This window comes from Nocardia sp. NPDC101769 (assembly GCF_044766925.1).
Classification (GTDB): domain Bacteria; phylum Actinomycetota; class Actinomycetes; order Mycobacteriales; family Mycobacteriaceae; genus Nocardia.
This window is the reverse complement of the sequence record NZ_JBIWMX010000010.1, coordinates 107360-218488: the sequence shown is the minus strand read 5'-3', so window position 1 is coordinate 218488 and position 111129 is coordinate 107360. Positions and strand designations below refer to the sequence as shown.

114 protein-coding genes, 1 tRNA gene and 1 pseudogene (1 of these 116 running past the window's edge) are annotated in these 111129 nt (G+C 68.5%); 74 read left to right on the top strand and 42 right to left on the bottom strand.

Translation table 11 applies throughout. From position 1 onward, the window contains the following. On the bottom strand, positions 1-1794 hold the 5' portion of the coding sequence (locus ACIRRA_RS18720) for an AMP-dependent synthetase/ligase (protein ID WP_402769248.1). The gene continues 45 nt to the left of window position 1, outside the view; only the first 1794 of its 1839 coding nucleotides appear in the window; its start codon is at positions 1792-1794; its stop codon lies off the left edge, out of view. A gap of 666 nt (positions 1795-2460) precedes the next feature. On the opposite strand from ACIRRA_RS18720, the gene ACIRRA_RS18715 reads away from it, so the two are divergent. From ACIRRA_RS18715 to gcvT, 5 genes are all read left to right on the top strand, one after another. Continuing rightward, positions 2461-3084: an antibiotic biosynthesis monooxygenase family protein gene (locus ACIRRA_RS18715; RefSeq protein ID WP_402769245.1), complete on the top strand. Its 624-nt coding sequence runs from the start codon at positions 2461-2463 to the stop codon at positions 3082-3084. A gap of 348 nt (positions 3085-3432) precedes the next feature. Beyond that, the gene (locus ACIRRA_RS18710; protein ID WP_402769242.1) at positions 3433-4086 is read left to right on the top strand and encodes a hypothetical protein; all 654 of its coding nucleotides are present in this window, start codon (positions 3433-3435) and stop codon (positions 4084-4086) included. A gap of 2 nt (positions 4087-4088) precedes the next feature. Beyond that, complete coding sequence (locus ACIRRA_RS18705; protein ID WP_402769239.1) at positions 4089-5114, top strand: exonuclease domain-containing protein; 1026 nt, start codon at positions 4089-4091, stop codon at positions 5112-5114. A gap of 77 nt (positions 5115-5191) precedes the next feature. Continuing rightward, positions 5192-6208: an alpha/beta hydrolase gene (locus ACIRRA_RS18700; RefSeq protein WP_402769236.1), complete on the top strand. Its 1017-nt coding sequence runs from the start codon at positions 5192-5194 to the stop codon at positions 6206-6208. Between the two features lie 78 nt (positions 6209-6286). Continuing rightward, positions 6287-7387: a glycine cleavage system aminomethyltransferase GcvT gene (gcvT, locus tag ACIRRA_RS18695; RefSeq protein WP_402769233.1), complete on the top strand. Its 1101-nt coding sequence runs from the start codon at positions 6287-6289 to the stop codon at positions 7385-7387. 105 nt (positions 7388-7492) lie between these two features. Here gcvT and ACIRRA_RS18690 read toward each other — a convergent pair whose 3' ends face one another. Then, positions 7493-8329 carry a hypothetical protein gene (locus tag ACIRRA_RS18690; RefSeq protein WP_402769230.1) on the bottom strand — a complete coding sequence of 279 codons (837 nt, stop codon included), beginning with the start codon at positions 8327-8329 and terminating at the stop codon, positions 7493-7495. A 105-nt stretch (positions 8330-8434) separates the two neighbouring features. Here ACIRRA_RS18690 and ACIRRA_RS18685 point away from each other — a divergent pair, with 105 nt between their 5' ends. After that, the gene (locus tag ACIRRA_RS18685) at positions 8435-9535 is read left to right on the top strand and encodes a branched-chain amino acid aminotransferase (protein ID WP_402769228.1); all 1101 of its coding nucleotides are present in this window, start codon (positions 8435-8437) and stop codon (positions 9533-9535) included. Between the two features lie 101 nt (positions 9536-9636). On the opposite strand, the gene ACIRRA_RS18680 is transcribed toward ACIRRA_RS18685, so the two are convergent. Further along, on the bottom strand, positions 9637-10350 hold the full coding sequence (locus ACIRRA_RS18680; protein ID WP_354847762.1) for an MBL fold metallo-hydrolase: 714 nt from the start codon (positions 10348-10350) through the stop codon (positions 9637-9639). 115 nt (positions 10351-10465) lie between these two features. Between ACIRRA_RS18680 and ACIRRA_RS18675 the strand changes: the two genes are divergently transcribed. Together ACIRRA_RS18675 and ACIRRA_RS18670 are read left to right on the top strand one after the other, a co-directional pair. Continuing rightward, positions 10466-10657: a hypothetical protein gene (locus tag ACIRRA_RS18675; protein WP_402769224.1), complete on the top strand. Its 192-nt coding sequence runs from the start codon at positions 10466-10468 to the stop codon at positions 10655-10657. Between the two features lie 44 nt (positions 10658-10701). Then, positions 10702-10956, top strand: coding sequence for a hypothetical protein (locus tag ACIRRA_RS18670; protein WP_402769222.1), 255 nt, complete (start codon positions 10702-10704; stop codon positions 10954-10956). Positions 10957-11088: 132 nt separating this feature from the next. On the opposite strand, the gene ACIRRA_RS18665 is transcribed toward ACIRRA_RS18670, so the two are convergent. Both ACIRRA_RS18665 and ACIRRA_RS18660 read right to left on the bottom strand, forming a co-directional pair. After that, a complete protein-coding gene (locus ACIRRA_RS18665; RefSeq protein ID WP_402769220.1) occupies positions 11089-12054 on the bottom strand; it encodes a carbohydrate kinase family protein in 966 nt (321 codons plus the stop codon). 201 nt (positions 12055-12255) lie between these two features. Continuing rightward, entirely contained in the window at positions 12256-12606 is a 351-nt protein-coding gene (locus ACIRRA_RS18660) for an iron-sulfur cluster assembly accessory protein (RefSeq protein WP_033089671.1), read from the bottom strand. Positions 12607-12809: 203 nt separating this feature from the next. On the opposite strand from ACIRRA_RS18660, the gene ACIRRA_RS18655 reads away from it, so the two are divergent. After that, entirely contained in the window at positions 12810-13481 is a 672-nt protein-coding gene (locus ACIRRA_RS18655) for a DUF3043 domain-containing protein (protein ID WP_402769216.1), read from the top strand. Positions 13482-13555: 74 nt separating this feature from the next. On the opposite strand, the gene ACIRRA_RS18650 is transcribed toward ACIRRA_RS18655, so the two are convergent. After that, the gene (locus ACIRRA_RS18650) at positions 13556-13786 is read right to left on the bottom strand and encodes a hypothetical protein (protein WP_402769213.1); all 231 of its coding nucleotides are present in this window, start codon (positions 13784-13786) and stop codon (positions 13556-13558) included. Then, complete coding sequence (locus ACIRRA_RS18645; protein ID WP_364616437.1) at positions 13783-13905, bottom strand: hypothetical protein; 123 nt, start codon at positions 13903-13905, stop codon at positions 13783-13785. The genes ACIRRA_RS18650 and ACIRRA_RS18645 overlap by 4 nt, the downstream gene beginning before the upstream one ends. Before the next feature lie 86 nt (positions 13906-13991). On the opposite strand from ACIRRA_RS18645, the gene ACIRRA_RS18640 reads away from it, so the two are divergent. From ACIRRA_RS18640 to ACIRRA_RS18620, 5 genes are all read left to right on the top strand, one after another. Then, complete coding sequence (locus ACIRRA_RS18640; protein WP_402769210.1) at positions 13992-14957, top strand: helix-turn-helix domain-containing protein; 966 nt, start codon at positions 13992-13994, stop codon at positions 14955-14957. A 428-nt stretch (positions 14958-15385) separates the two neighbouring features. Next, positions 15386-17362, top strand: coding sequence for a nicotinate-nucleotide--dimethylbenzimidazole phosphoribosyltransferase (gene cobT / locus ACIRRA_RS18635; protein WP_402769207.1), 1977 nt, complete (start codon positions 15386-15388; stop codon positions 17360-17362). A 186-nt stretch (positions 17363-17548) separates the two neighbouring features. Beyond that, on the top strand, positions 17549-18295 hold the full coding sequence (locus ACIRRA_RS18630) for an adenosylcobinamide-GDP ribazoletransferase (protein ID WP_402769205.1): 747 nt from the start codon (positions 17549-17551) through the stop codon (positions 18293-18295). Between the two features lie 302 nt (positions 18296-18597). Then, entirely contained in the window at positions 18598-19404 is an 807-nt protein-coding gene (locus ACIRRA_RS18625; protein WP_402769202.1) for a DUF4239 domain-containing protein, read from the top strand. A gap of 75 nt (positions 19405-19479) precedes the next feature. Beyond that, the gene (locus ACIRRA_RS18620; protein ID WP_402769199.1) at positions 19480-20412 is read left to right on the top strand and encodes a hypothetical protein; all 933 of its coding nucleotides are present in this window, start codon (positions 19480-19482) and stop codon (positions 20410-20412) included. 25 nt (positions 20413-20437) lie between these two features. On the opposite strand, the gene ACIRRA_RS18615 is transcribed toward ACIRRA_RS18620, so the two are convergent. After that, positions 20438-21301, bottom strand: a complete 864-nt coding sequence (locus ACIRRA_RS18615) for a MetQ/NlpA family ABC transporter substrate-binding protein (RefSeq protein ID WP_402769196.1) — start codon at positions 21299-21301, stop codon at positions 20438-20440. A gap of 147 nt (positions 21302-21448) precedes the next feature. Between ACIRRA_RS18615 and ACIRRA_RS18610 the strand changes: the two genes are divergently transcribed. Genes ACIRRA_RS18610 through ACIRRA_RS18600 form a run of 3 tightly spaced genes read left to right on the top strand, consistent with a single transcriptional unit; the run spans position 21449 to position 24113 of the window. Then, positions 21449-22324, top strand: a complete 876-nt coding sequence (locus ACIRRA_RS18610; protein ID WP_402769193.1) for a MetQ/NlpA family ABC transporter substrate-binding protein — start codon at positions 21449-21451, stop codon at positions 22322-22324. 38 nt (positions 22325-22362) lie between these two features. Beyond that, positions 22363-23424, top strand: coding sequence for a methionine ABC transporter ATP-binding protein (locus ACIRRA_RS18605; protein WP_402769314.1), 1062 nt, complete (start codon positions 22363-22365; stop codon positions 23422-23424). 26 nt (positions 23425-23450) lie between these two features. After that, a complete protein-coding gene (locus ACIRRA_RS18600) occupies positions 23451-24113 on the top strand; it encodes a methionine ABC transporter permease (protein ID WP_402769311.1) in 663 nt (220 codons plus the stop codon). A 28-nt stretch (positions 24114-24141) separates the two neighbouring features. Here ACIRRA_RS18600 and ACIRRA_RS18595 read toward each other — a convergent pair whose 3' ends face one another. After that, a complete protein-coding gene (locus tag ACIRRA_RS18595; protein ID WP_402769190.1) occupies positions 24142-25560 on the bottom strand; it encodes a DUF1254 domain-containing protein in 1419 nt (472 codons plus the stop codon). A 138-nt stretch (positions 25561-25698) separates the two neighbouring features. On the opposite strand from ACIRRA_RS18595, the gene ACIRRA_RS18590 reads away from it, so the two are divergent. Then, complete coding sequence (locus tag ACIRRA_RS18590; RefSeq protein WP_402769188.1) at positions 25699-25914, top strand: hypothetical protein; 216 nt, start codon at positions 25699-25701, stop codon at positions 25912-25914. Between the two features lie 196 nt (positions 25915-26110). Here ACIRRA_RS18590 and asnB read toward each other — a convergent pair whose 3' ends face one another. Further along, entirely contained in the window at positions 26111-28078 is a 1968-nt protein-coding gene (gene asnB, locus ACIRRA_RS18585; protein WP_402769185.1) for an asparagine synthase (glutamine-hydrolyzing), read from the bottom strand. Between the two features lie 466 nt (positions 28079-28544). Between asnB and ACIRRA_RS18580 the strand changes: the two genes are divergently transcribed. Further along, positions 28545-29663, top strand: coding sequence for a cytochrome c oxidase subunit II (locus tag ACIRRA_RS18580; protein WP_402769182.1), 1119 nt, complete (start codon positions 28545-28547; stop codon positions 29661-29663). A gap of 12 nt (positions 29664-29675) precedes the next feature. Further along, a complete protein-coding gene (locus tag ACIRRA_RS18575; protein ID WP_354847810.1) occupies positions 29676-30092 on the top strand; it encodes a cytochrome c oxidase subunit 4 in 417 nt (138 codons plus the stop codon). A 158-nt stretch (positions 30093-30250) separates the two neighbouring features. On the opposite strand, the gene ACIRRA_RS18570 is transcribed toward ACIRRA_RS18575, so the two are convergent. Further along, positions 30251-30826: a MarR family winged helix-turn-helix transcriptional regulator gene (locus tag ACIRRA_RS18570; RefSeq protein WP_402769179.1), complete on the bottom strand. Its 576-nt coding sequence runs from the start codon at positions 30824-30826 to the stop codon at positions 30251-30253. Between the two features lie 80 nt (positions 30827-30906). Here ACIRRA_RS18570 and ACIRRA_RS18565 point away from each other — a divergent pair, with 80 nt between their 5' ends. Together ACIRRA_RS18565 and ACIRRA_RS18560 are read left to right on the top strand one after the other, a co-directional pair. Continuing rightward, a complete protein-coding gene (locus tag ACIRRA_RS18565) occupies positions 30907-31344 on the top strand; it encodes a carboxymuconolactone decarboxylase family protein (RefSeq protein WP_402769176.1) in 438 nt (145 codons plus the stop codon). A 153-nt stretch (positions 31345-31497) separates the two neighbouring features. Beyond that, complete coding sequence (locus ACIRRA_RS18560) at positions 31498-32103, top strand: YdeI family protein (protein WP_402769173.1); 606 nt, start codon at positions 31498-31500, stop codon at positions 32101-32103. A gap of 115 nt (positions 32104-32218) precedes the next feature. Here the strand turns inward: ACIRRA_RS18560 and ACIRRA_RS18555 are convergent, their stop codons facing one another. The 3 genes from ACIRRA_RS18555 to ACIRRA_RS18545 all read right to left on the bottom strand — a co-directional run bounded on the left by ACIRRA_RS18555 (position 32219) and on the right by ACIRRA_RS18545 (position 34731). Further along, positions 32219-32455, bottom strand: coding sequence for a hypothetical protein (locus tag ACIRRA_RS18555; RefSeq protein WP_402769171.1), 237 nt, complete (start codon positions 32453-32455; stop codon positions 32219-32221). Between the two features lie 78 nt (positions 32456-32533). Then, a complete protein-coding gene (locus tag ACIRRA_RS18550; RefSeq protein ID WP_402769168.1) occupies positions 32534-33349 on the bottom strand; it encodes an SDR family NAD(P)-dependent oxidoreductase in 816 nt (271 codons plus the stop codon). A 122-nt stretch (positions 33350-33471) separates the two neighbouring features. Further along, positions 33472-34731, bottom strand: a complete 1260-nt coding sequence (locus ACIRRA_RS18545; protein ID WP_402769165.1) for an FAD-dependent oxidoreductase — start codon at positions 34729-34731, stop codon at positions 33472-33474. 167 nt (positions 34732-34898) lie between these two features. On the opposite strand from ACIRRA_RS18545, the gene ACIRRA_RS18540 reads away from it, so the two are divergent. From ACIRRA_RS18540 to ACIRRA_RS18530, 3 genes are all read left to right on the top strand, one after another. Next, positions 34899-36101 carry a hypothetical protein gene (locus ACIRRA_RS18540; protein ID WP_402769162.1) on the top strand — a complete coding sequence of 401 codons (1203 nt, stop codon included), beginning with the start codon at positions 34899-34901 and terminating at the stop codon, positions 36099-36101. A gap of 80 nt (positions 36102-36181) precedes the next feature. Next, positions 36182-36736, top strand: coding sequence for an NADAR family protein (locus ACIRRA_RS18535; RefSeq protein ID WP_402769159.1), 555 nt, complete (start codon positions 36182-36184; stop codon positions 36734-36736). Between the two features lie 29 nt (positions 36737-36765). Continuing rightward, positions 36766-37302 carry an NUDIX domain-containing protein gene (locus tag ACIRRA_RS18530; RefSeq protein ID WP_402769156.1) on the top strand — a complete coding sequence of 179 codons (537 nt, stop codon included), beginning with the start codon at positions 36766-36768 and terminating at the stop codon, positions 37300-37302. Positions 37303-37344: 42 nt separating this feature from the next. On the opposite strand, the gene ACIRRA_RS18525 is transcribed toward ACIRRA_RS18530, so the two are convergent. Together ACIRRA_RS18525 and ACIRRA_RS18520 are read right to left on the bottom strand one after the other, a co-directional pair. Continuing rightward, a complete protein-coding gene (locus tag ACIRRA_RS18525; protein WP_402769154.1) occupies positions 37345-38247 on the bottom strand; it encodes an IS5 family transposase in 903 nt (300 codons plus the stop codon). Positions 38248-38398: 151 nt separating this feature from the next. Beyond that, a complete protein-coding gene (locus ACIRRA_RS18520) occupies positions 38399-38818 on the bottom strand; it encodes an SRPBCC family protein (protein WP_402769151.1) in 420 nt (139 codons plus the stop codon). A 190-nt stretch (positions 38819-39008) separates the two neighbouring features. On the opposite strand from ACIRRA_RS18520, the gene ACIRRA_RS18515 reads away from it, so the two are divergent. Beyond that, complete coding sequence (locus ACIRRA_RS18515; RefSeq protein ID WP_402769148.1) at positions 39009-39377, top strand: hypothetical protein; 369 nt, start codon at positions 39009-39011, stop codon at positions 39375-39377. A 3-nt stretch (positions 39378-39380) separates the two neighbouring features. Here the strand turns inward: ACIRRA_RS18515 and ACIRRA_RS18510 are convergent, their stop codons facing one another. Continuing rightward, entirely contained in the window at positions 39381-40136 is a 756-nt protein-coding gene (locus ACIRRA_RS18510) for an SDR family oxidoreductase (protein WP_402769145.1), read from the bottom strand. Positions 40137-40220: 84 nt separating this feature from the next. Between ACIRRA_RS18510 and ACIRRA_RS18505 the strand changes: the two genes are divergently transcribed. Next, on the top strand, positions 40221-41048 hold the full coding sequence (locus ACIRRA_RS18505; RefSeq protein WP_402769143.1) for a helix-turn-helix transcriptional regulator: 828 nt from the start codon (positions 40221-40223) through the stop codon (positions 41046-41048). 112 nt (positions 41049-41160) lie between these two features. Next, complete coding sequence (locus tag ACIRRA_RS18500) at positions 41161-42333, top strand: FAD-dependent monooxygenase (protein WP_402769140.1); 1173 nt, start codon at positions 41161-41163, stop codon at positions 42331-42333. A 130-nt stretch (positions 42334-42463) separates the two neighbouring features. Here the strand turns inward: ACIRRA_RS18500 and ACIRRA_RS18495 are convergent, their stop codons facing one another. Next, entirely contained in the window at positions 42464-43351 is an 888-nt protein-coding gene (locus ACIRRA_RS18495) for an IclR family transcriptional regulator (protein ID WP_402769137.1), read from the bottom strand. Positions 43352-43657: 306 nt separating this feature from the next. Between ACIRRA_RS18495 and cysD the strand changes: the two genes are divergently transcribed. The 5 genes from cysD to ACIRRA_RS18470 are packed head-to-tail and all read left to right on the top strand — an operon-like array spanning position 43658 to position 49583. Further along, on the top strand, positions 43658-44563 hold the full coding sequence (gene cysD / locus ACIRRA_RS18490; RefSeq protein ID WP_354851579.1) for a sulfate adenylyltransferase subunit CysD: 906 nt from the start codon (positions 43658-43660) through the stop codon (positions 44561-44563). Further along, complete coding sequence (gene cysC / locus ACIRRA_RS18485; RefSeq protein ID WP_402769133.1) at positions 44563-46434, top strand: adenylyl-sulfate kinase; 1872 nt, start codon at positions 44563-44565, stop codon at positions 46432-46434. Before cysD ends, cysC begins: the two co-directional genes overlap by 1 nt. A 6-nt stretch (positions 46435-46440) precedes the next feature. Further along, positions 46441-47637, top strand: a complete 1197-nt coding sequence (locus ACIRRA_RS18480) for a hypothetical protein (RefSeq protein ID WP_402769131.1) — start codon at positions 46441-46443, stop codon at positions 47635-47637. Beyond that, entirely contained in the window at positions 47634-48431 is a 798-nt protein-coding gene (locus ACIRRA_RS18475) for an SDR family oxidoreductase (protein WP_402769128.1), read from the top strand. Before ACIRRA_RS18480 ends, ACIRRA_RS18475 begins: the two co-directional genes overlap by 4 nt. An 18-nt stretch (positions 48432-48449) precedes the next feature. After that, positions 48450-49583, top strand: coding sequence for a sulfotransferase family protein (locus tag ACIRRA_RS18470; RefSeq protein WP_402769125.1), 1134 nt, complete (start codon positions 48450-48452; stop codon positions 49581-49583). 143 nt (positions 49584-49726) lie between these two features. Here ACIRRA_RS18470 and ACIRRA_RS18465 read toward each other — a convergent pair whose 3' ends face one another. Next, on the bottom strand, positions 49727-50335 hold the full coding sequence (locus ACIRRA_RS18465; protein ID WP_402769122.1) for a TetR family transcriptional regulator: 609 nt from the start codon (positions 50333-50335) through the stop codon (positions 49727-49729). 106 nt (positions 50336-50441) lie between these two features. On the opposite strand from ACIRRA_RS18465, the gene ACIRRA_RS18460 reads away from it, so the two are divergent. From ACIRRA_RS18460 to ACIRRA_RS18445, 4 genes are all read left to right on the top strand, one after another. After that, entirely contained in the window at positions 50442-51272 is an 831-nt protein-coding gene (locus tag ACIRRA_RS18460; RefSeq protein WP_402769119.1) for an SDR family NAD(P)-dependent oxidoreductase, read from the top strand. A 2-nt stretch (positions 51273-51274) separates the two neighbouring features. Continuing rightward, on the top strand, positions 51275-52108 hold the full coding sequence (locus ACIRRA_RS18455; RefSeq protein WP_402769308.1) for a TIGR03619 family F420-dependent LLM class oxidoreductase: 834 nt from the start codon (positions 51275-51277) through the stop codon (positions 52106-52108). 13 nt (positions 52109-52121) lie between these two features. Then, positions 52122-52616, top strand: a complete 495-nt coding sequence (locus ACIRRA_RS18450; RefSeq protein ID WP_402769117.1) for a nuclear transport factor 2 family protein — start codon at positions 52122-52124, stop codon at positions 52614-52616. A 92-nt stretch (positions 52617-52708) separates the two neighbouring features. Further along, the gene (locus ACIRRA_RS18445) at positions 52709-54064 is read left to right on the top strand and encodes a TIGR03118 family protein (protein WP_402769114.1); all 1356 of its coding nucleotides are present in this window, start codon (positions 52709-52711) and stop codon (positions 54062-54064) included. Between the two features lie 76 nt (positions 54065-54140). Here the strand turns inward: ACIRRA_RS18445 and ACIRRA_RS18440 are convergent, their stop codons facing one another. Together ACIRRA_RS18440 and ACIRRA_RS18435 are read right to left on the bottom strand one after the other, a co-directional pair. Beyond that, the gene (locus ACIRRA_RS18440) at positions 54141-54560 is read right to left on the bottom strand and encodes a hypothetical protein (protein WP_402769111.1); all 420 of its coding nucleotides are present in this window, start codon (positions 54558-54560) and stop codon (positions 54141-54143) included. A gap of 33 nt (positions 54561-54593) precedes the next feature. Beyond that, positions 54594-55124: a DUF2231 domain-containing protein gene (locus ACIRRA_RS18435; RefSeq protein ID WP_402769108.1), complete on the bottom strand. Its 531-nt coding sequence runs from the start codon at positions 55122-55124 to the stop codon at positions 54594-54596. A gap of 129 nt (positions 55125-55253) precedes the next feature. Between ACIRRA_RS18435 and ACIRRA_RS18430 the strand changes: the two genes are divergently transcribed. Next, complete coding sequence (locus tag ACIRRA_RS18430) at positions 55254-56000, top strand: helix-turn-helix transcriptional regulator (protein WP_402769106.1); 747 nt, start codon at positions 55254-55256, stop codon at positions 55998-56000. 57 nt (positions 56001-56057) lie between these two features. Here ACIRRA_RS18430 and ACIRRA_RS18425 read toward each other — a convergent pair whose 3' ends face one another. Beyond that, complete coding sequence (locus tag ACIRRA_RS18425; RefSeq protein ID WP_357005339.1) at positions 56058-56201, bottom strand: hypothetical protein; 144 nt, start codon at positions 56199-56201, stop codon at positions 56058-56060. Positions 56202-56436: 235 nt separating this feature from the next. Between ACIRRA_RS18425 and ACIRRA_RS18420 the strand changes: the two genes are divergently transcribed. Beyond that, complete coding sequence (locus tag ACIRRA_RS18420; protein ID WP_402769103.1) at positions 56437-57039, top strand: dihydrofolate reductase family protein; 603 nt, start codon at positions 56437-56439, stop codon at positions 57037-57039. Here ACIRRA_RS18420 and ACIRRA_RS18415 read toward each other — a convergent pair. Then, on the bottom strand, positions 57036-57710 hold the full coding sequence (locus ACIRRA_RS18415) for a TetR/AcrR family transcriptional regulator (RefSeq protein WP_402769101.1): 675 nt from the start codon (positions 57708-57710) through the stop codon (positions 57036-57038). The two genes, ACIRRA_RS18420 and ACIRRA_RS18415, sit on opposite strands and share 4 nt — an antisense overlap. A gap of 142 nt (positions 57711-57852) precedes the next feature. Here ACIRRA_RS18415 and ACIRRA_RS18410 point away from each other — a divergent pair, with 142 nt between their 5' ends. The 5 genes from ACIRRA_RS18410 to ACIRRA_RS18390 all read left to right on the top strand — a co-directional run bounded on the left by ACIRRA_RS18410 (position 57853) and on the right by ACIRRA_RS18390 (position 63015). Continuing rightward, positions 57853-59004, top strand: a complete 1152-nt coding sequence (locus ACIRRA_RS18410) for an acyl-CoA dehydrogenase family protein (protein WP_402769099.1) — start codon at positions 57853-57855, stop codon at positions 59002-59004. Between the two features lie 32 nt (positions 59005-59036). Beyond that, positions 59037-59786: a 3-oxoacyl-ACP reductase FabG gene (fabG, locus tag ACIRRA_RS18405; protein WP_402769096.1), complete on the top strand. Its 750-nt coding sequence runs from the start codon at positions 59037-59039 to the stop codon at positions 59784-59786. Between the two features lie 74 nt (positions 59787-59860). Beyond that, complete coding sequence (locus ACIRRA_RS18400; protein WP_402769093.1) at positions 59861-61018, top strand: acyl-CoA dehydrogenase family protein; 1158 nt, start codon at positions 59861-59863, stop codon at positions 61016-61018. A gap of 44 nt (positions 61019-61062) precedes the next feature. Continuing rightward, complete coding sequence (locus tag ACIRRA_RS18395; protein ID WP_402769090.1) at positions 61063-62547, top strand: long-chain fatty acid--CoA ligase; 1485 nt, start codon at positions 61063-61065, stop codon at positions 62545-62547. A 15-nt stretch (positions 62548-62562) separates the two neighbouring features. After that, positions 62563-63015, top strand: a complete 453-nt coding sequence (locus ACIRRA_RS18390) for a MaoC family dehydratase (protein WP_402769087.1) — start codon at positions 62563-62565, stop codon at positions 63013-63015. A 74-nt stretch (positions 63016-63089) separates the two neighbouring features. Here the strand turns inward: ACIRRA_RS18390 and ACIRRA_RS18385 are convergent, their stop codons facing one another. Then, on the bottom strand, positions 63090-63854 hold the full coding sequence (locus ACIRRA_RS18385) for a YdcF family protein (RefSeq protein WP_402769084.1): 765 nt from the start codon (positions 63852-63854) through the stop codon (positions 63090-63092). A 299-nt stretch (positions 63855-64153) separates the two neighbouring features. On the opposite strand from ACIRRA_RS18385, the gene ACIRRA_RS18380 reads away from it, so the two are divergent. After that, positions 64154-64618 carry a carboxymuconolactone decarboxylase family protein gene (locus tag ACIRRA_RS18380; protein WP_357005361.1) on the top strand — a complete coding sequence of 155 codons (465 nt, stop codon included), beginning with the start codon at positions 64154-64156 and terminating at the stop codon, positions 64616-64618. A gap of 170 nt (positions 64619-64788) precedes the next feature. Here ACIRRA_RS18380 and ACIRRA_RS18375 read toward each other — a convergent pair whose 3' ends face one another. Then, on the bottom strand, positions 64789-64962 hold the full coding sequence (locus ACIRRA_RS18375; protein ID WP_402769081.1) for a hypothetical protein: 174 nt from the start codon (positions 64960-64962) through the stop codon (positions 64789-64791). A 275-nt stretch (positions 64963-65237) separates the two neighbouring features. Here ACIRRA_RS18375 and ACIRRA_RS18370 point away from each other — a divergent pair. From ACIRRA_RS18370 to ACIRRA_RS18360, 3 genes and pseudogenes are all read left to right on the top strand, one after another. Beyond that, a pseudogene (locus ACIRRA_RS18370) lies at positions 65238-65777 on the top strand (NB-ARC domain-containing protein); the annotation flags it as partial. A gap of 32 nt (positions 65778-65809) precedes the next feature. After that, positions 65810-67357 (top strand): tetratricopeptide repeat protein, encoded by a 1548-nt coding sequence (locus ACIRRA_RS18365; protein ID WP_402769078.1) that lies wholly within the window; start codon positions 65810-65812, stop codon positions 67355-67357. Between the two features lie 94 nt (positions 67358-67451). Next, positions 67452-67526 (top strand) — tRNA-Asp (locus ACIRRA_RS18360). A 101-nt stretch (positions 67527-67627) separates the two neighbouring features. On the opposite strand, the gene ACIRRA_RS18355 is transcribed toward ACIRRA_RS18360, so the two are convergent. Then, a complete protein-coding gene (locus ACIRRA_RS18355; protein WP_402769075.1) occupies positions 67628-68479 on the bottom strand; it encodes an NAD(P)H-binding protein in 852 nt (283 codons plus the stop codon). An 86-nt stretch (positions 68480-68565) separates the two neighbouring features. On the opposite strand from ACIRRA_RS18355, the gene ACIRRA_RS18350 reads away from it, so the two are divergent. After that, positions 68566-69036: a MarR family winged helix-turn-helix transcriptional regulator gene (locus tag ACIRRA_RS18350; RefSeq protein WP_402769072.1), complete on the top strand. Its 471-nt coding sequence runs from the start codon at positions 68566-68568 to the stop codon at positions 69034-69036. A gap of 66 nt (positions 69037-69102) precedes the next feature. Continuing rightward, on the top strand, positions 69103-69378 hold the full coding sequence (locus ACIRRA_RS18345; RefSeq protein WP_040856541.1) for an Lrp/AsnC family transcriptional regulator: 276 nt from the start codon (positions 69103-69105) through the stop codon (positions 69376-69378). 9 nt (positions 69379-69387) lie between these two features. Here ACIRRA_RS18345 and ACIRRA_RS18340 read toward each other — a convergent pair whose 3' ends face one another. Continuing rightward, a complete protein-coding gene (locus ACIRRA_RS18340) occupies positions 69388-69696 on the bottom strand; it encodes a hypothetical protein (protein WP_402769068.1) in 309 nt (102 codons plus the stop codon). An 88-nt stretch (positions 69697-69784) separates the two neighbouring features. Here ACIRRA_RS18340 and ACIRRA_RS18335 point away from each other — a divergent pair, with 88 nt between their 5' ends. Beyond that, positions 69785-70357 (top strand): hypothetical protein, encoded by a 573-nt coding sequence (locus ACIRRA_RS18335; RefSeq protein WP_402769066.1) that lies wholly within the window; start codon positions 69785-69787, stop codon positions 70355-70357. Positions 70358-70369: 12 nt separating this feature from the next. Here the strand turns inward: ACIRRA_RS18335 and trpD are convergent, their stop codons facing one another. Both trpD and ACIRRA_RS18325 read right to left on the bottom strand, forming a co-directional pair. Next, entirely contained in the window at positions 70370-71425 is a 1056-nt protein-coding gene (gene trpD, locus ACIRRA_RS18330; RefSeq protein ID WP_402769063.1) for an anthranilate phosphoribosyltransferase, read from the bottom strand. Between the two features lie 68 nt (positions 71426-71493). Continuing rightward, entirely contained in the window at positions 71494-71916 is a 423-nt protein-coding gene (locus tag ACIRRA_RS18325; RefSeq protein WP_402769060.1) for a hypothetical protein, read from the bottom strand. Positions 71917-72084: 168 nt separating this feature from the next. On the opposite strand from ACIRRA_RS18325, the gene ACIRRA_RS18320 reads away from it, so the two are divergent. The 5 genes from ACIRRA_RS18320 to ACIRRA_RS18300 all read left to right on the top strand — a co-directional run bounded on the left by ACIRRA_RS18320 (position 72085) and on the right by ACIRRA_RS18300 (position 77621). Then, positions 72085-72696, top strand: coding sequence for a heme-copper oxidase subunit III (locus ACIRRA_RS18320; RefSeq protein WP_083868641.1), 612 nt, complete (start codon positions 72085-72087; stop codon positions 72694-72696). An 82-nt stretch (positions 72697-72778) separates the two neighbouring features. Further along, entirely contained in the window at positions 72779-73639 is an 861-nt protein-coding gene (locus tag ACIRRA_RS18315; RefSeq protein ID WP_402769057.1) for a c-type cytochrome, read from the top strand. A gap of 150 nt (positions 73640-73789) precedes the next feature. Continuing rightward, entirely contained in the window at positions 73790-74938 is a 1149-nt protein-coding gene (locus ACIRRA_RS18310; RefSeq protein ID WP_357005382.1) for a ubiquinol-cytochrome c reductase iron-sulfur subunit, read from the top strand. Beyond that, positions 74935-76554, top strand: coding sequence for a cytochrome bc complex cytochrome b subunit (locus ACIRRA_RS18305; RefSeq protein ID WP_402769054.1), 1620 nt, complete (start codon positions 74935-74937; stop codon positions 76552-76554). Before ACIRRA_RS18310 ends, ACIRRA_RS18305 begins: the two co-directional genes overlap by 4 nt. 113 nt (positions 76555-76667) lie before the next feature. After that, positions 76668-77621, top strand: a complete 954-nt coding sequence (locus ACIRRA_RS18300) for an AraC family transcriptional regulator ligand-binding domain-containing protein (RefSeq protein WP_402769051.1) — start codon at positions 76668-76670, stop codon at positions 77619-77621. Between the two features lie 133 nt (positions 77622-77754). Here ACIRRA_RS18300 and ACIRRA_RS18295 read toward each other — a convergent pair whose 3' ends face one another. Then, positions 77755-78375: a class I SAM-dependent methyltransferase gene (locus ACIRRA_RS18295; RefSeq protein ID WP_402769049.1), complete on the bottom strand. Its 621-nt coding sequence runs from the start codon at positions 78373-78375 to the stop codon at positions 77755-77757. A gap of 28 nt (positions 78376-78403) precedes the next feature. Next, a complete protein-coding gene (locus ACIRRA_RS18290) occupies positions 78404-80164 on the bottom strand; it encodes a DEDD exonuclease domain-containing protein (protein WP_402769306.1) in 1761 nt (586 codons plus the stop codon). Between the two features lie 649 nt (positions 80165-80813). On the opposite strand from ACIRRA_RS18290, the gene ACIRRA_RS18285 reads away from it, so the two are divergent. The 10 genes from ACIRRA_RS18285 (at position 80814) to ACIRRA_RS18240 (ending at position 90286) form a co-directional block, all read left to right on the top strand. Beyond that, positions 80814-81440 carry a C40 family peptidase gene (locus ACIRRA_RS18285; RefSeq protein ID WP_402769046.1) on the top strand — a complete coding sequence of 209 codons (627 nt, stop codon included), beginning with the start codon at positions 80814-80816 and terminating at the stop codon, positions 81438-81440. Positions 81441-81697: 257 nt separating this feature from the next. Further along, positions 81698-82702 carry an NlpC/P60 family protein gene (locus tag ACIRRA_RS18280; protein WP_402769043.1) on the top strand — a complete coding sequence of 335 codons (1005 nt, stop codon included), beginning with the start codon at positions 81698-81700 and terminating at the stop codon, positions 82700-82702. Positions 82703-82889: 187 nt separating this feature from the next. Then, positions 82890-83900: a peptidase MA family metallohydrolase gene (locus ACIRRA_RS18275; RefSeq protein ID WP_402769040.1), complete on the top strand. Its 1011-nt coding sequence runs from the start codon at positions 82890-82892 to the stop codon at positions 83898-83900. Between the two features lie 72 nt (positions 83901-83972). Beyond that, the gene (locus tag ACIRRA_RS18270) at positions 83973-85127 is read left to right on the top strand and encodes a glycosyltransferase family 4 protein (protein ID WP_402769037.1); all 1155 of its coding nucleotides are present in this window, start codon (positions 83973-83975) and stop codon (positions 85125-85127) included. Between the two features lie 149 nt (positions 85128-85276). Next, positions 85277-85669, top strand: a complete 393-nt coding sequence (locus ACIRRA_RS18265) for a polyketide cyclase / dehydrase and lipid transport (protein ID WP_402769034.1) — start codon at positions 85277-85279, stop codon at positions 85667-85669. Between the two features lie 19 nt (positions 85670-85688). Next, the gene (locus ACIRRA_RS18260; RefSeq protein ID WP_402769031.1) at positions 85689-86126 is read left to right on the top strand and encodes an SRPBCC family protein; all 438 of its coding nucleotides are present in this window, start codon (positions 85689-85691) and stop codon (positions 86124-86126) included. Beyond that, on the top strand, positions 86123-87499 hold the full coding sequence (locus ACIRRA_RS18255) for an ArsA family ATPase (protein ID WP_402769303.1): 1377 nt from the start codon (positions 86123-86125) through the stop codon (positions 87497-87499). Before ACIRRA_RS18260 ends, ACIRRA_RS18255 begins: the two co-directional genes overlap by 4 nt. Then, the gene (locus ACIRRA_RS18250) at positions 87496-88395 is read left to right on the top strand and encodes a hypothetical protein (RefSeq protein ID WP_402769029.1); all 900 of its coding nucleotides are present in this window, start codon (positions 87496-87498) and stop codon (positions 88393-88395) included. The genes ACIRRA_RS18255 and ACIRRA_RS18250 overlap by 4 nt, the downstream gene beginning before the upstream one ends. Then, complete coding sequence (locus tag ACIRRA_RS18245) at positions 88392-89387, top strand: ROK family glucokinase (RefSeq protein ID WP_402769026.1); 996 nt, start codon at positions 88392-88394, stop codon at positions 89385-89387. The genes ACIRRA_RS18250 and ACIRRA_RS18245 overlap by 4 nt, the downstream gene beginning before the upstream one ends. A 173-nt stretch (positions 89388-89560) precedes the next feature. Continuing rightward, complete coding sequence (locus tag ACIRRA_RS18240; RefSeq protein WP_357005413.1) at positions 89561-90286, top strand: lysophospholipid acyltransferase family protein; 726 nt, start codon at positions 89561-89563, stop codon at positions 90284-90286. A 63-nt stretch (positions 90287-90349) separates the two neighbouring features. Here ACIRRA_RS18240 and ACIRRA_RS18235 read toward each other — a convergent pair whose 3' ends face one another. Beyond that, positions 90350-90847, bottom strand: coding sequence for a polyadenylate-specific 3'-exoribonuclease AS (locus tag ACIRRA_RS18235; protein ID WP_402769301.1), 498 nt, complete (start codon positions 90845-90847; stop codon positions 90350-90352). 138 nt (positions 90848-90985) lie between these two features. Between ACIRRA_RS18235 and ACIRRA_RS18230 the strand changes: the two genes are divergently transcribed. After that, a complete protein-coding gene (locus ACIRRA_RS18230; RefSeq protein ID WP_402769023.1) occupies positions 90986-92374 on the top strand; it encodes a class II 3-deoxy-7-phosphoheptulonate synthase in 1389 nt (462 codons plus the stop codon). A 203-nt stretch (positions 92375-92577) separates the two neighbouring features. On the opposite strand, the gene ACIRRA_RS18225 is transcribed toward ACIRRA_RS18230, so the two are convergent. Next, the gene (locus ACIRRA_RS18225) at positions 92578-94593 is read right to left on the bottom strand and encodes a PASTA domain-containing protein (protein ID WP_402769020.1); all 2016 of its coding nucleotides are present in this window, start codon (positions 94591-94593) and stop codon (positions 92578-92580) included. 108 nt (positions 94594-94701) lie between these two features. Here ACIRRA_RS18225 and ACIRRA_RS18220 point away from each other — a divergent pair, with 108 nt between their 5' ends. Continuing rightward, the gene (locus tag ACIRRA_RS18220) at positions 94702-95070 is read left to right on the top strand and encodes an Rv2175c family DNA-binding protein (protein WP_357005419.1); all 369 of its coding nucleotides are present in this window, start codon (positions 94702-94704) and stop codon (positions 95068-95070) included. Between the two features lie 138 nt (positions 95071-95208). Here ACIRRA_RS18220 and ACIRRA_RS18215 read toward each other — a convergent pair whose 3' ends face one another. From ACIRRA_RS18215 to ACIRRA_RS18200, 4 genes are all read right to left on the bottom strand, one after another. Beyond that, positions 95209-96201, bottom strand: a complete 993-nt coding sequence (locus ACIRRA_RS18215; RefSeq protein ID WP_402769017.1) for a phytoene/squalene synthase family protein — start codon at positions 96199-96201, stop codon at positions 95209-95211. Continuing rightward, positions 96198-97853 carry an alpha-(1->6)-mannopyranosyltransferase A gene (locus ACIRRA_RS18210; protein WP_402769014.1) on the bottom strand — a complete coding sequence of 552 codons (1656 nt, stop codon included), beginning with the start codon at positions 97851-97853 and terminating at the stop codon, positions 96198-96200. The genes ACIRRA_RS18215 and ACIRRA_RS18210 overlap by 4 nt, the downstream gene beginning before the upstream one ends. A gap of 63 nt (positions 97854-97916) precedes the next feature. Further along, complete coding sequence (gene crtI / locus ACIRRA_RS18205; RefSeq protein ID WP_402769011.1) at positions 97917-99530, bottom strand: phytoene desaturase family protein; 1614 nt, start codon at positions 99528-99530, stop codon at positions 97917-97919. A 25-nt stretch (positions 99531-99555) separates the two neighbouring features. Then, positions 99556-100665 carry a polyprenyl synthetase family protein gene (locus ACIRRA_RS18200; protein WP_402769299.1) on the bottom strand — a complete coding sequence of 370 codons (1110 nt, stop codon included), beginning with the start codon at positions 100663-100665 and terminating at the stop codon, positions 99556-99558. Between the two features lie 175 nt (positions 100666-100840). Between ACIRRA_RS18200 and ACIRRA_RS18195 the strand changes: the two genes are divergently transcribed. Together ACIRRA_RS18195 and ACIRRA_RS18190 are read left to right on the top strand one after the other, a co-directional pair. Further along, entirely contained in the window at positions 100841-101839 is a 999-nt protein-coding gene (locus ACIRRA_RS18195) for a methylenetetrahydrofolate reductase (RefSeq protein ID WP_402769008.1), read from the top strand. 92 nt (positions 101840-101931) lie between these two features. Beyond that, the gene (locus ACIRRA_RS18190; RefSeq protein WP_402769006.1) at positions 101932-102717 is read left to right on the top strand and encodes a hypothetical protein; all 786 of its coding nucleotides are present in this window, start codon (positions 101932-101934) and stop codon (positions 102715-102717) included. A 9-nt stretch (positions 102718-102726) separates the two neighbouring features. Here ACIRRA_RS18190 and ACIRRA_RS18185 read toward each other — a convergent pair whose 3' ends face one another. The 5 genes from ACIRRA_RS18185 to ACIRRA_RS18165 form a co-directional block, all read right to left on the bottom strand. Next, entirely contained in the window at positions 102727-103893 is a 1167-nt protein-coding gene (locus ACIRRA_RS18185; protein ID WP_402769003.1) for a glycosyltransferase, read from the bottom strand. Then, positions 103890-104573, bottom strand: coding sequence for an LppM family (lipo)protein (locus ACIRRA_RS18180; protein ID WP_402769000.1), 684 nt, complete (start codon positions 104571-104573; stop codon positions 103890-103892). The genes ACIRRA_RS18185 and ACIRRA_RS18180 overlap by 4 nt, the downstream gene beginning before the upstream one ends. 108 nt (positions 104574-104681) lie before the next feature. Continuing rightward, positions 104682-105611 (bottom strand): carotenoid biosynthesis protein, encoded by a 930-nt coding sequence (locus ACIRRA_RS18175; protein ID WP_402768997.1) that lies wholly within the window; start codon positions 105609-105611, stop codon positions 104682-104684. Beyond that, positions 105608-107224, bottom strand: a complete 1617-nt coding sequence (locus ACIRRA_RS18170; RefSeq protein WP_402768994.1) for a phytoene desaturase family protein — start codon at positions 107222-107224, stop codon at positions 105608-105610. The genes ACIRRA_RS18175 and ACIRRA_RS18170 overlap by 4 nt, the downstream gene beginning before the upstream one ends. Then, complete coding sequence (locus ACIRRA_RS18165) at positions 107221-107832, bottom strand: GNAT family N-acetyltransferase (protein WP_402768991.1); 612 nt, start codon at positions 107830-107832, stop codon at positions 107221-107223. Before ACIRRA_RS18165 ends, ACIRRA_RS18170 begins: the two co-directional genes overlap by 4 nt. Before the next feature lie 210 nt (positions 107833-108042). Between ACIRRA_RS18165 and ACIRRA_RS18160 the strand changes: the two genes are divergently transcribed. From ACIRRA_RS18160 to rsmH, 4 genes are all read left to right on the top strand, one after another. Next, positions 108043-108483: an SAV_6107 family HEPN domain-containing protein gene (locus ACIRRA_RS18160; RefSeq protein ID WP_357005450.1), complete on the top strand. Its 441-nt coding sequence runs from the start codon at positions 108043-108045 to the stop codon at positions 108481-108483. 125 nt (positions 108484-108608) lie between these two features. Next, positions 108609-109034 (top strand): DUF3040 domain-containing protein, encoded by a 426-nt coding sequence (locus tag ACIRRA_RS18155; RefSeq protein ID WP_402768988.1) that lies wholly within the window; start codon positions 108609-108611, stop codon positions 109032-109034. A 460-nt stretch (positions 109035-109494) separates the two neighbouring features. After that, positions 109495-109926, top strand: coding sequence for a division/cell wall cluster transcriptional repressor MraZ (gene mraZ / locus ACIRRA_RS18150; protein WP_033085808.1), 432 nt, complete (start codon positions 109495-109497; stop codon positions 109924-109926). A 184-nt stretch (positions 109927-110110) separates the two neighbouring features. Then, positions 110111-111091 (top strand): 16S rRNA (cytosine(1402)-N(4))-methyltransferase RsmH, encoded by a 981-nt coding sequence (gene rsmH, locus ACIRRA_RS18145; protein ID WP_402768983.1) that lies wholly within the window; start codon positions 110111-110113, stop codon positions 111089-111091. The last annotated feature ends 38 nt before the right edge of the window (positions 111092-111129 follow it).

The following is a 111129-nucleotide window of genomic DNA, read 5'->3' as shown; positions in this document are numbered from 1 at the left end:
TATCTTGCGGCGCAGCTTCATACTCGGTGTGAGATCACCGGCCTCGACGGACAATTCGTGGTCGATGATGTCGAACTTCTTGATCTGTTCCCAGCGATTGAGTTGGGTGTTGAGGTGGGCGACGTAGGCCTCGATCACGTCGTAGGTCTTCTTGTCCCGCGCGATTTCGGCGAGCGGTTTGTCTGCCAGACCGTGCTTGCCGGCCCAATCGGTGATGCTCTGGGTGTCGAGGCCGACCAATGCGACGCAATAAGGTCGTGTCTCTCCGTAGACGATGAATTCCGCTGCGTAAGGACATATTCCCTTGAACATGGCGGCAATCGCGGAGGGTGCGACGTACTTGCCCTGCGAGGTCTTGAACAAGTCCTTCTTGCGGTCGGTGATGTGCAGGAATCCTTCTGCGTCGATCTCGCCGATGTCGCCGGTGCGGAACCAGCCGTCCGCATCCAAAGCCTCGGAGGTGGCATCCGGGCGGTCGTGATATCCACTCATCACACCGGGACTTCTGAGCAGGATCTCGCCGTCCTCGGCGATCTCGACCTCGGTGTCGGGGAACGGTTTGCCTACAGTTCCGAAGCGGTACGCATCCGGTCGGTTGATGAACGAGGCGGCGGCGGTCTCGGTCAGGCCGTAGCCTTCGAGAACGACGATGCCGATCGCGTCGAACCACTGCGCGACATCGCGGTCCAAGGGGGCCGATGCCGAAACGAAGAACCTCAGCCGACCACCGAAGCGTTCACGGACTTTGGAAAGCACCAGCCTGTCGGCGACTTTGTGCTGCAAGGAAACCAGCAACGACGGATCCTCGCCTGACTGCCTGGCACGCGAGGCCTTCAGGCCAACCCCGAGCGCCCAGTCGAAGAGCTTTTTCTTGATCCCGCCTTCTTCTGCCACCATGCCCTCGATACGGGCATGCGCCTTTTCGAAGATGCGAGGGGCGGCCGCCATGATGGTGGGGCGCAGTATCGCGAGGTTGTCCACGATTCTGTCAACCCGGCCATCGACCGCCGTGGGAAAGCCGATCAGCGGTGACAGCGCCAACATCACCTTGCCGAAAGCGTGGGACAGCGGCAGCCACAGAAAGTTCAGGTCGTCGGGGCTGAGGACATTCAACGCGTCGATTGCTGCGGCGCTGTACGTCCATGCGGAATGCGGCAGCCGAACACCCTTCGGGGTGCCGGTCGTCCCGGAGGTGTACATGATGCTGCCCAGGTGCGCGGGCCGGATGCCGCGGATGCGATCGGCGATCGCGTCGGGGGATTCGGCGAGCAGTCCGTATCCGAGCTTTTCGAGGTTGTCGAGGGTGATCACCCAGTCTCCGTCGCCCTCGCCATCGAAGATCACCACCCTTTGCACGTCGGGCAACTCGGCGCGATGCTCGATCAGCTTGTCGACCTGTGCCTGATCCTCGGCAACCACGATACGGCTGCCCGAGTTGGCGATGATGAACGCGACGCCGGGCGCGTTGGTGGTGGGGTACACGGTGGTGGTGGCCGCGCCAGCGCACATCACGGCGAAGTCGGCGAGCACCCATTCGTAGCGCGTGGACGACACCAGCGCGACCCGTTCTTCGGCCTGGATTCCCAGGGCGATCAGCCCGGCGGCGAGTATGTCGACGCGGTCACCGAACTGCTTCCAGGACACACTGGTCCAGCCCTCGCCATCAGGGAATCGGAACGCCTCAGCCTCTGGAGTCTCGGCGATACGGTCGACCAGCATCTGGGCAACCGATGATGCCCGGTTCTCGATCTTGCTGAGATCGGGAAGTTCCTCGGATTGCCGGAGGAACGTCATCACTCGATTCTACGGAGTCCCCGGCCGATCGATGAGGCACTCGGACGTGAAAAGGCGTGTACGGGGGAGAGACCCGGCATGATTCCCGGAGCCCCTCCGGACAGGGAGAGCTGGCGCTACGTTCCCTGTCGGCCTCTTCGAATAGTTCGGCCGGCATCACGTACATATGGAGGTTGCGCCCCACACCGTGCCCATACCACTACGGACCGATCGCGCAGATTTTGGTATCAACTCCGGGACACTGACGAATTGGGTTGCGGCGCACCGGAAGAAGAATCCGGTCGCCGAGGAACCGTTGACGATGTCGGACCGCACGGCTGCGGAGCTGGAACGCGAGAACCGGGAACCGCGTCGCGCTGAGGAGCAGTTCGGAGGAGACGCCCATCGTTCAGTACATCGGCGGGCTGGTGTCCTCGACCGTCGCGCGTAAGTGAAAGATGACCGGCCTCTTTCGGTGCGGTCCACTGCGGGAGAGGTAAGGGCGACTGTTCGTCGGCCACGGCGACGATGGTCGACGAAGGTCGCGACGCCGGAGATCGGGCCGTCATGGGACTGCCCGATGCGGGTGGAGCCGGCCCGCTATTGCCCTGGTGATCGGGAGGGGGCACTGTGAGAGGCACCGGTGGCGCCACCGGGCGCTGCCTCTGTGCAGAAAGGAGGTGGATCGTGTTCGCACGGTCTACCACGCTTCAGGCGCAACTTTCCGCTCTCGAATCCGGGATCGCACATGTGCGGGACGAGGCTATGCCGGAGCTGCAGGGTATTCCCGGCTGTATCGGGCTTTCGTTGCTCGTCGATCGGCACACCGGCCGGTGCATCGTGACGACCTCATGGGAATCCGAGGACGCCATGCGGGCGAGCGCCGAACAGGTGATCCCGATTCGAAATCGCGCGGCAGAGAAATTCGGCGGCAGTCCGATGGTCGAGGAATGGGAGATCGTGGCCATGCATCGCGCGCATCTGACGCCGCAAGGCGCGTGTGCACGCGTCACCTGGGTGAAGACCGATCCCAGCAGGGTCGACAACGCCATCGAGGTCTACCGGGACCACACCTTGCCCGGTATGGAGCAGCAGCTCGAGGGATTCTGCAGCGCGAGCCTGATGGTGAACAGGTCGTCGGGTCGTGCCGTCTCGTCCAGTGTCTACGAGAATGCCGAGGCGATCGAACGCAACCGGATCGCGTCGGCCGCGTTGCGCGTGGACGCCGCCCGGCAGGCGCGCGTCGAGGCTGTCGACGTCCGCGAATTCGAATTGGCCTTGGCGCATTTGCGCGTCCCCGAACTGGTCTGACCTCGAGCGGGGTCGGCAGAACGGCAGGTCGAGACCGGAGGTTCGACACGTCGGGTCCATCCCCGAGCAGGTGGTCACCGCAGCACGGCCGCAGCGCGCGGCCGTGCTGCGGTCGGTCGGCGGCGAGTCGGACATGGATCCTTCGAGCGATCGTGGGGTCGCTGTCTTCGCAAGCTGATTCACCGTGGGAAGTAGGACGGGGGCGGGCGAGCTGACGGGTTGTACGGTGGAACACTGGTCGGTCGGAACTGTTTGGCTCCGTTGATGATTCGCGTGGGGTCCGCGACAGTTTGTCGGGGGGATGCTCTAACGTAACGCGGTATCTGTCCGTCACGACCGTGGAGCGTTATGGCTGCCTCGTTCGACCTTCATACCCTCGCGGTGCTCGGTGCGGCTGGGGAGCGGCTGGTCATCTGGCATGTGAATGTCGGTGCGGCGCTGGGAGAGTCGCGGCTATCGGGTGCGTGGGTGCTGGATCGATCGCGCAAGGCGGAGATCGAGAGCCTCACGGTCGGATACCCGATCGTCGTGGCGGGCAATGACGCCGCTGCCGCCGAGGCCGTCGGCAATGGGGCTCAGCAGGCTGGGGCGGCGGGCGAGGGTGACCAGTCGGCGGACGTGGCGGGCGTTGGGGCTGCCGTGCTGGGTGCGAACGGTCGGATTGTCGGGGCCGCCGGGATTGTCGATGTCGATGCGACTGTCGAAACCGTCCGGGCCGCAATCGAATCGGCTGACCAGCGGTTCGTTGAGCATCAGGATGCGAGTGGTGGAAAGCTCACCAGGCCGCAGTGGCCGGTGATCGTGGCGCCCGGTGAGGTCTCACTGCCGCAGTTTCAGGTGGATGTGGCCGATGATCACATCCGGCCGGTGCTCACGCTGGCACGGGGGCTCGCCGATCTGGCAGACGCGTGGGCGGCGTTCGAGTCGCTACGGCTCGCTCGGCCATTTCTGGAGGACCTCGGTGGCGCGGCCGCACGGCCGTTGCCGCTCGCGGTGCGGTGAGTATGGCGGGACTGTCGTTCGCCGCCATCGATGTCGAGACCGCTAATTCCGCGCGCGGCAGTATCTGCGCGGTTGGCGTCACCGTGGTGCGGGACGGGCGGCGCGAGGAGACCGCGACGTGGCTGTGCCGTCCGCCGGCGGGGCTGGACTTCTTCAACTGGCACAACATTCGCGTGCACGGGATCTCGGCGGCGATGGTCGGCGACAAGCCGGAGTTCGCGCAGCGCTGGCCGGAGGCCGAGAGCCTGGTCGGTGAGCTGCCCGTCATCGCTCACAATGTCGGATTCGACAGCAGCGCAATACGGGAAGCCTGCGGCCGCAGCGGAATTCGGGTACCCGCCTGGTCCTACAGCTGCAGCCTCGCCCTGGCCCGCCGCCACCTGAGTCTCGACAGCTACCGGCTGCCCCATGTCGCGGCGGCTCTGGGCATCGACTTCACCAACCACCACGACGCGGCCGCCGACGCCGCCGCGGCGGCCGACATCGTGATCGCCCTGGCTGCCCGGGCCGGAGCCGATTCACTGTCGGCGCTCGAGCGCATGGTGGTCGACCGGCCCCTGCGGACCGATCGGAAATCGCGAAAGTCTGGGGCTGACACACTGATAGAGACGCCGGGGCCTGCGGGGCTGAGCGTGTCGACCGCGGCCGGACGTCCTCCACGCCGATCCTGGTTCGGGCGTGAGGAATTGGTGCTGCCGACCGTGACGGGCACCGATCCGTCCCACCCGCTGTATGGCGAAATCATCGTATTCACAGGTGATCTCGTCGCGATGACTCGCCAGCAAGCGTGGGATGCCATCGCGGCATGTGGTGCGACTCCGGCTCGGAACGTCACTCGGCGCACGACCCGGCTGGTCATTGGTGACGGCTTTCGTGGTGTGGATCCCGACGCGTTCACCACGACGAAGGCGCGCCGGGTTGCCGAGTTGCGGATGCGGGGGCAGCGTATCGAGGTCATGGACGAGGCCGCGTTCGTGGCCTGTGTGGGTGTTGGGACCGGGTTGTCCGGAGGTCGGGGCGGGGTGTGAGAAGTGCGTTATTGCGTGGTTCTGACGGGCTCGGTAGAGAGGGTGAGGGGAATCGATCGAATGGGTTTGAGGCGGAGATGACGAGTGCAGGTGGCCGGCGTCGGTGGGCGGCGGCGGGAATCGCCCTGGTGGCGGCGGGCTTCGCTGTGATGCCGGGGCTCGTGTCCGCTGCGGAACCGCTGAATTCCGGCGCGGTATTTGCCGTCGATGGCTCGCATATCGACCATGCGGTGCAGCGGGACGATCGCAAATCCACCGTATTCGTGTATTCGGCTGCGATGAACCGTGTCATCGAACTCTCGGTCATTCGCGCCGCCGACAATTCCACGCCACGTCCGACGGTGTATCTGCTCAATGGCGCTGAAGACGGCGTCGATGGAAACGGCAACGAGGTCTCCTGGGAAACCCGCACCGATGTCGTCGGCTTCCTGGCCGACCAGAACGTCAATGTGGTGAACGTCCTCGACGGCCGCTACACCTACTACACGGACTGGCAGTCCGACGATCCCATGCTCGGCCGCAACAAGTGGACCACCTTCCTCACCCAGGAACTTCCGCCCGTCATGGACTCGGCCCTCGGCGCGTCCGGCCGCAATGCCCTTGCGGGAGTGTCGATGTCGGCCACCTCGACCCTCGCCCTCGCCGAATCCGCCCCCGGCCTCTACCAGAGCGTCGGCTCCTTCAGCGGATGCGCCCAGACCAGCACCGACCCCGGCCGCCGCTACCTGCAGGCCACGGTTCTCTCCGGCGGCGGCAACCCCTGGAACATCTGGGGCCTCGACGGCTCACCGGCCTGGACCGCGAATGACCCGTCCACCCCCGCCAACCTCGAAAAACTCCGTGGTACCGACCTCTATCTGGCCGCCGGAACCGGTGCGAACCCGGCCGCGGCGGGCGGCGGCCAGGTCGGCGCGTCCAGCACGGCACTGGAATCCACCGTCGAAACCTGCACCCGCGCGCTGCAATCCAGCATCGAAGACCTGGACATCCCGGCCACGTTCGATTACCTCCCCGGGGGCGGCCACAACTGGACCTCGTGGCAGGTCGACTTTCACAATGCGTGGCCCGGAATCGCTCGCAGCCTCGGCATGTGAATCGAGGCACCACGCCGGACGGCCACCCGTTCGGTTCCGCTGTCACTCGGGTGCGGGCGGGCCGATAAGCTGCTTCGGGTGACCGACGAGAAGCTGCTGCAGGGACCCATCCACGCCGTCCATGTCGAGCTGGGCGCTACCTTCGCTCCGTTCGGGGGGTGGGAGATGCCGGTTTCGTACGCGGGGACCGTGGGGGAGCACACGGCGGTGCGCACCGCTGTGGGGCTTTTCGACGTCAGCCATCTCGGCAAGGCGACGGTCAAGGGGGCAGGTGCCGCTGCCTTCGTGAACTCGGCACTCACCAACGACCTGAATCGGATTCGCCCGGGAAAGGCGCAGTACACGCTGTGCTGCACGCCGGAGGGCGGGGTCATCGACGACCTCATCGCCTACTACGTGAGCGATGACGAGATCTTCCTGGTGCCCAATGCGGCGAATACCGCGACCGTGGTGGCGGAGCTGCAGAAGGTCGCCCCGGAGGGTGTCACCGTCACCGATGAGCATCGCGGGTACGCGGTCTTCGCCGTGCAGGGTCCGCGGTCGGCGGAGGTCCTCGCCAAGCTCGGTCTGCCGACCGACATGGAGTACATGGCCTATGCCGACGCCGAATGGGACGGCCGCCCGATCCGGGTGTGCCGCACCGGTTACACCGGTGAGCACGGCTACGAGTTGCTGCCCCGCTGGGCGGACGCCGGGGACGTCTTCCGTGCGCTGGTGAGCGAGGTGCAGGCCGCCGGTGGCCAGCCCGCCGGACTCGGCGCGCGCGACACCCTGCGCACCGAGATGGGCTACCCGCTGCACGGACACGAACTGTCCCTGGACATTTCGCCGCTGCAGGCCCGCACCGGCTGGGCCGTCGGCTGGAAGAAGCCCGAGTTCTGGGGCAAGTCGGCACTGGATGCCGAGAAGGCGGCCGGTCCCCGTCGAATCCTGATGGGGCTCAAGGCGATCGACAGGGGCGTGCTCCGGCAGGGCCAGACCGTGATGCGCGGTGACGCCCAGGTCGGCGAAACCACCTCCGGCACTTTCTCGCCCACGCTCAAGGTCGGCATCGCCCTCGCCCTTCTCGACACCGCCGCGGGCCTCGAGCCCGGCGACGAGGTCGAGGTCGACGTCCGCGGCCGCCGCCTGCGCTGCGAGGTCATCCGCCCCCCGTTCGTCGAAACCCGCACTGCCTGAGCAGGTTTCCTGCCCATCGAGAGATCCGCACCGGTCGAGGATTACAACGGTCCGGGGCGCAGCATGATGACCTTCGAACTGCACTTGGGGCAGTAACTTTCAGCCTCAGCCGCACCAGGTGCCGACGACGTCGTTGTCCTGTTTGCAGGCTGCGGCGTCGAGTCCGGCGGGGCGGAGGGTGTTGAACATCGTTCGGATGGTGTCGTCGGTGGCGGTCCCGTCCGTGCCCTGGTCGGCGTAGAAGACCATGACCACGGACTGGCCGTTGTTGCCGGGGACCGCGACGGCGTGGACGATCGAGGTGGCCGGATGCGAGCAGTCGTTCGGGCCCGGGTTGGCGAGGGTCGCCGTCACGTGTGCGGCGGGTTTGCCCTGCACCGTGAGGGTTTCGACGTCGCTCAGGGTGTAGGTGGAGTTGGGGCGGTCGTCGTTGGCTCCGGCCACGGTGGCCCAGCTGCCGGCCACGTCCTTGGCCGCCGCGGACACGTCGCCCAGTTTCGAGCCCGTCACGCCGGCGATGGCTTTCGAATGGTGGCCGTCGCACGCCTTCGGGGAGAGTTCCGCCGCGCCGCTCATCACCACGCGCCCGCCGCCGCCCTCGAAGCCGACGATGGTGGTCGGTGTCGGGACCGTCCAGTCCTGCGGTACGTCGTACACGGCATTGCGCGAGATGGAGTAGGACGTCTGCCATCCCGGCGTGAGTGAGGCAATGGTGGATCTCGGTGCGCTCGTCGTCGTGGTGGGCAGCGGTTTGGTGCGGGTCACGGTGTCCTGTGGCCCGTATTGGTCTGCGGGCAGCGCGGTACCGGTCACGGTGTGTACGGGCATCATCGCTGCCACGACGAGGATGGCGACCAGGCCGAGTGCGCTCACGGCGATCAGTGCGATCACCAGAGGCCGGTGGGAACTGGGCGGCTTCGACAGCGGATGCTCCGGATACACGCCGTCCACCCTATCCAGGGGCATGGAGGACGGCCGGTTACCGAACGGCCCGGCCAGGGGTAGCCCGAACCCGTCGGTCGAGGGCGGCGAATTAGACTCCCGGTCATGACACTTGCCGCGCAGTTCACCCGTGTACCGCATCCCGCGCCACTACCGGCGGAGCGGCGGCAGGAGATTCTCGCGGAGCCGGGGTTCGGACGCTACTTCACCGATCACATGGTGTCGATGGATTATCTGGACGGGCAGTGGACCAACGGCCGCGTCGAGCCCTACGGCTCCCTGGCCATGGACCCGGCCACCATGGTGTTCCACTACGGCCAGGCCATCTTCGAGGGCCTGAAGGCCTACCGTCAGGCCGACGGCAGCATCGCCACCTTCCGGGTGGATGCCAATGCCGCGCGCTTCCGCCGCTCCGCCGCGCGCATGGCGATGGCGCAGCTGCCCGAGGAGCTGTTCATCGAATCGATCCGCCAGCTGCTCGAGGTGGATGCGGACTGGGTGCCCGCCGCCGGCGGCGAGGAGTCGCTGTACCTGCGGCCGTTCATGTTCTCCACCGAGGTCGGGCTGGGCGTGAAGCCGGCTGCCTCCTACAAGTACCTGCTGCTCGGTGGTCCCGCCGGTGCGTACTTCCCGCGCGGTCTGAAGCCGGTCAAGGTGTGGCTGTCCACCGAGTACGTGCGAGCGGCTCCCGGTGGCACCGGCGAGGCCAAGGTGGCGGGCAACTACGCCGCCTCGCTGCTGGCCCAGCAGCAGGCCGCCGAGAAAGGCTGCGACCAGGTGGTGTGGCTGGACGCCTGCGAGCGCCGCTACGTGGAGGAGATGGGCACCAACAACCTCTTCTTCGTCTTCGGCAGCGGGTCCGACGCCCGTCTGGTGACCCCGGAGCTCTCCGGCTCCCTGCTCCCCGGCATCACCCGCGACTCGCTCATCACCCTGGCCGCCGACTCCGGCTACAAGGTCGAGGAGCGGAAGATCTCCGTCGAGGAATGGAAGAGCGGCGTCGAATCCGGTGAGATCACCGAGGTTTTCGGTTGCGGCACCGCCGCCGTGGTCATTCCGGTCGGCTCGGTCCGCTCCGCCGAGGGTGAATTCACCATCGGCACCGGCGAACCCGGCGAGGTGACCATGGCGCTGCGCGAGAGCCTCACCGGCATCCAGCGCGGCACCTTCGCCGACAGTCACGGCTGGCTGCGCACCATGGCCTGACCGCGGAACGAAAGGCGCCCGCCCCGAGAGCATTTGGGGCGGGCGTTGACATGTCAGGGTGCAGCACCCACCGCTGAAACCGATGCCGCGGGGCGATCGGGTCAGCTGGGCATGAACATGTGCCACTGCTCCAGGGTCTGGGGGCGCATGACGTAGTTGTGTTCCTTGATGTGGGTCAGCGACGCGCTGGGCTCGTCCGAGTACCAGTGGCCGGGATAGACCGTCGGGTTCGACTTCAGGTCGGCCAGGTAGCGCAGGCTGCGGAACATGGCGTCGGAATCGCCGCCGGGGAAGTCGGTGCGGCCGCAGCCGTCGACGAAGAGGGTGTCGCCCGCGATCAGCCGGTCCTCGAACAGGAAGCACTGGCTGCCCGGCGTGTGGCCGGGGGTGTGCAGGAGTTCGATCTCGAAGTCGCCGACCGCGACCTTGTCGCCGTGTGCGTGGCCGGTCAGCTCGCTGGGCGCGATGCCGGTGACGTTGGCGACCCAGGGTAGTTCCTCGGCATTGACGTGGACCGCCACATCGGTCTTCTCCAGCAACTCCTTCACCCCGCGCAGGGTGAAGCCCATCATGGTGCCGCCGACATGGTCGGGGTGGTGGTGGGTGGCCAGGACCCCGGTCAGTCGCATGCCGTCGGCCTCGGCGATGTCAGCGAGCTGCCCGGCCTCGTAGGCCGGGTCGACGACCACGCATTCACCGCTGTCCCGATCCCCGATCAGGTAGGCGAAGTTGCGCATCTGCGTGGCGATCGGATCGCCCACGGCCCAGTCGCGGCCGGAGAGCAACTGGCGGAAGTACAAACGGTCGGAGGCCATGCGTCACAGCGTATTGCCAACGCATCGGACACTTGCATCCGGATCCTGCCCATTTGCCCGAAATAGGCGATTGACCTGCGGATTTCCTGTCGGTCCCTGCTGCTAACTTCCCCGCATGCCTTCGGTCCTGCACGAAGTACTCATCGACCTGTTCCGGCACCGCCCGCAACTGGTCGCCGACCTACTGCCCTTCGTGACCGACATCCCTCTACCCGAATTCGACCATGCCCGACTGGAATCCGGCGACTGCCCGGATATCGACCCCACGGAGTGCCGGGCCGATATCGTCGTGGTCCTGACCTGGTAATGGCCGTCTTGCCACGAGCGGCCCGGCACTTCTTGGAGAGCCTCATGACCGCCGGAACGTATGAGTACAAAAGTGAGTTCGCCCGGCGCTACTTCAGGCGGGGCAAAGCCGAGGGGGAGGTCGAAGGCGAGGCCAAGGGGGAGGCCAAGGCATTGCTGGCGGTTCTCCGGAGCCGAGGGATCACCGTGGATGAGTCGATCGTCGCTAGTGTCGGGGCATGCACCGATATCGAGCAACTCGATATCTGGCTCGACAGGGCCGCGACAGCGGGTTCGGCCGAGCAGGTGTTCGGGGCCTGACGGTCGGTCGCCCGCAACTCCGTGGTGTTCGCCTCGACCGTCAGGGTAGGCGGGGTGACGGACTCGGTCAGCGGAGAAGATCCGCACGCCGACGATATTATCGGCGTGCGGATCCGGAAAGTTCGCTGATCCTCAGCGCAGAATGGCTTCGATCTCGTCCGCGGCCTCGGCGCCGTACGCCCCGCGCAGGCGCTTCATCGCCACGTCGTGGTCGAGGTTCCAGTCCTGCGGCCCAACGGTTTCCAGCACCAGCACGGCGACCAGCGAGCCGAGCTGGGCCGAACGCTCCAGGGACAGGCCCGCGGACTGTCCGGTGAGGAAGCCCGCGCGGAAGCCGTCGCCGACGCCGGTCGGGTCGACCTTGGCGATGTCGGGGACCACGTCGACGTGCAGTTCGGTGCCGTCGCGGTCGACGATCTTGGCGCCCTTGGCGCCCAGGGTGGTGACGCGAATGCCCACGCGCTCACCGATTTCCGCCTCGCTCAGGCCGGTCTTCTGGAGCAGGATGCCCCATTCGTACTCATTGGTGAACAGGTAGTCCGCGCCGTCGATCAGGCGCACGATGGCCTCCCCGTCCACCAGCGCCAGCTGCTGGGAAGGGTCCGCGGCGAAGCGGATTCCGGCGGTGCGGCACTGATCGGTGTGGCGCAGCATGGCTTCCGGGTCGTCGGCGCCGACGAGCACCAGTTCGAGGTCGCGGCCCAGCTGGGTGATGTCGATCTCGCGGGCCTCGGTCATGGCGCCCGGGTAGAAGGAGGCGATCTGCGCCATGGACTCGTCGGTGGTGCAGACGAAGCGCGCGGTGTGGGCCTCGGTGGAGACGCGCACGGCCGAGCAGTCGACGCCGTTGTCCTCCAACCACTTCCGGTACTCGCCCCAGTCCTGGCCGACGGCGCCGACCAGCAGCGGGGTGCGGCCCAGCACGCCCATGGCGTAGCTGATGTTGCCGGCCACGCCGCCCTTGCGGATGACCAGATCGTCGACGAGGAAGCTGAGCGACACGTGCTGCAGCTGGTCGGCCAGCAGCACATCGGAGAACTTGCCCGGGAAACGCATGAGGTGATCGGTCGCGATGGAAGCGGACACGGCGATGGTCACGGGGGATCCTTCGGTGACGTGCGGCTGCGCACCGGATACGGAGATGACAGACGCGGGGGCCGGGGGTGGATTACGCGGCCGATATGGCCGCAGTTCGAAACTACTCTGTCCGAGACCGGGTGTTCCAGATCTCGTACGAGTCAGCGCACACAACAGCGCGGAACATCCGGTGCCGGACGTTCCGCGCTGGCGGGCGGTATGTCAGTTGAAGCTGTCGCCGCAGGCGCAGGAGCCGGTGGCATTCGGGTTGTCGATGGTGAAACCCTGCTTCTCGATGGTGTCGACGAAGTCGATCGAGGCGCCCTGGACGTAGGGGGCGCTCATGCGGTCGACCGCGAGCTTGACGCCGCCGAACTCCACGACCAGGTCGCCGTCGAGGCTGCGGTCGTCGAAGAAGAGCTGGTAGCGGAGGCCCGCGCAACCACCGGGCTGGACTGCGATGCGAAGGGCGAGATCGTCGCGGCCTTCCTGATCCAGCAGCGCCTTGGCCTTCGAGGCGGCGGCGTCGGTCAGAGTCACACCGTGAGTGGTGGTCTCGTTCTGCACAGTCATGAACTCTCCTAAGGGACCTGTTTTCAACCCGTGAAGGCACTCCCCGGGCCCGTCTCGATGGCTACCAACACCCGCTGGCAGGCGACTATTCCCCATCCTACGCGGCACGTATTCCCCGGACGGCCCAGGTTGTGCAGTCGCTGACAGATAGCTGGTGAGGTGTGCAACACAACAATCCGGCAGACCAGGATTTTCCGGCGGACATGTCATCGAATAGCCTGGTCGGCGTGAAGTTCCTGCGCCGTGGCGAGTCCACCCCCACCTCCGACAGCTCCAGCACCGATGCCGTCGCCGCGGTGGAGGACAAGACCGTCACCCTGGGTAAAGGACGGCCGACCCCGTCGCGGCGGGAAGCCGAGGGCCGTCGGCGCGGTCCGGTGGCGCCCGCGCCCAAGACCGCCAAGGAGGCTCGCGCCCGCCGCAAGGCGCTGCGCGGGACCAAGGAGGAGCGCAAGGCGTCCTCGGCCGAGCGCAAGGCCGATATGAACGATCGGCGGTCCCGCATGCTCGCCGGTGAGGAGCAGTTCCTGCTCCCGCGCGACAAGGGTCCGGTCAAGAAGTACGTCCGCGACATCGTGGACGCGCGCCGCAATCTGCTCGGCCTGTTCATGCCGCTGGCGCTGGTGCTGATCCTCAGCATGATCGTGACGCCGGCGCTCCAGGCGATCGTCACGCTGGCCACGCTGGTGATGATGCTGTTCATGATCATCGAGGGCGTCGTCCTCGGCCGGATCGTGAACAAGCGGGTCCGGGAGCGCTACCCGGACACCGCGGATTCCTCGTTGTCGCTGGGCTGGTACGCCTTCGTGCGCGCCTCGCAGGTCCGCCGCATGCGCGCCCCGAAGCCGCAGGTGGGCCCGGGCGACGCGGTCTAGCCGCAGCCGCAGCTGCTGCCGTCGGCGCTGACGGCGCTGGATGGATTCCCTGACGGGCGGTGTCTCACCGCCCGTCAGTTGTGTTCGCGGTAGGTCGACAGGGCGCGGATCTCGAGCGCCATACGGTCGCGGTCGCGGTCGACGACATGGCTGGAACCGGCCGTCTCCCAGGCGTTTTCGCGGTGGAAGGGGACGACCCGGCCGGCCGCGGCCAGCAGGGCGACGATGCGGCGGAACATGGCGACTGCCTCGGAGGAGCCGGTCGCGGTGTGGAACTGGCTGTGGCCGGAGGTGATGGCGGTCATGCGCGGATCTCGCTCTCATCGAGGGGTTCGGTGGTGTCTCCGGCCATGAAGCCGAAAGTCAGGGTGCCGAGTGCCGCCATGGCGGTTCCGGCTGCGACGATTGCGGACAGTGCTTGCATGGCAGTAAGTTTTCTCTAGGGAAGTTCCTGCCAACAGTGGCTGTTCTGACATTGTTCGCAAATATCCGGCCAGAGGGGATCGGGCCATGCTCTCGAAGGTCGCCGTCGTACTCAACGACCACCTCGCCATGTTCGAATTCGGTGTCGTCTGTGAGGTTTTCGGTCTCGACCGGACCGCCGACGGACTGCCCGCCTTCGACTACCGGGTCTGCGGCGCGGAGCCCGGGAAACCGCTGAAGTCCAGCTCACCGGGCATTCACGTGACCCCGGAGTACGGGCTGGAGGAGCTGCGCGACGCGGATCTCGTTGCCATTCCGGCCTTTCCGATCTCCGCGGACAACCCTTTCGACGAGCGCGTGGTGGATGCCGTGCGGGATGCCGCGCAGGCCGGGGCCACGGTGCTCACGGTGTGCTCGGGGGTCTTCCTCGCGGGCGCGGCCGGGCTGCTCGACGGGCGCAAGTGCACCACGCACTGGCGGTATGTCGATCTGCTGGCGGAACAGTTTCCGCAGGCCACCGTCGATCCCGATGTCCTGTACGTGGACGAGGGCAATCTCATCACCAGCGCGGGGACCGCGGCCGGCATCGACGCCTGCCTGCATCTGGTGCGGCGCGAACTGGGCAGCAGCGTCGCCAATGCCATCGCCCGTCGCATGGTCGTGCCGCCGCAACGCGATGGCGGGCAGCGGCAGTTCATCGAGCGGCCGGTGGTGGACTGCGATTCCGACAGCCTCAGCGAGACCCTGCACTGGATGGGTGAGCATCTGGAACTGCCGCACACGGTCGAAGCGCTGGCCATGCGCAGTGCCATGTCGACGCGCACCTTCGCGCGCCGCTTCGCCGCCGAGACCGGGACGACGCCGGTGAAATGGCTGACCGGGCAGCGGGTGCTGCTGGCCAAGCAGTTGCTGGAGGACACCGACCTGGATCTCGAATCCCTCGCTCACCGTTGTGGATTCGGGTCCGGGGCGCTGCTGCGGCATCACTTCCAGCGGGTGGTGGGGATCGCGCCCGTCGAGTACCGGCGGCGGTTCGGCGTCCGCGTGTCTTGAAAGGCGCTGCCTGAAACAGGCGTTGTCCTACGCGGTACCTCCGGCTACGCTGCGCAACCGTGCGTTGGGGAGTGATGATCGCGGCCGTGCCCTTGGCGGTGCTGGTGGCCGGTGGGACCGCCGGGTGCAGGGATCCGCGGAATGTGGCGGGGGACTGTGTGGTGGGGACTTCGCCCGATTCGCATGTGAAGCCGGCGCCCTGCTCGGGGCGGCACGACGGCAAGATCATCGCGAGTGTGAACCATCGATCGGATTGTCCGCGGGGAACGGACTGGTCGTATACCGCCAAGGACCTGAAGGTCCTATGCGTGCACAACGAGCACAGCTCCTGAGCCGTACCCGGACACCGGCCGTAGGACTCGGCCCGCAGGCGAGTGATGATCGTGCCTACTCGGCCGGAGCACAGCCGCAGTTGATACCGTGCTGACGTGTCGCACACTGCTCAGACAACCGATCGGCCGTTGCGGACCCTGGTGCTCGGTGGCGCCCGGTCCGGGAAGTCGGCCTACGCGGAACAATTGGTCGCGTCGGAGGCGGTGCGGTACGTAGCCACCGCGGTGGCCGATCCCGCCGACGCCGACTTCGCCGAACGTATTGCGGCGCACCGGGCTCGGCGGCCCGCGAACTGGACGATCGTGGAGGGCGACGCCGTCGCCGCACTGGCCGACGCCACCCCTGTCACCCTGGTCGACGACCTGGGCACCTGGCTGACCGCGCGGCTGGACGCGCGCGCGGCCTGGGAGTCGCCGCGCGGCATCGTCGCGCCGGATATCGATGCGCTCGTCAGCGCGGTGGCGGGATACCGGCAGCGGCTGATCATCGTCAGCCCCGAGGTGGGGCTCGGCGTCATCCCGGCGACCGCCTCCGGCCGTCTGTTCCGCGATGAGATCGGCGCGCTGAACCAACGGCTCGCGGAGGTTTGCGACGAGGTCTTCCTGGTGGTGGCCGGGCAGCCGTTGCGGATCAAGCCGGACGTCGCCGCCGCGCTCTCGGATGCGGCCGCAGCGAATTCTGCCGCCGCAGTGGCGACTTCGGCCCAGGCTTATGGAGCCGGCGCGGATGGTGCTGCGGTGCAGCCGGTTTCAGCGGCCGCCACCGCGGAAGCCGGGACCGCGTCGGCCGGCAGCGGTGCGTCCGCCGCGGCTCAGGGAGCCGGTTCCGCGAGCGGTGTTGACAGTGCGGATCTCGGGATGACCGCCGCAGGAGCGGCGACCGCGGCCGTTGGTGCCGCGGTCGGTGCGGGAGTGGCGGCCGAAGCAGATTCGGATGAGGTTGGCTCTGCGACCGGGGCGACCGCGACCGGCGGGGCCGCTGACGGCCCGGTTCCGACCAAGCCCGCGCGGATGTCGTTCGGGCCGGTGCAGGGTCCGGACGCCGGAGTGCGGAAGGCCGCCGAGGAGCGGCAGTTGCAGCTCACCAAGCCCGCCGGGGCGCTGGGGCGGCTGGAGAAGCTGGCCAACTGGGTCGCCGCGTGCCAAGGTGTGTGCCCGCCAAAGCAGTTCGAGCGGGCTCGGGTGGTGGTCTTCGCGGGCGATCACGGGGTGGCGCGGCACGGGGTGTCGGCGTACCCGAGCGAGGTGACCGGGCAGATGGTCGCCAACTTCCTGAACGGCGGGGCGGCGGTGAATGTGCTGGCGCGCCTGGCCGACGCCACCGTCCGCGTCGAGGACATCGCGGTGGATTCCGATACCGCGCCGGAGATCTCACGGCACAAGGTGCGGCGGTCCAGCGGCTCCATCGATCGTGAGGACGCGCTCACCGAGGCCGAGGTGCAGGCGGCGCTGACGGCGGGCGCGACCATTGCCGACGAGGAAATCGATTCCGGCGCCGACCTTCTCATCGCCGGTGACATGGGCATCGGCAACACCACGCCCGCCACCGTGCTGATCGCGGCCGTCACCGACACCGAGCCGGTGATCGCCGTGGGCCGCGGCACCGGCGTCGACGATGCCGGATGGATCCGCAAGACCGCCGCCGTTCGCGACGCCATGTGGCGAGCCCGCCCGGTGGTCAAGGACCCGGTTGCCCTGCTGCGCACCGCATCCGGCGCGGACTTCGCCGCGATGGCCGGCTTCCTCGCCCGCGCCGCGGCCCGCCGCACCCCGGTCATCCTGGACGGCGTCGTGGTCACCGCCGCCGCCGTGGTCGCCGACCAGCTGGCCCCGGGCGCCCGCGCCTGGTGGGTGGCGGGCCACCGCTCCAGCGAGCCCTCACACACCATCGCCCTCCAGCGCCTGGACCTCGAGCCCCTGGTCGACATGAGCATGCGCCTGGGCGAAGGCTCCGGCGCGGTCGCGGCCCTGCCGCTCCTACGCGCCGCCGTCGCCACTCTCGGCGAAATGGCGACCTTCGACTCCGCCGGAGTCAGCACCGCCGACACGGACGCCGAAGCCTCCGGTGCGTAGCTACCCACCGTTCACGGCACCGAGTCCCGCTTCGCGAGACGCGGTGCCGTGCAACCAGGTACGCAGCCATGCGGTCGTAGCATCCCTGCCGACTGCCGCGGGCCGCGACCAGCGCGCGTGCGGCGGCTCCGCGGGGCTGGTCGGAGCTGCCCAATGGGCAGCGTGGGAACGGTTCCGGGTGATCGCGTGAACGCGGTTCGGCTGGCGGTGTCCTGGTTGACCGTGTTGCCGGTACGGGGGCCGGACGAGGTGGATCGGGACGTGGCAGGGCGGGCGATTGCCTGGGCACCGTTGGTCGGGGTGCTGCTGGGGGGACTGGCCGCTGGATTGTTGTGGGGGCTGGGTGAATTGGGGGCCGCGTGGCCGCTGGCCGGGTTTGTGGCGGTGGCCGGGCTGGCGTTGATCACGCGAGGGATGCATGTCGACGGGCTGGCCGACACGATGGACGGGCTCGGGAGTTATGGGTCGCCGGAGCGGGCCCGGGAGATCATGAAGAGTGGTGGGGTGGGACCGTTCGGGGTGGCGGCGCTGGTGTTCGTCATTGGGATTCAGGCGGTTTCGCTGGGGGCGCTGGCCGGGGGCGGGCGGTGGCTCGCGGTGGTGATCGCGGTCGCTGTCGGGCGGGTCGCGGTTGTGCTGGCCGGCCGGAGAGGGATCGAGGCGGCTCCGGGCGCAGGATTCGGGGCGCTGGTGGCGGGGACACAGCATCCCGTCCTGGGTTGGCTCTGGGGTGGGATCGCGTGTCTCGCAGCGGTGTTCGCCACCGCGAACCCGTGGCAGGGGCCACTGGCCGTGGTGATGGCGCTGGCCGGGACGATGCTGCTGGTGCGGCACTGTGTGCGACGGTTCGGCGGCCTCAATGGTGACGTGCTCGGTGCTGCACTGGAAGTGAGCATCACGGTCGCTGCCGCGGTGCTGTCGTTCGCCCGCTAGGTGCGGCGGCGGGATTCCTCGCCGCCAGCTGCATGGGCTGAAGGTCGGTGCCATCGGCCGGGAATTCCGCAGCCTGCGCCAGGCTCGTGGGAGCGCGACGAAGGTGCCGGCGGGCAGCACTCGCCGGGCCCGGTCGATGAGTAGTACGACACGCCCGGGTTCGGGAAATGTCGAGGCGCGCAGTGGATTTGCCGCATTCGTCGCAACCGGATGACAGTTCGTTTGCCCTTCACGATCCGACCGCCCGGTGGCCGCGAATACTTCATGATCGCAACTGCCCTGGGTGGGAATGGAGGGGTGCAATGCTCGGAATCCTGATGCAGCTGGGTGTGCTGGTGTTGTTCGCGGTGGCGGCGGTGGGGGTCTTCCTCGTCGGTGATCGGGTACGGCCGAAGTCGTGGCGGCACAGCGATGATGCCGGGGCGGGGCACATGATGCTGGACATGGTCAATATGTTCTTCGCGGCCATCGTGGCGTTCGTGGTGGTTATCCTGTGGCAGCAGTACGACACCTCCCATGAGCACACGGTGAGCGAGAGCAAGGCGCTGGTCAGCGTGTACGAGACCGCCAATGGCATGCCGGCGCAGGATCGAAAGCAGATCCGGTCACTGGTGACGGACTACACCAAGCAGGTGGTCGGCGACGAGTGGAAGGTCATGGACGAGCAGCGGCGGCTGAGCCCGGCCGCGCAGGCGACGCTGGACGATCTGCGCCAGGCGGTGTCCGCCGCGCCCGCTGTTGACGCCGATGCCAAGTCGGCCCAGGACAAGGCCCTCACCGCAGTGGACTCCATCGCGGAGGCTCGCTACGACCGCGGCCTGGATGCCGGATACCGACTGCCTGGATTCCTTTATCTGGCACTGTGGTTCGCGACCGTCATGCTGCTGTTCGGCACGGTTTTCTCCGGCGTGGTGGTCACCAAGCGCAGCATCTTCATGACCGGACTTTTCGGCGTGGTGATCGGCGCGGTCATCGTGGCCATCTACCAGCTGGACCAGCCGTTCTCGGGCGGCAGCCACGTCTCCAAGGACGCCTACGAACTGGCCCTGGCCCGCTTCCAGCACATCGCCTCGGACCTGCCGGTGGCGAGCGGTGGCACTCCGCGCTGATCTGTTCGACCGAGGAACCCGCACTTGGCTTTCGGAGGCAGCGTGAACGGAACCCGAAGAACAGCACGAGGATTCGTGACAGCGACGGCCGTGCCACTGACCGCGGCGCTGCTCGCCATCCATCCGAAGGTCGCCGCCGCCGATCCGGGACTTACGGGGCTGCCGCCGATCGGTGAGATCATCAGCGGCAGTGCGGCTCCGGACAGCGGGGCCGCAGCGGTCGACGCGCCCACCGGGAGCGCGCTCGGACTCGGCACGGGCAACGGCTACACCGGTAGCCAGGGCGCAGCGGGCCAAGGCGGGGCCACCTCCGGCAGCTCGGCCGGAGTGGCGCAGAGTCCGGTCGTCGGAGTGCCGCTCGGTACCGGCGCGTCCGGCAGTGCCGACCTCCCGGGCGGAACCGAGCCGCGCGCAGCGGATCTCGCAATACCCGGACCGGCCGCGCCGAGCCCGGCCGCCGCCCCGAACACCCTCGGGGGCCTGGTCGGCCTGAACTCGGGCAGTGTGCTCACCGCCTGTGCGGGCAGCGCCGTGGTGGGCAGTGCCGCACTGGGTTTGGGTATTCTCACCGGCAGCGGCATGGGCTCGGGGTTGATCGGCCCCGGCTTCGTGCCAGGGTCCAGTGGGCTGGTCGGCCCGGGCTCGGCCGGAACGGGCAGCGTGGCGGTGGGCAGCGCGGCCACCGGAAGCGCGCTGCTGACCTGCATGCTCATGTTGCCGGTGCCCACGGCGCCGGGACCCGGTATCCCTCTGCAGATCCCGCCCGCCCCGGCCGTGGTGCCCGCGGCCGCACCGATACCGGTACCAGCGCCTGCTGCGATTCCCCCTGCCCCGGTACCGGTTCCGCCGCTGTCGCCCCCACCTCCACCTGTCGAATACGCCGCCCCCGTCCCATCCGAGCAGCGGCCGCCCCTGACCGCTCTCCAGGTCATGACCGTCATGATCATCACCATCATCGCCGGGGCTCGCGCCCGTCTCGCCCGCGCCCACCGCGGAGCGGTCGACTAGCGAGAACCGGTCGGCGAGCCGAAAGTCATTGCCGGAACTTGGCTTCCAGGTCGGTGGCGGTGACCTGGAGATCAGCCGGTGTGTTGGTCTTGAAAATGCCCTGGAATCCCGCCTCGGCCTTGATCGCCGCCTCCACCTCCGGGTCGTGGTAGATCTGCGTCAGTTGCAGGTACGTCGGGTTGTCCTTGTCGGCGGCCCGCGCGGCGAAGATATTGATGTACTGCTTCAGGTCCGGACGGTTCGGATCATCGGTGTAGATGATCTGATCATTGGTCAGCCCCGCCTGCCGCGCCCAGGTGTCGTCGACGTAGGCGGCATCCACGCTGTCCAGTGACGCGGCGGTCAGCGTCGGGTCGATGGTGGTGAGCCGGACTTTGGAGGCGGACTTGTCGACGTCCTCGAGCTTCGAATCCCAGGAGCCGCCGCTCTTCAGCACGATGAGCCCGGCAGCGGCCAGGTTCAGCAGTGGCCGCACCTGATTGGCGGGATTATTGCTCAGGGTGATCTCCCCGCCCCGGGGGATCTCCGACACCGACCTGTGCTTCTTCGAATACAGGCCCAGCGGATAGATCTCCGTGGCCCCGATCGGCACCAGCGTGTCGTTGTTGCGGGCGTTGTAGTTGGCCAGATACCGGATGTGCTGGAACTTGTTGAGGTCGATGCGTCCCTGGGACAGCGCCGGATTCGGCTGGTTGTAGTCGGTGAAATTGGTGAACTCGACCGTGATGCCCGCGGCGGCGGCCTTCTTCTCGAACACGTCCCAGTGCGGTTGTGAGAGATCGTTCACGCCGATGCGGACCACGTCGCCGTGGTGTTCCGTGCCACAGGCGGCCGTCAGGGCCAGCGCGAACAGGACCGGAATCACCAGGAAACGGCGGAATTTTCGCATTTCAGGCACCGTAGGCGAGGGGTCGTCGCGGCTGGAAGCGTTTGGCTCCCCGGGATCGCAACCATTGCCCGGCGATTGCCCCCACGGTTGCATGGCCGGGTTCGATTTCCACCGGTCACGAAGCAGTACAAGCATGCGGGAGTACGAGTGAAATTCCATCGGGTACTGGCGATCCCGGTCCTGGTAGCAGCCGTCGCGAGCCTCACCCTCACGGCCTGCGGCAGCAGCGGCGACTCCGGCGGCGCCACGGTGCGCATCGGCACCACCGAGTCCGATCCGCACTGGGACGTGTTCAAGGACAAGGCCAAGGAGCAGGGCATCAACCTGAATATCGTCCACTACTCGGACTACTCGCAGCCCAATACGGCGCTGGCGCAGAAGCAGATCGATGTGAATCTCTTCCAGCATCTCCAGTTCCTGGGGCAGTACAACGTGGCCAACAATCAGGATCTGACGCCGATCGGGGCCACACAGATCGTGCCTCTGGGCCTGTACTCCAAGAAGCACAGGTCGGTGGCCGAGATCCCGCAGGGCGGGGAGATCGCCATTCCGAACGATCCGACCAATCAGGCGCGGGCGCTGTTCGTCCTGCAGGCGGCCGGACTGCTGAAGATCAACGGGTCCGTGCGCCAGCCGACGCCCGCCGACGTGGACAAGGGCGCGTCCAAGGTGAAGGTGACCGCGGTCGACGCGGCGCAGACGGCGCTGTCGCTGGAGTCGGTGGACGGGTCCGTCGTCAACAACACGTACCTGCTCGAGTCCGGTATCGATCCGAAATCCGCGCTGTACAAGGATGATCCGGGCAATCCCGGCGCCGAGCCGTACATCAATGCCTTCGTCACCCGGGCCGCTGATAGGGGCAATGCCACCTACCTGAAGCTGGTGGACATCTTCCACAGCCCCGAGGTGCAGAAGGCGGTGCAGGAGGATTCCAAGGGCACCGCGCTCGAGGTGACCAAGAGCGGGCCCGAGCTGGAGCAGATCCTGGCGCGGGTACAGCAGACCATCCGCGACGCCAAGTGAGCGACGACGGTGCCGCAACCGGCGAGAATTCAGCCGCGATCGGCGGGAGCTCTGTCGCGGCCGTCGAATTCCGGTCGGTCACCAAGGTTTTCCGGACCGGCAAACAGCGCCACACCGCGCTCGACGGCATCGACCTGCGCATCGAGAAGGGCGAGATCTTCGGTGTGATCGGCTATTCCGGCGCGGGCAAGTCCACGCTGGTTCGGCTGATCAACGCCCTGGAGCAACCCACCGAGGGCACCGTGCTCGTCTCCGGAGACCCCATCACCGGCGTCCCGGAATCGCGGGTGCGGCGGCTGCGCCGCGATATCGGCATGGTGTTCCAGCAGTTCAACCTGTTCCGCTCGCGCACCGCCGCAGGCAATATCGAATACCCGTTGAAGGTGGCGGGCTGGCCACGTGCGCGGCGCCAGGCGCGCGTGGCAGAACTGCTGGATTTCGTGGGACTTTCGGACAAGGCGCGCAGCTACCCGGACCAGTTGTCCGGTGGCCAGAAACAGCGGGTCGGCATCGCCCGGGCACTGGCCACCTCGCCGTCACTACTGCTCGCCGACGAGGCGACCTCGGCGCTGGACCCGGAGACCACCGGCGAGGTGCTGCGGCTGCTGAAGAAGATCAACCGCGAGTTGGGCGTCACCATCGTGGTCATCACCCACGAAATGGACGTGATCCGCGCGGTGGCAGACCGGGTGGCGGTGCTGGCCGACGGCCGAATCGTGGAGTTGGCCAGCACGTTCGAGGTGTTCTCGGCACCCGCCGCCCCACCCACCCGATCGTTCGTGGAGACGGTCCTGCACAACCGGCCGACCGCCGACGAACTACAGCGGCTGGGGGAGCGGCGCGCCGGCCGACTGGTGACCGTTCGCGTCGACGACGAGAACGGGATCGGTCCGGCCCTGGCCGCCGCCGCAGCCGAGGGCGTGAGCTTCGAGATCGTCTTCGGCGGCGTGAGCACCTTGCAGGACAAAACCTTCGGCAGCCTGACCCTCGCCCTGGACGGCCCCGAGGACGCCGTGCGCCAGGTCGCCGATCGCCTCGAGTCGGGGGCGTTGGTTCGCGGGGTGGCGGTGGAGGCCGAGAGCGATCGGAGGAGTGCATGACCGGCGCTGCGAGCAATCTGGCTGCCGTGCACACGGATTGGGATCGGCTGCGGCCTGTGCTGAGTGAGGCCGTTGGCACCACGATCTACCTGGTGCTGGTCACGTTCGTTGTCGGGGGCGCTATCGGGCTGGCGTTGGGGACGGCGCTCTATACGACGCGGAAGGCTGGGTTGCTGGCGAATGCGCCGGTCAATCTGGTGCTGAACGTGCTGGTGAATGTGGTGCGGCCGATTCCGTTCATCATCTTGCTGGCTGCGCTGGGGCCCGTCACGCTGAAGGTGATCGGGACGACGATCGGGACGGACGCTGCGGCGTTCGTGATGATCGTGGCGGCTTCGTTCGGGATCGCGCGGATTGTCGAGCAGAATTTGGTGACCGTGGATCCGGGGGTGATCGAGGCGGCGCGGTCGATGGGAGCGGGGCCGCTGCGGATCATCCTCACTCTGCTGATTCCGGAAGCGTTGGGGCCCTTGGTGCTCGGGTACACCTTCGTTGTGATCGCCATTGTCGATATGTCGGCCATGGCGGGGACGGTCGGTGGTGGCGGGCTGGGCGACTTCGCGCTCGTGTACGGGTACCAGCGGTTCGACTGGCAGGTCACGCTGGTGGCGACGCTGATCATTATCGCGGGGGTGCAGGGGATTCAGTTCCTCGGCAACTGGCTGGCCCGCCGGGTGCTGCGCCGGTGATGACGCGGGCGGCCCGGCGGGAGCTCGGTCAGCTCAGCTTCTCCAGCTTCGGGACCTGCCACTTCCCGTTCAGCACCTCGTCTTCGGGCGCGTACAGCCGCAGGGTGAGGGAGAACGGGCCGGTCTCCGGAATGGGCAGCCAGTGGCCGGCGGGCACATCCGCGCCGGGATCGGCGCTCTGCACGGCGATCTCGACGGTGCCGTCGGCGGCGGGGGTGAGCGGCACCAGGTGCCCCACCGAGTAGATGCCCGCCGGATTCTGGATCAGGTAGCTCTGCCCGTCATAGGCGGTGAGCGACCAGAACGCGCCGACCGGCGGCAGCTGATCCTTGGCGAAGGTCACCCGGAATCGGTTGCCGCTCTCGGCATTCGCGTCGATGCTCGGGTACACCGCGTCCCGGGGCAGATTCGCGCCCAGACCGACCGCCGCGACCAGCGCGCGCAGCGGGTAGTTCGTGCCGTATGTGCCGATACCGAGGTCGAAGGTCCAGCCGTTCTGGTGCTGGGCCTTGGGGTCCCGGTAGGCGGCGAGCTGTTTGCGGGCATCGGCGATGGCCGCGGTGAGTACGTCCGCGGGCGCGGTGCTCGCGGTGGCGCCGGCGGTGATGCCGATGGTGGCGAAACGCTTCATGGCGTCGGCGTCTTCGGGCGCGGGCGGGTTGCGGGCCATCACCGCGCACATGCGGGTGAAGAAGGTGGGGCCGTCCATCTGCATCACCATCTGGGCCGGGACGCCGCCGCCCGCGAGCTGGGCGCCCGAGCCGCCCTGCACCGCGCTCGGATCGGCGCTCCACACGCTGAGCGGGGCCAGCTTCAACTGCCGTTGCAGCGCGCGCACGTGCTTGATGTCGTTGTCGCCCTTGTATTCGATGCGGCCGAGCAACCAGGTGGTGTCGGTGGGCATGGCCAGCTGGGTCATGCCGTCGGGCACCGTGCCCTTCCAGCCCGGCCCGGTGACCAGGTAGGTGTACGGCGGGTTGGGAACCCCGTCCTCGAGCCGCGGGTTCGTACTGGCCGGATCGTGCACCGTATTGGTCCAGGCGTCCAGGAGTTGCATGAGCCAGTACCGGCCGGATCCGATGGCGGGCACCTGCACCACCATCGGCTCGGCGCTCAGGTCCAGCCAGGCCTGTGAGTAGAGGGTGTCCAGGTTGAGCCGGACCACCTGCTTCTCCTCCGGCGTGGGCGGATCCTGGTGCACGAATTGATTGGCCGGGCCGCCGGTTTCACGGGTGACATCCATGAGGACCAGCGGAAATCCGAAGATGTAGGCATCGGTGGCGACGGCCTTGGGGTCGTTGGAGGCCGCGGTGGCGCTGGTCGCGGTCGAGCCGCTGCCCGACTTGCCGCAGGCGGTCAGGCCGAGGGTGGCCAGCGCGGCGGCACCGAGTCCGATGGCCGTGCGGCGGTTGACGCGCGGGGCGCCGCCAGTGGACGGGAGATCCATTGATACCGAGCCCTTTCCGAGAAGGTGTGGTGGCAAGGAGGTCTTCCGGTGATACGAACACCCTATTGCAGTAATACTGCAAATGTAGTGGCTAACCAGTGGTTACCGTACTGCTGCGGCAGCGAAGGAGCACGCAAAATGAGCTCGGCCGATCTGATTTTCACCGGTGGACCGATCGTCACCGTCGATGCGAACCACCCGAATCCCACCCATGTCGCCGTGACCGTCGGCCGGATCATCGCCGTCGGCTGGGACGTGCTGCTCGGCGTCACCCTGTGCGGCGATGTGGTTTTCTGGTGCGCATCTGGTCGCCACCAACCTGAGCATTTGGTCGCAGGTTGCGCGCGCATCTGACTGGATTCTGGACCGCGCTCTGAATCGGGTAGGCCATGACCGGCGCAGTGCTGTATCCGGTTTCCTTTCGGCTGCGGATTTGCGCAGTCGGCCGGAACTCATCGAAACGGTTGAACCGCTTGGTATGCCACGGGGGCGACAGGGGGAACGCGACAGGGCGCCCTCCGGCTGGAGGACGCCCTGTGATGGCGTCGGATCAGAGGTTGACCGGGTAGGTCGGTTCCTGGATCTCGGGCTTGATCCGGTTCTCGACGAAGATGCCGTGCCAGATCATGAAGACGATCAGGGTCCACAGGCGGCGGCTGTGGTCGACCGGGCCGGTGCGGTGGGCCTCCAGCATGGCCAGGATGGCCTGCTTGTTGAGGAGGTGGTCGGTGCCGGACTCGGTGATTTGGGCGCGGGCCCAGTCGTAGAGCTCCGGGCCGCGCAGCCAGTGGCGCAGGGGGACCGGGAAGCCGAGCTTGGCGCGGTTGAGGACATGCGGGGGCACGATGTCCGTGAGCGCCTGGCGCAGGGCGTATTTGGTGGTTTCCCTGGTGATCTTCTGGTCGACCGGGATCTTCTCGGCGACCTTGAAGACCTCGGGGTCCAGGAAGGGGACGCGCAGTTCCAGGGAGTTGGCCATGGTCATCTTGTCGGCCTTGACCAGAATGTCGCCGCGCAGCCAGGTGAACAGGTCCAGGTGCTGCATGCGCGCCACCGGATCCCAGTGGTGGCCCTGCATGGCGTAGATGGGGGCGGTCACGTCCTGGTGGGTCCACTCGGGGCGGAATTCCCGCAGCACCGAACGCAGTTGGGCGTCGTTGAAGCTGCGGGCGTTGCCGTAGTAGCGCTCCTCCAGGGTGAGCGAGCCGCGGTGCAGCAGGCTCTTGCCGCGGGTGCCCTCCGGAATCCGCTCCGACAGCATGCCCGCCAGCTTGCGCAGCGGCTTGGGCAGGAACTCGAAGGGCTTGAGCGACAGCGGTTCCCGGTAGATGGTGTAGCCGCCGAACAGCTCGTCGGAGCCCTCGCCCGACAGCACCACCTTGACGTGCTTGCGGGCCTCCTTGGCCACGAAGTACAGCGGCACCAGCGCCGGGTCGGCCACGGGTTCGTCCAGATACCAGACGATCTCGGGAATGGCGGCCGCGTACTCCTCGGGGGAGACCATGCGGATGTAGTGCTTGGCGCCGATGGCCTCGGCGGTCTCGGCCGCCACGTCGGCCTCGGAATAGCCCTGCCGCTCGAAGGCGGAGGTGAAGGTCAGCAGGTTCGGGTTGTGCCGGATGGCCAGCGCCGCAATGGCGGTGGAGTCGATGCCGCCGGACAGGAACGCGCCGACGGTCACATCCGCGCGCATGTGCTTGGCGACGGAGTCCTCGAGCGCCTCCGCGATCTCCCGGTACCGCTTGGCCTCGCTGCCCGCCGCGAACTTCTGCACCCGGAACTGCGGGTTGAAGTAGCGGGTCACCCGCGGGGTCTCGCCCGGCTCGACCCAGGCGTAGCAACCGGATTCGAGGCGGCGGACGTCCTTGTGCAGTGTCTCGGCCTCGGGCACGTACTGCAGCACCGTGTAGTGCTCGAGCGCGCGCGGGTCCAGGTCGTCGGAAAGCTCCAGTGCCGGAAGCAGACCCAGCAGGCTCTTCTTCTCGCTGGAGAAGGCGGTGCCGCCGGCGCCGGTGGCGATGAACAGTGGCTTGATGCCGAACGGGTCGCGCGCCAGGAACAGCTTGTCCAGCTGGGTATCCCAGATGGCGAAGGCGAACATGCCGCGCAGCCGGCTCGGGGCCTTGGCGCCCCAGTAGTGGAAGGCGGCCATGATGGCCTCGCCGTCACCCTCGGTGCGGAACATCGGCTCATCGCCGAACTCCGCCCCGTACGCCTCCTTCAGTTCGGCGCGCAGCTCGAGATAGTTGTAGATCTCGCCGTTGAAGGTCATGGCGTACCGCTCGGGGTTCTCCGGCGGACCCCAGCGCAGCGGCTGGTGCGAGTGCTCGATATCGATGATCGACAGGCGGTTGAAGCCGAAGATCATGCGCTCGTCGTTCCAGGTGCCGCGCTCGTCGGGGCCGCGATGGCGCTGGCAGTGCAGCGCCTCGTACACCTGTGCCGCGGTGGTTTCGACCGTCCGCCCATCCGGAGTAGTAGCCGTTGTAGCTGTCAGAAATCCGAGCAGACCACACACTGCGCCGAGAACCTCTTTCCGGGGTCTAGGGATTGGGGCGTACCCGCACGGGCACGTTGGACGCGAAACCTACTGCCCGAGTATGCCGTACCGGCGCGGATCATGCTCAGCCCGTATCCAACACCGAAAAGTTCGCAGCCCGCCTCGGTCTGGACTGCGCTCCGCCTCCCCGCGCTTGTAGCGGAAGCCGGAGCGAACGGCTCCATAGACCTGCGCCTTGGAGGAGCGGAGGAGGGAAGGCCGAGGTGACAGGGCTGCGAACAGCCGGAGCGAAGCGGAGGCAAGTTGGACAGAGCGTGTCGAATGGGACCCCGTCACAACGGGGGCGGTTCTTTGGTCTACGCTGCGTAGTACTTGGGAAACTCTCAGGGTCGGTTGCGCGTTCGCGCGTATCCTCCCCGAGGTCCAGAACTGTGCTGAAAATGTGTCGCCCGGCGGAAGGGAGTCCGGGCGACGCGGTGTCGGAATGACGACCAGGAAGGCGTTGAGCGTGGCGCACAAGGCGAGCGAGGCGATAGGGGCACGACCCGCCCGGGGTCGGCGGGGCCGCATCCTTCGGCGGGCCGGGCTGGCGGTGTCCTTGGGGATGACCGCGATGCTCGTCTCCGGCTGCTCGATCGACAACCCGTGGCTTCGGTTCGGCTGGCCCTCGGGCATCACGCCGCAGGCCACCCGCATGCGTGAGCTGTGGACCTGGTCCGTGCTCGCCGCCCTCGCGATGGGCGTGCTGGTATGGGGTCTGACCTTCTGGACCATCGCGTTCCACCGCAAGAAGCCGAACTCCCCGGAGTTCCCGCGGCAGACCGGTTACAACGTGCCGCTGGAGCTGAGCTACACGGCGATCCCGTTCGTGATCATCGCCGTGCTGTTCTACTTCACCGTGGTGGTCCAGAACTACGTCCACGAGAAGGTCGGCAACCCGGACGTCGTGGTCGACGTGACCGCCTTCCAGTGGAACTGGAAGTTCGGCTACCAGAAGGTCGACCTCAAGGACGGCAGCCCGGTCTACGACGGTGTCGACACCGAGCGCCAGGACATGAACCAGGACATCAAGGATCGCTACAAGGAAGCGACCAAGAATGGCCACCCGCAGCCGGGCCCGAACAGCGGCCTGCCCGCGAACGACATCTCGTACCTGCACTACGACAAGGTCGAGATCGTCGGCACCTCCAACGAGGTTCCGGTGCTGGTCCTGCCGTCCGGCAAGAACATCGAGTTCCAGCTGGCCGCCGCGGACGTCATCCACTCGTTCTGGGTGCCGGAGTTCCTGTTCAAGCGCGACGTGATGCCGAACCCGAAGCAGAACAACTCGGACAACGTCTTCCAGATCACCAAGATCGAGAAGGAAGGCGCGTTCGTCGGCCGGTGCGCCGAGATGTGCGGCACCTTCCACTCGATGATGAACTTCGAGATCCGCGTGGTGTCCCCGGCGGACTTCCAGAAGTACATGGACGCGCGGATCAAGGATCACAAGACCAACGCCGAGGCGCTGGCCAGCATCGGTCAGTCGCCGGTGGCGACCTCCACCAAGCCGTTCAACACCGACCGCAAGGCGCGCGGTAACGAACTCGCCGACGCCAAGTGAGGATGAACTGACATGAAGGTCGAAGCTCGCATCTTCGAACTGATCACGGTCTTCTTCGTGATCGTGGCCGTCGTGTACGGCTACTTCACCGGCCGCTCGCGCACCGGCGTCGAGTGGGCGGGTACCACCGCCATCGTGCTGTCGGCGGGCCTGGCCCTGATCGTGGCCACCTACTTCCGCTTCGTCGCCCGTCGTCTGGACCTGCGTCCCGAGGACTACGAAGAGGCGGAGATCGTCGACGGCGCGGGCGACCTGGGCTTCTTCTCGCCCGGCTCGTTCTGGCCCATCCTGCTGGCCGGCGCGGGCTCCATTGCCGCCCTCGGCTTCGCGTTCTTCCAGTTCTGGCTGATCGGCCTCGGCGTGATCTGCATCCTGGTCGCCGCCGGCGGCCTGGTGTTCGAGTACCACCTCGGCCCGGAAAAGCACTGACGCAAGTCTCGAAGCGCCCCACTCGGAATCCGGGTGGGGCGCTTCGCTGTTCGGGCATGGGTGGGAATGTGACCGGGGGAGAACGGGTTCCGGGCTCGGGTGAGTCCTGGCCGAAAGCGCAACGGATATCGCTGACCTGCGCTGACGCGGAGTCTCGGTTAACTCGTTTTGCCGGCCGTCACCACGTTGGCGACTGGGCAGTTGCCCTCGCTACGGCCGCACGCGGCGAAGTCGCAGAGGCGACACAGCCAAGGCTGTGGACGGTTGTTGGTGCGGGTGGAGCGTTCCTCGGCTCTGGCGAGGGTCACTGTGGTCAACATCGTGTCCAGCGCTGCCGCAAGATTGTCGATCTCGTTCGGGGACAACGCGGACAGTGTGCTCGCCAGTGACTCCTCGCGCGTTTGAAGTATCCGTTCGGCCGTGCGCCGGCCATGTTGGGTCAGGACAACGGAGACAGCCCGTCCGTCCTGTGCTCCGACGCGCTCGACGAGACCTTCGGCGGCGAGGCGGTCGACGAGGCGGACGGTGCCCGAGTGGGTCAGGCCGAGCGCGGAGCTCAGCTGCGTGACCGATCCGCCGTCGAGGAACTCGTGCATCGCGGCGAGGGCGGCCGGGGCCGACGGGCCGAGCGTCGCAATCGCTTCGACGGCGGTGTTCATCCGGTCGGCGATCACGAGGCTCAAGGCGCCCAGGACGTTGGCCGCGTGCTGGCGGCTTGACGGGGTTCGCGGCATGGTCCTAGTTTATATGTATGAGTCATACACAGACCAGGGCGGGGCGCGCCGAGTCGGCGGCGGGAGCCATGGAAGCGCGGATGAAGAGCGTGGCGAATCTCGACTTGATCACAGGGATCCAGCATCTTCAAAAGGCGATTCACGCCGGTGGCGTCGACCCGCTCGTGCTCGAGCTGGTCCATCTGCGGGCCAGCCAGATCAACGGCTGCAGCCCCTGTGTGTTCGCCGGCGTCCAGGAGGCGAAGAAGCATGGAGAGACCGAGGAGCGGCTGCACAGCGTGGTCACGTGGCGGGAGACCCCGTTCTTTACCGAGCAGGAGCGGGCAGCGCTCGCCCTGGCCGAGGCCGCCACCCGTATCCAGGACGGCTCGCCGGGCGTGACCGACGAGATCTGGGACGCTGCTGCCACCCACTTCGACGAGAAGCAGATCTTCGCGATCATCCTGAACATCGCACTCACCAACTTCTTCAACCGGATCAACCACACGATCCGGGAGCAGGCCGGCAAGGCCTGGTGAAGGCGGGCGGCATCCGTCCAGAGGCCGCGGTGGTCGACGTGGCGAAGGACATGATCGGTCAGCCACATCGCTGACCGATCCACCGCCACTTCCGGCAGCCCCGTTCTATGCGGCGAGATCCCGAACGACCCCAATCGATGATCATCAGGGCAGATGACGATGAGCGACGAACTACTGGAACTGACCGTTACCGATACCCGAGCCTGGCGGGAGTGGCTCAGCAGGCACCACGACAGCTCGGCAGGGGTCTGGCTGGTTCTCGCCAAGCAGAACACGACCCGGCCCACCAGCCTGACCTATGACCAGGCGCTCGACGAAGCCCTGTGCCACGGCTGGATCGATGGTCGGCTACGGCGGCGGGATGAGGTCACCTTCTGCCGACGCTTCACCCCTCGCGGAAGGCAAAGTCCATGGTCAGCGCGGAACGTATCCATCGTCACCCGTCTGATCAGCGAGGGCCGGATGCATCCGGCCGGAATGACCGAGGTCGAACGCGCCAAGGCCGACGGCCGCTGGGACACGGCCTACGCGGGACAAGCCGGCATCGAGGTACCGGCCGACCTGGCCGCCGCAATGGCCGCGAAACCCGAGGCACAAGCGATGTTCGACATCCTCACCTCCCAAAACCGCTACGCCGTTCTCTATCGGATCGCGAACGCCAAACGCGCCGAGACCCGAGCGCGCCGTATCACCCAGTTCGTTGACATGCTCGCCCGCGGCGAGACGATCCACCCACAAAAGCGCGCCCTCGGCAGTTGAATGCCGCCCGCAGCCAAGTCGCGGCGCTCGCCCTGAACTCGGCGGCCGTGCGCGAGCTCGACATCGCCTTGGCCCGCCACAACCTCATCCGACTCCCGCCGCCTCGACATGCAGGTCAGCGTGAACGCCGCCGCGCGGCGGGATCGGTCTCGGCCTGCCAACGGCCCAGGGCCTCGGCGGACACCTTCGCGTACTTGACCAGGCGTCGGGCGCGGCCGGTCGAGTCGTCGGTGTCGGCCTTGACCGCCAGCAGGGCCTCCGCGATCCAGAGCGCCGGTGCCCGCAACCCGGGCAGTGCCACGGCGACATCAGGGTTCGCCAGCCGGGCCCAGTCCGCGGCCGCGACCAACACCGGCGGATCCGGCAAGAAATAACAACAGCCACAACCTTTTTCGCGATGCCCTGGGTCTATGCCCAGGACCTCACTGCGTTAGCGCCGGATCTCGGCCGGATGCGCCACTACCCCCGACATGGAGGCGAGACCCAGGAGGGCTCGGGGGACGCGGGGCTGGATTTGCGGCGGTCGGGTCCGGATGGCGGTTTCGATCCAGCGGGCGGCCGCGGCGGGGTCCAGGGATGGCTTCTCGGGGAGGTCGGCGGGAGAGCCGCAGTCGAGTTCGAAGGCGGGGTACTGGACCGTGGTGACGTGGATGCCGCGCGGGGAGAGCTCGGCATCGGCGCATTGGCCGAAGGTGGTCCAGGCGGCCTGGGCGCTGGCGTAGGAGGCGAAATTGGGGACGGCGCCGGAGTCGGCGCTCCAGGGGCCGACATTCACCACGTGGCCGGAGCCGCCGGCCAGCATGGCGGGCAGCAGGCCGAGGGTCAGGCGCAGGGGTCCGAAGTAGTAGGCGGCCATCATGCGCTGGTAGTCGTGGAAGCGGTCCAGGGATTGCAGCACCGGGCGGCGGGCGGGGCGGCCGGTGTTGTTGACCAGGACGTCGACGGTGTCGAACTCGGTGAGCAGCCACTCGACCAGCTGATCCACATCGCCGAGGGCGGAGATGTCGCAGCGGAACCAGTGGGCGCGGCCCCCGGCCCGGATGATGCCGGCGCACTCCTCGACCAGCTGGGAGCCGTTGCGCGCCACCAGGATTACCTCGGCACCGTGAAAACCCAGTAGTCGCACGGTTTCCCGGCCGATCTCGGAGCAGGCGTCGGTGACGACGATACGTTTGCCCTCGATGGGGCGTTCCCCGGCAAGGGGTCCGGCGGTGCGGCGACGGCGGGCAGCACGGAATTCGATCATGGGACAGGCAACCTTCATCTGAGGATTGAGCATGAACCATGCACCGGCACCCCGCCGACAGTGCCGATACCGCCGTCCCACCCGGCTGCTAACCGATAGCTGGCAGTGCGGCGGAACACATTCTATTCGGTCGGGTCATAACGTCGGGCGCGTTCGGCGAGACAGATCTCGTCGATGGCGGACACGATGTCCCGCAACAGTTCCGAGGGCAGCGCCGCCGGCCGCAAGCGGCAGGTGAAGGTGATGAAGCCATGGTCCTCGTTGTCGAGTTCGCGCAGGTAGCGGGACTTTACGCCATAGGTCATGGCGGAGATGACGGTGAAGCAGCCGGTTCGTTCACGGTGCCCGGCGAACAGGTCGTGCAGGCCGTGGAAGACCCGGGCGTAGGAGGACAGGGGCGCGAAAACCGAGACGCGGTATGCCGGTCCGCGTTCGGAAGAGCTGATGACGGTGTCGGCCAGGTACTCGGCGTCGCGCAGGGTCAGCACCTTCGGAGCGAACATGAGCGCACCGGCGGCGGCATTGCGGACGGGCATACCGGCGCGGCCGCCCGCGGATGCGGCGATGGCGCCCAGCGACTTTCGGGCGCGCGCGCCGACCTCGCGGCGGGCGCGCAGCGAGAGGTTGGGGGTGGTGGGGTGCAGGCTCGACCACTGGCCGAAGCGCACGGTGCCCAGCTGCACGGTGCCGGTACCGACCGGTCGGGCAACTTTCAGGGGCGCGGTGTCCACCCAGCGGCCCACCTGCAGCATGGCGTCACCCGGTGACTGGATCTCGCGGTAGGAGTGCTCCACCCAGGTGTCGAAGTCCAGGAACCGGTGCGCGTCGGTGGTGAGCCAGGTGCGGTCCTTGTCCACACCGGTGACCTCGAGCGTCAGCGCGGTGATGATCCCGGTGCGCCCGCCGCCACCGAGGATCCGGCGGAACCGCTCCGCGTGATGGGTGCGCCCGCAGGTGCCGAATCGCCCGTCCTGATCGACGTATTCGAGCTCGGCCACATTGTCGCTGAACATGCCGAAGCGATGCGACGCCGCCGACAGCCCGCCCACCGCCGCGAATCCGCCCGCCGTGATGTCCCGGTGGTCGCCGACCACGGGCAGTCCGAGCCCGTGCGCGCCCAGCGTCCGGTCGATGTCGTAGAGCCGCGCCCCCGCCTGCACCCGCACCGTCCCGGCATCGGCGTCCACCACCTGGACCCGGTTCATCTTCCGCAGGCTCAGCACGCTGCCCTGATCGGGCAGCGCGAGCTCGTCCTCCGGCCGTTCCCCACCCCGGATGATCAGCGGTTTCGTCGAACGACGTGAATCCCGAACGGTCCGAACCACATCCGCGGTATCGCGGGGCAGAAATTCGTCGGGGTGGGTGGAGACGGGCGTGCTCATGGCGCTACAGCTAACCATAGTCACGCGCATTGTGCTCGTCCTTGGACGGGCGTCCTAGTGAGCACTGCCCGGACACGCCGTGAACAGCGCGTTTTCGGTTGTGGCACACAGGTTCCCTGTGGGTTTGCGGGGAGCTTTTGTCGGCCCCCGCGCGTAGAGTCCGGGCCATGAGTTTCCTGGGCGGGGTGTTCGGTTCGCCACGAAATCGGTTCGGCAGGAAGGTCTTGGAACAGGTGCTCGGCTACGAGGCGGTGGAGACCGCTCACTTCGACACCGAGGCGTTCGAGATCGGGTACCGCTTGAAGAACGGGTACGTGGCCAAGATGAACCTGGGCACGCTGTACCGCCGGTTCGACGGGAAGATCGCCGCCGGGCTGTTCCAGGCCGTCGACAGCCTCATTCTGCCGCCGGAGGCGCCGGAGGGCTGGGAGCGGGTGCCGCCCAAACTGCGGCCGGTGCTGCGGCGGGCCGGGTACGGGTCCGGGGCGATACGGGTCGGCGAGCTGGAGGGGCGGGACCTGGTGCTCTCGCGTCCGGCGCTGCCATTCCTGACCGAGATGGTGGTCATCGATCTGCCCAGCACCGTGCAATTCGTGACAAAACAGGAACTTTCGAACTGGGGTGTGGACGCCGAGCAGGTCTACGCCGTCGCGCACGCCAATCTCACCGAGCTGGCCATGAACACGCTGGAGGCGTTCGAACCGCCGCAGGGGATGCGGGTGCTGGACTTCGTCGACGATGATGGCGAGAGCTATGTCGGTTCGCTACCGCTGGTGGCCGGGTGGCTCGAGGGCGTGCGGGCCCGAACCGCCACGCGCCCACTGGTTTTCCTATCCGGGCATCTGGGCATGCTGGTGGTGCTGGGCGCGACGCCCGCAGCCCTGCCGCAACTGCTGGCGCTGGCGGAGGAGCGGCTCGAGGGGGCGTTGCGCCCGCTGTCGGCGGTCCCGTACACCGTCGACGACAACGGCGACGTGATCCCCTTCGAGGTAGCCGCGGACCATCCGGCCCATGGGCTCATCCGCCGCGCACAGGCGCAGCTCGCGGTGGGGGCGTACCACGCGCAGACCGAGCGGTTGCGCGCCGAGGCGGAGCGCGAGGGCGCGATCATGGAACTGCTGCACGTGCGGGCGCCCGACGGCAGCGAGTACACCATGACCTCCTGGACCGACGGGGTCACGAATCTGCTGCCCGCCGCCGATTTCATCTGCTTCGTCACGGGTGGTGGCGATGTCTTCCGCGTCGCCTGGGAGGACGTGTCCGGGCTGGTAGCACTGGAACTCGCCGCCGAGTACGACCCGCCGCGCTATCGCGTGCACGACCATCCGCCCGCCGAGATCATGACCCGCCTGCGCGCACTCGCCAGCTGATTGCGGCGCGTCGCCGGTGTGGCGCCGATGTGGCGCGATATCGCCACGACTGTGTCACCTCGGTCGGCTAGGGTCGCGGCGTGGACAGGGCGCAGCTGACAGCGGACATGGCCGACGGGGCGAGACCGGAGTTCCTCTTCTTCTGGGGGCACACCCGCACCCCCGGCCACGAGGTCGGCAAGTGGGTGCTCAGCCAGTGGTGGCCGGTCGAATTCAGCGTCGACGGCCAGAACTACGGTAGCGCAGAGCATTTCATGATGGCCGAGAAGGCCCGCCTGTTCGGCGATGAGGACATGCGCACCCGCATCCTGTCCAGCGACACTCCCGCCGACGCCAAGCGCATGGGCCGCGCCATCTCCGGCTTCGACCAGGACACCTGGGAAGCCCATCGCTTCGACATCGTGCTCCGCGCCAGCATCGCCAAATTCGGCCAGCACGACCAGCTCCGCGACTTCCTGCTCGCCACCACCGACAAGGTGCTCGTCGAAGCCGCTCCCCGCGACACCATCTGGGGCATCGGCCTCGGCGCCGACAACCCCTCCGCCTCCGACCCGGCGCGGTGGCGCGGCGAGAACCTCCTCGGCTTCGCCCTCATGGACGCCCGGGACGCTCTGGCTCCGGCCCGCCAGTCCTGACCCTCCCCGCGGTGGGGGAGGATCGGGGGATGGACACGCTGCGGAGTCGTGAGGTGTACGCGAATCGGTGGATCACGCTGCGGGAGGACGTGGTTCGGCAGGCCGACGGGGAGGAGTCGGTGTACGCCTACATTCGGAAAGCGGACTTCGCGATCGTGATTCCCTGGGACGGCGAGCGATTCCACCTGGTCGAGCAGTATCGGTATCCGCTGGGGCGCAGGTGCTGGGAGTTCCCGGGCGGGGCGGTGGCGGGGGAGAGCGATCCGATCGCGGTGGCTCGGCAGGAGTTGCGGGAGGAGACGGGGTTGCGGGCAGGCCGGCTGACGGCGCTGGGGAAGGTGGCGCCCGCCCCGGTCACCAGCACGCACTACGGGACCGTGGTGCTGGCCACCGAGCTGACGGCGGGGCCGCACGAGCGGGAGCCCTCCGAGATGGACATGGAGTCCGCCTGGTTCACCAGGGACGAGGTGGAGGCGATGATCCTGGCGGGCGCGATCGTGGATGCCCAGAGTGTGGCGGCGTACTCGTTGCTGTTGCTGCACGAGAGGCGCGGCGGGCTGGTCTAGGCCGTGTCTCAGAAGTGGTGACCGGTGGATATCGTCGGCTGGTCACTCGTTCGGTAGCCATTGATTGATCGCGGCGATGCGGACGGTGGCCAGGTAGCGGACGGCGAGTTTGTCGAATCGTGTTGCTACAGCACGGTTTTGCTTGAGCAGGTTGATCCCGCACTCCACGGCATGTCGTGCTTTGTAGTCCTCGACGTCGAACGCGGGTGGGCGACCACCGGCCGAACCCTTCTTCTTCCGGTTCGCCCCCTGGTCGACCTTGACCGGGATCGTCGCCTTGATCTGGCGTTTGCGCAGGTACCCCCGATTAGCGGCGGAGCTGTAGGCCTTGTCGGCGCGCACGATGTCCGGACGAGTCCGTGCACGGCCGCGACCCAGCCGGGGCACCGCGACACCATCGAGTACCGCGGTGAACTGCGGACTGTCACCCCGCTGACCAGCGGTGACCAAGATCGACAGAGCCTTGCGGCCCTGCTCGCACGCCAGATGGGTCTTGGTGGTCCACCCGCCACGGGAACGACCCAACGCATGGTCGGCGGGCTCGTCCTCGACACCACCGGGCGGCTCGACCTGCGTGTGACCGTCACGACGGGCACCGGCGGCATGCTGATGCGCGCGGGCGATGGTGGAATCCACACCGACCTCCCACACGATCGCACCGGCCGCATCGGCGAACACCTGCAGCATCTTCAATATCACCGCCCACACCCCGCCACGTTGCCAGCGGCGGAACAATCCGTAGACGGTCTTCCAATGCCCGTAGCATTCGGGCACGTCACGCCACGGCGTCCCACACCGGGTCCGCCACCGGATCCCGTCAATGAGCTGACGTTTCGTCCATTTCGGCGGGCGGCCCGCCTTCCTACCACGAGGCAGCAACGGCTCCAACCGCGCCCACTGGGCATCGGTCAGATCCGCTCGCCTGGTCACCGCTACGCTGGGCACGAGGTCTCCGGTATTCAGTTGCTTCTTGGTCGAAACAACCAACTACCGCAGGCCTCACCTTATTGCCAACGCGGCCAACACTTTCCAACTCAAGCGCTCAGACTCGCCACGAAACGGCGCTCCACACCCCAAACCACTATTGAGACACGGCCTAGTCCCGGTCGGCGTGCTCGATGAGGCCCGCGACGACCTCGGGGAAATCGGCGGTGATCTGGGGGCCGATCTCGGGGCCGAGGGTGGCGGCGGCGGGGCCGGTGATCTCGGTGCGGTAGACGACGCGGGTGGCGCCGGAGGGCAGGGCGTCGAGGCGGTGTTGGGTCAGCACCTCGAAGCCCTCGCCGAGGAAGACGTCGCTCCAGAGTTCGCCGTCGACGATCTCCACGAAGCGCAGCTCCACGATGTCACCGTCCGGCGAGGTCATGCGGAAGGTGGTGCCGGGCGCGAAAGGCCCGTCCAGCTCGAAGGTTTCGATGCCGGGATTCCATTCGGGCCAGCGGTTCGGGTCGGACCAGCTGCGCCACAGCGCCTCCCGGGGCACGGTGGTCTCGGCGCTGTGTTCGTACTCCCACATGATCTCGTCCTCGATCGAAGTTCAGTCGGATAGACGGTCTATCACAGACGAAACCTGAAGATCCGCTGAAGGTGAACCGCGATCCCCCTCGCGTCGTGCCGGAATGGCGTTTAATCGGCGTCGCGGTCCACGCATCGAAGGGCCGGGGGATTGATCATGGATCGTATTGGTGCACACAACGATACGAAGAGTGATCGATATGCGCGGAAAACTCCGACCGGCACTGATGATGGTCGTGCTGCTCACGGCGGCTCCCCTGGCAACCGGCCTGGCCACCGCTCAGGCCGCACCCCTGGTGAGCGCCCACGCTGTGCCCGCGGCGGGCGTCACCGCGGCCCGCCACCACGATGGCGACCAGGATCAGGACGGGAACGGCGATCAGGACGGATCCGGCGGCGGCCAAGGCGGATTCGGTGATCAGAACGGACCGCGCGACGAGGGTGACTGGTGGTTCGTCCACCACTGCATCCAGCAGCACGAATGGTGGCAGCAGCGGTGCCGGCGCGACGGCCCCGACATGTGGCACCGCGGTGACTCGCAGCCGAACGGCAACTGGTAGTCCTCACCATTCGATGCGGCCGTACTCCTCCTGTCCGTGACCCCAGATGTAACCCCAGAACGTCCCCGTCGGGCCGTCGGCGGGCAGCGTCGCGAGGTGGACGCTGGGCTCGGCGCCCTGCTCGACGGTGCGGAATCCGCTGTTGGCGTTGAGATCCGTCGCGGTGTAGCCGGGGTTGGCGGCGTTCACCTTGATGGGGGTGTCCTTCAGTTCGAGCGCGTAGAGGACCGTCACCATGTTCACGGTGGTCTTCGACGAGGTGTACGGGATGGCCGAAACCATTTGGGACATCGGGCTGTTCGGATCGGTGCGCCCGGCCAGCGAACCGACCTCGCTGGACACGTTGACGATCCGGGCCGCCTCGGCGCGCCGCAGCAGCGGCAGCAGGGCATTGGTGACGGCGACCAGTCCGAAGACATTCGTCTCGTACACCTGACGCAGGGTGGCGAGGGTGCCCGACGACGGCTTGCCGTCACCGTCGAGGCCGCCGCTGATGGCGGCATTGTTGACGAGGATGTCGAGGCGGCCGAAGTCGGCTTCGATCCGGGCGGCGGCCGCGGCGATGGACTGTTCGTCGGCGACGTCGATCAGGATGAAGTGGGCGTCCGCGCCTTCGGCCCGCAGTTTGGCGGCGGCGGCCTGCCCGAGTTCGGAGTCCCGCGCGCCGAGCAGGACGGTCATGCCGCGCGCGGCCAACTGCCGGGCGGTCTCGTAGCCGATGCCCTTGTTGGCTCCGGTGATGAATGCGGTGATGGTCATGGGAGAAGCATCACGCCGGGCGGGCTGCGGCGGGAGGCCCAAGTTGTGCCACCCAAAATCGGGACACCGGCCCACACTGGACCCATGGCTGACAGGAGCGAACTCGCGGCCTTCCTACGGGTCCGGCGCAATCGGCTGACGCCCGGTGAGGTCGGGCTGCCGAACGGAATCAACCGTCGCGCGCCGGGGTTGCGCCGCCAGGAGGTGGCGCAGCTGGCCGGGATCTCGGTGGACTACTACATCCGCATCGAGCAGGCCCGCGGCGCGAAACCGTCGCGGCAGGTGCTGGCGGCGCTGGCCCGCGCGCTGATGCTCACCGTGGACGAGCGCGAATATCTGTTCCGGATGGCGGGGGAGTCGCCGCCGGTGACGGCCGGGCCGAACAAGACTGTGCCGCAGGCGGTTCGGTCCATCCTCGACAATCTGGCGGCCCCGGCCTACGTGGTGGACGCGACCTATGAGGTGCTCGCCTGGAACCGGGCGGCCACGCCCTTCGTCGGCGATCTCGACACCGTGCCCGGCCACGAGCGCAATATCATCCGCTGGATGTTCCGGGAGGCCGCCGACCACCCGCAGTGGGCCGACGCCGACACCCGCGACTTCGCCCGCGCTCTCATCGCGGATCTGCGCGCGGCCTATGCCCGGTATCCGGGGCATCCGGCGCTGGCCGCGCTGGTCACCGAATTGCTGGGCACCTCGAAGCGGTTCGCGGACATGTGGGCCGCTCATGATGTGGAGGTGCGCCGGATCCACCGCAAGCGCATCCGCCATCCGGAGCTGGGGCCGCTGGACTTCCACTGCCAGGTGCTGCACATCTCCGACACCGATCAGCGGGTCATCGTCTACTGCGCGACGCCGCACACCCGGACCGCTGCCGTCTTCCAGTCGCTGGCCGCCGCCACCGACCGCTGAAGGTTTGCCAACATTTGTTGGCCAACAAGTGTTGACATAGCTTTGACCGGGTCGTACCGTCTAAATCAACAGACGTTGGCCAACAAATGTTGGCAGAGCCTCGGGAGTCGTCATGAACACCGTCCCCGCCACCGCCTCGGTCGTCATCGTGGGTGCCGGTCCGGCCGGCCTGACCGCGGGTATCGCGCTTGCCGACGCGGGTGTGAACGTGGTGCTGCTCGACAAGCTGGCCGAGGGCGCCAACACCTCCCGGGCGGTCGTCGTGCACGCTCGCACCCTGGAGGTGCTCGAGCAGTTCGGCGTCACCGCGACCCTGCTCGAACGCGGAATCGTGGTGCCGCGCTTCGTGATGCGCGACGGCGACCACGCGCTGGCCCGCATCTCGTTCGACGGGCTGCCCACCGCCTACCCCTACACCGTGATGATCGGTCAGGAATCCACCGAGGCAATCCTGTTGGCGCGCCTCGAGAAGGCGGGCGGGCAGGTGCACCGGCACACCGAGGTCACCGGTGTCGTCCAGGATGCCGACGGTGTCACCGTCTCCTTCACCGACGCCGACGGCGCCGCGAATTCCGTTCGCGCGGACTGGGTCATCGGTGCGGACGGCATGCACAGCCCGGTCCGCGAGGCCGCCGGGATCGGCTTCACCGGCGCCACCTACCCCGAGTCCTTCGTCCTCGCCGATGTCCGCATGACCTGGCCGGACCCGCGCGACGAGGTCTCCCTGCACCTGTCGCCCGAGGGCGTCACGGTGGTCGCGCCGCTGCCCGACCCGCAGCCCAACCGTTTCCGCATCGTCGCCACCGTGGCCGATGCCCCCGAACACCAGGATCTGGCCTACATGCAGGCGCTGGTCGACGCCCGCCGGCCGGGCGCGCACGCGAAGGTCGAGGAGATCATCTGGAGCTCGCGCTTTCGCGTGCACCACCGGGTCGCCGACCACTACCGCGCCGGGCGCATCCTGCTCGCCGGGGACGCCGCGCACGTGCACAGCCCGGCGGGTGGCCAGGGTATGAACACCGGTATCCAGGACGCCGCCATGCTCGGCCGCCTGCTCGCCGCCGTGGTCGCGGGCGCCCCCGAGTCCACCCTCGACGAGTACGAGCAGACCCGTCGCCCGGTGGCGCTGGGCGTGGTCAGCTTCACCGACCGCGTCACCCGCATGGCCACCCTGCGTCCGCTGCCCGCGCGGCTGGTCCGCAACCTCGTCATCAGCACCGCCGCCCGCATCCCGGCTTTCCGCCGCAAACTGGCCTACCAGCTCTCCGAGCTGGCCAATCGCTGACTGCCGCAGCATGATTCGGCGGCCCGTACCTCCGGGTGCGGGCCGCGTTTCGGGTGGGATTCGACGATTGCACGGCGTCGATCAGTGGTTGTCGCAGTGATCGGTGGCCGTCCCGGAAGCCGATAATGTCTCAGCCGCGCAGGGAGGTGGTGACGGTATCGGCCGCGGCGATGGTGGCGTTGGCCAGCTCGCGCAGGCGGGCGGCGGGGAGATTGGTGTCGGGGCAGGAGACGATCGACGCGACGACCGAGCCGTCGGAGGCGAAGATCGGGGCGGCCACCGAGACGACCGCATTGTGGTCGCCGAGTTCGTCGGGGAGATAGTCGATGGTGATGAGGTCGGCGATCATGGCGCTGAGACGATGCCGTAGCGGATCGGTGACCGGGGAATGGCGAAGTGCCCCCAGGGCTTCCAGCATGGGGGCGGACTCGTCGGCGAGGCGTTCGACGGAGTAGCCGCGGGCGGCGATGACGTCGAGGACGGCGGTGAGGCGGGGGCGGTGGCGCGGGTCGGCGGCCCGGAGCCAGGTCTCCCGCTCGGATTTCGGTGCCCAGGCGATGAATTCGCGGCAGACCGGCGGGGCGAACGGCATGCGGCGGGCGGGGCGGATCCACGGGACCGACGGGGTGCCGAGCACCTCGGTGATGACGATGGCGTCCTCTTCCCGCTCGGCCAGGAAGATGGGGACGCCGTGCGCGTCGGCCAGTGCGTGCATGGGCTCCACGGCCAGGCGGCGCAGCGGAAAAGCGGTGTCGGCTCGCCGCGCCACGGCGAGCAGTCCGAGGCCGAGGCTGTAGTTCCCCTCGGTGTCGCGCACGGTCCAGCCGTCGGCGGTGAGCTGGGTGAGCACGGCGTGTGCGGTGGCCCGGGACATGCCGGTGGCGCGCACGATGCGGGCCAGCGAGAGGCGCTCGCCGGAATGCCGAGACAGCAGCTCGATCGCCTGCACGACCCGGTGGGTCGGCGGTGAGGCGGGCGCGGAACCTGCTCCGGCCGCCGTTTCCGGTTCGGAAGCCACAGGGGCGGTGGTGGATTCAGGCAACTCGATCCCTGCTGGTGTCGGTCCCGGCGTTGCGGGAGGTTCGCGCCCGATCGTATCGGCCGGGGGTATCGGTCATCCGCACCGGAATGGCCCCGATCCGGTGTGCCCGAGGTACTCCGATGCGCGGCAATTCGGGCGCGGGTATTGACCGTCGCCCAGGTACCGACCTATCGTCGGTGTCACATTATCGAACAATAGCGTCGAATATTCGACACCGCAAGGTTGGGCACCGCAAGGTTGAAGGACCGGACGGATCGGATGACGCGGTGAATGGGACGAGAGATGCGCACGGGATATGAGCTGTCGCACCTGAACGCCTTGGAGGCGGAATCGGTGCACATCATCCGGGAGGTGGCGGCCACCTTCGAGCGGCCGGTGCTGCTGTTCTCCGGTGGTAAGGACTCGGCGGTCATGCTGGAGCTGGCGCGGCGGGCGTTCTGGCCCGCGCCACTGCCGTTCCCGTTGCTGCACATCGATACCGGGCGCAATTTCGACGAGGTCATCGATTTCCGGGATCGCACCGTGGCACGGCTGGGCGCCCAACTGCTGGTCGGCAGCGTGCAGGACGATATCGACGCGGGCCGGGTCACCGAACGGCCCGGTGAGACCCGAAACCGGCTGCAGACCACCACCCTGCTGCGCACCATTCGCGAGCACCGCTTCGACGCGGTATTCGGCGGGGCGCGCCGCGACGAGGAGAAGGCGCGCGCCAAGGAGCGGGTGTTCAGCTTCCGCGACGAGTACGGCGCGTGGGAACCGCGGGCCCAGCGCCCCGAGGTGTGGAACCTCTACAACGGTCGGCACCGCAAGGGTGAGCACATCCGGGTGTTCCCGCTGTCGAACTGGACCGAGCTCGACATCTGGGAGTACATCGACCAGGCCGAGGTGGAGCTGCCCTCGCTGTACTACGCGCACCGGCGCACCGTGGTGGCGCGCGACGGAATGCTGCTGGCGGACAACCGATTCCTGGAGTTCGGCCCGGAGGAGAAGCGCTTCGAGGCCACCGTGCGCTTCCGGACCCTCGGCGATGCCGACTGCACCGGTTGCGTGGAATCCACCGCGGCCGACCCCGCCGAGGTGATCGCCGAAACCGCCGCCACCCGGCTGACCGAGCGCGGTGCCACCCGCGCCGACGACCGCATCTCGGAGTCCGGCATGGAAGATCGCAAGCGAGAGGGTTACTTCTGATGCGTCGCAACCTGTTACGACTGGCCACCGCGGGCAGCGTGGACGACGGTAAATCGACCCTCATCGGGCGGTTGCTGTTCGACTCCAAGAGCCTGTTCAGCGATCAGCTGGATGCCATCGAGCGCGCGAGCCTTTCACGCGGCGGCGACGGGCCCGACCTGTCGCTGGTGACGGACGGCCTGCGCGCCGAGCGCGAGCAGGGCATCACCATCGATGTCGCCTACCGCTACTTCGCCACGCCGCGAAGGAAATTCATCATCGCCGATACCCCGGGGCACGTGCAGTACACCCGGAACATGGTGACCGGCGCGTCCACGGCCGACCTGGCGCTCATCCTCGTCGACGCGCGCAAGGGCGTCTCCGAGCAGACCCGCCGCCATGCCTTCCTGTCCTCGCTGCTGGGGGTCGGGCACCTGGTGCTGTGTGTGAACAAGATGGACCTGGTCGACTGGTCCGAGCAGCGGTTCGAGGAGATCCGGTCGGAATTCGCGGATTTCGCCACCAAGCTGGATGTCGGCGATCTGAGCTTCATCCCGATGTCGGCGCTGCACGGCGACAATGTGGTGGATCCATCCGCGCGCACGGCCGACTGGTACCCGGGCCCGCCGCTGCTGCGGCACCTGGAAGAGGTGCACGTGGCCTCCGACCGCAACCTCATCGACAACCGGCTGCCGGTGCAGTACGTCATCCGGCCGCACGGGGAGAGCCAGCGCAGCTACGCGGGTACCGTCGCGGGCGGCATCTTCAAGCCGGGCGACGAGGTCGTGGTGCTGCCGTCGGGGCGGACCAGCCGGGTCAACCAGATCTGGGGGCCGGGCGGCGGGAAGGTCGACGAAGCCTTCACGGGCATGGCGGTGTCGCTGACCCTGGACGACGAAATCGATATCGGCCGTGGCGATATGCTCGCCCGGCCCGGCAACCAGCCGCATACCGATCGTGAGCTCGACGCCATGGTGTGCTGGTTCTCCGACGACACCGAACTCCGGGCCGGGGACTCCTACTCCATCCGCACCGCCACCCAGACCTCCAAGGTCGAGGTGAGCGAGCTGGACTACCGGCTGGACGTGAACACCCTGCACCGGCAGACGGACGCGGATCGGCTGGGGCTCAACGATATCGGGCGCGTGACGATCAAGAGCCGGCAGTCGCTGCTGTTCGACCCGTACCGGGAGAATCGCGCCACCGGCAGCTTCATCCTCATCGACGAGACCACCAATCAGACGGTGGCCGCGGGCATGATCACCGGACGCTCCACGGGCGCGCCGCGGGTCGGGCAGAAGGCCTCGAATGTGGTGTGGCACAGCTCCGCCGTGGAGCGCGGGCAGCGGCTCAGCACCGGCGCGACCGTGTGGCTGACCGGGCTGTCGGGCTCCGGGAAGTCCACCATCGCAGTGGAATTGGAGCGGCAGCTCATCGAATCCGGGCAGCCCGCCTACCTGCTCGACGGCGACAACCTGCGGCACGGGCTGAACAAGAACCTGGGCTTCACCGACGAGGACCGGCGGGAGAACATTCGCCGCGTCGCCGAGGTGGCGGCGCTGTTCGCGGATGCCGGCGTGGTCGCCATCGTGTCGCTCATCAGCCCGTTCCGCGCCGAACGGCGCGAGGCGCGCAAGCTGCACGACTCGAGGAACCTGTCGTTCCGGGAGATCTTCGTCGACACCCCGCTCGAGGAGTGCGAGCTGCGCGACTCGAAGGGCCTGTACAAGCGGGCCCGCGCCGGGGAGCTGCGCGAATTCACCGGCATCAGTTCGCCGTACGAGCGGCCGGAGTTCGCCGACCTGACCATCACCCCCTCGGCCGGGACGCCGGCCGAGATCGCCCATCGAATTCGAGAGATCCTAGGCAGAAATGTTGAAAAGAATGGCTGATAGCTGATGACAGACATGGAAAAGGCCGAGCTGCCCCTGACCGAGCCGTTCCTCGCGGCCGTCGCCGAGGCCGAGAAGCTCATCGCCGCCGCGGATTTCATCCGTGACCCGCACGATCTGGCGGAGGGCTACGACTACCTGCAGGGCAGCATTGCCGCGGTGCTGCAGCTGTCGCGGGCGCACGGTACCTCGCACCCGTACTTCGTGTCCGCCACCGGGCCCTACACCAAGATGGGCCTGGACAACCCGGACACGCTGTACTACAGCGCCAATATCGAGCCGAATGCGGAATACCTGCTCACCGGCATGCGCGGCAGCACCGTCGACCTGAGTTTCCAGGTGCTCAAGGGTGATTACACCGCCTCCGACGTCCCCAACGGTGACGACGCGTTCGACGATCGGCGGCTGCAGATCGACGAGGACGGCAGCTATCAGCTGCGCTTCGGCCCGCCCAAGGAGAATCCGGAGCCGAACTACTTCGTGCTCGGCGAGGGCGCGTCCATGCTGGCCGTGCGCGAGGTCTACGGCGACTGGAATGCCGAGCGCAAGGGCAGCATCCGCATCGAGCGGGTGGACACCATCGGGACCGCGCCGGTCGAGGCCGGAGTGGAACAGCTGCGCAAGCGGTACCGGGCGGCCGGGCGCATGCTGCTGACCCGTGTGCACACCTGGTTCAACTTCCCGAAGTGGTTCTACCTGAACCTGCCGGTCAACACGCTCACCGAACCTCGGCTCACGCCGGGCGGATTGAGCACGCAGTACTCCTCCGTCGGGCATTTCGAGCTGGAGGACGATCAGGCACTCATCATCACCGTGCCGAAATCCGATGCGCCGTATCAGGGTTTCCAGCTGGGCAGCCGCTGGTACGTCTCGCTGGACTACGCCAACCACCAGACGTCGCTGAATCATCAACAGGCGCAGGTGGATCCGGACGGAATGATCCGCATGGTGGTCTCCGCGCGAAACCCGGGGATCGCCAACTGGATCGAGACCACCGGCCGGAAGCTCGGCATCCTCCAGTTCCGCTGGCAGCGCGTGGATCGCGCGATCACGCCCGAGGACGGGCCGGCCATCGAGCTCGTCCCGTTGGACAAAGTGGCCGAACGGCTGCCGCACTACGAACAGAATCAGATCGACGAGGCCGGATGGCGCGAGCGGATCGCCGCTCGCCAGCGCGCCTTCGCGGAAAGGATGCTGGGATGACCCGACTGAAGACGGGACTGCTGGCCGACAAGGTGGTCGTGGTCAGCGGCATCGGACCCGGTCTGGGTCGTTCCATCGCCTTGGAGGCCGCGGCGGCCGGGGCCAAGGTCGTGCTGGCGGCGCGCACCGAGTCGCGGCTGAAGGAGGTCGCCGAGGAGATCGCGGCCGAGGGCGGCGCGGAAACGCTCTGCGTGCCCACCGATATCACCGATGAGGCCACGGTCCAGAACCTGGCGAAGCAGACCCTCGAGACCTTCGGCCGGGTCGACGCGCTGGTGAACAACGCGTTCAAGGTGCCGTCCATGAAGCCGCTGGCGCGCACCGACTTCGAGCAGATCCGCGAGAGCGTGGACCTGACCGTGCTCGGCAATCTCCGCATGACGCAGGCGTTCACCGACGGGCTGGCCGAAACCAAGGGCTCGGTCGTCATGGTCAACTCCATGGTGCTGCGGCACTCCGAACCCCGCTACGGCAGCTACAAGGTCGCCAAGGCGGCCCTGCTGGCCTTGTCGCAGACCCTGGCGACCGAGCTGGGCGAGAAGGGGATTCGCGTCAACAGCGTGCTGCCCGGCTACATCTGGACCGACCAGCTGAAGTGGTACTTCAGCGAGATCGCCAAGAAGTACGGCATCACCGAGGAGCAGGTCTATCAGCAGACCGCGTCCAAGTCCGACCTGAAGCGGCTGCCGCTGCCCGACGAGATCGCCCAGACCATCGTCTTCCTCATGTCGCCGTGGGCCAATGCCATCACCGGGCAGACCATCGACGTCAACTGCGGCGAATACCACGTCTGAGCAAGGAGTTTCACCACTATGACCGGACGTACCAACGTCGGCACCGTCGAGGATCTGCATCATTCGGCGTCGAAAGTCTGCGGCCTCACCGACTTCGGGTCCGACGACTACCTGGAGGCGCTCGGCGTCCTGCTGGAGTCCTACCAGCGTGATGCCGGGCTCACCGAGCTCGGCTCCAAGATGAGCCGGTACTTCCTGCGCGGCGCGCTCGTCGCCCGCGCGTTGAGCGAAGCCTCCTGGCAGGCCAACCCGACCTACACCGAAACCCAGGTCACCAGGCCGATTTTCGTGACCGGGCTGCCCCGTACCGGCACCACCGCCCTGCACCGGCTGCTCGCCGCCGACCCGCAGCACCAGGCCCTGGAGATGTGGCTCGCCGACTTCCCCCAGCCGCGGCCGCCGCGCGAGACCTGGGCCGACAATCCGGTCTACCAGGCGGTCGACAAGGGGTTCGCCCAGCACCGGATCGAGAACCCGGAATTCATGGGCGTGCACTACATGACCGCCGCCGAGGTCGAGGAGTGCTGGCAGCTGCTGCGCCAGACGGTGAAGTCCATCTCCTACGAGTCGCTGGCCTATCTGCCGAGCTACTCGCAGTGGCTGCGCAAGCAGGATTGGACCGACGCCTATGCGCGGCACAAGGCGAACCTGCAGCTCATCGGCCTGGGTGACAACCGGCGCTGGGTGCTGAAGAACCCCAGCCACCTGTTCGCCCTCGACGCGCTCATGAAGGTGTACCCGGACGCGCTGATCATCCAGACCCACCGCGACCCGGTCACCATCGTCGGCTCCTCGTGCAGCCTGTCCGAGCAGGCCACCCAGGGCTGGTCCACCACCTTCGTCGGCGAGAAGATCGGCGAATCGCAGCTCGAACTGTGGTCGCGTGGCCTGCGCGAATTCAATACCGCGCGAGCCCGTTACAACCCGGACCAGTTCCTCGACATCGAATTCGACGAACTCCGCGCCGACCCCTTCGCCGCGGTCGAGAAGATCTACTCGAAGTTCGGCCTGGACTACACGAATTCGGCCCGCACCGCCATGACCGCCCTCGACGAGGAGAGCAAGTCCGGCGACCGCAAACCGGTCCACAAGTACTCGCTGGCCGACTACGGCCTCACCGAAGACCAGGTTCGAGCCGAATTCGAGCTCTGACCGACCGATATCCGATGGCCGGACGCGCACCCGCGCGCCCGGCCGTCGGTGGTTTTCGGGCGAGATCTGCTCCCGCACTGTCGATTACGCGCGGAAGTGGGGTTGGAGCGCCCGCATCGGGCGGCCCGGTGTCGGGATGTCGGCTAGTGCGCCGATCGCCAGGGGGCGAGGAGAAGTTCGCAGGCCCGGTGGATGTCGGAGAGGGCTTGGTCGGTGGTGAGGCGGCCCGCGGTGGTCCAGGTGAGGATGCCGAAGACGCATTGTTCGAGGAGGCGGGCGAGGCGGTGGTCCTCGGGGGTGGGGTGGGGGATTGCGGCGGCGGTGAGGACGCGGTCGGGCATGGCGTAGTCCTGGGCCAGGGGGCTGGCGGGGGCGGGGTCTTCGGCTCGGACCGCGTTCATGGACACCAGCATTGCGCGGGCGAGACGGGGATGGCGGAGCAGTTCGCCGATGGCGGTGCCCAGGAATTCGGTCGCGCCGGCGACCGGGTCGGCGGGAACGTGGGCGGGACTGGGCATTTCGCGGATCGCGCGATCCAGGACGCCCGCGAACAGGTGGTGCTTGGAGGGGTAGTAGCGGTACAGGGTGCCCAGGGCTACCCCGGCGGTCTGGGCGACCTCGCTCATCTGCACGCCGTCCAAGCCGTGCTCGGCACCCAGGCGAGCGGCGGCGCGGAGGATCGCGCGCTGGCGCTCGAGCTGGCGGGCGGTCGATACCCGGCCGGGGGTGCGGGACTCCGGAATTCGCGGCATGGCCTCATCTTCTGTCGGAAAACTAGAATTCACTCTAGTTTTTCTGGTCGGAAGTTTGTAGAACTGGAGGATGCCGAGTTCATTCTCACAGGTGAGGAAGTCCGCGATGAACGGTGAGGATCCGCAGCGCCCGGTCGATCCGGAGCGGTATGGGCCGTGGGCGGTCATCACCGGGGGATCGGAGGGGGTTGGGCGGTCGTTCGCGCTGGAGCTGGCGCGAGTCGGGATCGCACTACTGCTGGTGGCGCGGCGGGCCGAACCGCTCGCCGCGACGGCCGCCGAGTGCCGGGCGCTGGGCGTCCAGGTGCGCACGCTGGCACTGGATTTGACCGCGCCCGGCGCGGTGGGGGAGATCGCGGCGGCGGTGGACGATGTCGAGGTCGGACTGCTGATGCTCAATGCGGGCGCGAATACGCACAGTGCACCGTTCGTGGACGGGGATCTGGACGCCTTTCAGCGGGTCATCGATCTGAATCTCACCGTGCCGCTCGGGCTGATCCACCACTTCGGGCGCGCCATGAAAACGCGTGGGCGGGGCGGGATTCTGCTGGTCGGATCGCTCGCGGGGTACCTGGGCTCGCAGCATCACACCGTGTACGGCGGGGTCAAGGCGTTCGGGCGGATCTTCGCCGAGAGCCTGTGGCTGGAGCTCGGCGAATACGGGGTGGATGTGCTCGAACTGGTGCTCGGCGTGACCCGGACACCCGCCATGGAACGGGTCGGGCTCGACTTCACCGTGCCGGGAATGACGGTGTCCGAACCCGATGACGTGGCGCGCGAAGGGCTTTCGCGGCTCGGGCACGGGCCGGTACACATCATGTCCGGCAACGAGGCGGGAGCCGCCCAGCGCAATGACCCGGACCGGGCCGCCGCGGTGCTGCGGGCCGACAAGGGCATGCGGCGGCTCATGGGTCTGCCGGAACGGGTGGCACGATGAGTATCCGGCTCGGTCTGTCCACGCCGATCGTGGTGCAGGTGCCCGGCATCGCCTCGCCCTGGGAGGCCGTCGCGGGCCCCGAGGAACTCACCCGGATCGCCACGGCCGCCGATGAACTCGGCTTCGACCACCTCACCTGCTCCGACCACGTCGGTGTGCCGGCGGCGGCCGCCGCGGTGCGCGGCGCGACCTATTGGGATCCGCTGGCGACCCTGTCGTACCTGGCGGCGCGCACCACCCGGATCCGGCTCGCCACCTCGGTGCTGGTGCTCGGCTACCACCATCCGCTGGCGCTGGCCAAGAGCTACGGCACCCTGGACCGGCTCAGCGGCGGCCGGGTGGTGCTCGGGGTCGGAGTGGGCTCTCTCGCAGAGGAATTCGCCCTGCTCGGCGCGGCCTGGGAGGACCGGGGCGCGCGGGGCGATGCGGCGCTGACCCGATTGCGCCGGGCCTGGGGTCGCCGCGATGTCGAAGGCTTCGTGCTGGAGCCGCACGCCACCGCCACCACCGTGCCGATCTGGGTGGGTGGGCGCACTCGCCGATCGCTGCGCCGCGCGGTGTCGCTCGGCACCGGCTGGGTGCCGTTCGGCCTGCCCGCGGACCGGATCGCGGACCTGCTCGCCACGGTGACCGTGCCCGACGGTTTCGATGTGGTGCTCTCACCCGGTGTGCCGCTGGATCCGCAAGGGAACGCCGAGGATTCCCTGCGCCGGCTGGCAGCGCTGCGGGCGGCCGGGGCGACCCACCTCACCTGCACGGTCCGGGCCATCGGCGCCGCCCACTACTGTGATCAGCTCGCCGCGTTGCGCGATCTGGTCGACCGTAATCTCCTGTAGCAGAAGGATTTCCATGATCGAAGAGCGTCTCGCCGTGCTCGAGGACCGGCTGCGCCGGGTCGAGGACGAGCTCGCCATCACCCGTCTGATCGCCTCCTACGGGCCCCTGGTCGATGCCGGGGCCGCCGAGGCGGTCGCCGAATTGTGGACCGAGGACGGCGAATACGACGTCGAGGGCTGGCACATGCGCGATCGCGGGGAGGTCCGCGACATGGTCGAATCGCAGGCGCACCAATCGCTCATCGCCGCCGGGTCGGCGCACTTCCTGGGCCCGGTGTCCGTCACCGTGGACGGGGACACCGCGGCGGCGGTGTGCGAGTCGCTGCTGGTACGGCGGCGGGACGGCGGATTCTTCGTGTGGCGGGCGGGGGCGAATCACTTCCGCCTGGTCCGCACTTCCGATGGCTGGCGGATCGCGCAGCGGATCACCCGGGCCCTGGACGGCTCCGAGACCGCCCGAAAACTGCTCACTGCGCCCTGGACCAGCGGAAATCTTGTTCTCGAATGAAAATGAGGGTCCCCTAACGACCCCGTCGATTCCTCCAGCTATGGTTAGCATCACCTAACGCCGCACCTGGGCGTTTGCTGGAAGGACCTGAAATGAACGGACGCTCGAGCGGCATGCCGCCGGTGCGCAAGACCCTGCTGCGCGTGTCGGCACTGGGCGCAGCGCTGGTCGTCGCGGCGGCATGCAGCAATACGAAGTCGGCAAGCGACGACGTGAAGGCGCTCGACGGAAACCATTACGCCCAGGTCAATATCGCCTCCAACAAGGCGGACGACAAGGCGCAGTTCACCTTCCCGAACTTCATCAACGCCTGGGGCATCGCGAACCGTCCCAAGGGCGCGGGCGGGCACTTCTGGGTCGGCGCGGGCGGTTACTCCTTCCAGTTCGTCGGTGACACCACCAAGTCGGCGGATGCCAAGTACCAGAAGATGTTCCAGGACCCGCTGAAGCTGGTCACCATCCCGGGCGCGGACTCCATCCCGGACGACGACGGCGACGACAGCGAAGGCAAGACCACCGGCGTCGTCTTCAACCCGGCCCTCATCACCTCCGACATCTTCGCGGTGAAGGACCAGCCGGTCAGCTACGACGGCAAGGACGAGAAGCTCACCGGCTCCGCGCGATTCATCTTCGCCACCGACTCCGGCAAGATCTCCGGCTGGACCGAGCAGGGCGCGGGTGGCGCCATCGTGCGCCACGACGGCCCGGCCGTGCTCGAATACGACGGCACCGCCGCGGGTATGAAGTTCAAGGGCATCGCCCTGGACCCGTCCGGTTCCAAGCTGCTGGCCGCCGACTTCGGCAAGGACCCGCAGGTCCGCACCTTCGACAAGGACTGGAAGCTGGTGCCCACCACCGGTTTCGCCAACCCCTTCGCCACCGGTGACGCCATCGACCCGGCCGACGCGTCCAAGGGCAAGAAGCTGAAGGTCGGCGACCCGGCCCCCTTCAATGTCGCCACCATCGGCGACCGCGTCTTCGTCACCTACGCCGTCACCCAGTCCGAGGGCGGCGACCCGAACAAGCTGAAGGCCGGCGAAGAGGACAAACTCGACAAGGACCAGGAGAAGAACGCCGGTAACAAGGCCAAGAAGGGCCAGGTCGCTGAATTCGACAAGAACGGCAAGCTCGTTCGCACCCTCGACGCCGACGGCCGCCTCAACGCGCCGTGGGCCGTCACCATCGCCCCGGAGGGCTTCGGCCCGCTGTCGGGCAAGCTGCTGGTCGGCAACTTCGGCGGCGCGGGCCACATCCTGGCCCTCGACGACCAGTCCGGCAAGTTCGTCGACTACCTGCGCGACGCCGACGGCAAGCCCGCCGAGATCGAGGGTCTCTGGGGCCTCATGTTCGGTAACGGCGAGAGCCTCGGCGACGCCGACGCCCTGTACTTCACCGCGGGCCCCAATGACGAGAAGGATGGCCTCTTCGGCAGCCTCCGCCTGAAGTAACCCGCGAAAGCCCCGGGCCCCGAGTCGATTCCGGCTCGGGGCCCGCGCTTTTTCCGGGGCCGGCTCGTCGCTCGGGTCAGCTCGCGCCGACGCCGAGCGCGGTGAGCAGGACCAGCACCACGGTGACGACGGCGAAGACCCCGTGCCCGCCCACGACCATGACGGGGAAGTGGCGTTCGGCCGGTTGGGACTCCGGGGCACCGGCCTCCCGGGCCCGGTAGACCGGCAGCCAGCGCAACAGCATGAAGAAGCCGAGCAGCGCCACCGGAATCAGCAGCGCGAAGGCGACCCAGGCGACGGCCTTGGTGCCGATCACCAGATAGATGATCCACAGCACCAGCCCGGCCACGGCCAGCAGGAAGTGGCCGAAGATGACGGGCGGGGGCAGGTGACTGGAACTCGGTTGCCGGACACCGCCTTTGGCGATCCAGGTGCCGAGCAGAACGAAACCGCCGGCCGCGGTGAGCAGCCAGGTGATGAGTGCCGCGATGGACATGATCAACTCCTGTCGAGAGAGGGTGCGGGGTATTCAGCGCTGGAAACCCGTGGCCTGGGTGGTCTCGTCGGCCACCCGGACGCCGTAGCGATAGGCGAGCTTGCCGCCGAGATAACCGGATACGGTCAGGGTCGCGAGGGCCGCCACCGACAGCAGCAGCGGACCCCACGGCACCGCACCGTGCGTGCCCTCGGCTCGCCGCCAGACGAAATCCAGTGCGAAGGCGACGGTCACCGCGAGGTTGAGGCTCAGGTGGACCAGGCCGGTGCGGAAGGCGGGGGTGCCGGTCGGAATGGCCAGAAAATCCAGGAATCCGACGGTGGCCGCCGCGAGCGCGCCGAGCACGCCGATGGCGATCAGCCACAGGGCGCCGCGCGTCAGGAACTCCGGATCGCCGACCACCTGCGAGCCGAGGTCGAAGATCAGGCTTGCCACCCAGGCCCCGATGGGCACGGTGACCAGGATCGGATGGAACGGATGGCCGTACGGCCCGGCCAGCGCCGCGCTCACCGGGTGCTTGGCCTGGTACGGATCAGGCTCGGCCTGCTGCGGATCAGCGGTCACGTCAACCTCCCAACCAGCCTTTAATTTCGGAAATAATTCTTGGCGTAATTACCCGGTCAGGTCAAGGACTACACGCCGGACGAGTACCCGAAGCATTTCGGTCAATATGATGGGCGCTATTGTGGTCGCGTGACCAGTGCTTCCGCGATCGGTGCCGTCGCCGTCCTCGATGACGACCTGCGGCGCGGCATGTACTGGTACATCCGCCGCGCCCGCCGCCCCGTCACCCGCGACGAGGCCGCCGCCGAGGTCGGCATTTCCCGCAAACTCGCCGCCTTCCACCTGGACAAGCTCGTCGACGCCGGCCTGCTGCGCGCCCGCTACGAGGCCGTCGGCGCCCCCCGCCGCGTCGGTCGCACCCCCAAGGTCTACGAACCCGCCGAAACCGATGTGCGCGTGAGCATTCCGGAACGCCGCTACGAGGTCCTGGCCGAAATCCTGATGGGCGCGATCCTCGCCGAGGGCGCGGACGAGACCGCCCGCGACGTCGCCGTCCGCGTCGCCGCCGAGCTCGGCACCGCCCTCGGCGCCGCCGAACGCGACCTCCGCAAACCCGGCCGCCTCGGCCCCGAACGCGCCCTCACCCTCCTCCAAGCCCTACTGTCCGACCAGGGCTTCGAACCCGGCCGGCCGACCCCGTCGTGCATCCGCCTCCACAATTGCCCCTTCCACCCCCTCGCCGCCTCGGCCCCCGAACTCGTCTGCGCCCTCAACCACGCCTACCTCTCCGGCGTCGTCGACGGTCTGGGTGCGAACACCGTCGAAGCCGTCCTGGCCCCTGCCCCCGGTGAATGCTGCGTCGAACTGCGCCCGGCAGCCGACGGGCGCCCGGACCACCCTTCGCCCGCCCCGGGCTCATCGGCAGCTTCCGCCTGAATCGATCCCGCACTTGCGCAGCGCAGTTCGCGCGTCACATCTCCGGGGGAGATACGGCTATTCCATGGTCTTCCCGATCAGGAACAGCGTGAGGACGATGCCCATCACCACGACCAGTCCGTAGTGGCCGGCCGACCGGCCGTAGTCATAGGTGGAGGCGGCGACGACGATCGTCATGATCAGGAAAAGAAGGCGCTTCACCGCAGACTCCCAAGGCTCGTTCCCAACCGTACGAGCGGTGGATTCGGTTGTGCCACAGCGTAATGGGTGAAGGGCAGTGCAGTGGCAGCGGCCCGCCCGAACAGCCCGAACCGGGCGGGGCGGGGCGGCGGTCACCGGGGAATCCGGGTGCGCGACCGATGAATCCGAGACGGTCGCCCCGTCCTATGGGTAACCGCGCGGCCCACACCAACCCATTCGCAAGGAGCACACACCGATGCGCAAGATCACCGCGGGACTGTTCATCTCCCTCGACGGCATAGTCGCCGACCCGCAGGACTGGCACTTCCCCTACTACAACGACGAGATGGGCGAGGCCGTCTCGGCCCTGGTCGCCGCCGCCGACACCCTGCTGTTCGGCCGCGTCACCTACGACTCGTTCGCGGGTGCCTGGCCCGAGCGCGAGGCCGCCGGAGCCGAGGACGCGGGTTTCGCGAAGGCACTCGGTGATCTGCGCAAGATCGTGTTCTCCCGTCGCGAGCTCGACTTCACCTGGCGCAATTCCGAGCAGCCCCACGGTGATCTGGTCGCGACCGCGGCCGCCCTGAAGGCGGAACCGGGCGGCGATATCTCGCTCAGCGGCTCGACCTCGATCGTGCGCCAGCTGCTGGCGGCCGCGCTCATCGACGAACTGCACCTGTTCGTGCACCCGATCGCCCTGCGCGGCGACGGCCTGCGGCTCTTCGACGAGGGCACCCCCATCCCGCTGCGGCTGCTGTCGGCCACGCCGTTCAAAACCGGTGTGCTGCACCTGATCTACGGCCCCGCCGACGCTCCCGGGGAAGCCGGTTACGAGGACGCGCGAGCGCACCTCGCCTAGTCGGCTTCCGAGCTTCCGGAGCGGGTTCGCCGACGGCGGGCCCGCTCCTTCTCGATGGCGTCGAAGCGCAGCTGCAGACCGTCGGCGAAGGACGAAAGCGCCAATTCGAAACTCTCGGAATCGATTTCGTCGGCCTTGGCGCGCAGCAGATGCGCCTGCTCCAGATGCGGGTAGCGGTCGCGATAGACCTGGACGTCGTCGACGAAACCACGGGAGAACGAGCCCATGGTGGCGCCCATGACCAGGTAGCGGGTGGCCGCGCCGATCATGGTGGCGTCACGCGGGGGCCAGCCCGCGGAGACCAGGCCGCCGTGGACGGCGTCGGCGGTGCGCAGGTTCTCGTCGCGGGTGCCGGGTCCGGCGGCCAGGTAGGCGACGAAATTGGGGTGCCGGACCAGGGCGTCGCGGTAGGAGTGGGCCCACGAGGTGAGGCCGGCGCGCCAGCCCTGGTCGAAGGCCGACGCATCGACCCTCGCCATGAGACCGCCCGCGATGTCGTCGAGGACGGCGTCCTTGGTGGGGTAGTGGGTGTACAGGGAGGCGGCCTGAACACCCAGTTCGGCGGCGAGCTTGCGCATGGACAGCTCTGCGAGACCGTCGCGGTCGATCAGGGTCAGGGCCGCGTCGCGAATCCGTTCGCGGCTCAGCAGCGGCACCTTCGGCCTGGCCATCCGGCTCACCTCCTTCGGTGGAAGACCCCAGCGATCCCCCGGTGGACGTCGAATTTATCACTCGGCCCTTGATTAACCGAACACTGTTAGGATAACGTCGAGGCATAAACCTAACAACGTTTGGTTAGGAGCTATCGCAACCATGGACTTCGAACTCGGCGATTCGCAGCGCGAACTGCGCGATCTGGCCCGGGCCTGGGTGGACAAAGAGGTCGTTCCGCACGCCGCCGCCTGGGATCGGGCCGAGGCGGTCGATACCGCGATCGTCGGCAAGCTCGGTGAGATGGGCTTCCTCGGCATCGAGATCCCGGAGGAGTACGGCGGCTCCGGCGGCACGGCCCTGGACTACTGCGTCCTGCTCGAGGAACTCGGCCGCGGCGACAGCTCGGTGCGCGGCATCGTGTCCGTCTCGCTCGGGCTGGTGGCCAAGTCGATCAAGACCTACGGCACCGAGACACAGAAGCGGGAGTGGCTGCCGCGCCTGTGCGCCGGGCAGTCGCTGGGCTGCTTCGGCCTCACCGAACCCGGCACCGGCTCCGACGCGGGCAGCCTCACCACCAAAGCCGTTGCCGACGGCGACGATTGGCTGGTCTCCGGCACCAAGATGTTCATCACCAACGGCACCTGGGCCGAGGTCGCCATCATCTTCGCCCGCACCGGCGGCCCCGGCCCCAAGGGCGTGACCGCCTTCCTGGTGCCCACCGAGGCCCCCGGCTTCGCGCGCACCGAGATCAACGGCAAGCTCGGCCTGCGCGGCCAGGCCACCGCCGAACTCGTCCTCGACCAGGTCCGGGTGCCCGACGCCAACCGGCTCGGAGAGCTCGGCCAGGGCTTCAAGATCGCCATGGCCGCCCTGGACAAGGGCCGCATGGGCGTGGCCGCCGGGTGTGTCGGCGTCGCGCGCGGCTGCCTGGAGGCCGCCGTGAAATACGCTCGGGAGCGCGAACAGTTCGGCAAGCCGATCGCCTCCTATCAGCTGGTCCAGGAACTCATCTCCGATATCGCCGTCGATGTCGAGGCGGCGCGGCTGCTCACCTGGCGGGTCGCCGACCTGGTCGGGAAGGGCAAGCCGTTCGGCACCGAGGCCTCGGTCGCCAAGCTGTTCGCCAGCGAGGCCGCGGTGAAGGCCGCCAACAATGCCATCCAGGTGTTCGGCGGATACGGCTACATCGACGAGTACCCGGTATCGAAGTACCTGCGCGACGCCCGCGTGCTCACCCTCTACGAGGGCACCAGCCAGATCCAGAAACTGCTCATCGGACGCGCCCTCACCGGCGTGAACGCCTTCCTCTGACAACACTTCTCAAGGACAGGGAGAGTCAACTCATGCCGAAAGTCGCAGTCGTGACCGGCGCGGCCCGCGGAATCGGCGCGGGCACCGCCGCCCGCCTGGCCGCCGACGGTTTCGCCGTCGCCATCGTCGATCTCGACGAGGCCGCCTGCAAGGATGCCGTGGACGCCATTGCCGCCCAGGGCGGCAAGGCCATCGCGGTGGGCTGCAATGTCACCGACGAGGCACAGGTCGCCGCCGCGTTCGAACGCATTGCCGCGGAACTGGGTTCGGTCGACGTGCTGGTCAACAATGCCGGCGTGCTGCGCGACAACCTGCTGTTCAAGATGTCCGTGGACGACTGGGACATCGTCATGTCCGTGCACCTGAAGGGCACCTTCCTGTGCTCGCGGGAGGCGCAGAAGTACATGGTGAAGCAGAAGTCCGGCAAGATCGTGAACACCTCCAGCGTGTCCGCGCTGGGCAGTCGCGGCCAGGCCAACTACTCGGCCGCCAAGATGGGCATCCAGGGCCTGACCCGCACGCTCGCAATGGAATTGGGTCCGTTCGGCATCAACGTCAACGCCGTCGCGCCGGGCTTCATCGTCACCGAGATGACCGATGCCACCGCCGCCCGCGTGGGCGTCTCGCCGGAGGAGTTCCGCGCCGAGGCCGCCAAGATCACGCCGCTGCGCCGGGTCGGCGAGCCCGCCGACATCGCGAACGTCGTCTCCTTCCTGGTCTCCGACGACGCCTCGTTCGTCACCGGCCAGACCATCTACGTCGACGGCGGACGCCGTCTCTGATCACGAAAGCTCGGTCCGCACCGGATGATTCGCTCCCCGGCGCGGGCCGCCTCCACTCGAGAGAGATCTTCACCATGCAGAGAACTGTTTTCGACAACGACCACGACGCCTTCCGCGAGACCGTGCGGGCGTTCATCGAGGCCGAGGTCGTACCCGTCTACGAGGAGTGGTACGCCGCGGGCATCGCGCCGCGCGAGTTCTATTACAAGCTGGCCGAGCTCGGCGTCTTCGGCATCGAGGTGCCCGAGGAGTACGGCGGCGCGGGCATCGAATCCTTCAAGTTCCAGGCCATCCTCATGGAGGAAGTCGCCCGTGCCGCAGTGCATCTCGGCGGTTCGGGGGTGCACGTGGGGCTGTGCCTGCCATACCTGAAGAAGCTGGCGACCGAGGAGCAGAAGCAGCGCTGGCTGCCCGGCTTCGTCACCGGCGAGATCATGTTCGCCATCGCCATGACCGAGCCTGGCACCGGCTCCGACCTGGCCGGAATGCGCACCACCGCAAAGCTTTCCGCGGACGGCACGCACTACGTGCTGAACGGGTCCAAGACCTTCATCACCGGTGGCGTGCTCGCCGACCGCGTCATCGTCTGCGCCCGCACCGCCCCGCCCAGCGAAACCGATCGCCGCCACGGCATCTCGCTGTTCGTGGTGGACACCAAGTCCCCGGGCTACAGCGTCGGCCGCAAGCTGGACAAGCTGGGCCTCAAGGTCTCCGACACCGCCGAGCTCAACTTCACCGACGTCAAGGTGCCGGTGGAGGATCTGCTGGGCGAGGAGCACAAGGGCTTCTCCTACCTGGGCCAGAACCTGCCGCAGGAGCGTCTGTCCATCGCCGTCGGCGCCTACGCCCAGGCCAAGGCCGCCATCCGCTTCGCCAAGGAATACACCCGGCAGCGCAATGTCTTCGGGCAGCCCGTCGCCAGCTTCCAGAACACCAAGTTCGAGCTGGCCGCCTGCCAGGCCGAGGTGGACGCCGCCGAGGCCGTCGTCGACCGCGGTCTCGAGGCCCTCGACGAAGGCACCCTGACCCCCGCCGACGCCGCCTCCGCCAAACTGTTCTGCACCGAGGTCGCGCACCGCGTCATCGACCGCTGCCTGCAGCTGCACGGCGGCTACGGCTTCATCAACGAATACCCGGTCGCCCGCCTGTACGCCGACAACCGCGTCAACCGCATCTACGGCGGCACCAGCGAGGTCATGAAGATGATCATCGCCAAGGACATGGGGCTGTAGGCCGAGCCGCCCCGAACGCCGATCCGATCGAACCCGAGGTCCCAATGAACGCGACCCTCTCCCTGGCCAGCATCCTCGCCGAACCGGCGTGGCGGCGCCCCGACCACATCGCCCTGATCGAGGGCGAGCAGCGCATCACCTTCCGCGACCTGTGGCGGCAGGCCCGCGAACAGGCCGGTGCGCTCATCGAACTCGGGGTGCGGCCCGGCGACCGGGTCGCGCTCATGGGACCCAATACCGCCGACTTCCCCCGTGCCTACTTCGCCATCCTGGCGGCGGGCGCGACCGTGGTGCCGGTGCACCTGTTGCTCACCGCCGACGAGGCCGAGTACGTGCTGCGCGACAGCGGAGCCACCGTCATGCTCTGCCACCCCATGGTCGAGGCCGTCGGCAAGGAAGCCGCCGCCCGCGTCGGCATCGACTGTCTCGACCCGAAAGACCTGTCCGGGCAGGCGATTCCGGCGTTCGTCGCTCGCAGCCCCCTCGATACCGCCGTCGTGTTCTACACCAGCGGCACCACCGGCCGGCCCAAGGGCGCGGAGCTCAGCCACCTCAATATGGTCATGTGCGCCACCGTGAATGCCTTCGACGCCAATGAGGTCGAGCGCGAGGACATCGCGCTCGGCGCGCTGCCGCTGTTCCACGTCTTCGGGCAGACGGTGTCGATGAACTCGCACTGGCGGCTCGGCGCGACCCTGGTGCTCATGCCGAGATTCGATGCCGCACAGGCCATCGAGCTGATGGTCCGGGAGAACGTCAACACCTTCCACGGCGTGCCGACCATGTATCACGGCCTGCTCGAGGCCGCGCAGGGCCGGACCGACCTCCCCGAGCTGCGGCTGTGCATCAGCGGGGGCGCCGCCATGCCGCCGGTCATCATCGAGGAATTCGAGCAGGTGTACGGCGCGCACATCCTCGAGGGCTACGGCCTGTCCGAAACCTCGCCCACCGCAACGGTGAACCAGCCGCTGCTCGGCCCGCAGATCGGCACCGTCGGACACCCGGTGTGGGGCGTCGACGTCGAGATCGCCGCCGCCGAGGTGTGCGACCGCATCGAACTCCTGCCGACCGGCACCATCGGTGAGGTCGTGGTGCGCGGCCACAATGTGTTCAGCGGCTACACCGGCAAGCCCGAGGCCACCGCGGAGGTCATGGTGGACGGCTGGTTCCGGACCGGCGACCTCGGCGTCAAGGACGAGCAGGGTTATCTGCGCATCGTGGACCGGATCAAGGAGATGATCATCCGCGGCGGCTTCAATGTGTACCCGACCGAGGTGGAGGCCGCGCTGCTGCGGCACCCGAACATCGCGCAGGTGGCGATCATCGGCGTGCCGGACGAGAACTACGGCGAGGAGATCCTCGCGGTCGTCGTGCCGTCCGGACCGCTCACCGCCGAGGACGTCATCGACTACGCGAAAGAGCATGTGGCGCGGTACAAGTACCCGCGCCGCGTCGAGTTCGTCACCGAACTGCCCATGGGGCCCACCCACAAGATCCTCAAGCGTGAACTGAAGCAACGCTACATCTAGCTGGAGGAACACAGCATGATCGACTTCAGCGACTTCGACCGCCTGCGGGCCGCCGCCGGCACCGAAATCGGTGTCAGCGACTGGATCACTGTCGACCAGCGGCGCATCGACACCTTCGCCGACGCCACCGACGACCACCAGTGGATCCACGTCGACGTCGCCCGCGCGGCCGCCGGACCCTACGGGCGCACCATCGCCCACGGGTTCCTCACCCTGTCACTGGTGGTGCCGATGACCGCGCAGGTCATGACCGTCAGCGCCGCGAACATGGCAATCAACTACGGGCTCAACAAGGTTCGGTTCATCAACCCGGTGCTGGTGGACAGCCGCATCCGTGGGCGCTTCACCCTCGACGCCGTCACCGACATCCCCGGCGGCGTGCAGACCGTGCGGACGGTCACCGTCGAGATCGAGGGCCGGGACAAGCCCGCCTGCGTCGCGGAGAGCATCGCCCGCTACCTCGCCTGAGGCGCGCAGACCAGAGCCCGCCGATCGAATCGATCGGCGGGCCCTGGCTTTTCGCGGACCGAGCGTTCCGCGGACTAGCTGCGTGGCCCGTACGGCACCGCCGACAGCGGGGCGGCATCCGGCGTCATGGTCGCCACCACCGAGATCCCGGCCGCCTGGAAATTCATCAGCGCCCGGGCGATATGGTTCGCCGAGGTGATCAGGATCGCCGCGTGCGCGCCGATGGCGTCCATCAGCTGCGCCGAGAACGCCGCGTTCTGGACGGTCGAATTCGCCTTGGTCTCGGTGTGAATGCGGGTGCGGTCGATACCGTGCTCGACCAGCCAGTCCGCCATGGCGTCCGCCTCGGTCACCCCGTTCTGGGGATTGCCGCCCGTCACGATGACCGGGGCCTGCGGCGAGAGCAGGGCCGAGACGTAGCCGGCGTAGAGCCGGGCCATGAGCTCCGGGCGCATCGAGCCGTCGGGCTGCAGACCGTAACCGAGCACCACGATCGCGGTGTCCGGGGTGAACAGCGCGGGCAGATTCAGGCCCGGCAGGTCCATGCCGGGGATATTGAAGGTCTGCAACGCGTTGATGGTCGCCAGCATGTCCTGGGAGAGCCCGGCGATCGAATCGATCTGCACCGGCTGCGGCGGCGCGTCGGCGTGGGCCGGAGCGGCGGCCGTCGCCAGCGCGATGACGGTCGCACCGGGCAGCAGGGCCTGGATGGCCTTGGTGCGGAACTGATTCGATGTCCTGCGCTGATGACGGCCGGGCCGGACGCGCCCCAGGCGGGGGCGGACTCCTTGCCACTGACCGTTGGGTGAGATTCTCCGATGTCTGCCTGTGTCGAGCATCGCAACCCCCTAGGTAGCCGGGATGTGACTACCGGTCGGTTCACAATCGTCCGAATCATGATCGCGCCGGATCCACTTCGATGGAGGCGATTTCGCGAAATCAAGATTCACATCGTCGCGAGACAGTGTCCGAACAGCCGAAATATCAAGCAGGACCGGCATTGTCGTGAGGTTGGCGCGATCGGCCGGACCTCCCCGGAAGACATGACCGGCGTCACATCGCACCCGATGTCACACCCGCGCGGTCCGCGTCGTCAACCTGACGAAGCCAACGAACGACACAGAGAAAAGAGAGAACAATGACCCGTTTCGCCCTGTACGAGAACGAAGTCGCCGCCAAGTTCAACAAGCGCCTCGTCACCGCCGCTCGCGTCGTCGACGAGTCCAGCCTGCCCAAGGCCACCCAGGAACTGGTCAAGATCCGCGCCTCGCAGATCAACGGCTGCGGCATGTGCCTGGATATGCACACCAAGGATGCCGCCCACGCCGGCGAGACCGCGGTCCGCCTGGCCATGGTCGCCGCCTGGAAGGAATCCACCGTCTTCACCGAGCCCGAGCGCGCGGCCCTCGCCCTCACCGACGAGGGCACCCGCCTCGCCGACGGCGGCGGCATCTCCGAGGACACCTGGGCCCTGGTCCGCAAGGAGTATGACGACGAGCAGATCGGCGCACTGATCTCGCTGATCGCCACCATCAATGCCTGGAACCGCCTGAACGTCATCTCCGGCCAGCTCGGCGGCCAGTACGTCCCCGGCCAGTGGTGATCACCCGCCCGCGCCCCGATCACCTCGGGGCGCGGGGGTGGGCATTCCTCGAGTGGCACACCCCCGAGGGGGAATCGGTCGAATCCCCTCGGCGGTGTGCCACTCGGCGTTCGGGCCGCGCAACCGTCCCCTCGATTCGGCTGCCGGGCTCGAGCGTCGAGACCGGGCGGCTATTCGTTGTGGCGGACCAGCGGCCAGTCGATCGCGACTCGGCCTGCGGTCGCCACGTAGGTGGTGAAGACGTTCAGCGCCACGTGGGCGATGATCTCCACCAGGAGGTCCGGGGCCAGGCCCGCGTCCTGGGCGGTGCGCAGATCGGCGTCGGTGACGGTGCCGTTGTGCACCAGCAGGGCGTGCGCGAAGGCCAGGGCCGCTTCGGCTTCCGGGTCCGTGGACGCGGCCTGCCGGGCGCGGATCGTCTCCTCCTCGGTCAGGCCGGTGACCTTGGCGCCCCGGTAGGTGTGGGCCGACAGCTCGTAATCATTCGGAGACGTGGGACCTCGGTGCGGGCCGCATCGGCGCGGACGCCGCCCGATTCGAGGCGCCGTCGCACCCGGTAGGGGACGGGACCGATCCGGCCGCCGATCCTGCGGAGAGCGCGCCGCCCGCCACGGGGCAGGTGGTCAACTTCCTGCCGTACGACGTCCCCGACTTCACGGGCCGGGCCGGGGATATCGAGCGGGTGCGCGGCTGGCTGATCGGGGAGGCCACCGGGGTGGCGGTCATCGACGGCATGGCGGGGGTCGGGAAGACCGCGCTCGCAGTGCATTTGGCGCACACGGTGGCGGGGCGGTTTCCGGACGGGCAGTTGTTCATCGACCTGCAGGGGCATACGCCGGGGCGGGAGCCGCTGGATATCGGGATCGCGCTGGGGGCCTTGCTGCGTCAGCTGGGCGTGTCCGAGGACGCCATTCCGTCGGGGGAGGCGGAACGGGCGGCGCTGTGGCGAGCCAGAGTGCGGGACCGGCGGGTGATCGTCGTGCTCGACAATGCGGTCGACACCGCTCAGGTGCGGCCGCTGCTGGCCGGGGGCGGGGCGCACCGGGTGATCGTGACCAGCCGACGGCGGCTGCTGGATCTGGATGGGGCGCAATCGCTGTCGATGGAGCTGCTGGCGGCGGCCGATGCGGTCGAGCTGTTCCGGGCCATCGTGGGGAGCGGGCCGACGCGGAACCGCTGGCGGCGCTGGATGTGCTGCAGCTGTGCGGATTCCTGCCGCTGGCCATCCGCATCGAGGCGGCGCGGCTCGCGCACCGGCCGCAGTGGACCGTCGAATACCTGGCCGGGCGGCTGCGGGATCAACGGCGGCGGCTCACCGAGCTGGCCACGCCGGAACGCGGGGTGGCTTCGGCCTTCGCGCTGTCCTATCAGCAGCTGGAACCGGCCGAGCAGCGTATGTTCCGGCTGCTCGGGCTCAACCCCGCGCGCGATATCGAACCGCACGCCGCCGCGGCCCTCACCGGTCTCGCCGTCGCCGAGGCCGAGCACCACCTCGAGCGCCTGCTCGACGCCCACGTCCTGACCCAGCTGCGCCCCGGCCGCTACACCATGCACGACCTGCTCCGTCAGCACGCACGCACCACCGCGGCGAATGAGGAATCGGCCGAAACACGTTCTGCCGCAGTCGAATCCCTCTACCGCTACTACCAGGACACCGCCGCCCACGCCGTCCGGCTGCTCTTCCCCGACGGCTCGCACCCCACGCCGGAGTCCGCCGGTGGGCTGGATTCGACCGCGGCGCAGTCGTTCACGGAATCGGCGCTGACCTTCGAGGAGGCGGCGGAGGCCATCGAGTGGCTCGATGCGGAGCGCATCAACCTGGTGGCCATCTGCATTGCGCCGGAGGAGTCCGCACGACCCGGCTACACGGCACGGCTGGCGCGCAGTCTGCATGCCTACCTCGATGGGAACGGCCACTACGGTGCCGCGCGCACCATGCACACGCAGGCGTTGCGGAGTAGCCGCCGCGATGGGGACCTGGCTGCGCAGTCTCGCGCGTGCAGTGACCTGGCTTGGATCGCCTGGCGGTTCGGGCGGCTGGACGAGGCGCACGACCACGGTGAGCAGGCTCTGGACGCGGCCCGCGCGGCCGGGGATGGGCGGGCGGAGGCCAGGGCCCACTACGTGTTCGGGTACGTCTTCTGGCAGCGCGATATCGAGCGGGCCGGGGAGCACTATCGGCAGGGGCTGGCCCTGTTCCGCGAATTCGGCGACCGCGCTGGTGAGGCGGCCTGCCTCACCAGCCTCGGCACCGTCAGCGAACGCTCGGAGCGCTACCCCGAGGCTCGAGAGCGACTCGGCGAAGCCCTGCGCCTCTACCGTGAATTGGGCTCCCGCACAGGGGAAATCGTCGTGCTCAACAATCTCGGCCGGGTCCATCTCGGCGAGGATCGCCCCGACGAGGCACGCCGCCGCCACCGCCGCGCCCTCGACCTGTGCCGCGAACTCCGCTTCCGCAGTGAGGAGGCCGAAGCTCTCAACGGTCTCGGCGAGATCGCCCTCGCCCTGGACGATCCCGCCGCCGCGGTCGCCGACTTCACCGCCGCCGTCACGGCCTGCCGCGATCTCGGTGACCGTGCCGAGGAGGCCCGCGCCCTGCTCGGCCTGGCCCAGTCCCACCGGGCGCTCGGGCAGACTCCCGCCGCGCGCGACCATTCCGCCAGGGCCCTGGCTCTTTTCGAGGAACTCGAGGTCCCCGAGGCCGACGAGGCCCGCGCCCTCCTCGCCGACCTCGGCTGACCCCGCCGCGGAAATTCGGTACCGCTTTCCGCGACGTGTCATTACCGTCATCGTCGCCACCGACGCCCTGGCGCGCAGGTCGTGGGGTGGTCCAGCCGGTGTGGAGGAGTTCGGAGTCCTCACTTCCCCGTCGAGGAAGAAGCCGCGGGTTCGAATCCCGTCACTGGTGCAGGTGATGTCAGCCGGGTGCGGCCGCAGCGCTCGAAGGCTCTGTCAGTCCTCGAAGGCTCTGTCAGTTCTCAAAGGCTCTGTCAGTTCTCGAAGGCTCTGTCAGTTCTCGAAGGCGGCGCGATGAGCCGCGCACCATTCGGCGAAGGTACGCGGCGGGCGGCCGAGCAGTGCGGCCACGGTGTCGGTGCGGGCGCCCACTGTGTCGGCGCGCATGAGGGCGAAGCCCGCCACGATCGCCGCGGCCAGCGGCGGGGGAGCGCCGTTCGGGTAGCGGGCCGCCACCGCCTCCTCCGGCGTCGCGGTCTCACGAATCTCGAGGTCGCGGTGCAGGATTCGGGCGAGGATCGCTACCTGCTCGCCGACGGTCAGGCTCTCCGGGCCGGTGAGGTGATAGGCCACCCCGGTGTGGCCCGGCTCGGTGAGGCAGTGGGCCGCCACCTCGGCGATATCGGCGGGATCGATCGGAGCGAAGCGGCCCGGACCGGAGGGGTCGAGGATCGGGTCGCCCGCCCGCAACGCCGGAATCCACTCCAGGGCATTGGACATGTACCCGCCCGGACGCAGGATCGTGCACGGAATTCCGCTGGCGCGCACCAGATTCTCGCGCTCGTGGTGCCAGCTGCCCATGGCGGGCAGTGGTTCGACCAGCACGTGGGCGGAGGAGATCATGACGATCCGGCCCACCCCCGCCCGCGCGGCGGCGTGCAGCAGGTTGCGGGTGTGGTCCAGCCCGACACCCGGGACCAGCAGGAACAGGCCGGTGACTCCGGTCATGGCTCGGTCCAGGCTCGCCGGATCGTCGAGGTCGCCCCGGCAGGTCTCGGCACGCGCGGGCAGGGTCGCCGCCCGTGCCGGATCACGCACCAGGGCACGGAAGTCGAGGTCGTTGGCGTCGAGAATGCGGGTGAGTTCGCGGCCGATGTTCCCGGTCGCTCCGGTCAGCAGTAGCATGGCACCTCCAGATCGTTAGCCGTCTACTGAAAAACGTTAGACGGCTAATGATCGACGGTCAATACCCGCACCCGACCGGAGGCCTCATGTCTTCCCAAGGCTCAGCCGACTTCCTGGACCTGCACGGCCGCACCTCGAAAGCCTTGCGCGCCTTGGCCGATCGCGATATGCGCCGCCTCGGCCTGCACCTCGGCCAGAATCACGTGCTGGCCGTGCTGTGGGAACAGGACGGCCGCACACCGGGGGAGATGGCGGCCGCGCTGAACGTGACCACGCCGACCGTCGTCAAGATGGCCACCCGCATGGCCGCCGCCGGACTGCTCACCCGCCGCCGCGACGACAAGGACAACCGCCTGGTCCGGCTCTGGCTCACCGACCGTGGCCGCGACCTCCGCGACCCCGTCGAAGCCGACCGGAAGGCCCTGTCCGACAAGGTCACCGCCGACCTCACCGACGCCGAACGCCGCCACCTGATATCGGCGCTGGAAAAGATCCACCGCGCCGCCGCCGACCTCCTCGGCGACCCGCTCGACCACACCGACTCGATCCCGGACTGACCCGAACCCACGCCGTTCCATCCCGGACCGGCGCTGCCGCCCCGGCCATCACCTAGAGTTGGGCACATGATTACCGCGATCGTGTTGATCTCTGCCGAGCCGGATCGGATTCCGGAGACCGCACAGGAACTGGCCGACATCAAGGGGGTGGCCGAGGTCTATTCGTGCGCGGGGGATGTGGACCTGATCGCCGTGGTCCGGGTGCGCGACCACGAGGAGATCGCCGACGTGGTCACCGGCCGGATCAACAAGACGCCGGGCGTGCTGCGCACGGCCACCCACATCGCGTTCAAGTCCTACTCGCGCGCGGACGTCGAGGCCGGCTTCTCGATCGGCGAATAGCCGCCCGGGTCAGCGAGTCTGAACGGACGCGCCCAGTGCCGTGCCGGTGTGCCCGGGCTCGATGGTGTGCGTGACGCCGCCCTTGCAGCCGGGGAACAGATACACCCGGGCGCGCAGGGCGGTTGCATTGTCGACATTGAGCCGGCGCGGCACACTGCGGATGGTCACGCAGTCGCCCGGAACGCCGTAGCTGCGGCCGTCCACACTGAGGGCGCCGGGATCGGTGGTCTCGTCGTGAGCCCAGTGAGCGGCGCTCACCGGAATGCCGATGCCCAGGAACACGGCCACCAGGCCGGGTAGCACCACTCCGTATCGCATGTCGAAACTGTAACGCCGCCTCGGGGACCGAACGGCAAACACACAGCTGGGTGACCGGAACTCTCAGGACACTCGGAGGAAATCTTCCATGAGAGGGCAGGAACCCATGTTCGTGAAGGTGTGTGGGCTCACCACCGAGGAACAGATCGACTGGGCCGTCGAGCTCGGCTACTCCGCCATCGGCGTGGTCGGTACGGCCAAGAGCAAGCGGTATGTCGAGCCCGCCCGGGCGCGCGAGCTGGCGGCGTACGCGCGCGGCAGGATTCGCTCGTTCGTGGTGGCGTTCGACCGGACCGAGGTAGCGGAGGTGATCGGCGACTTCGACGTCATCCAGCTCTACAACTGGACCGACCTGCCGAACCTGGCCTACTGCTCGGCCGTCGCACCCACCCCGGAACAGGTCTGTGAATACTTCTTCTACGACGCCAGCACCGGATCGGGCGTCTTCGCCGAATTCCCGGACTGGCTGGAGAAGATACCCGGACAGGTGGTGCTGGCCGGTGGTCTCAGCCCCGACAATGTCGCCGAGGTGATCACGACCCACCGGCCGTTCGGCGTCGACGTCTCCAGCTCGGTCGAAACCGCCCCTGGCATCAAGAGTTTCGATGCCATGAGCCGTTTCAAACAGGCCGTGGACTCCGCGGCCGAACCGGGGGCCTGAAGCCCCCGAGCGTCAGTTCGCGCCGAGCTCGTTGGAGACGGTGACCCAGCGATCCAGCAGGGCCGAGGCCGCACCCGAATCCACGATCTCGGCCACCCGCTTCAACGCCGCGGCCAGCTTGGTGTGCAGATCATCGTCCACGTCCGCGGCGGACAGGTCGAATGCCACCAGCGCGGCCGCCGAATTCAGCAGCACCGCGTCCCGCACCGGGCCCGGGTCGCCGGCGAACATCGTGCGCGCGATCTCCGCGTTCATCGCCGCGTCGCCGCCGCGCAGCGCCGACGGATCCACCCGCTCGATGCCGAGTCTGGTTGGGTCGATGGTGGTTTCGTGCGACCGGCCGCCCGCGACCACCCACACATCGGTGGTGTCGGCGGTCGTGATCTCGTCCAGGCCGTCATTGCCGCGGACCACCAGCGCCGAGGCGCCGCGTTCGGCGAACACACCTGCGATGACCGGCACCAGATCAGGGAAAGCACAGCCGATGAGGCCCGCGCTGGGCTGCGCCGGATTGGTCAGCGGGCCCAGGATATTGAAGACCGTCGGAATCCCGATCTCACCGCGTGCCTGACTCGCGAACCGCAGCGAGGGATGGAACACCGGCGCGAAGCAGAAACCGATGCCGGTCTGCCGCACGCACTCGGCCACCGATTCCGGTCCGAGCGCGATCTTCACGCCCAGCGCCTCCAGCACGTCCGCGCCGCCGCTCTTGGACGAGGCCGCCCGATTGCCGTGCTTGATCACCGGAATCCCGCTGGCCGCCACCACGATCGAGGACATGGTGGAGATGTTCACGCTGCCCGAGCGGTCACCGCCGGTGCCGACGATATCCACCGCCGCGCCCTCGAACGGCACCCGCTTCGCGTGCGAGAGCATGCCGGTGGCCAGGCCGCTCAGTTCGGTCGGGGTCGGGCCCTTCATCTTCAGGGCCACGCCGAAGGCCGCGATCTGCGCGGAGGTGGCGTTGTCGGAGAAGATCTCGTTCATCGCCCACGCGGCCTCATCCGAGGACAGATCGTTGCCGTCGGTGAGGATGCCGAGAATTTCTCTCCAGCTGCGCGCGCTCATTGCCTTCTCTTCCCGTTTCCGGTCCACGCCGGACGCCAGTGTCGTTGGGGCAAGCCTAGTGTGCGGGGCTACTTCTTTCCGTCGGGACCGGCGGCGGGCTGCAGGGCATCCCAGCCGAGGACATGGCCGTCATAGCGATGGGCGATTCCTGTCATGCGGGAACGCTCCTGGGAGCAGTGCAGGGCGTCGAGCACCTGCACGCGCTGCAACACCAGGTTCGCGGGGTCGGCCGCGTCCACCGCGGCCGTGTCATAGCCGATCTGCGCGGCGATGACTTGCACCTCACCGACCCGGTCGGCGGGAACCCGGAGGTGGTGCCGGAGGACTACCGGATCGTCCGATGTCCACTGCAAAGCCTTTCCCAGGGCCGCCGAACAGGCTTCGGCGTCATCGAAACTCGATGCCACCACCACCAGATCGGGCCGCGACGGGTCCAGTTCCGCTGCTCCGCCGCGTCCGGCTATCCGCCGCCACCACGATTTCACGCTCATACATCCCTCTCCACAGGGCTCAGCTTCCTCTTACCTGCGCAATTTAGGCTTTCCGGGACACGCCGAGAGCCCTGCGAGTCGCTCGCTCGCCCTGGGCTTTCCGACACGTACGACAAAGTTTCGTACCCGCCTACGCCTGTCGTACTACGACAAGTCATACTTACCGGCGTGACGACCGCAGTAGGGACCCCAGGATCGGCCATTACCCAGCGTGTGCATTCGCTGAACCGGCCCAACATGGTCAGCGTCGGTACCATCATCTGGCTGTCGAGCGAGCTGATGTTCTTCGCCGGCCTGTTCGCCATGTACTTCGTTGCTCGCGCGCAGGCGCACGGAAACTGGCCGCCGGAGCCGACCGAGCTGAACATGAAGCTCGCCGTGCCGGTGACCGCGGTGCTGATCGCCTCCTCCTTCACATGCCAGATGGGCGTGTTCGCGGCGGAGAAGGGTGACGTCTTCGGCCTGCGCCGCTGGTACCTGCTGACCTTCCTGATGGGTGCGTTCTTCGTCGGAGGCCAGGCCACCGAGTACCACGCCCTGTACTCGGAGGGCACCTCGATCTCCAGCAGCGTGTACGGCTCGGTGTTCTTCATCACCACGGGCTTCCACGGTCTGCACGTCATCGGCGGTCTCATCGCGTTCGTGTTCCTGCTGATCCGCACCAAGCTCAGCAAGTTCACCCCGGCGCAGGCCACGGCGGCGATCGTCGTCTCCTACTACTGGCACTTCGTCGACATCGTCTGGATCGGCCTCTTCGCCACGATCTACTTCGTCCGCTAGCACCGGACGCGCCGAGGCCCAGCCCGCGTCGGCGACCCGAAAACTTGTACAAGTCGGTTCCGTCTACTCCAAAGGGACACAGATGAGTTCATCTCCCCCGTCAGCGCCAGATCCCGAGGGGATCGGCCAGGCCACCAAGATCCGCAAGCAGCGCCGGATGCGCCGGAAGCTGGCCGGCGGTCTGGTCCTCCTGATGGGCCTCGTCGGAGCCGGCTTCGCGGCGTCGGCCCTGACCCCGCAGGCTCAGGTCGCCACCGCGAAAGAGGACCAGTCCGCGCTGATTCGCGAGGGCAAGCAGATCTACGACACCTCCTGCGTCACCTGCCACGGCGCCAACCTGCAGGGTGTCCAGGATCGCGGCCCCAGCCTGATCGGCGTCGGTGAGGCCGCGGTCTACTTCCAGGTTTCCACCGGTCGTATGCCGGCCGCCCGCAACGAGGCGCAGATCCAGCGCAAGCCCCCGAAGTTCGACGCGCACCAGACCGACGCGCTCGGCGCGTACGTCCAGTCCCAGGGCGGCGGTCCGACCGTGCTTCGCGACAGCAACGGCGAGATCGCGCAGGAGTCCATCGTCGAGGACCGCGACCTCGGCCGCGGTGGCGAGCTGTTCCGTATGAACTGCGCCTCCTGCCACAACTTCACCGGCAAGGGTGGGGCGCTGTCGTCCGGCAAGTTCGCGCCGCCGCTGGAGGCGGCCACTGAGCAGCAGCTCTACCTGGCCATGCTCACCGGCCCGCAGAACATGCCCAAGTTCTCCGACCGGCAGCTGACGCCGGACGAGAAGAAGGACATCGTCGCCTACATCAAGGACCGCATGGAGACCCCGTCCGAGGGCGGCTACGGCCTCGGCGGCTTCGGTCCCGCGACCGAGGGCCTGGCCATCTGGGTCGTCGGCATCGTGGTCCTGGTCGGCTCCGCGATGTGGATCGGTTCCCGGTCATGACCGCGTCAGGCCCGGAGGCGGCAGCGAAGCGTAACCATGGAGGGCCCGCGGCCATGACCGATCGGACACAGTCATGACCGCGTCAGGCCCGAAGGCGGCAGCGAAGCGTAACCATGGAGGGCCCGCGGCCATGACCGATCGGACACAGCCATGAGTGAACAGGAGCGAAACAGCATGGGGGACAACCCCACCGAACCCACCGATGAGCAGCTCGACGCCATGTCGCGGGACGAGCTGGTCAAGCTGGGCACCGAGCTGGACGGTGTCGACGTCGCCTACCGCGCCCCGCGCTGGCCGGTCCCGGGTACCCGGGCCGAGAAGCGCGCCGAGCGCCGGGTGGCGCTCTGGTTCGGCATCTCCGCGCTCGCGGGTGCCGCGCTGATCGGTGTCTTCCTGTTCTGGCCCTGGGAGTACAAGGGCCGTCACCAGGACGGCAACGGCATGTACACGCTGACCACCCCGCTCTACGGCCTCACCCTCGGCATCGCCGTGCTGGCCGTCGGCGTCGCGGTGGTGCTGATCCGCAAGCACTTCGTCCCCGCCGAGATCTCCATCCAGGACCGCCACGACGGCGCGTCCAAGGAGGTCGACCGGCGCACCCTGGTCGCGCAGCTGCAGGACGCCGCCGAGACCTCGACCCTGGGTCGCCGCAAGCTCATCACCCGCACCGCGGGCCTGGGCGTGGGCGTCATGGGCGTCGGCGCGCTGCTCGTCTTCGTCGGCGGCATGATCAAGAACCCGTGGGCCAAGCGCGACAAGTCGCCGCTGTGGGTCTCGGGCTGGACCCCGGACTACCCGGGCGAGACCATCTACCTGCGTCGCGACACCGGCCGCCCCGAGGACATCGTCCTGGTCAAGCCGGAGGATCTGGACGCCGGCGCCATGGAGACCGTCTTCCCCTGGAAGGAATCCTGGCGCGGTGACGAGCACGCGACCCTGCAGTCGCTGCGTGGAATCCGCAACGCGGTCATGCTGATTCGCCTGCGCACCCACGATGCCGAGCACGCCATCAAGCGCAAGGGCCAGGAGAGCTTCAACTTCGGCGACTACTTCGCCTACTCGAAGATCTGCACCCACCTCGGCTGCCCCACCTCGCTGTTCGAGCAGCAGACCAACCGAATCCTGTGCCCCTGCCACCAGTCGCAGTTCTCCGCGACCGAGTGGGGTAAGCCGGTCTTCGGTCCCGCCGCGCGTGCGCTGCCGCAGCTGCCGATCACCGTCAACGCCGATGGCTACCTGGTCGCCCAGCACGACTTCATCGAGCCCCTCGGCCCGGCCTACTGGGAGCGTCGTTCATGAGCCCTAGCAAAGTGGCCGTCCAGGCCAACGAGATCGACGAGCGCTACCGCCTCGCGGCGTTCGCCAAGCGATCGATCAACAAGGTCTTCCCGACCCACTGGTCGTTCCTGCTCGGTGAGATCGCGCTGTACGCGTTCATCATCCTGCTGCTGTCGGGTATCTACCTGACGCTGTACTTCGACCCGTCCATGTCGGAGACCGTCTACCAGGGCGCCTACCAGCCCCTGCGCGGTGTCACCATGTCGCGGGCCTACGAGACCGCGCTGAACATCTCCTTCGAGGTGCGCGGCGGTCTGTTCGTGCGCCAGGTGCACCACTGGGCGGCGCTGCTGTTCGCGTCGTCGATCATCATCCACCTGTTCCGCATCTTCTTCACCGGCGCTTTCCGCAAGCCGCGTGAGGCCAACTGGGTGATCGGCTCGCTGCTGCTCATCCTGGCCATGTTCGAGGGCTTCTTCGGCTACTCGATCCCGGACGACCTGCTCTCCGGCACCGGTCTGCGCGCCGCCTTCGGTGGTATCACCATGGGCATCCCGGTCATCGGCACCTGGATGCACTGGCTGATCTTCGGTGGTGACTTCCCGGGCACCATCATCATTCCGCGTCTGTACATCGCGCACGTGCTGCTGCTGCCGGGCATCATCCTGGCGCTCATCGCCGCGCACGTCGCGCTGGTGTGGTACCAGAAGCACACCCAGTTCCCCGGACCGGGCCGCACCGAGAAGAACGTCGTCGGCGCCCGCATCATCCCGGTGTTCGCCGCCGACCAGGGCGCGTTCTTCGCCTTCACCCTGGGCGTCGTCGCCATCATGGGTGGCGTCTTCCAGATCAACCCGATCTGGAACCTGGGTCCCTACAACCCGTCTCAGGTCTCCGCGGGTTCGCAGCCGGACTTCTACATGATGTGGACCGACGGCATGGCGCGTCTCATGCCGCCGTGGGAGCTGTACCTGGGCCGCTACACGGTCCCGGCGCCGTTCTGGGTCGCGCTGATCATGGGTGCGGTGTTCGGCGTGCTGATCGCCTACCCGTGGATCGAGAAGCGCCTCACCGGCGACACCGCCCGCCACAACCTGCTGCAGCGTCCGCGCGACGTGCCGGTCCGCACCGCCATCGGTGCCATGGCCATCGCGTTCTACATGGTGCTGACCCTGGCCTGTGTGAACGACATCCTGTCGCTCAAGTTCGACATCTCGCTGAACGCGACGACCTGGTTCTTCCGCATCGCCCTGCTGCTGGCCCCGCCGATCGCGTACTTCGTCGCGTACCGGTTCTGCATCGGCCTGCAGCGCAGCGACCGCGCGGTGCTCGAGCACGGCGTGGAAACCGGTGTCATCAAGCGGCTTCCGCACGGTGAGTACATCGAGGTGCACCAGCCGCTGGGCCCGGTCGACTCGCACGGCCACCCGATCCCGCTGGAGTACCAGGGCGCCCCGGTGCCCAAGAAGATGACCAAGCTGGGGTCCGCGGGCAAGCCCGGCACCGGTTCCTTCCTGCGCGCCGACCCGGCCTCGGAGCAGGCGGACCTGGTCGCCGTCGCCCACGAGGAAGAGCACAAGATGCTCGAGGTGCTGGAGGAGGCGCAGAACGCCGCCGCCGGCAAGCACGATCACTGATCGTCGCCGTCACACGGGAAGGCCCCGAGTCGAATTCGACTCGGGGCCTTCCCCGTTCCCGGGACTCGGTGGATCGGATGACAAGGTAACCGGGACCTGTTAGCTTCCGGACTATGGCTGTCCAGCCGGATCGACGGGCGGTCGCCCGGCCCGCGGTGGCGACCCGCTATGCGGTGGAGACCGGTCGGGCACAGGGGATTCCGGCCTCGGCATGCCTGGCCGGAACGGGATTGCGCGGCAGCGACCTGGAAGAATCGGGCGCGCAGGTGCGGTCGGGCCAGGAACTGCGTGTCATCCGGAATCTGATCGCGCACGGGGGAGACCCGGCCGAACTGGGGGCGGCGACCGGGCGTCGGTACGCGCTCCCCGGCGCGGGGATCGTGGGCTACGCCATGGTGACGAGTCCGACCGTGCGGGAGGCGATCCGGCTGCTGCCCCGGTACTTCGCGGTGACTTCGGTCCGCTTCGAGCCGTCGTTCACCGAGACCGCGGCGGGGCTCGCGGTCGCAGCCGGGGACGGGGAGGTACGCGGCGAGGTGCGGGCCTTCCTGCTCACCCGCGACCTGACCGCCGCCCGCACGCTGGTCTCGGCGCTGATGCCGGCCACCGGCATTGCGCTCGCCCTCGAATTCGGGCCGGGCCGAGGCGGGTTCACCGTCCCGCCCGAGGCGCTCGATCGGCCCGCCCGGCCGCCGGACGCGCACACCGGCGCGCTGTGCATCCAGCAGTGCGAGCTGGCGCTGGATCGGCGTCATCGGCACACCGGCGCGGCGGCCCGGGTCCGCCGGGTGCTGCTGCGGACACCCGCGGCCGCGCCGTCGCTCGCCGAGGTGGCCCGGGAACTGTCGCTGTCCGAGCGGGGCCTGCACCGCCGACTCGCCGACCAGCACATCAGCTTTCGCGGCCTGGTCGATCAGATCCGGCAGCTGCTCGCCGCCGAACTACTCGAGCTGGGGCTGACCGCCGAGACCGTCGCCCGCATGGTGGGCTCGTATGCCGTTTTCGGTCCCGGCTACCCACGGCGACCGGGCACCCGACCCGGCCGCACCCACGACATCCCGCGCTGACTGTCGGTACCGACTTCCCACGGTTGCGGGAGGCGCCGACGTCCAACGCTTGCCGGTGCCGCGGACATCTCGCGCCGGCGATCGGTGTCCACGGCCTGCGCTTGCGGTCGCCGCCGGCCTCCCGCGCCGACGGCTATGCCTGCGGCCCAGCCGGATTCGGCCTGGTCCACACCAGCGAGAATCGCCACAGCACGTGCCGGCGATAGCGCACGCCCGGCAGGATCTCGGCTGCCGTTCGCCGCGTCTCGGCATAGGTCTGCGGCGGCGGCCACACCACCGGCGACGGGTGCGCCCACTGCGCCCGGAACAGCCGATCCTTGAAGCTGGTGAACAGGGCGGCGGCCTCCCACGGCAGATCCGAGGGAAAATCGTTGCGCGCCATGCCCACGACGGCGAGTGTCCCGCCGGGGCGCAGCAGGTCCCGCATCCGGGTGAGGGCGCTGACGGTGTCCATGTGGTGTAGGGCCGCGATGGACACGATGCCGTCGAACGATTCCGGTTCGAAGGGATACTCGAGGAAATCGGCCCGGAGATAGGTGATGTCGTCCACCGCGGACTGGTCCCGGGCCAGCTCGATACTCCTCGAATCGGGATCGATGCCGGTCACCGCGGCCCCGCCGCGCCGAATCCGCCTGGCCAGCATGCCTTCCCCGCATCCGACATCCAGCACATCCCGCGCGCCCCCGACCGCGGCGGCCAGCAGCAAGTGATACTCGATGTTGTGGTTCCAGCGCTCGGCATCGGGAACATACATTCCGCCATTCTGGCAGGCGCGAGCCACATCACACCGGTGTCGACTGCTCCGGGTCGGAGATCTGGGCAGCGGCTTCGGCGCGGGTGACCCAGTCGAGCCAGGCGCCCGCGCCGAGGCGGGGTTCGCCATAGCCGTCGGTGGTGCGGACGATGCGGGTGCCGGGCCGTTCGAGCCAGCGGACCAGCAGGCCGGCCTCCTCCGGAAGCGCCCCGCGCAGTGGGGGATAGGCGGGGTCGTCGTCCGGGCCGGGGAGACGGGGCGGGATGACGGTTTCCGCGGCGGCCGCCAGGCGGTCCACCACCGCCATGGGGGAGATACCGCGCACGGCGGTGCCCGCGGCGGCCAGGCGGGCGTGGCGGATGATCGCGAACTCCCAGCCACCCGCACCGTCGGGGCGGGCAGCTATCAGTTCCGGGATGGCCGCGAGGGCGGTCAGGCGCTGGGTGCGGCGCAGGGCGCGGATCACCGTCACGGTGCGATCCCGCAGCCGGGCTGCGGCCTCGAAATGTTCTGCGGTGGAGAGGCTTTCGAGCCGCTCGGCAATCGCGTGCAGCAGGGCGTCGTCGGCGCCGGCGAACAGGGCGCGGACGGCGGCCGGAGCTCGCCGGTACTCCTCTATATATAGGGGGCTGTTGTGGGCGCTCGCGGGGCAACCGCCGACCACGGCCGGCGGGCAATCATGGCGGCCGGTGCGCGGGATGCGGGTGGTGCAGGTGCGCAGGCCCGCCTGCTCGGCGACGGTGGCGGCGATCTCCAGAGCATCGGCGCGAGAGGTGAACGGGCCCAGTGCGTCCCGGGCCGGAGTGCGCGAGACCGCGAAACGTGGGAACGGCTCGTCGGTCAGCGTCAGCCACCAGGCGCGCTGCGGGAACTTCGATCGCCGGTTGTAGGGCGGAGTGTGGGCGAGCAGCAGCCGCAGCTCCCGCACCCCGGCCTCGAGACCGTGCGCGCACTCGACATGGTCGACCCGGGTGGCCAGCTGCACCATCTCGCGCATGCGCGGGCGGGTGTCGGAACCGGTGAAGTAGGTGCGGACGCGGCGGCGCAGATTCACCGCCGTCCCTATATAGAGGACTTCGTCCGACGGACCCCGGAACAGGTACACCCCCGGCGTGGCCGGAAGATCCGCTGCCATCACACGTTTCGCGCGCTGTCGGCGCGTCACCTCGGGGAGATAGTCGAGCAGTTCGGTGAGGCTGTGCACGCCCTGATTGCCCACCCGGGCGATGAGCGCGTGCAGCACGTCCACCGTTGCGCGGGCGTCGTCGAGGGCGCGGTGCGTGGGCCGGGTCTCGGCGCCCAGCAGCTGCGCCAGGTACCAGAGCTTGGCCGAGGGCGCCTCGTCCTTGCCGAGCACCCGCCGCGCCAGCTGGACCGTGCACAGCGTTTGGAAAGCGGGCCAGGGCAATTCGCACCGGACCGCGGCGGCCTTCAGGAATCCGGTATCGAAGCGGGCATTGTGGGCGACCAGCACCGCACCGCGCGCGAACTCCAGAAACCCGGGCAGCACCTGCTCGATGCGCGGCGCGTCCACCACCATGGCGGTCGTGATCCCGGTGATCTGCACGATCTGCGGCGGAATCGCGCAGCCGGGATTCACCAGGGTCGCGAACTCGCCGAGAACCTCGCCGCCGCGCACCTTCACCGCGCCGATCTCGGTGATCGAGTCGCCCTCGGGGCTGGTGCCGGTCGTCTCCAGGTCCACCACCACGAACGTCGTGTCGTAGAGCGGGGTTTCGAGCTCGTCGAAGGCCAGCTGTCCGGACACGGACGGGAAGCCTAGGCGCAGGGTCCGACAACCTTTCCCCGCCAAGGCATTCACCGCAGGTCCGAGGGTCGTGACCGTCTCCGGGAACGCGTGATCCGGCTCTTTCCGCAGGTCGGGCCGGGAACTCGGGCCGGGCTCCGGGAGTTGCTTCGCGCGACCTGGGGAAATGTCTGAATATGTGGTGGAGATTCTCGAGATGAAATCCCCGAATTGCGGAAATATGCGAGATTGTGGTCAGGGTCACAATTATTCAGAAAGTGAATCAATCTCGCGTATGAGTGTGGTCGGTTCGCATCGGACTCCGGCGGGTGCTGCCCCGCTGTCCTGCGGTCGGGCGTGTCGCCTAGGCGTGTCGGAATCGCCCAGGTCGGGGGTCATGGCTCCGACCTCGTGTTATGCGGAATTCGTCGAGGTCGGGAGGGTCTTTGGCGGGCGCTGCCTACTCGTCGGTAGCTATCGGGGCGCTCTCCGGAAAATGGCCGTTGTTATCGTTTCGTGATTGCTGTGATGTTTGTCGCACCGAAATGGGGACGCGTAACAATTTCGAGTGACGGGCCGGCCGACTCGGCTTTACAAAGCGCCGTTATGCACTCGTAATCTTCCTGAGACCTCGCGGAGTCCGACGCACCACCGGGTGCGGCGTCGCGGGGCAGATTGGAAGTACCTCATCATGGCGACCACCACCGTCAAGCGACAGGTCCGGGGCATGCAGCGCACTGCGCGTCGTGCCGCTGCGGCCGGTGCCGTCGGCGCTGCCACGCTGAGCGCGCTGCTGCTGCCCGCGACCCCCGCGTCGGCCCAGCCGGTGAACACCCCGGTCGGCACCTTCGACGTGCCCGACCAGATCCAGCTCCCCGCCGGCATCCCGGGTCTGCCGGAATCCCTTCCGGTGAACATCCCCGCCCTTCCCGGCATCCTCACCCCGTGGGGCCCGGCCGCCCCCGGGCTGCAGAGCGGCCCGCGCCAGGCCGCGGTCAACGCCGCCCTGAGCCGCGTCGGCGACCCCTACGTCTACGGCGCGGCCGGCCCGGACGCCTTCGACTGCTCCGGTCTGGTGCAGTGGTCCTACGCGCAGGCCGGAATCAGCCTGCCGCGCACCAGCTATGAGCAGCTCAATTCCGGCAGCCCGGTGTCGTTCGACGATCTGGAGCCCGGCGACGTGGTGTCGTTCTACGGCGGCAGCCACTCCGGCATCTACGTCGGCGACGGCAATGTGGTGCACGCGTCGACCTCCGGCCAGCCGGTGAAGGTCGCCCCGATCTCCTCGATGCCGTTCGCGGGCGCGCGCCGCATCTGATCCGCTGCTCGACCGGGGAGTCTTCCCCAATGCCGACCGCAGGCGGCCGACCTGCGGAGGAGACGGTGGCCGTGACGATTCCGTGGCCTGCTGGACACAAGCGGTCGCCGTTTCGTAATCTTATCGAGACCTTCTGAACCGGCTCGGGGTAAGAGAACGGGACGACACCAACGGTGGCAGCGCAGCAGCGACATCATCGGACACACAGTCAGCGAACCAGGCGACTGGTGGGTGAAGCCCTCACGGTAGGTGCACTCATGGTCGGCACCTACGGCACCCTGGGTATCGGGCCCGCGACAGCCGATCCGGCCTCCGCACCGGCATCTGCCGGGGAAGCGGTGCAGCGGCTCGTCGATCTGTCGCGGCAATCCGAACAGCTCAATCAACAGGCGCTCGACGCGCAGTCCGATCTGGACACCAAGGCCGCCGCCGCCGGCGCCGCCGACCAGCGGGCCGCCGCCGCGGCCGCCACCCTGGACGCGGCCAAGGCGGAAATCCGTCGCTACCAACCGGTCATCGATCGGGCCGCGACCTCGGCACTGCTCGGCAGCCGCACCAACCGGCTCACTTCGCTATTGGTCAGCAATTCACCGCAGCAGCTGCTCGACCAGATGTCCATCGTGGACTTCGTGGGCGCGCGCACGAATGATCAACTGGGCCAGTACGAGAAGGCCACCGACGCGGCCTCGGTCGCCGAGGCCGCCGCCCGCGCCGCTGCCGATACCGCGCGCGCCGCCAGCGCCGCCGCCGACGCGGTCCGCAAGGACCTGGAATCCAAACGCGCTGCGCTGCAAGGGTCCATGGCGCAGGTGATCGCCGCCTGGGGTCAGCTCTCCGCCAGTGACAAGTCCGCGCTCGTGGGCTCCATGTTCCCGCCCGGCTTCGATCGCGACAGCCTGCTCCAGGGCCTGGTGCCCGGTTCCGGCACCAGCGCGCTGGCCGCCGGGCTCACCCGCGTCGGCGATCCCTATGTCTGGGGCGCCACCGGTCCCGACCAGTTCGACTGCTCCGGCCTGGTGCAGTGGGCCTTCCATCAGGTCGGCAAGAGCGTGCCGCGCACCAGCCAGCAGCAGTCCAGCTACGGCACGCCGGTCGACGAGAAGGACCTCCAGCCCGGCGATGTCGTCTTCTTCTACTCCGACATCTCGCACGTGGGCATCTACGCCGGCAACGGATTGATGCTGCACGCTTCGACTTTCGGCGTACCGGTTCAGGTCGCGCCGATGGGCTCCACACCATTCCATTCGGCGCGCCGGTTTTGAGCTCCCGCGGACCCGGCATGAGTGATCAGGACCCGGAGGAGGCAGCTTGCGTAACCACGTAGGGTCCCCACTCGTGCCCAGTGTGCGGCCGGCATGAGTGATCAGGACCCGGAGGAGGCAGCTTGCGTAACCACGTAGGGTCCCCACTCGTGCCCAGTGCGCAGAGCATGATCACGACGAGGTGGCGATGAGCGCTCTGCGGCGGATGCGCGGTTGGCTGGCGGCGCGGCGGCGGTTCCAGTTCGTCGCCACCCTGGTCATGGTCAGCGCGCTGACCGCCGCCTGCGGGGCGCTGCTCATGCTGCCGAACTCGGTGCTGCCCAAGCTGCGTGCGGTGGTGCCCGGGCAGGACTCGGGCCAGGTCACCGCTTCCGATCCGCAGGTGCCACTGGTGAAACGGACCATGGAGGGCTACGGCAAGGTGGTCGCCGAGACCAGGGCGACAGGGTCGGGGCGGGTCGGTGTCGTGCTCGGTCATTCCGGGCAGCGCGCCGATATCGATGTGCTGGCAGGCGAACTCGCGGCAAGCACCGCCGCGGTCACCGCGCTGTGGGGTTCGGACTGGAATCAGGCCCCCGTCGTGGTGGTGGCATCCAGCGTCTCCGAATTCGCCGCCCTCACACACGCCGTCGGTCACGTGCCCGCCGAGGTCGCGGCCTCGACCGTCGCCGATCCGTTCCGTCCCGGCGCCCAACCGACCGGCCAGCGCGTGGTTTTCGGCCCCGACGCCGGGCGCCGCCTCGGCGCCGACGGCCTGCGCTCGGTGCTGCGGCACGAACTCACCCACATGGCCTCGCGCGCGGTCACCGTCGACGGCTCCCCGATGTGGATGCTCGAGGGCTTCGCCGAATATTCGGCCCATCGCAACCTGCGCCAGCCCATCACCGAGATCGCCCCCACTCTCACCACCCGCGCCCGCGCCGGCGACCTCCCCGGCGACCTCCCGCCCGACGCCATGTTCGAGCCCACCAGCGGCCAAGCCTCCCTGGCCTACGAAGAGGGCTGGTCCGCCTGCGCTTTCATCGCAGACCGCTACGGCGACCCGAAACTCGTCGCCCTCTACCGCCAACTGGCTTCGGGCCCCAAGGACCGCGCCGCCGTCGACACCGCTCTGCGCACCACCCTCGGCACCGGCTACCAGGACCTCGTCACCGACTGGCGCGCCTGGCTCACCACCCGCACCGCCGAAGGCGCGTAGCACTCGGAGGCCCGGGGGTGCGAGGTTTCGGGGCGGGAGGAGTGCGGGCCCCGGGTGCAGTAGGTTTGTGGCATGGGGCGAACTCTGCTGGTTACCAATGATTTCCCGCCGCGACCGGGTGGGATTCAGTCGTATCTGCATGCGCTCGCCCGGCAGCTGCCCGCCGATGAACTGTTGGTGTACGCGCCTCGGTGGCGGGGCGACAGTCACTGGAAGTTCGATGCGCAGCAGCCGTTTCAGGTGGTGCGGCATCCGACGACACTGATGTTGCCGACACCGCTGGTGGCGCGGCGGGCCAAGAAGCTCATGCGCGACGAGAAATGCGACCGGGTGTGGTTCGGGGCGGCGGCGCCGCTGGCGCTGCTGTCGCCGGTGCTGCGCCAGGCGGGCGCGGAGCGGATTCTGGCGTCCACGCACGGGCACGAGGTGGGCTGGTCGATGCTGCCGGCAGCGCGGCGGGCGCTGCGGGTCATCGGCGATCACACCGATGCCGTCACCTATGTCAGCAAGTACACGCGGCGGCGGTTCTCGTCCGCGTTCGGGGCGCAGGCCGCGCTCGAATACCTGCCTCCCGCCGTGGATTCGGAAGTGTTCAAGCCGGATCCGGCCGCCCGCGCCGAGCTGCGGGCCCGCTACGGGCTGGGGGACCGGCCGACCATTCTGTGCCTGTCGCGGCTGGTGCCGCGCAAGGGGCAGGACATGCTGATCACGGCCATGCTCGAGATCCGCAGGCGGATCGACGGGGCGGTGCTGGTCATCGCCGGCGGCGGGCCGTACGAGCAGAAGCTGCGGCAGTTCGCCGAGGTCATGGGACTCGGCAATGACGTGGTCTTCACCGGACGCGTCCCGTCGGGCGAGCTCGCCGCCCACCACACCATCGCCGACGTGTTCGCCATGCCCTGCCGCACCCGCGGTTTCGGCCTGGACGTCGAGGGCCTGGGCATCGTGTTCCTGGAAGCCTCCGCCACGGGAGTACCGGTGGTGGCGGGCAATTCCGGTGGCGCGCCGGAAACCGTGCGCGAGGGTGAGACCGGACGCGTGGTGAACGGCCGCTCCGCCGAAGAACTCACGGATGCCATCGTCGACATCCTCTCCGACCGGGACACCGCCGCCAGTATGGGCGCGGCCGGCCGCGCCTGGGTGCAGCAGCAGTGGCGCTGGGACCTGATGGGCGCGCGACTACAGCAACTGCTGAATCCGGCAGAAACCGCACTGAGACAACACTGAAAGGTTCGCGGCCGTCTCGATTCTGGACTGCGGCCCGATAGACCTCCGCGTCGGATCGGGGGAGCGTAGCGGAGGAGCGGAGGAGGGAAGAATCGAGACTTCGGGGCCGCGAACCCGCCCGGAGCGAAGCGTAGGGCAAGATAGGCACCGTGAGCAGTATCCAGGTTGCCGACCAGACATTCGTCGCCGCGCCGGGCACGGCCGTGGCCGAGGTGCTGGCCGATCGTGCCCGCTGGCGCCGCTGGTGGCCCGACCTGCAGTTGGAGGTCCGGGAAGACCGGGGCGACAAGGGTATTCGCTGGACCGTCAGCGGTGGTGCGGACGGCACCATGGAGGTCTGGCTGGAGCCCATGCTGGACGGCGTCATCATGAACTACTTCATGCACGCCGAACCCCACGGCGGCATCGGCGGTATGTCCGGGCGTGAGCTGCTGGCCCTGAACCGGACTCGCCGCGTCGCGGGCAAGGTCATGTCCTTCGAGATCAAGGCCCGCCTCGAGGCGGGGCGCAAGGCCGGGGTCGCTCCCGCGGCCGCTCACTAGAAAGGAAGCGTTGCCGCCCATGGCCGATCGAACTCAGCGGTCGATCGTGATCGACGCCCCCTCGGATCGAGTGATGGCCGTCATCGCCGACCTGGAGTCGTATCCGGAATGGGTCTCCGCGGCCCGCTCGGTCGAGGTGCTGGACAAGCTGCCGGACGGCCGCGCCCGCACCGCCCGCTTCGTGCTGGACGCCGGCGTCGTGAAGGACACCTACACCCTGGCCTACACCTGGCGGCCCGACGGCCGCGCGGTGAGCTGGAGCCTGGTCTCGGGTGATCTGCAGAAGACGCAGGACGGCACCTACGAGTTGATCGCCCTGCCCGACGGCACCACCCAGGTGGTCTACGAACTGACCGTGGATCTGAACATCCCCATGATCGGCATGTTCAAACGCAAAGCGGAGAAGGTCATCACCGACACCGCTCTCAAGGAACTCAAGAAACGGGTCGAAGGCTGATCGCCGGCGGTACCGAACGCTCGCCGCGCCCCGCCACCCGCGTCGAGCTGTTCATCGGCAAGGGCGGTGTCGGAAAAACAACCCTGGCCTGCGCCACCGCACTAGCCTACGCCCGCAACGGCCGCCGTGTCCTGCTGGCCTCTCTCGACCAGGCACACTCTCTCGGCGATGCCCTGGGCTACCGCCTGCGCCACGGCGCGACCCCCGCTGTCGCCACCCTGCCCCTCCCCATGTTCCACAGCCCGGCACCGGCTTTCGCGGATGTCCGCGACCCCGACGCCGAGCCGGCGCTGGATGTCATCGAGGTGGATTCGCTTGCGCTGCTGGAGGATCGGTTCCGGCAGGTGCTGGTCATGGCGTCCGGGGCCGGGCACGAGCACGGATTCGACCTGGGGGCACTGGATCCCGCGGAGCTGACCGGGCTGCCGGGGGTGCAGGAACTGCTGGCCATGCTGGAGATCACGCAGTTCGCCAATGACGCACGGTGGGACGTGATCGTGGTGGACTGCCCACCGTCGGCGGATATGCTGCGCATCGTCACCGCGCCGGACACCGTGCTCGGTTACCTGGAGCGGGTGTGGCCCGCGCACGCCAGGACGATGGAGGCGATCGGCACGGACTTCCGCAAGGCGGTGCTGGCGGTGACCGTCGAGCAGATCGTGCAGGCGGTGATGGAAGCCCGTGACCTGCTGGCGGATCAGGTCCGCACCGGCGCCCGCCTGGTGACCGCCGCGGAACTGGTCGCGGTGGCCGAGTCGGCGCGGGTGCGCTCGGCGGCGGCGCTCCTCGGTATCCGCTTGGACGCGGTCCTGGTGAACAAGGTGCTGCCGGAGATGCCCGCCCCGCATCCGGTCGAGCCGCCGCATCCGGCGGTGCAGTGGTACTTCAACCGGCGCGGCGAGCAACTCGATGTGGCGGGGGAGCTGCGCAGGCGGTTGCGCGGGGTTCCGGTGCAGGTCGTGGCGCACGCGGGAGCCGAACCGGTGGGGCTGGGTTCGCTGGCGGCGCTGTCCTACGCGGTCGACGCGAGTGGTAACTGGGTGGGAGGGCGTCCGGTCCCTATGCTGGGCACAGATGCGGACAGTGTGCTGCCCGGCCTCGAGAGAAGTACTGCCGCCGAGCCGGTGGTGGGGCTCGAGTCCGGGGCGGGCGTGCACTCGGTGTTCGCGATGCGCATGCATCTGCCGGTGGTCGATCCGTCGACCCTGCGGCTGGGACGAGTGGAGGACGATTTGATCGTGGGAGCGGACGGCGTCCGGCGGCGGTTGCGGCTGGCCCCGGTATTGCGGCGGTGCACGGTCGAGGCCGCCGAGCTCGACGGCGACCACCTGGTGATCCGTTTCCGGCCCGATCCTCAGGTCTGGCCGAAATGACCACCACGCACCACCCGCGTCCCGGCCACCCCGACGAGAATCTCGGCGAATTCGCGGAGGAGCTCCGGCTGTTGGCCGAGGCCGTCCTCGAGCGCGTCGAGCCGGTGCTGCGCCGCACCGCCTCCGACGGCCGCACCGAATGGTCCAGTTGCAGCTGGTGCCCGGTGTGTGCGGCCGCGGCCATCGTGCGCGGCGAGCACCACGATGTGGTGGCGGCCATCGCCGAACACGGCACCGCCATCGTGACCGTGTTGCGCGAGGCGCTTGCCGGTGTCCCGGTGGATCCGGTGATCCCGCCGGACCTGGATCCGGAATCACCGGAATATCAAGCCTGGCATCATTTTTCGCATGTCGCCGAAACCGGCTTCGGTGCAGGTGATCTGCCCTTTGCCGACGCCGCCGCGCGCGGCGATGGCGGCCCGGACGGCGGGAGCGAATTCCCTCGTGGCGGCGGGCAATCCGGCGACCCGCACGGTGCGGCGGGCCTGGCCGCGGTGTTCGCGCGCTTCCTCGCCGGTGCGCAGGGCCGTGCTGCGGCCCGGAATCGGTCCCAGGCCCACCCGGACGCCGGGTCGCCGGACGACCCCTTCGGTCCCGGCCCGGGCGCGGCGCGCCGTCCCGGAGACAGCGACCCGGGTGGCTCGGATACGGTGCCGCACAACGATTTCCGCATGGACTCCGCGGACGACCGAGTAGCCGGTGATCAGCCCGCCCCCGACCGTCCCTTCGGGGTCGCGCACCCCGGTGCCGAGCCCGGTCCCGCCGGATTCGTGGGACAGCCCGCACCCGCCCGCGATTCGGGCCCGGCCGCCGGCCGCGGCGGTGCACAGCCCGGTGGCGGCAGGCGGGCCGAGCGCGCCAAATACGTGCCCATCGACGTGACCATCAAGGCATGACGGGCGGTGAGGACGTGCCGCTGACCGTGGGTATCGATGTGGGCGGCACGAATATTCGGGCGTCGGTGGTGGATGGTGCGGGCGAGGTGCTCGACACCGTGACCGCGCCGACCCCGCATTCCGCCCGCGCCCTCGAGGACGGCCTGGCCCGGGCGGTCCGTGAACTGTGCTCCCACCATGCCATCGGCGCGGTCGGTCTCGCGGTGGCCGGTTTCGTGGACGAGGACCGCGCCACCGTGCGTTTCGCCCCGCACCTGCCGTGGGAGGACGCCCCGGTCGCGCAGCGGCTCACCGACCGCCTCGGCCTGCCGGTGATCCTGGAGCACGACGCCAATGCCGCGCTGTGGGCGGAGTACCGCTTCGGTGCGGCGGCGGGAGGGCGCAATGTGGTGCTGGTGGCCATCGGCACCGGCATCGGCGCGGCGCTGCTCATCAATGGCCAGCTGTATCGCGGAAGCTTCGGTGTCGCACCGGAACTGGGGCATCTTCAGGTGGTGCCGAACGGCCGCACCTGCGCCTGCGGCAAACGTGGCTGCTGGGAAAGGTATTGCAGCGGAACGGCTCTGGTGGACACCGCGATCGAACTGCTGGCCACCGACCCACAGCGTTCCACGGTGCTGGCGCGGGAGGCCGGGCGCGATCCGGGCTCGCTGACCGGTCGCCGGGTGGCGGGCGCGGCGCAGGACGGCGACCCGGTCGCCCTCGAGGTGATGACCGATTTCGCGCGCTGGCTCGGCCTGGGCCTGGCCTTCGTGAGCGATATCTTCGACCCGGACCTGATCGTGGTGGCGGGCGGCGTGAGCAGTTCTGCCCCACTGTTCCTCGACGACGCCCGCGAGCACTACGCGGCCTCCATCACCGGGGCCCGGCACCGCCGTATGGCCCGCATCCGCACCGCCCAACTCGGCGAGGCGGCGGGCATGATCGGCGCGGCCGAACTGGCCCGCGCCGCGGTCCCGTCGCCGTCGAACGCGGTACCGGCGCACCGCTGACCGCGCTGCTCACCGACGGGCGGATTCCGCAGCGTGGGACCAAAGTCCCGTCATTGGAGAAACGCGCCACTGCCGGTTGGTTACCGTGCGGACTCAGCGGTAGGGTAGGCAAGCGAGTGGTGGTGCCCGCAACGAGGCCGGTCCCGGGTATCGAAAACAGGGGAAAGGACGCAATGTTCTACTGGCTGCTGAAGTATGTGTTCCCGGGTCCATGGATGCATCTCGTCAACCGGCCCCAGGTTGAGGGCGTCGAGAACATTCCCGCGAAGGGCGCAGCGATTCTGGCCGGCAATCACTTGTCGTTCACCGACTGGCTCTTCACCCCGCTGATGAGCCCGCGCCGCATCACCTATCTGGCCAAGGCCGAATACTTCACCACGCCCGGTCTCAAGGGCCGGTTGCAGAAATGGTTCTTCTCCGGTGCCGGTCAGTACCCGATCGACCGCTCCGGCGCGGACGCCGCCGAGAGCGCCCTCAATACCGCGCGCAAGCTGCTGGACGAGGGTCGCCTGGTAGGCCTGTACCCCGAAGGCACGCGCTCCCCGGACGGCCGCCTCTACAAAGGCAAGACCGGTGTGGCACGCCTCGCCCTGGAGACCGGAGTGCCGGTGATCCCGGTTGCCCTGATCGGCACCGACGAGGTGTGCCCGCCCGGTCCGTTCCGCTGGCGGCCGCGCAAGGTCACCGTGAAATTCGGTGAGCCGATCGACTTCTCGCGCTACGAGGGCATGGGCGGCAACCGTTTCGTCGAGCGCGCCGTCACCGACGAGATCATGTACGAGCTCATGCGGATGGGCGATCAGGAGTACGTCGACGTGTACGCCGCGAGCCTGAAGAAGGGCGTGCCGTCGGGCAGCCGCCCGGACGCCGACCGCATTCCGGAAACCATGGCGGGCTAGCCTGCCGGACCACCGAGAAGGCCCCGGGAGACCAAGTCTCCCGGGGCCTTTCGCATGCGGATCTCAGACCGCGCGCAGGCGCCGGGCCGCTTCGATGGCCTCGAATTTGGCGAGGTTGTGGCGGGCGTCGGCGAGCGCGTCGTGCGCGTCCTTGGGCACCGGCGGCAGTACCGGCCGGCCGTGCTGCTCCCAATGCTGGCGCAACTCATTGGTGTAGCGGGGCAGCACGTTGGGGAGGTCGACCATGGAGCCCCACAGCTGGCACAGCGCCACGTGGTCGTAGGCGCCGACCCAGGCCCACAGTTCGGGTTCCACACCGGGGCGGGGGACCAGGAACTTGTAGAGATCGTCGCGGATGCGCTCGCGCGAACGCCACAGCGGCGAGGACGGCGGCGGTAGCTTGGGCAGGACATTGCGTCGGACGAACGGCCCGGCCTTCTCGGGATCGAATTCGGTGGAGACCGCGTAGAACTCGCGTCCGTCCTCGCACACCACCGCGATGGAGACAAGGTCGATGACGGTCCCGTCCTCGATGAATTCCGAATCGTAAAAGTACCGCAGTGAGATGGGTCTCTCCTCAGCTCAGGTCCGGGTCGGATGGGCAGATCATCCGGTCCCAGCGTAGGCGGCGACCCGGTGTGGGGAACTCGAGCCCTGGGGGTGGTCCGGGTCACCAAGAGCAATCCGTATCCTGAACTGGTGAACTGGACCGTCGACGTACCGATCGATCGCTTGCCGGAACTTCCTCCGCTGCCCGCCGAGCTCCGTCGGCGTCTCGACGACGCGCTGGCTCGCCCGGCTCTGCAGCAGCCGTCCTGGGATCCCGAGCAGGCCGCCAAGATGCGCACCGTGCTGGAGAGCGTGCCTCCCATCTGCGTGCCCGCCGAGGTCGAGGAGCTGCGCCTGCGCCTGGCCGAGGTGGCCCGCGGCGAGGCGTTCCTCATGCAGGGCGGTGATTGCGCGGAGACCTTCGCCGACAACACCGAGCCGCACATCCGCGGCAATATCCGCACCCTGCTGCAGATGGCCGTGGTGCTCACCTACGGCGCCAGCCTGCCCGTGGTGAAGGTGGCCCGCATCGCGGGTCAGTACGCCAAACCCCGTTCCGCCGACGTCGATTCGCTGGGCCTGCGGTCCTACCGCGGTGACATGGTGAATTCGCTGGTCGCGGATGCGGCGCTGCGCGAACACGATCCGTCGCGACTGGTCCGCGCCTACGCCAACGCCTCGGCGGCCATGAACCTGGTGCGGGCGCTCACCTCCGCCGGCATGGCCGACCTGCACAAGGTGCACGACTGGAACCGCGAGTTCGTGAGCCAGTCCCCGGCCGGCGCCCGCTACGAGCAGATGGCCACCGAGATCGATCGCGCGCTGGCCTTCATGAAGGCCTGTCGCGTCAACGATCCCAACCTGTCCAGCGCCCGGCTGTACGCCAGCCACGAGGCGCTGGTGCTCGACTACGAGCGGGCCATGCTGCGCCTGAGCGAGCACCCGGTCTCGGGTGAGCCGGTGCTCTACGACCTGTCGGCGCACTTCCTGTGGATCGGTGAGCGCACCCGTCAGCTCGACGGCGCGCACGTCGCCTTCGCGGAACTGGTGGCCAACCCGATCGGCCTCAAGATCGGCCCGACCACCACGCCGGATCAGGCCGTGGAGTACGTCGAGCGCCTGGACCCCAACAACGAGCCCGGCCGTCTGACCCTGGTCGCGCGGATGGGCAATCAGAAGGTCCGCGACGTGCTGCCCCCGATCATCGAGAAGGTGCAGGCCACCGGCCACCAGGTGATCTGGCAGTGCGACCCCATGCACGGCAACACCCACGAGTCCTCCACCGGCTACAAGACCCGGCACTTCGACCGCATCGTCGACGAGGTACAGGGCTTCTTCGAGGTGCACCACGCGCTGGGCACCCACCCGGGCGGCCTGCACATCGAGCTCACCGGTGAGAACGTCACCGAGTGCCTCGGTGGCGCGCAGGACATCTCGGACCTCAACCTGGAGGAGCGCTACGAGACCGCCTGCGACCCGCGCCTGAACACCCAGCAGTCACTGGAGCTGGCCTTCCTGGTAGCGGAGATGCTGCGGTAATACAGGAACGAGCGAAGGAGCCCGGACCGGAATGGCGGTCCGGGCTCTGCCGTGTGTATTTCGGTGCCCAGGGCGACAACTGATCTCGTACCGGTGGGGGTAACTCGTCGGGTACGCCCGAAATCGTTTCGGCACCCAACCGCCGGCACGGATGCATGTCCGGCAACGGCTTTCTGCCGCCCGCTGAAGTCCCGGGGAGGCGGCTAGGGTATCGCTACCAGGGTAATGGTGGAGCCGGGCTGGACGGTGTCGCCGGGTGCGGTGCTCTGCGAGATGACGATCGAGCTGTCGTTGTTGGCCAGCTGCCGGACCGTGACCGAGAGGCCGAGGGCCTGCAGCTTGCTGCGGGCGGTGGAGACATTGGCGCCCAAAAGGTTCGGCATGTCGATCGCGCTGTTGACGATGAGGACCACGGCACTGCCGGATTCGGTGCTGGTGCCCGCGGCCGGATCGGTGCCGATCACCTGCCCGGACTTGATCTTGGTGTCGTACTGGTCGCGGGTGGAGCTGACGGTGAGCCCGGCCTTCTGCAGGGCCGTCCGGGCCTCGTCCTCGGTCTTGCCCCGCACATCCGGCACCTTGACCGGCTGGGAACCCTTGCTGCGGTAGACCTTCACCTGGGCATTGGCCGGGAGCACGGTGCCGGGTCCCGGATCCACCTTGGCGACCGTCCCTTTCGGCGCGGTACTGCCCATCTCACCGGCGTCCACCGGCGTCAGACCCGCGTCTCTGATGGCCTTGTCGGCCGAGCTGACGTCCTGTCCGGCCTGGATGTCGGGGACCTTCGGCTTGCCGCTGGAGACCAGCACCGCGACCGATGATCCCTTGGTGACCCGGGTTCCGGCGGGCGGATCGGTGCCGACCACATTGCCCACCGGAATCATGTCCGAGGCCTTCTGCCGGGTCTCGGTCTTGAAGCCTGCGTCCTGCAGTGTGGTGACGGCCTTCTGGGTGTCCATGCCGGCGATCGACGGCACCGCCGAATATCTGCCGACGCCGAGCCACCAGCCGCCGAGGCCCAGCAGCACCGCCAGCGCGACCACGACGCTCAACCAGATGACGACCTTGCGCCGCGACTTGCCGCGATCCTCGATCAGGTCCGAGCCGTAGCCGTGGTTGCCCGGCGGTCCGGGCGGCGGCGCGTACTCGGGCTGCTGCCGTTGGTACTCCGGCGGGATTTCCCGCGCCGCGGTCATCACCCGGGTCTGCTGCGCGTGCGGCTGCATGTGCGCGGTCGGCGGGTCCGCGGGTAGCCGGGTGGTGAGATCGGCCGCGCCCGGAATGGGGCGGGACGGCGGCGAGACCGGTACGCGCGGCGCGGGCGTGGGCCCGACCCGGTACTTGGCGCTGAGATGCTCGGCCGATTCGGTGGGCGCGGGCACCCGGTAGTCGGGCAGCTTCAGTTCGCGGGCGATGCGACGCAGGTCGTTCGCCATCTCGGTGGCGTCGGAGTAGCGATGCATGGGTTCGCGCGCGGTGGCGTGCGCGACCAGCTCGTCGAATTCCGGTGGGACGCCGGTGATCAGGCGGCCCGGGCTGGGCACGTCCTTCTCGACCCGCTGCAGCGCGATGGACAGCGAGTTGTCACCGGTGAACGGTGTTCGGCCGGTGAGCATTTCGAAGATCAGGACGCCCGCGGAGTAGACGTCGCTGCGGGCGTCGGCGGTGCCGCTGGTGACCTGCTCGGGCGAGAGGTAGGCGGCCGTGCCGAGGATCACGCTGTCGGAGGTGATCTTGGCCTCGGCGACCGCGCGCACCAGTCCGAAGTCGGCGATCTTCACCTCACCGGAGTCGGAGACGAGCACGTTCTCCGGCTTGATGTCGCGGTGCACCAGCCCGGCCGCGTGCGCCACGCCGATGGCGTAGAGCACGGGCTCGGCGACGGCGCGCACCGCGTGCGGGGGCATGGGCCCGCGTTCGCGCAGCAGTTCGCGCAGGGTGCCGCCCTCGACCAGTTCCATGATGAGGAACGGATGGTCGCCGTCCACACCCTGGTCGTAGACCGCGACCAGCGACGGGTGCTTGAGTTTGGCCACCGCGCGCGCCTCGAGCTCGAAGCGGGTGAGGAATTGCGGGTCGGCGGCGAACTTCGGGTCCATCACCTTGATGGCGACCGGTCGATCCAATCTGGTGTCCACGCCCCGGAACACCATGGACATGCCGCCACGCGCGATCGGCGCGTCGATGCGGTAGCGCCCTTCCAGCATCTGGCCGATCAAACTGCAACCCTTCCGATTTTCCCGAGCCCGCCCGGTGCGGCTCACCCGATGGTAGTCGCGTCGGGGTGTGATGCGACGGTCGCGACGCGAGAGACTACCGTGGTCGGCGTGAGTGCCTTTCCATGCAGCGAAGACGTCCTGCCGGATTCGGTGACCCTGATCCCGCTGCCCGACGTGGCCGACCAGTTGGGCATGGTGGTCACGCGGGTTCACCAGATGCTGCGCGACCACCAGATCCTCGCGGTCCGTCGCGACGGCGTGGCCGGCATCCCGAAGGAGTTCTTCGACTCCACGGGTGCCGTCGCGAAGCATCTGACCGGTCTGATCACGGTGATGCGTGACGGCAAGTACACCGACGAGGAAATCCTCGAGTGGATCTACACCGAGGACGACAGTCTCCCCGGTCGTCCCATCGACGCCATCCACGGCCCGCTGGCCCGTGAAGTGATCCGGCGCGCCGCAGCGGATCCCTTCTGACAGCAGACCTCCCCGCGCGCGGTGCCGGGGCACTGCGCGCGGCCCGATGCCCGAGGCGCCAACTGATTTGGTGCCGTACGGGTAACTCGTCGGGGACGTTCAAGAGCCGACCCGTTGCACGACCGCCGGTCCGGTCGCTTATCGGAGGGGCTCCCCGAAGACCGGCAGAAGGCGCGGAGAGGCGGATAAGTGTTCCCGTACCGCGACGCGTAAGCGGCGGTGCTGCGGAACCACTGCGCGGCGGGTGAAGACGGCGTAGTCGGTGCGTTCGATCTCGTCGAGGATGCTGCCGTAGAGCGTGGCCGCAGTGCGGATGGCCGGGCGCACGCGGGGGCTGAGCAGTTCGATGCCGGGGGTGGCGCGGCGGTAGACGCCGCGGTTGATGGCGATCAGGTGGGCGAGCGCGCGTCGCACCCGCGGGTCCGTGCGGCCGGATTCCCGGCAGTGGTACAGCAGTTCGGCGTCCACGCCGAAGGCCGCCAATTCGTCGGCGGGCAGATACACCCGCCCGCGATCGAGGTCCTCGCCGATATCGCGCAGGAAGTTGGTGAGCTGGAAGGCCTCTCCCAGCGCCGCCGCCGCGGGTTCGGCATCGACCACCGGGACGACCGTGCCGAGCACCGGCAGCAGTTGCAGTCCGATGGCGGCCGCCGAGCCGCGCATGTAGTCGCGTAGGTCGGCCATGGTGGGGTAGCGGTCGCGATACTGGGGCCCGCCGGGGATGTCCATGCGCATGGCGTCCAGGAACACCCAGAAGTGCTCGGCGGCAATCGAATACCGGCGGATGGTGTCGGATACCGCGAGCAGTGCCGGGTCCTCGGGCGCATCGTCCGGGTCGATGGGCGCGTCCACCAGGCGGGCCCGCAGCTCGTGTTCGATCCGATCCAGCCGCGCCGCGGATTCCGCTGCGCGACTGGGCGCGTCGCTCGCGTCGACGATGTCGTCGACCATCCGGGCGAAGGCGTACAGCGCGTGCACGGCCGGTCTTCGCTCCGGTTCCAGCAGCCGGGTGGCCAGGAAGTAGGTGCGGCCGTGGGCGGCGGCGATCCGGCGGCAGTCGCGGTAGGCGCGGTCGAGTCGTTCCGACTGATCCGGCAGCACGGGCTGGTCGAGCACGGCGGACTGGTTCACGCCGGGCCGGGCGCGGGCGCGGCGCCGAGCTGATCGGTCTGCGGGCGGGCGGCCCGTAGTTTCAGCGGATCCACCGTGCACAGCGACAGCGCCGCCACCACGGCCGCGAGGATGGCCAGCGTGCCGTGCACCGAATTGGTGACGGGCGAACCATCCGGCTGGAACACCAGCATGAGCCAGGTGCACAACCCCACCAGCACCTGCAGGGTCCGGGTGGACAGCGCGAATCCGGCGGCCAGCGCCAGCGGCCACGAGTAGTACCAGGGCAGTGCCGCGGGCGAGAGGATCACGATCGCCACGAACGCGACGAGAATGCCGAGCACGGCCTCCCGCTCACTGTTCTTGAACCGCCACCAGGCCCACGCCAGGCCGGCCACCATCACGACCGCGCACAGGGTGCGGGTCCACGGCAGCACCGACTCCAACGGCAGCGGGGTCACCCAGGTGACCACGTGCGCCATGATGGTCGGCAGCGACAGCCAGTTGATGATCTTCTTGGACCCGGACAGCGCGGTGAGCCAGCCGATCTGGTGGTCCCGCAGGCCGGTGGCCCAGGTGGCCAGCACGAACACGGCCGCGAAGATGGCCACGCCCAGCGCGGTGATCTTGGCGAAGGTCCGGATCGGATGCGGCAGATCGCCCTCGTCCTGCGCCGCGCGTCGCTCGCGTTCGTGAATCATCCAGATCCACACCAGGAACGGCAGCGCCACACCGGCGGTCGCCTTCACCGCCACCCCGATCGCGACCACCACGATGCCCGCCACATGATGATGCTCGAGCACCAGCGCGATGCCCGCGGCCATCAGGCCCACCATCAGCATCTCGTTGTGCACGCCGCCGATCAGGTGGATCAGCACCAGCGGGTTCAGCACCGCCAGCCACAGCGCGATGGTCGGCTTGCCGCCCAGGTGCTTGGTCAGATGCGGAATCGCCCACACCATCAGCACCAGGCCCGGCAGCATCACCAGCCGCAGCGCGATGGTGCCCGCCACCACATTGTCGCCGGTGATCGTGGTGATGGCCCGTCCGATCAGCAGGAAGACCGGACCGTACGGCGCAGTGGTGTTGAGCCAGACGGGGCTCACATTGTCCAGTACCGCAGCGGCATTCGCCTTCAACTCCGAGGGACCGAACACGTACGGGTTGATGTGGTCGCGGAGCATCGCGCCCTGGGCCAGATACGAGTAGGCGTCGCGGCTGAACAGTGGGACCGAGAACAGCAGCGGGAAAATCCAGATGCCGACGATCCCGCGCAGCTCGTTGAGCGACACGGTGGTGCCCGGCTGCTTGCCGATCACGATGCGCCCCAACCGGACCCACGCGGTGATCATGGCGATGACGCCGAGCCACACGAACACCGACGACAGCACCAGCCCGTGCCCGAAGCGCAGCCACGACAGGTGCATGACCTCCAGCAGCGGGTCGCTGCGCCGCACACTGCCCGCACCGAATCCGCCGAAGGTGATCAGCAGGGCGCCGAAGAATCCGAGTGTGGCCGCGTGTCCCTCGGGGCTGCGGGTGAAGTCGGACGCGTGGCGCAGCCAGCGCTGCGTGGCGGTGCCGTCGATGGCGGGGGCGCCCGGGGTGGCCGGTGCCAGGCGCGTGGTGCTCGCGGCGTCCGGGGTGGCGGCGTCCATAGGGGGGGTCGGCATAGGCGGTCGTTCCCCCCGGAAAGGTAGGCGGCTGCGGCCGCGTTGGTTCAGGACGCGGTCAGTCTAGTGTGTGGGCGCGGGGGCCACAGCCCCGGAGTCGGCGGATCCGATACCGGCATGTCGAGGATCACCCATGAGACGCGCCGCCGCCAGTTTCCCGGACAACAGCACGGTCGGCACGCCGACACCGGGCACGGTGCCCGAGCCTGCGAGAACCACATTCGCGCGGCCCCGCACCAGGTTCCGGGTGCGGAAGGGTCCGGTCTGCCGGAACAGGTGCGCGGCCGAGAACGGGGTGCCCGCGATCATGCCCTTGTCCCGCCAGGTGCGCGGGGTGTCGAGGTGGTCGATCCGGAAGTATCGCGAAATGCCTTGATAGCCGCGCTCTTCCAGGATTGCGAGCAGTTCGCGCAGATAGTGGGGACCGAGCTGTTCCCAGGCCAGTGGCGCGGCCTCGAGATTCGGGCACGGGGCCAGCAGTGAGAGCGGCTCGTAGCGGACGGTGTCGCGCAGGTGCCCGTCCCGGTCGATGTGCTGTTCGGCACGCTCGATGTAGAGGGTCGGATCGGTGAGCGCGGGCCGGGTGAGCAGCAGCGAGGGATCGCTCATCAGCCGCCCGTGGCCGCGCCGGGCGGCGATCTCGTGGAAGGTCCGGTCCCACTCCCGGCCGAAGTCGATGGTGTGATGTGCCTGTACGGGCCAACTCTGGGCTACGGCGGCGGGAATCGTGCCGTGCGCCACCACCGCGGACGGCGAGGCCCGCAGCCCGATCCGGCGTCGCAGCCCGAAGCGCGGCAGCGATCCGAGGTCGGCGGTCACCACGACGGCGTCGCAGTCGAAGACGCGTCCGTCCGCGGCGCGCACGGCGGTGGCCCGCCGGCCCGTGTAGTCGATGCCGATCACCTCGGCGTTCAGTTCGAGCGTGCCGCCCGCGGCGGTGAACGCGCGGCCGAGCGCCTCGGCGATGGCCCGCATCCCGCCCTCGGGGTAGGTGACGCCCAGGCAGGTGTCCATGTAGGGGATCGCGCCGTACACCCCGAGTGCCCGGTTCGGCGCCATCCCGGCGAACAGGGCCTGGAAACTGAACAGCCGGGCCACCTCCGGGTCCCGCACGATGCGTCGGATCTTGGGCCCGAGCCGCCCGAACGCGCCGAGCCGCACCAGTTTCGCCAGTGCCACCCGCTTCTCCGGAATCCGCACCATGTCCAGCGGGGAATCGAAGTTGGTGTCCATGAACTGCCGGAACTCGGCCTCGTACACGTCTTTCAGCCAGCCGCGCAGCCGTCGGTAGCGGCGCGCCGTGCCCGGTCCGCGCACCTGTGCGATCTCGGCCGCCATCTGCTCCTCGTCGGCGTAGACGCCCATCTCGGAGCCGTCCGCGAACCGTGCCCGATACGCCGGGGCCAGGTCGAGGATCCGCAGGCCGACCGACTCGCGCGTGTGCCCGACCACCGCCAGCGTCTCGTCGATGAGCTCGGGCAGGGTGAGAATCGTTGCCCCGGAGTCGATTTCGTAGTCGGGTCCGCGATACGCGCCGACCCGCCCGCCCGGGCGATCATCGCGCTCCAGGATGGTCACCTGACGCCCTGCGGCCACCAGGTGCAGCGCGGCCGACAGCCCGGACAGTCCCGCACCGATCACCACGACCCGATCGGCCGGTCCCGCAACAGTTCTCATGCCCCGCACCCTCGCGCCCGGCCGGTCAGTAGGCACGCGCGGTGGCGGCCAGGGCCATGGCGCGCAGCTGCTGTTTGGCGTCCGGGGTGGCGGTGCTGGCGTCCAGGGCGGTGAGCGCCTGGTCGGTGAGCGAGCCGATCCGCTTCTCGACGGCGTCGACCGCGCCGAGTTCGGTGAGGACCGTACGCAATTCGGCGACCCGCTCGGGGGTGACGTCGGTGCCCAGGCTGGAGCGGATGAGGTCCGCGGCGGCCGGGGCGGTGACGTCGGCGCGCTGCAGGGCCTCGGCGATGAGGACGGTGCGCTTGCCCTCGCGCAGGTCGTCACCGGAGGGTTTGCCGGTGACGGCCGGATCGCCGAAGACGCCGAGCAGGTCGTCGCGCAGCTGGAAGGCGATGCCGATATCGGTGCCGAATTCGCGGTAGGCGGCGACCAACTCGGCGGAGGCCGCGGCCAGCGCCGCGCCCATGTGCAGCGGGCGCTCGATGGTGTATGCCGCGGTCTTGTACCGGTTGATCCGCAGCGCGGCCTCGACGGTCTCGTCGCCGGCGGACTCGCCGTGGATGTCGAGCAGCTGCCCGCCCAGCACCTCGGTGCGCATGGCCGCCCACACCGGGGCGAAACGCGCGGCGGCGTCGGCGGGCAGGCCGGCGTCGCGGGTCATGTCGTCGGCCCAGGCCAGGGCCAGATCGCCGATGAGGATGGCGACGCTCACGCCGTAGTGGTCGCTGTCACCCGCCCAGCGCTGATCCTGGTGCCGCTGTTCGTAATCCACGTGCACGGTCGGGAAGCCGCGCCGGGTGCGGGAGGAGTCGATGATGTCGTCGTGGATGAGCGCGCACGCCTGCACCAGCTCCAGTGCGGAGCACGCGGTGAGTACGGCGTCGGCGTCCGGGTCGTCGGCGCTGCGGCCCGCGCCCAGCCAGCCGGTCCACGCGAAGGAGGGCCGGGTCCGCTTGCCACCGCGAATGACGAAGTCCTCCAGGGCCGCCGCCGCGTCCACGAACACCGGGCCGAGCGGCGCGACGATCGGCTCCCGGGTGCGGAAGAAGGCGGTGAGACGGTCCTCCACGGCGGCGACGAGTGTTCCCGCGCCGACCGGGTGGCGGGTCGGGGTACCGGGTCCGGCGGACAGGGGAGCCTCCTTGGTGAGTGCCGCGGCGCGGCGCGTGCGCAGCCAGCGGGGTTGTGTCCGACTCTACCGACCGCCGTGTCGCCGACGGGAATCGGTCGGGTCCGAATCGGTCTCACCTGCTGGGATAAGCGCAGGTCGGGGTCCAGCGCCGGGTCCGGGCCCGTAAAATGTCCGCGTGAGTTCCGACAACGTACGGGGATATTCGACCCCAGGCCGAGTTTCCCGCACGCCTCGGGTGTCCGGAACTCGCTCCATCGTTCAGCAGCTGGGCCCGCGCCCGGACGGGTCGATCCCGTTCTCGGTCGAGTTCAATCCGCCACGCGACGCCGCCGGTGAGGCGCGCCTGTGGCGGGCCGCGCGCGAGTTCGAGCGGCTGCACCCGGCCTTCGTGTCCATGACCTACGGCGCGGGCGGCTCCACCCGTGACCGCACCATCCGGGTCACCGGCCAGCTGGCGCGCGAGACCACGCTGCTCACGGTCGCGCACCTGACCGCGGTGGATCACTCGGTCGCCGAGCTGCGGTCGATCGTCGGCGCATACGCCGACGCCGGCATCCGGAATCTGCTGGTGCTGCGCGGCGATCCGCCCGGCGACGTGCTGGGGGAGTGGGTCAAGCACCCCGAGGGCGTCGAGTACGCCGACGAGCTCGTGCGCATCGTCCGCGACCTGGGCGACTTCCACGTGGGTGTGGCCTCGTTCCCACAGGGCCACCCGCGCTCCACCGACCTCGATCAGGACACCCACTTCCTGGTGTCGAAACTGCGTGCGGGCGCGGAGTATTCGATCACCCAGATGTTCTTCGACGTGGAGCACTATCTGCGCCTGCGGGATCGGGCCATGGCCTGCGATCCGGTCGAGGGCGCCAAACCGATCATTCCCGAGCTCATGCCGGTCACCTCGCTGCGCACCGTGCAGCGCGCGGAGGAGCTATCGGGCCGTCCGCTGCCGGCCACGGTGATGGAGCGACTGCGGAAGGCCGCGGGCGACGGGCCGGAGGAGGATCGCGCCGCGGTCCGTGAGGTCGGCATCGAGATCGCCACGGAGATGGCCCAGCGCCTCATCGCCGAGGGTGCGCCCTGCCTGCATTTCATCACGCTGAATTTCGCCAAGACCACCAGCGAAGTGCTGGCGAACCTGGGTTACACCATGTCGGCGACCCCGGCGCACGCCTGATCCACCACCCGGCATGCCGGATCAAATCCCCGGTACGCGCTGGTCAGCGGAGTAGCGTCCCCCTCGACTCGTGACCTCGAGGGGAGCCACCTATGTCCGTGTTCCATCACCTCGTTCGTATCGCAGGCGCTGTCGGCGCCTGCGCCGCCCTCGCGGCCGCCGGTCCGGCAACCCTGGCCGGCCCGGCCGCCGCAGCCCCCGCCGATTCGCCCGCCGCGGCCGTAACCCAGGAGGCGGCCGCCGCCCTGGCCGCCATCACCGCCGTGGGCGACATCGCCGGGTCCGATCCATCGACCCGATCCGATACCGCCGGCCCGTCCGACTGGCTCTCCGCCTACGATCACGCCGTCGACGGCTTGAAGGCCCTGGGCATCCAGCCCTTCCTCTACCCGACCGCCGCCCCCTTCTGCCTCGGTGGCACCACCCTCGGCATCGCCCCCGCCATGGCGGGCGCCATCCCCGGCCCGTGGCCCAAGTACGGGGCTTCCATTCCCGGCCTGGATCTTTCGGCCGTCAAGGCGGGCCAGGCCATGTTCGCCTTCGTCCCCTACGGCATCAGCCCCGACGGCGTCGACACCTCCGGCATGCAGGTGGCCTGGTTCAACATGTCCACCGGCCGCGGCGGCCTCGTCCCCATGGGGCCCCTGAATCAGGTCCTCAACGTCATGATCCCGCCCCAGGTTCCCGCCGAACTCCGCCCCACGGTCGAACAGGCCGTTCGCGACTACTTCACCGCCGCCCTCCCCGTCGGCGGCGTCCGCGCGGTCCCCGTCACCACCGGCTCCGGCACCGTCCTCGCCGCCGTCTTCGGCACTGTCCGCAACGGCACCTCCACCTGCTTCTTCCTCCCCGCCATCGGCATGACCCCCGTCCCCTGACCGGCACGGTCAGCGGGTGCCGAGTGGGCGGTCCTTCCATCGCAGCCCGCCCGCCCGGTACACGCGGTGGGAGCGGGCCGACAGCATCAGGTAGGCCGCGACCGATAGCGGATGTGCCAGCGCGGCAACGACATCCGCGCCGCCCGGGGTGCCGCCGCTCTCGGTCGAGCGGGCCAGCAGCCGGGCGGTGACCGCTGCGCCGTAACCCAGCAGTCCCATCCGGCGCAGTCGTCCGCGCCCGCATACCGCCGCCAGGGGCGGGGCCCAGAACGCCAGGGCCGCAATCGAACCGACCGCGAGGCTGCCGGCCGGGCCGCCGTAGGCGGACCACAGCCAGCGGGTGTATCCCTCGGTGAGCTCGGTCGTGTTGCGGTACATCCGCGTTGCGGCGAGGGGGCCGGCCGTGACCAGGGTGGTGTGGCGTCCGCTGCGGCGGAGACGGCGGGCGATGGCCAGGTCTTCGGTCACGCTGCCGGCCACGGCCGCGTGACCGCCGAGGGCGGCGTAGGCCGCGGCGTCGAAGACCAGGAACTGGCCGCAGGCTACGGCCATCGCGGGGCGCAGGGTCCGGTTGGCCAGGGTGCTGGGCAAGGTCGAGGCCCAGGACCAGCACAGGAGTGGCTGGACCAGGCGCTCCACGGGAGATTCGGCGCGCTGCCGGGGCCACGGGCACACCAGGTCGGCCCGGGCCGAACGCAATTCGCGCACGGCTGCCGCCAGCGCGGCGGGCGCGAGCCGGATATCGGCGTCGAGGAAGATCAGCGTGCCGGTGGGGGATCCGGGTGCGGGCGACTCGAGGGCGAGATCGGCCAGGTGGGCGCAGGCGGCGGTCTTGCCGGTCCAGCCCGGGGCGGGGTCGATGTCGTTGCGGGAGAGCAGGAATCGGTCGTCGTCGCCGATGGCGGTGCGGGCTGCGGCGGTGGTGCCGTCGGCGGAGCCGTCGTCGAGGATCAGCACCCGGAGCCGTGGAATGCCCTGCTGGGCGCGCAGATCGGCGATGAGGGCGGGAAGGCGGGCGGCCTCGTCGCGGGCGGGGACGCAGACGGTGACCGGTTCGGTGACGGGTTGGCCGGCGGGCCGGAGGCGGCGGGTGCCGAGGAGGTTCGCCAGGGCGATTGCGGCGCCGAGGGCGGCGACGGCGCTACCGGCCGTCACCGCCCTGGCGGCGAGGGTCATCGAGTCTTGGTGCGATCGGGGCGCAGCCACCGGGCCGCGCGGACGTAGGCCGGCGGATCGGGGTTGCGGGCCATGTAGGCGAGGACCGCGACCACGGCCGCGACCGCGAGGGTGATTCCCCCGACGATGCCTGCCCAGCCGGCGAAGGAGCGCGTATTCGGGTCCGCGTAGCCGACTTCCGCATGCAGGGTGCTGACATCCCCGGCGGGGAGCTTCCAGGACACCACGGAGTCGCCCTCGCGGGTGCCGTTGGTGGTGGCGACGCGGGCCGGGAAGGCCACGGTCAGCTGCACGTCGGAACCCTGGGGCGGCAGGCTCTTCAGGTCCACCCGGCCGGTCAGGGTGACCAGGTCGCCGGTGCGGCTGAAGACCAGGTTGAACATGCCGGAGGTCTGGTCGGACATGCCGCCCAGCTGCTGCACCTCACCGAAGGTGAGATCGTCGAAATACACCTGGCTGCCGACGTATCCGTCCTGTGCGTAGGAATCCACCCGCACCTTGCCCTGCAATCCGTCGGGCGCCTTGAGCTGCGGCCCCTTGTCCTTGTCGTTCTGAGGCACGGCCGCCGCGACGATGCGGCCCGACACCCGGTCATTGGAGGACACACCCATCGACACCTGCACCCGCAGGCATCCGGTCAGCATGACGGCGAGCCCCGCGAACAGGACCACGGCCAGCATCCGCACCCACCGTCGCCGTCGCCGCGCTCCCGACGCACTGGGATCCGACGGTGTCATGGATTCGGGCGTTTCCTCTGCTGTCGACATGTTCGGACTCGGCTGCACGGGTCACATCGTGCCATGCGCCCCGGGCCATAGGGTGATTCGACGGGCGCTCAGCGTCCGAACCAGCGGAATCCCCAGGAGACCGAGCCCGCAGAACCCGTAGCCGGCCGACACCGGCAGCCCCAGGAACACCGCGTGCGCCAGCGTCGAGCCCAGCCAGGTCCACATGAATACCGCCACCGGAACGATTCGCGCCGCGCCGGTATCCGGAGCGGTCCGATCCCACCACTCCAGCAACCCCGCCATCACCGCCGCCACCGTGAACCAGCCGGCATAGTTGGTGACCGGAATCTGGTCCAGCCCCGGCAATCCGGCTACCGTCGAGCGCCACGTCCACTGCCCATCCGCGACCATCTGCGGATCCAGGAACAGATCCCACCCGACGGCCCCGAGCGCCGTCAGCGAAATCCGCCCGGCCGCACCATGACCCAGCATCCCGGCCACCACCCATACCGGATACAGCCCACCGGTCCAGGCCAGCGGCACGATCAGCGGCACCCCGAGCAGCTCGGGACCCAGCCGCCCGCTCGCATAGTCGTAGCTACCGAACGGGAACCCGGTCGCGATCCCCAGCACCTCCGCACCGAGCCCGATCCCGGACACGATCGCCAGCAAACCAGCAGCCCACCGCACCCCGCGCGTCACCCCGGCTTGCGCCAGAGCCGTCGCCGCCGACAGCAATACGACCACCACGGTCACCCGATCCCGCCCTGCCCCGTGCGCCAGCGGATACGTGATCTGCACCAGGACCAGCACCACCGCCGGCGTCGCCGCGATCGCCGCGGCCCGGCTGGGGAATCCGGTCTCCGCTCGCCCCGCGCCGATCGGTGCCGGACGTCCGGGGCGCCGAGACGATGGCGCCTGCGCCGGCCACGGCGATTTCGGCACGGCCGCAGTGGGATTGGTGCGCGCGGGTAGGTCCGGGGAGGTCATCGACGCAGCGGGAAGAGGCGGCGGGGTCGCAGGTCGTGTTCGACCAGGCGGGCCGCACTGCGTCCGCTCGCACCCGAGACGCCGCCGCCGGGATGCGTGGACGCGCCCGTGAGGTACAGCCCCGGCGCCCCCGGAACCCGCTGCCCCGAGAGTTCGGGCAGCGGCCGCCACATGAACATCTGGTCGATGGACATCTCGACGTGCATGACATTGCCGCCCAGCAGGCCCATCTCGCGTTCCAGGTCGGCGGGTGTCTGGACGAAGCGCTGCGTCACCGTCCCGGCGAATCCCGGTGCGTGCGCGTCGACTTCGGCGATGATGCGGTCGGCCTCGCGGTCGGCGTGCGAGGACCAGGCGGTGCCGTCGGCCAGGTCATAGGGATGCCACTGCGACCACAGCGTGACCTGATGCTCACCCGCGGGCGCGATGCTCGGATCCAGGGCGCTGAAACTCATGGCCAGCACGACCGGTCGCGGCGGCAGATCCCCGGCCAGCGCGGCGCCGTGCGCGCGGCGCAGCTCGCGGCGATCGGTGACGAGAAGCTGCAGGCCGTGGGCGGATTCGGCGGTCTCCGCGCCTGGATACCGGGGCAGGTCGCTGAGCGCGGCCCGCACCACCATGCCGATGCCCGGTCCCACCCGAATGCGCCGCCGCCAGCCGGCGAGCACCCCGGCGCCGAATCCGCCCTGCTCCAACAGGTTCAGCGTGGTGAGGATGTGGGTGCCCGCGATCACGGTGTCCGCCTCCACGTTTCGCCCGTCCGCGGTGCGCACCTCCCAGCCGTCTCCGGCCCGGGTGATCGCGGTGACCGCGTCCCCGGCGCTCACGATGCCGCCGTCCGATTCCAGCCGCGCCACCAGCGCCGTGGTGAGCGCCCCGCTGCCGCCGACCGCGCGGCCCGGCGGCAGCGTGTGCATGAGCGCCGCGAATCCCACCATGGGCGCGGACCCGGGTTCGGACATGGGCGGACCGGACTGCGCGCCGAACCAGGCCAGCGCGGCCTTGAGCCGTTCACTGTCGAAGAGGCTGTCCAGCAGCGCGTCTCCGGTCTGCACCATCTCCCGGGACAGGGCCCCGGCACTGCTGCGGCCGGTCGCCCCGGCGGCCTCGCGAGGGTCCATGCCCCAGAACGCCTTCAGCAGGTTCCCGCCCGTCGGCGTCGCCGAGAACGCCCGCATCACCCGGGCGCTGCGCGGTCCCCACACGGTCACGAACCGCCGATACGCCTCGGCATCCCGTTCCCCGCACGCCGCCGCGATGGACGCGCAGGTCCGGTCCACATCGCGATGGAACACGATCGGCGGCAGCCCGCTCCCGGGGGGCGCGGGCGCGAAAGCCCATGGGTCGCAGTCGATGTACCGCAGCCCGAACCGGGCCAGCTCCAGCTCCTCGATGATCCCGGTGTGCCGGATCATGATGTGCGCCGACGAGCCCCGATCGACCAGGTGACCCGGGAACCGCTCCACCGTCGACACCGCCCCGCCCAGTACGGTGTCGCGCTCGAGCACCTCGACCCGATGCCCGGCCCGCGCCAGATAGCAGGCCGCGACCAGCGCATTGTGCCCGGAACCGACGATGACGACGCGGCGGGCGCCGAGGTCGCCGCGGCTCACAGGGGCAGCCGCCGGCCGAGCACCGCGAACCGCCTGGTGTCGCCGGAGAAGATGAAGTGCCGCACCACATCTCCGAACCCCTGCCGCCGATACAGCCGCCAGGCCCGGTTGGATTCCCTATCCACCTCCGGCGTGGACAGCAGCACGGTCGGCTCGGGCCGGTTCTGCAACAGCCGGGTGAGCAGGATCTCGCCGAGCCCGCGGCCCTGCGCCGCCGGGTGCACGTGCAGCTCGGTGAGTTCGAAGTAGTCCGAAAGCAGTTCCCGCGCGGCGTGTTCGGGCCATCCGGTGCGCCGCATGCCGCTGTACACCTGCTGATGCCACCACTGGTGCGGCGCACCGTGATACCCGTAGGCGATGGCCACGATGGGCGCGGTGCGCAGGTCGAGCCGTCCGTCGTCGTCGGGCAGCACCGCCGCCACCGCTTGCCAGCCGGGCCTGGTGGTGTGCTCGGCCCACATGGGCGCGCGCTGGTGTTCGGTGCCGCGCGGGTAATCCATCGCCGCCACATAGACCGAGAGGGCGTCGTGCAGCCGGTGCCGCAGGGTAGCGGCCGACAGGTCGACCACCACGGGCGCGGGCGTCGGTTTGGGGGTGACTGCGGTCATCGGCTGGACGCAACTCTCGTTGGCGCGGACGGATGTGGTCGACAGTAGCGCCACTGGGGAGCGTCAACTTGTCGGTGGGTCTCTCTATATTCAAACCCACGAGAAACCTTCGAATATCTGTTCGATCTTTCCAGCGGGCGAAATGCCCGATCGGGGCCGGATGTCCTTCTGGGAAGCGAATGCAGGTGTGCGAGTGGGGAGGTACCCGAAATGAGCGGGAAAACTGAACGACCGGGCCATCCCGGCCGCGCCGGCGATCTACTGCGCAAGGCGGACGGTCTATTGCTGGAAGCCCAGGGGGAAACCGATCCGGCGGAACGCTTCCGCACGGCCTACCTCGCCGCCCTCCGCGGCGCGGGCGCCGTGCTGGCACTCACGGGAGCAGACCGCGCGCCCCGCGCGCGTTCTCGCAACGCCTGGGTCCTGATGCAGCGCGCAGCACCGGAATTCGTGATGTGGGCCGACTATTTCACCGGTCAGTCCGAGACCCGGGCTGCCCTGGAGGCCGGGTTGCCGCGGCCCATCGATGATCACCGCGCGGACGAGTTCGCTTCGCGGGTAAACGCATTCCTGCACGACGTGGCGGACCTGCTGGCCGCCGCGGCCCGGCTGCGGCCCAGTTCAGGGTGGGTAACCGGAATGCTGGCGTGAGTATCGGCGAGTAGGTGGTCGCGGTCTGATCGAACTCGTATTATTGGTGACAGACAGCCGCCAAGGTCGGCTATCCGTCGTCTACCCGGAGGCGACAGCCACCACCTAGTGCCGGGGGAGGTACCGTGCCACTCTCCGAGCACGAGCAGCGCATGCTCGAACAGATCGAGAGCGCGCTCTATGCTGAGGATCCGAAGTTCGCCTCGACTGTTCGGGGTGGACGGTTACGTTCTGCCACCGGTCGACGCAGACTTCAGGCGGCCGCCCTGTTCGCCCTCGGTCTGTTCCTATTGGTGGCCGGTATTGCCGCACCGTTCAAGCCGGGCGGCTTCCCGATCATCAGTCTGGTCGGATTCATCGTCATGTTCAGCGCGGGTGTGCTGTTGCTGATCGGTGGCCCTCGGATGGGCACGCCGAGCAGTCGCGGCGCCGATGCGCATCCCAGTACGGGCGGCGCTCCCGGCGCCGGCCACCCGAAGCCTCGCAAGCAGGGCGGGTTCTCCTCGCGGATGGAGGACCGGTTCCGCAAGAGGTTCGAACAGGACAGTTGACCAGGCTGCCGTGCCGCCGAGGGTTTTCGGCGTCGCACGGCAGCGGACCATGATCGACTAACTGAAGATTCAGCGACACGCCGTGACGCCACACACCGATTGGTGTGTGGCGTCACGGCGTTTCTCGTTGGTGCCGATTCGGCGTGTCGGGAGGGTTCCAGGATTCCCCACACCTCCCCACGGGGGTCCCCACCGCGCCCCACGAATGTCGGAAATGCACGCTATCTGCGGGTTTGCTGGCAGTTGTCGGATGCTCCCCGGCGCGCGTCGCGCGTGTCGGGGGAACTGCAGGAAATCTTCCCCACCTCGGTGATAGCTGGTGTGACCTGCGAAGTTCGCCAAGCGGGGACCGAGATCACCGACGCTTTCGATTGAAAGTGGGGGAAAGTGGGGTAATGTGGAGCCCGCACTACAGGAGGCCGAACAGTCGAGAGGGTGATCCGGCAGGAGGTGTCGAGGCTTGTTTCTCGGGACCTATACCCCTCGGTTGGACGACAAAGGGCGACTGACGTTGCCTGCGAAGTTCCGGGACGAGCTGGCGGGAGGGTTGATGGTCACGAAGGGACAGGACCACAGCCTTGCCGTGTATCCCAAGGACGAGTTCACCGCCCTGGCGCGGAGAGCCGCGGCGGCATCCCGGTCCAATCCGCAGGCCCGCGCATTCGTCCGGGCCTTGGCGGCTTCCAGTGATGAGCAGCGTCCGGACGCACAGGGCCGGATCATGCTGTCGGCCGAACATCGCCGCTACGCCAATCTGTCCAAGGATTGCGTGGTGATCGGTTCGGTCGACTTCCTCGAAATTTGGGACAAGACGGCGTGGGATTCCTACCTCGCCGAGCACGAGGAGGATTACTCGCAGGCCAGAGACGAGTCGCTGGGCGGGATCTTCTAGCCCGCAGCGAGGCGAGTGCCCTGCGGCCTCTGCCCGACACCGACCCTGACGTACTTCCCCAACGCCAGGTACGGTGCTTCGGTCAGAGACCACGGGGCATTCGCCCAATTCGAAGGTCCTTTTCGCTAGCGGCCATATATGGCCGTGCGAATGAACGTGAGGCAGGAAATTCCGGGAGGTCGAGGTGCACCGAGGCAGTGACGGCCCCCGCCATGTTCCGGTTCTCCTCCATCGCGCCGACGAAATCCTCGGTCCCGCATTGCATTCCGAGGGCGCGGTCTACCTGGACTGCACGCTGGGGCTCGGCGGTCATGCCGAGTACTTCCTGCAGACGTATCCGAATATCCGCCTGGTCGGGCTGGATCGCGACACCGCCGCGCTGAAGCTGGCGGGCGAGCGACTAGCACCGTTCCGGGATCGGATCACCCTGGTGCACACCAGGTATGACGGCATCGCACCCGCGCTCGAGCAGGCCGGGTTGCCCGACAAGGGCTCGGTCAGCGCGATTCTGATGGACCTGGGTGTGTCCTCCATGCAGCTGGACGAGGCCGATCGCGGGTTCGCCTACTCCATCGACGCACCCCTGGACATGCGGATGGACTCCAGCACCGGCCCCACGGCCGCCGACGTGCTCAATACCTACAGCCATGGCGAGCTGGCCCGCGTGCTGAAAACCTATGGCGAGGAACGGTTCGCGGGCAAGATCGCCGCCGAGATCGTGCGGCGCCGCCAGCGCACCCCGTTCACCACCAGCGCGCAGCTGGTGGAGCTGCTCTACGACGCCATCCCGGCCGCGGCCCGGCGCACGGGCGGGCATCCGGCCAAGCGCACCTTCCAGGCATTGCGGGTGGAGGTCAACCGCGAACTGGAGTCGCTGGAGGCCGCGCTGCCCGCCGCGCTGGACGCGCTGGCCCCGGGCGGCCGCATCGTGGTCATGAGTTACCAGTCCTTGGAGGACCGGGTGGTGAAGGCGGCGCTGGCCAAGCGGTCGGTATCGCGCACGCCCCTGGACCTACCGGTCGAATTGCCCGGTATGGGACCGGAATTCAGGATTCTGACCCGCGGCGCGGAGAAGGCCACCGAGCAGGAGATCGAGGACAACCCGCGGGCCGCTCCGGTGCGCATGCGGGCGGCCGAACGGATCGTAGGGGAGGAGAGGGCATGAGCGGTCAAGCCCGGAGGAGGCAGCGGAGCATAACCACG

Bases quoted from the DNA above. Each gene is read 5' to 3' on its own strand.
- ACIRRA_RS18275 (WP_402769040.1), top strand. From the start codon at position 82,890: ATGAGCGCTCTGCGGCGGATGCGCGGTTGGCTGGCGGCGCGGCGGCGG.
- ACIRRA_RS18440 (WP_402769111.1), bottom strand. From the start codon at position 54,560: ATGTCCATCGCGGCACTCATCACCTGGCTGCTCACCGCGGCCGGCGGT.
- ACIRRA_RS18380 (WP_357005361.1), top strand. From the start codon at position 64,154: ATGACCCGTTTCGCCCTGTACGAGAACGAAGTCGCCGCCAAGTTCAAC.
- ACIRRA_RS18500 (WP_402769140.1), top strand. From the start codon at position 41,161: ATGAACACCGTCCCCGCCACCGCCTCGGTCGTCATCGTGGGTGCCGGT.
- ACIRRA_RS18475 (WP_402769128.1), top strand. From the start codon at position 47,634: ATGACCCGACTGAAGACGGGACTGCTGGCCGACAAGGTGGTCGTGGTC.
- ACIRRA_RS18355 (WP_402769075.1), bottom strand. From the start codon at position 68,479: ATGCTACTGCTGACCGGAGCGACCGGGAACATCGGCCGCGAACTCACC.
- ACIRRA_RS18540 (WP_402769162.1), top strand. From the start codon at position 34,899: ATGAGTTTCCTGGGCGGGGTGTTCGGTTCGCCACGAAATCGGTTCGGC.
- ACIRRA_RS18260 (WP_402769031.1), top strand. From the start codon at position 85,689: ATGGCCGATCGAACTCAGCGGTCGATCGTGATCGACGCCCCCTCGGAT.
- ACIRRA_RS18700 (WP_402769236.1), top strand. From the start codon at position 5,192: ATGACGAGTGCAGGTGGCCGGCGTCGGTGGGCGGCGGCGGGAATCGCC.
- ACIRRA_RS18550 (WP_402769168.1), bottom strand. From the start codon at position 33,349: ATGATCGAATTCCGTGCTGCCCGCCGTCGCCGCACCGCCGGACCCCTT.
- ACIRRA_RS18615 (WP_402769196.1), bottom strand. From the start codon at position 21,301: ATGCGAAAATTCCGCCGTTTCCTGGTGATTCCGGTCCTGTTCGCGCTG.
- ACIRRA_RS18385 (WP_402769084.1), bottom strand. From the start codon at position 63,854: ATGCTCGACACAGGCAGACATCGGAGAATCTCACCCAACGGTCAGTGG.
- ACIRRA_RS18180 (WP_402769000.1), bottom strand. From the start codon at position 104,573: ATGCTGGCCGTGGTCCTGTTCGCGGGGCTCGCCGTCATGCTGACCGGA.
- cysD (WP_354851579.1), top strand. From the start codon at position 43,658: ATGCGCACGGGATATGAGCTGTCGCACCTGAACGCCTTGGAGGCGGAA.
- ACIRRA_RS18480 (WP_402769131.1), top strand. From the start codon at position 46,441: ATGACAGACATGGAAAAGGCCGAGCTGCCCCTGACCGAGCCGTTCCTC.
- ACIRRA_RS18530 (WP_402769156.1), top strand. From the start codon at position 36,766: ATGGACACGCTGCGGAGTCGTGAGGTGTACGCGAATCGGTGGATCACG.
- ACIRRA_RS18395 (WP_402769090.1), top strand. From the start codon at position 61,063: ATGAACGCGACCCTCTCCCTGGCCAGCATCCTCGCCGAACCGGCGTGG.
- ACIRRA_RS18565 (WP_402769176.1), top strand. From the start codon at position 30,907: ATGAAGAGCGTGGCGAATCTCGACTTGATCACAGGGATCCAGCATCTT.
- ACIRRA_RS18595 (WP_402769190.1), bottom strand. From the start codon at position 25,560: ATGGATCTCCCGTCCACTGGCGGCGCCCCGCGCGTCAACCGCCGCACG.
- ACIRRA_RS18660 (WP_033089671.1), bottom strand. From the start codon at position 12,606: ATGACTGTGCAGAACGAGACCACCACTCACGGTGTGACTCTGACCGAC.
- ACIRRA_RS18505 (WP_402769143.1), top strand. From the start codon at position 40,221: ATGGCTGACAGGAGCGAACTCGCGGCCTTCCTACGGGTCCGGCGCAAT.
- ACIRRA_RS18510 (WP_402769145.1), bottom strand. From the start codon at position 40,136: ATGACCATCACCGCATTCATCACCGGAGCCAACAAGGGCATCGGCTAC.
- ACIRRA_RS18270 (WP_402769037.1), top strand. From the start codon at position 83,973: ATGGGGCGAACTCTGCTGGTTACCAATGATTTCCCGCCGCGACCGGGT.
- ACIRRA_RS18310 (WP_357005382.1), top strand. From the start codon at position 73,790: ATGAGTGAACAGGAGCGAAACAGCATGGGGGACAACCCCACCGAACCC.
- ACIRRA_RS18680 (WP_354847762.1), bottom strand. From the start codon at position 10,350: ATGGCCTCCGACCGTTTGTACTTCCGCCAGTTGCTCTCCGGCCGCGAC.
- ACIRRA_RS18160 (WP_357005450.1), top strand. From the start codon at position 108,043: ATGAGCGGGAAAACTGAACGACCGGGCCATCCCGGCCGCGCCGGCGAT.
- ACIRRA_RS18190 (WP_402769006.1), top strand. From the start codon at position 101,932: ATGTCCGTGTTCCATCACCTCGTTCGTATCGCAGGCGCTGTCGGCGCC.
- ACIRRA_RS18185 (WP_402769003.1), bottom strand. From the start codon at position 103,893: ATGACCCTCGCCGCCAGGGCGGTGACGGCCGGTAGCGCCGTCGCCGCC.
- ACIRRA_RS18285 (WP_402769046.1), top strand. From the start codon at position 80,814: ATGGCGACCACCACCGTCAAGCGACAGGTCCGGGGCATGCAGCGCACT.
- ACIRRA_RS18300 (WP_402769051.1), top strand. From the start codon at position 76,668: ATGGCTGTCCAGCCGGATCGACGGGCGGTCGCCCGGCCCGCGGTGGCG.
- ACIRRA_RS18445 (WP_402769114.1), top strand. From the start codon at position 52,709: ATGAACGGACGCTCGAGCGGCATGCCGCCGGTGCGCAAGACCCTGCTG.
- ACIRRA_RS18165 (WP_402768991.1), bottom strand. From the start codon at position 107,832: ATGACCGCAGTCACCCCCAAACCGACGCCCGCGCCCGTGGTGGTCGAC.
- ACIRRA_RS18340 (WP_402769068.1), bottom strand. From the start codon at position 69,696: ATGCGATACGGAGTGGTGCTACCCGGCCTGGTGGCCGTGTTCCTGGGC.
- ACIRRA_RS18250 (WP_402769029.1), top strand. From the start codon at position 87,496: ATGACCACCACGCACCACCCGCGTCCCGGCCACCCCGACGAGAATCTC.
- cysC (WP_402769133.1), top strand. From the start codon at position 44,563: ATGCGTCGCAACCTGTTACGACTGGCCACCGCGGGCAGCGTGGACGAC.
- ACIRRA_RS18210 (WP_402769014.1), bottom strand. From the start codon at position 97,853: ATGCCGACCCCCCCTATGGACGCCGCCACCCCGGACGCCGCGAGCACC.
- ACIRRA_RS18570 (WP_402769179.1), bottom strand. From the start codon at position 30,826: ATGCCGCGAACCCCGTCAAGCCGCCAGCACGCGGCCAACGTCCTGGGC.
- ACIRRA_RS18685 (WP_402769228.1), top strand. From the start codon at position 8,435: ATGACACTTGCCGCGCAGTTCACCCGTGTACCGCATCCCGCGCCACTA.
- ACIRRA_RS18575 (WP_354847810.1), top strand. From the start codon at position 29,676: ATGAAGGTCGAAGCTCGCATCTTCGAACTGATCACGGTCTTCTTCGTG.
- ACIRRA_RS18450 (WP_402769117.1), top strand. From the start codon at position 52,122: ATGATCGAAGAGCGTCTCGCCGTGCTCGAGGACCGGCTGCGCCGGGTC.
- ACIRRA_RS18650 (WP_402769213.1), bottom strand. From the start codon at position 13,786: ATGACCGCCATCACCTCCGGCCACAGCCAGTTCCACACCGCGACCGGC.
- ACIRRA_RS18245 (WP_402769026.1), top strand. From the start codon at position 88,392: ATGACGGGCGGTGAGGACGTGCCGCTGACCGTGGGTATCGATGTGGGC.
- ACIRRA_RS18295 (WP_402769049.1), bottom strand. From the start codon at position 78,375: ATGTATGTTCCCGATGCCGAGCGCTGGAACCACAACATCGAGTATCAC.
- ACIRRA_RS18520 (WP_402769151.1), bottom strand. From the start codon at position 38,818: ATGTGGGAGTACGAACACAGCGCCGAGACCACCGTGCCCCGGGAGGCG.
- ACIRRA_RS18560 (WP_402769173.1), top strand. From the start codon at position 31,498: ATGACGATGAGCGACGAACTACTGGAACTGACCGTTACCGATACCCGA.
- ACIRRA_RS18625 (WP_402769202.1), top strand. From the start codon at position 18,598: ATGCTCGGAATCCTGATGCAGCTGGGTGTGCTGGTGTTGTTCGCGGTG.
- ACIRRA_RS18645 (WP_364616437.1), bottom strand. From the start codon at position 13,905: ATGCAAGCACTGTCCGCAATCGTCGCAGCCGGAACCGCCATGGCGGCA.
- ACIRRA_RS18325 (WP_402769060.1), bottom strand. From the start codon at position 71,916: ATGAGCGTGAAATCGTGGTGGCGGCGGATAGCCGGACGCGGCGGAGCA.
- ACIRRA_RS18400 (WP_402769093.1), top strand. From the start codon at position 59,861: ATGCAGAGAACTGTTTTCGACAACGACCACGACGCCTTCCGCGAGACC.
- fabG (WP_402769096.1), top strand. From the start codon at position 59,037: ATGCCGAAAGTCGCAGTCGTGACCGGCGCGGCCCGCGGAATCGGCGCG.
- ACIRRA_RS18675 (WP_402769224.1), top strand. From the start codon at position 10,466: ATGCCTTCGGTCCTGCACGAAGTACTCATCGACCTGTTCCGGCACCGC.
- ACIRRA_RS18390 (WP_402769087.1), top strand. From the start codon at position 62,563: ATGATCGACTTCAGCGACTTCGACCGCCTGCGGGCCGCCGCCGGCACC.
- ACIRRA_RS18590 (WP_402769188.1), top strand. From the start codon at position 25,699: ATGAGCTCGGCCGATCTGATTTTCACCGGTGGACCGATCGTCACCGTC.
- ACIRRA_RS18420 (WP_402769103.1), top strand. From the start codon at position 56,437: ATGCGCAAGATCACCGCGGGACTGTTCATCTCCCTCGACGGCATAGTC.
- ACIRRA_RS18470 (WP_402769125.1), top strand. From the start codon at position 48,450: ATGACCGGACGTACCAACGTCGGCACCGTCGAGGATCTGCATCATTCG.
- trpD (WP_402769063.1), bottom strand. From the start codon at position 71,425: ATGAGCGCGCGCAGCTGGAGAGAAATTCTCGGCATCCTCACCGACGGC.
- ACIRRA_RS18545 (WP_402769165.1), bottom strand. From the start codon at position 34,731: ATGAGCACGCCCGTCTCCACCCACCCCGACGAATTTCTGCCCCGCGAT.
- ACIRRA_RS18640 (WP_402769210.1), top strand. From the start codon at position 13,992: ATGCTCTCGAAGGTCGCCGTCGTACTCAACGACCACCTCGCCATGTTC.
- ACIRRA_RS18655 (WP_402769216.1), top strand. From the start codon at position 12,810: ATGTCATCGAATAGCCTGGTCGGCGTGAAGTTCCTGCGCCGTGGCGAG.
- ACIRRA_RS18175 (WP_402768997.1), bottom strand. From the start codon at position 105,611: ATGACCTCCCCGGACCTACCCGCGCGCACCAATCCCACTGCGGCCGTG.
- ACIRRA_RS18465 (WP_402769122.1), bottom strand. From the start codon at position 50,335: ATGCCGCGAATTCCGGAGTCCCGCACCCCCGGCCGGGTATCGACCGCC.
- ACIRRA_RS18410 (WP_402769099.1), top strand. From the start codon at position 57,853: ATGGACTTCGAACTCGGCGATTCGCAGCGCGAACTGCGCGATCTGGCC.
- ACIRRA_RS18335 (WP_402769066.1), top strand. From the start codon at position 69,785: ATGAGAGGGCAGGAACCCATGTTCGTGAAGGTGTGTGGGCTCACCACC.
- ACIRRA_RS18280 (WP_402769043.1), top strand. From the start codon at position 81,698: ATGGTCGGCACCTACGGCACCCTGGGTATCGGGCCCGCGACAGCCGAT.
- ACIRRA_RS18580 (WP_402769182.1), top strand. From the start codon at position 28,545: ATGACGACCAGGAAGGCGTTGAGCGTGGCGCACAAGGCGAGCGAGGCG.
- ACIRRA_RS18670 (WP_402769222.1), top strand. From the start codon at position 10,702: ATGACCGCCGGAACGTATGAGTACAAAAGTGAGTTCGCCCGGCGCTAC.
- ACIRRA_RS18345 (WP_040856541.1), top strand. From the start codon at position 69,103: ATGATTACCGCGATCGTGTTGATCTCTGCCGAGCCGGATCGGATTCCG.
- ACIRRA_RS18710 (WP_402769242.1), top strand. From the start codon at position 3,433: ATGGCTGCCTCGTTCGACCTTCATACCCTCGCGGTGCTCGGTGCGGCT.
- ACIRRA_RS18315 (WP_402769057.1), top strand. From the start codon at position 72,779: ATGAGTTCATCTCCCCCGTCAGCGCCAGATCCCGAGGGGATCGGCCAG.
- crtI (WP_402769011.1), bottom strand. From the start codon at position 99,530: ATGAGAACTGTTGCGGGACCGGCCGATCGGGTCGTGGTGATCGGTGCG.
- ACIRRA_RS18415 (WP_402769101.1), bottom strand. From the start codon at position 57,710: ATGGCCAGGCCGAAGGTGCCGCTGCTGAGCCGCGAACGGATTCGCGAC.
- ACIRRA_RS18705 (WP_402769239.1), top strand. From the start codon at position 4,089: ATGGCGGGACTGTCGTTCGCCGCCATCGATGTCGAGACCGCTAATTCC.
- ACIRRA_RS18240 (WP_357005413.1), top strand. From the start codon at position 89,561: ATGTTCTACTGGCTGCTGAAGTATGTGTTCCCGGGTCCATGGATGCAT.
- ACIRRA_RS18305 (WP_402769054.1), top strand. From the start codon at position 74,935: ATGAGCCCTAGCAAAGTGGCCGTCCAGGCCAACGAGATCGACGAGCGC.
- ACIRRA_RS18350 (WP_402769072.1), top strand. From the start codon at position 68,566: ATGTCTTCCCAAGGCTCAGCCGACTTCCTGGACCTGCACGGCCGCACC.
- ACIRRA_RS18460 (WP_402769119.1), top strand. From the start codon at position 50,442: ATGAACGGTGAGGATCCGCAGCGCCCGGTCGATCCGGAGCGGTATGGG.